This is a genomic window from Rhodococcus sp. AW25M09, from assembly GCF_000333955.1.
Classification (GTDB): Bacteria; Actinomycetota; Actinomycetes; order Mycobacteriales; family Mycobacteriaceae; genus Rhodococcoides.
In genome coordinates this window covers 1-97374 of record NZ_CAPS01000051.1, presented here as the reverse complement: position 1 = coordinate 97374, position 97374 = coordinate 1, and the positions used below count along the sequence as shown (strand labels likewise).

Genomic DNA, 97374 nt, shown 5'->3' with positions numbered 1-97374 from the left:
AACCACCCCGCAGCGGTGTCAGCAATGCGTTGAGCTCGCGACGTCGAGTTCTGGGCGTCGGCAACCAGTCTTCCGATACCGGCGAGGGCAGTGTCCTCACCTACCGCGGTGACTCGAACCCTGATTCCGGAGTCGGTGGCCACGGTCCCCGCGACGACGTGCTCGCCGTCGCTACGGCGGATCGTGCGCGATTCTCCGGTGATCATCGACTCGTCCATACTCGCCGATCCGGACACAATGGTCCCGTCAGCCGGTAGTCGCCCGCCGGGGCGGACGACCACGACATCGCCGAGCTCGAGCTGATCCGGTGATACCGGCACCACATCGTCGCCGTCGACGCGTTGGGCGGTGTCCGGTAGCAACGCTGCCAGCGAATCCAAGGCGGACGTGGTCTGCGCGAGTGATCGCATTTCGATCCAGTGCCCGAGCAGCATGATCACGATCAGTAGGGCCAGTTCCCACCAGAAGTCGAGCTCATGAGAAAGCACACCGAGGCTCGCGCCCATCGACGACGCGAACGCAACACTGATGGCCAGGGCGATGAGAAGCATCATTGCTGGTGCACGCGAACGGATTTCGCTCACTGCGCCGGTCAGAAACGGGGAACCGCCCCAGACGAACATCACCGTCCCCAACACCGGGGAGATCCAGGCGATCCACGACGCGTCGGGTAACGAGTAGCCGACGAGCATCGCGAACATCTCGGAGGCCAAGACCACCGGGAACGCGAGGACCAGCATGATCGCGAACAGGCGCCGGAACATACCGACGTGATCACCATGCCCCGCATGACCACCGTGACCGGTGTGACCCCCGTGGTCCGCGTGCCCGCCATGTGCGGGTGAGCCGCCGCTGTGACCGGACATGTCCTGGCCCGCGTCAGGGCCGCTGTGCGGCGACGAAGTGGGCTGATCCGTCGCAGCATCGACGCCTGCATGTATGTGCTCGTTCATCGTGCGAGTCCTTCCATCCACCTGATTCGGTGGTTACACGGAGCGTGAATCTGCGGGTTGCGGTTCTGCTGTGTATCCGGCCTCGCGGACGGCAGCGATGACCTGAGTCTGGTCGAGTTCTGCGGCACTGGTCACTGTCATCGTTCCCGCCGACGCGGACGCTTCGACCGTCTCGACTCCGGCTACGGCACCGACTTCTTCTCGCACCGAGGCCTCGCAGTGACCGCAGGTCATGCCGATAACTCGGTAGTTCGTGGTGATCATGGGTGCCCCTTCAGTTGATTCGCATACCCCCTAGGGGTATCCGATTGCCGTATCGGGACGATACCCCCTCCCCGTATGTTTTGGAAAGGGACGGCCGTTGCTGAGGGCGTGCACACACCCTCAAAACGCCTGCAAAGAGTGCAGTCGTCTTCTGAAACTGACACGCGGTGCGGACACTCTTGATAATCACGCGGTGGGGGCCCGGTTGCTCGTCATCAGCCCGCTTCGGATACGTCGAGGACGCCTCATGCCCGACTCAGGGGAACATGCATTCGATAGTACGAGAGGGGTACGACAGAAAAATTCTTCGCGCGCCCCGGGGCAGGATCTGTATAACGAACAGGTGAGCAGCTACGCGATCCGCGACATCCGGCCAGGCGATGAAGAGCAGCTCGGCAGAGCTCACGTGGCCGTCTGGAAGGCCACCTACGCGGGAATGATGAACAGCGCCAAGCTGGACGCCGTGCAGCCCCAGGATCGCATCGAACGGTGGGAGCGCATCATCGCCGGTCTGGACGAGGCGTCGTCGCGCGGAGTCCGGGCCCGGTGTGCGATCGACATCGCCAGTTCACGCATCGCCGGATTCGCCACCAGCGGCCCGCCACGCGACGACAATCCACCGGCGGCGACCGAGTTGTGGTCATTTAACGTCCTGCCCCAACACCACGGCACCGGCGTCGCGACCGAACTCTTGGACGACGTGATCGGCCGTCGAGACGGATCCGTATATCTGTGGGTAGCGGCAGGAAACGATCGCGCGATCACGTTCTATCGCAAGCATCGGTTCGAGCTGGATGGCACCACCGTGTTCGACGCGGAATGGGAATGCCTCGACGCCCGTATGGTCAGGGCTTGACCGGCGGGCTTCTTCTGGGTGAATCCGGATCGAGCTTCTCGGGATTGAGCACTACCTCGGCCACCATCGGCGTCGCCTCGACGGTCGCGTCCCCGTACCGAACGGCCACGGTGTTCGGGAGAAACGAGTCCAGCGCCCTCGGGGTAACCCACCACAGCAACGCAGTGAACAGGATCAGGATGTTGACCCACTGCATGATCGTCGCCGCGTTCTCGGAAGGAATCACTCGATCGAACACCTGGACGTTCATGACGAACCCGTGCACGGCGATCAACACCCACAGCCGCCGATAGCGATAGAACACCCACACTGCCGCCGCACCCCAGCAGACTGCCCACAGGAAGCCGCCGCCGCCGAAGTACACGTAGAGAAGGCCCCGCATCGTCGCCGACAACAAAATGATGCCCCAGATCGGCAGCCTGCCCACGAGCAGCAACACCGGCAGCGCCACCAGGATCGGCTCCTCGCGCAGACCCACGGCGAGCGCAGAAACCACTGCGAGCCAATCGGATTCGACCGAGGCCGGGATGGAAAAGCTGAATCTGAGCACATCCATCCGAGACAACACGAGCAGTAAGGCAGACGCGGCACCGATTGCGGCACACCAGGTGACGGCCGCCTCCAAGGCGGTACCGCTGCGCAGCGGCCACACCGCAGGCAACGTCCGACGGCGAACGAAGTACACCGCCGCGATCGCGGCAGCTCCCACCGTTACCTGCACAAGACCGACCGCGAGATCCATCCACTGATCCGACAGCGTGAGCGTCGGTGCCAGCGCATTCGGTTCGCGGAAGCGCCACAGCGCACCCACCAGGCCGATGAAGTACACGACGACCCAACCGGCCACCAGACCCAGGACCATCACCGCAGTACCGGCAGCAGTGAGCCCACGTCGAGGCGAGTGAGCAACGGAACCCGCATCGAGACTGCGCGCCACCAGGTCACCACCAATCACGTCAAGCACCGCATTGCCTGCTACCGAGCAGCTGTCGACCCCCGGACTTGTCTATCACGGGTGGGCCGAAAATTCAGTACCACAGGGTCGGTTGTTGCGTACGCACCTGAACGCGCGGCGCTAAGCCGTCTTCACTGGAAATTTGCGGCCGTAGAACCAGCCGATCACCGCGACGACGACACCGGCCGCGGCGATGGCTCCCAGCACCGATCCGAAGCCCGACGCGTCCACGACGCGACCGACAGCCAAGGGTGCCAGAAGAAATCCCATCCGCGAGATCAGCGAAACGATCGAAATGGCTGCTGCCGAGGACACTCCCGGGAGCCGCCCGGCCAGGCTGAAAACAATAGGAAACAGCGGGCTCGAGCCCAGACCTGCGACCGCGAACGCCGCGATGACCAGCACCGGTAGATCCGCGGCGAAACTCGACAGCCCCAGGACGACGAGAAAAGCGAGAGCCACCAGCGACGCGCCGCCCGTCAACACCGTGGACGGCCCGCACCGATCGACGATCCGATCTCCGACCAACCGGCCGATCAGCATCGCCGCCGAGAACGCGACGAATGCGATACCGGCCGAGCCGGGGCCCGCGCCCTCCTCCGTCGTCATGTAGACAGCACTCCACGACTGCGGAAAGTCCTCCATCAGACCGGCAAGCAACACCACAGCGCCCAGCATCGCGAGTGCCGCAGTCGGGCGGACGACGACATGCCGCACGTCCGGGTCGTCATCCGACGCCGACGCGAGGGGTTCCGGACCCAGCAGACCCCGCCCGACGGCGGCCAGGACCAGAATCAGCACCGCACCGACCACACCGAAGTGTGCCGCCACCGGCATCCGAATACCTGCCGCGGCCGCACCCGTCACTCCCCCGACGACGGCACCGACACTCCACGCGGCATGGAAGCTGCTGAGCACCGATTTGCCCAGCCGCTCCTCGACAAGGACCCCCTGCGCGTTCATGGAAATGTCCATCACTGCGTCTGCCCCGCCGAGCAGCACCAGTGCAGCGAGCAGCGTCCACCACGACACTGCCACTGCCGGCAGCACGAACGCCGTGCACAACAGCAGCCCAGAGGCGAGAATCGCCCACCGACTGCCGAACCTCCGAATCAGCGCAGCTGCGATAGGCGCAGCCGCGAGCCCACCGACACCGATTCCGGCCAGCGCGAACCCGAGCGTCGCGACATCGATCGACAGCGAGTTCTGGATCTCCGGGATGCGCGGAGCCCAGTTCGCGAACACCGCTCCGTTGACGAAGAAAACGACAAGTACGGACACCCGGGCAGCAGTCATGACGCCGTGAGCCTATCGATCGTCGACGACCCGGATCCGTTACTCGAGGTAACGTCGTTGGGATGCATGTGTCCGACCGCCTCACCGACCACGTTCCCGAGCGATGGCTCGAGCCCCTCGTCAAGCACGCCGAGGCCCTCAAGTTCCTCATCGTCGGAGCGATCACCTTCGTTGTCACCGTCGTCCTGTTCTTCGGCCTGAAGTGGACGATCCTGCAGGACAAGCCAGTGACAGCGAACGTTCTGGCCGTGCTGATCGCGACAATCGTGTCGTACGTGCTCAACCGAGAATGGTCGTTCACCGCCCGCGGCGGACGTCGTCGACACCACGAGGCGGCACTCTTCTTCGCCGTAGCCGGAACCGGCCTGGCAATCAACCAGTTGCCGCTCTGGGTATCGAGTTACGTGCTTGATCTGCGGGCACCGAACGTGTCGTTCCTCACCGAGAACATCGCCGATTTCGTCAGCGGCTCCATCATCGGCACGCTGCTGGCGACCGCATTCCGATGGTGGGCAATGCGCAAGTTCGTCTTCCCGGAACAGGTTGACGTTCTCGCCGATTCCGTCGCCCTGACCGTTTACGGTGGACAGCATGGCGACCACTAGGACCCTCGTGCTGATGCGGCATGGCAAATCCGGCTACCCCGACGGCGTGCCCGATCACGAACGGCCGCTGGCCGCGCGTGGCGAACGAGAAGCGGCGCTTGCCGGAGATTGGATCACCGAGCATGTCGGCCCCGTCGACGCCGTTCTGTGTTCGACGGCCCTGCGCACCCGCGAGACATTGGCCGCAACCGGTCTGGGCGGCGCGCCCACTCGTTTCGAGCGCGACATCTACGGCGGATCCGCCGACGAGATCATCGACGAGATCCGCCTCGCCGACACCTACTTCGACGATGTGACCGTATCGACGCTGTTGGTCGTCGGACACGAACCGGGAATCCCCTGGACCGCACTCGAATTGGCGGCGGACGACGACACCGACCTGGCCCGCGAGGTTCGACACCGCTTCCCCACATCGGCGATTGCGGTACTGACCACCGAGAAGTCATGGGCAGAGATGTCCGCAGGCTCGGCCACCATCACCGAGTTCTGCATTCCCCGTGCCGAGACCGACTAGCGGTTCTCGAGCCGACTAACGGTTTTTGAGGTACAGGTAGCCGGCACCACCGGCTGCGATCAGCAGAATCAGCGCCGCGGGGAAGCCGAGCAACCACCACACCACTGCCAACACCACCAGTGCGGGCGCAGCGGCAATGAGTGCGATGCCGGGATTCTCGCGAACCGTCTCCAACGCGGATTGTGCGTGGACTCTGTCGATCTTCTTGCCTGCCATGGTGGACTCCCTGGTCTTGGGTGCGCTGTCCTGTATGCGTAATTCCACAGTAGCGCGTTCGGCTACCGGTCCACGACGGCAAGATGTGCCGTGGATGAATACACCAGACGATCGCCGGATTCCGTGACCCGCGATCCCAGATACGGATCGGCAGCGAAACGGTCGGGTGTCGGCTCTATCTCGACCCGTCGACGAGTCGAACCGTCCTCGAGCGCAATCGTTTCCACGGTACCGCCAACCGTGAAATACGCGAGACCATCGGCGTATGCGGTGATCGGATAATAGTCGCCAGGATCGTTCTCCCATCGAACTGCACCGGTCCGCAGATCGAGAGCCGTCACGTGCGCGGTGCCGGGAGCGCGCGCGATCACCACGTCCCCGACGACAGCCACACCGTTGGTCGAGGCCAGCAGCGGGCTCGACCAGACGAACGCCCCGGTGGAACGGTCGAACGCGCTGTCGCCGACGATCATCGGGAACGACAGGTCGCCCGGAGCGTCGATCTCGGGATAGGGATACACCGGTGCCGGTGACCTCGCAACGATGCGCCCATCGGACGCGACTGCCGCAGTGCCGGTGAACGATTCGGACTGTGAACACACCGCCTCGGTCATGATCACCAAGGCCGGCTGCACCCGGTACGGTTGCTGGATGCAGCTGTCGGGATACCCCCGATACCAGGTGATCGCCCCGGAAGCCGAGTCGAATCCTATTGCTGTCGGACCGAACCGACCCAGGCCATAAGAGCCGTCGACGGTGATCGCCGAACTCGACGAACCCGCATAGAGCGCCTGGCCGGGAAACTCGGTGACCCACTCACTCCCGAGATCGTCCACAGAACCCTTTCGGAGCTGCGGCGCGCCCTCGTAACCCCCAGATGCCACCGTGTAATCGACAGAATAGAGAGAAGATCCGTCGGTCCCCATGGCGATGATGGGGTACGGCACCCGAACGGAGCGGCCCTCACCGGTCATCGCGTTCACCAGGACGATCGTCGATTCCGTGCCTTCCGATTCGCCGCCCGAAAGGCAGACCAGGGACCCGGCCAGAAGCTGCTCGGCGCAGGAGTCGACACGAATGTCGTCACGCCGCCACATGGTGGACCCATCCATAGCAGCGAGTCCCACCATCGCGGGAGCGTCGAAGTTTCCGTCGGCGGGATCCGGCAGACCCACGGAGGTGATGTACACCTGGCCCGCATCGATGAATGACGCTGCACCGGAATGGAATCGGTTCCCCGCACCCAGATCACCGAACTGCGCGAACTCGCGGCCATACACGTCCTCGGCCGATCTGGACCACTGGACCTCGGGCGGAAGCGGAGCCGCAGAGGGTGCTGTGCTCGTCGGTTCGGGTGCCGTCGCGACCACGGGCAGGTCATCCTGCACGACGACGATCACCGCAGCAACGACGGTCACCAGTGCCACAGCCCCCGCGGCCCAGACCGGCCACCGAATGCTCACAGGTCCAAACCCGCTGCTGTCGCGATGGACTCGAGATTGCCGATGGTGATCAGATCACCCGCCGACGTGGACGAAATACGGACCCTGGTGCCGGATGGCCGAGTAACGGTCACGGTCCGAGCCCCGCGCTTCGAACGCTCCGAGATGGAACCGTCGGGCAGGCGGACCACATCGACAGAGCGATCAGCGGCCGGATCGTACCGGTCGGGAATCTCCGGGAGCGGCTGCCCTCCTGTGATCGAGACGCTCACAACGCCTTCCGAACCCGGCGTCGTGATCGTTCCGGACGTGCACAACGTGTCGTCGGTGAACGAACCTCGTTGCATCGGGGTCAGCGGTTGCTCGAACGCGATGACGGCTCGCAGCGCGCGGATGCGCGCATGTTCCAGTGCCCGACCGATACGGTCGGCATCGGACCAAGTGACAGCGGGTCCATCCTGAGGCGCGCCACTACCGCTGCAGGGCCGCGGTGCCGGGCGGGTGCCAGGAGGTATCGGTGCGTCGACGCGCAGATCGCTAGACGAGACCAGGGCCACCAGGTCTTCCATCGACATCACTTCGTCCGAGGACACGAATTGACTGGCGTTGACGGACAGAGTCGTTCCGTCAGGTGCGTACGCGGACGCCGTCCTGATCACCGCGGCCTTGCCTGCGACGTCGCCGGTGGACTCCTTCGTGTCGACGACCGTACCGTCGGCCAACACCTGTCTGCGCTCGAGATTGCCACCGATGCAGGGCGGTACACCGCGCTTCGATTGGGAGAGCGACACATTCATGTCGACGCCCCGGCCGTTGCGGATCAGCAGTCCGGCCGCATTCGAGCTCGCGAAGAACGACGGATCGTCCACCGAACTACTGCGCGAAGGACCTTGAACCGGACCGAAACGAAATGCCGATTCGGTAAGAAACAGGGCGCTGCCCGGCGCAGCGAACTCGATGGTTGTGTCGTTCGGCAATGCAGATGCAAGCGCGTCGGACAGGGCAGTTGCCTTACGCCCGGAGAACCACGGATAGCGAGGATCGTCGAAACTGCCTTCATCGACCACGAAAGCAACTGCGGAATTGTCGGGAACCAGAACTGTCGCGCACCCTGGAATCGTTGTCGAGGTATCGCTCGAGTCGTAGGTCATCGAGCTGAACCCTCCCGACCCCGGCGTCTCCGGCAGCGCGACCTCGGCCGTGTCGGGTGCACGCGACTCCACGACGATCACCCCCGTCGCGACGATTGCAACAGCGACGAAGAGCCAGAAGATCTTCGGTTGACGCCTGACACCACTGCGGTCGATCACGCGGACGAGACTAACGTGCCGATTGCCCGAGAAGAAGCGGTACGACTTTCGGTGGAGCGCAGCGTCGTACCTTCGGCCGAATCACCAGCTACGACGCCTCGCCGGGGGTATCTCGGGAGGCGTTGGCTGCGGTGAAATCGCCCCTGTGAACAATCCCATTCTGCTCACGATCGCGATCTGCGAGGTCGGCTTCTGGGTACTGGTGATCGGCGGACTGTGCCTGCGCTACATCGCGCGAATGCGGCGCGCCAGCACCATCACCCTGGCCCTGCTCCCGGTGCTCGACGTCGTCCTCGTCGCTGCGGTGGCACTCGATCTGCACCGCGGCGGCGAGGTCGAGTTCGCCCACCGCCTCGCCGGCATCTACCTCGGCTGGACCGTGGTGTTCGCGCACTCCACCGTGGCCTGGATCGACGTGCGCTTCGCCCACCGATTCGTTGGTGGGCCCGCACCGGTCAAGCCCCCCAAGGCCGGTCCGAAGGCCTACCGCAACGAGATCCGAGAATTCGCGAAGTGGCTGTGCGCCGCCGCGATCGCTCTGGTGATCACCTACGGACTCGCGTACACCGTGGCAGACTCGGAGCAGGCCGCAGCGTTGAAGACCGTGATCCAGCCGCTCGGCGTGATCACGTTCTTCTGGTTCGTCACCGGACCACTGTGGGTGCTGGGTACGAGAAATACAGGCTCGAGAAACGCGGCAGGAGAACGGAGTCGGCTGTGACGCTCGGTGGTACGCGTTGGTGGAGCACACTTCGTCCCGCGTGGCGGCCACGAAATCCTGTGGTTCTCCCGATCGAGATGCTGCTGGCCACCGTCGTCTACGCCGGGTTCCAACTCTCGACGGGCTTGGTCGGTGACACCGGAGACGAACTCGTCGGCAGCCCTCATCTGATCGCGGTCAGTGTGGTTGCCCTGCTGGCGATGACCGCGGCAACGTGCGTGCGCCGATCATTTCCTGTCACCTCGTATCTGACGGTGGTGGCGATCAGTGTCGCGCTGATTCTCGTTCTGCCGGACCGAACGCTCGGGTTCACCCCGCTGTACTGGTTTGCCATCGCGGCCTTGGCGATTCGAGTGACCGGGCTACGCCTGTTCGCCCCCATCACCCTCGGACTGGTCCTCGAGATCGTGATCAGCGTCGACACCCGCTTGTCCTTCCCGAACGCCGCAGCGGGCCCCGGTGGCACGCTCGGTGTGGTGGCCGAGCAGGTGGTGAACCTGGCCATCAACTACACGGTGCTCATCGCACTCGGTAAGTACATCGCACGCAGCCGGGCCCAGGAACTCGAGAACGAGGCTGCACTCGACCGCGCCGAATCGGAACACCGACAACGACTGGACGCGGCTCTCGACAACGAACGCCGGACCATGGCGCGGGAGTTGCACGATGTCGCCGCTCACCACCTGACCGGGATGCTCATACAGGCCAAAGCCTCGAAGACACTCATCACGGTCGACCCCGAACAGGCACGCGAACTGCTGACCGGCGCAATCGGACACGGCCAACGCACTCTCGACAGCCTGCGTCAGATCGTCGGAATCCTGCGCCCGAGCAGCATCGACCACAGACCTGGGACCGACAGCGCACCGCAGCCGATGATCGCCGACCTCCCCGATCTGATCGAGCAGTCTCGAATCTCGTTCGCGTCCATCGACGTCGACATCCGAACCGACATCGACATCCGAACCGACATCGAGATCACCGACAACACGGACAGTGCGGTGCAATTGACGTGCTATCGCATCGTGCAGGAAGCGCTGTCCAATGCCCGACGCCACGCCCCGAACTGCGTTGTGCGCGTGCAGGTGACCGAGCATCCGTCCGCGATCGAGGTAACCGTCACCAACACGATGACCTCGGGCGGCTCCGAGCAACCGGCCCCGGCAGGTCAGGGTTTCGGCATCCCGGGAATGCAGGAGCGGGCTGCTCTGCTCGGCGGAACCCTCGTCGCCGAATTGTCTGCCGATGAACGTACGTGGTCCGTGCAGGCTCGGCTGCCTTTCGGCGGGAACATATCCCAGCCGCTCGAGGTACCGGCATGATCACCGTACTGATCGCGGACGATCAACCCGTCGTTCGGCAGGGATTCGAGCTGTTCCTGGCCGGCCACCCGAACATCGCGGTCATCGGCCACGCAACCTCGGGCAAGCATGCCGTACAACAGGTGTCGGCCCTTCGCCCCGACGTGGTGCTGATGGACATCAGAATGCCGAACGGCGATGGGCTCACTGCGACACGAGAGATCCTGGCACGCAACGGCAGAATCGACGACAGCAACGTACGCGTCATCGTCGTCACCACGTTCGACCTCGACGAATACGTGTTCGCCGCTCTCGACAGCGGAGCGTCCGGCTTTCTGCTCAAGGACACCGACCCCGAAGAACTCGTCGACGCCGTGATCACCGTTGCCGCCGGCGGCGCGGCGCTCTCCCCACGTCTGACTCCGCGCTTGATGGCGGAGTTCGCCCGCCGAGGTACGCAGCGTAGCGCCACGAGAACTACCGCGCCGCAGCACGATCTCAGTCTGCGCGAGATGGAGGTGGTGCAACTACTCGCGCAGGGCATGGGCAACAACGAGATTGCCCGGTCGCTCGAAGTCGAACAGAGCACGGTGAAGACCCACATCGGCAACATCTGCCGCAAACTCGACGTCGATACCCGAGTGCACGTGGTGATCTGGGCCTACCGCAACGGGCTGGTGAGCAGCTAGCCCTATCCGAAACCTAGGCCGCTGAACGTTCCTCGTCGTCCGATGTCTCGTCGGCAAGTTCGAGCATCGACCCCGACTTGTCGGTGTACTGGAAGTGCGGTCGCTTGTCGCCGATGTACGACGTCATCCACGACACCACTGCGACGTAGCGGTTTCGGAATCCGACGAGGTACATCAGGTGCACGGCCAGCCACATGAGCCAGGCAATCGGTCCCGACATGTCGACCTTGCCGAACAGCCGTGCCACAGCACTGAATCGGCCGACGATCGACATGCTGCCCTTGTCGGTGTACTCGAACGGCGTTCCGGCGTCGACCTTCCCGATGATCATCTTCGCGACGTGGCGGCCCTGCTGCATCGCCACCGGCGACTGGCCGGGCAGCTTGTGCAACGACGTCACGTCGCCTATCGCGAAGATGTCCTTCGCCGAGCCCACAGTCAGATCGTCGTGCACGAGAAGCCTTCCGGCACGGTCGGTCTCACAACCGGTGCGCTCGGCGACCGTGGCCGCCAACTCGCTGGCCTGAACGCCTGCCGACCAGATGACCGTCTTGGCCGGGTATGTCCGCGAGGTCTTGGTGTCGACGTCCTGCACCGTGACGACGTCGTCGGCGATGTCGGTGACCATTCCCCCCGTCACGACATCGACACCCGCCTTCTCGAGCTTCGTGCGTGCGTACGCGCTGAGCTTGCCGCCGAACGCGGGCAGAACTTCCTTGACGCCGTCGACGAGGGTGACCGTGACGTCGTCCGGGTCGATCCCGGGAAACGATCCGGCGAAGTATCGATGCGCGAGATCCCTGATCTGGCCGGCGAGCTCGACGCCCGTCGCGCCGGCACCGACGACGACGAAGCTCAGCAGCTCCTTGCGAAGCTCGGGATCGGTCGTCGTGTGCGCGGTTTCGTAGCAGCTCAGAATCTGCTCACGCAGTGAGATCGCGTCGTCCACCGTCTTGAGCGCGAACGTACGGTCCTTGAACTCGTCCCGGCCGAAGTACGCCTGCGTGGCACCCGTCGCGACGATGAGATGACCGAACCCGATGGTGTGGCTCTGTCCGGCACCGACGTAGGTGACCTGGTGGGCTTCGGGATCGACGTCGACGACGCGTCCAAGACGGACGTCGGCGGAGTCGTACTGAGCGAGGATGCGCCGGATCGGAGGGGCGATCTCGCCCGTCGAGAGCATTCCGGTGGCGGCCTGGTAAAGCAACGGCTGGAAGAGGTGCTCGGTGGTGCTGGAGATCAGCGAGAACGTCACACCGGCCTTGCCCAGAGACTTGGCGGCCGCCAACGCTCCGAATCCCGATCCCACGATGACGACGTCGTACGTTTCCACAGCACTTTCCCTTTCCTAGCCCAAGTCCTTTCCCATTCGAAGAACTACCTCTATGAAACTCCGAACCCGGTGGTCTATCAACGCGGAAGTTGAAATAGCATCCATGAGTAGAACTCATGGAAAGAGCCCAAGATGGAACTCCGTCAGCTGAAGTACTTCCTTGCCGTCGGGGAGGAGCTGAACTTCTCGCGTGCCGCAGAGCGCTGCTACGTCTCGCAGTCCGCCATCAGCCTGCAGATCGCCAAGCTGGAACGAGAGATCAGCGAGCCCCTGTTCGAGCGAACCTCGCGGACCGTTCGATTGACCGTCGTCGGAGCACAATTGGTGTCCATCGCCCGGCACATGGTGGAACTCGAACAATCCGCCCTGGCGTTGACAGCACGCCGCCGCAACCAACTGCGCCTGACCGGGAACATGACCTTCGCCGCCAATGCCATCGCCGCCATCGTCTCGGTGCGTGAACAGCATCCCGACGCCGAGATCGACTTCGTCCTGAAACGATTCGCAGAACAGATCGAAGCGGTGACATCAGGAGACTGTCAGGTGGCGCTGATCCGCGGCAGCGTCGAACGTTCGGGGCTTCAGGTGACCGAGTTGTGGACCGAGGACCTCGTCGTCGTGCTCCCCGAGGGCCATCCGCTGGCCGGCGAAGACAACCCGAGCCTGAGCCAACTCGCCGAGTATCCACTGCTCCTACCCAAACGCAGCGAGCAGATCCTGCTGCACCGGGTGATCGAGCGCGAGATGAAACGCAGCGGACTACCCCTGACCTTCGGCCCACCCGTCGCGTCGGATCACACTGCCAGCGCCGAACTGCTCAACAACCCGCAATGCTGGTCGATCCTGTACGCCAGTACCGCCGACAGCACGCCCAAGACCGGATTGGTGTTTCGCACCGAGGCCGACCGACGTCTGCAACTACCGGTCTCGGCGGTGGTCGACGCCAACGTTCCCGTTACCGACACTCAACGTGACCTCGTCGCGGCGCTGGCGGCAACCGCACCTGTCAAACCCACGGCACCGGTTCAACCGGCCACACCGGCGAGCTGAGCGAACGCAGCGTCCGCATCGAACAACTCGGCGCGATCGTACGTCGACGTCGACGCCATGATCTCGTCCGCGCCGGTGCGCTCGATCAACTCCTCGAGGCGAGGTCGTACCTGCTCGGCGGTGCCGAGAATCGTCGACTCCAGCGATACTTCGATTCGGTTGCGCGTCTGCGGCGTCCACTGTGCCGTCTCGATATGCGACGGCGGCTCGAGAGGCGGAAACTCGCCCTCACGCCGCGAGCGTGCCATCGCCCATGCTTCGGGCACAGCGAGCCTGCGCGCATCGGCAGTGTCGGCCGCGATCGTCACGTCGAGCGAGACGATCACGTACGGTTCAGGATTGGCCGACGAGGGTCGAAAGTGCTTGCGATACAGAGCCAACGGATCGCCCAGCTGCAGTACCGGCCCACCGACGACGACCGGAAGTCCGGCGCGGGCAGCCACCTCGAGGCCTGCACCGGTCGCGAGAACGAATACCGGCGGTGACCCCGCAGCGGGCCGCGCCGTCACCGGTGCCGAACCGTCCAGATACGAACGCAATTCGGCGATCTCGGCTTCGAACGCGTCCGAATCGGTGTGCTTGCTGCGCAGTGCCGCACGGACCGGTTCTGTGAATCCCAGCGAGCGGCCCACACCCAGATCGATTCGGCCGGGAAACAGGGACTCCAACATCAGGAACTGCTCGGCCACGATCAGCGGCTGATGATTGGGCAGCATCACTCCCCCGGAGCCGACGCGGATATGCGAGGTGCGCGCGGCCACCGCCGCGGCCAGTACCGCCGGTGCACCCGACGCGATGCCGGGAACGCCGTGATGCTCGGCCACCCAGAATCGATGCAGCCCGATCTGCTCCGCATGCACTGCCCGTTCGACGGTATGACGCAGCGCCGAGGCGTCGTCGAAACCGGTTCGCGTACGGGATCTGTCGAGGAGGGAAAGCAACACGACTAGCACAACCGCCGAGGCGTCGGGCATATTTCTAGGTATGAGTTGGTGGGTGTTGAAACATGTCGACGACGAGGGTCCGGCCCTGATCGGGACGATCATGACCGAGCGCGAAATCGAGTACTCGCTGGCCAGTGTGGGTAACGGCGACCCACTACCCACGGCCGAGAACGTGTCCGGGTTGATCGTGCTGGGCGGTCCGATGGATGCGTGGGGCGACGTCGCCCACCCACATGTGCGGAAGGAACGGGAACTGATCGCCGAGTGTCTGCGACGCGAGATTCCGGTGCTCGGGGTGTGTTTGGGCGCGCAACTGTTGGCGGCCTCGCAGGGATGCGCGGTGTACCGGGGACCTGTCGCGGAGCTGGGGTCCGGCGAAGTCACCGCAGCCGCGGCCGGTGTCTCGTTGCTCGGGGCGGGTGCTGTGCCGGTGGTGCAGTGGCACACCGATACCTTCGACCTGCCCGAGGGCGCAGAACTGCTGGCGAGCTCCAACCTGTACCGGAACCAGGCCTTTCGATTGGGCAGCGGCCTCGGACTGCAGTTCCACGTCGAGCTCACCCCCGCGGAGCGGCCTATGCTCGAAGCACACATGCCTGCGGGAACGGCACCGGACGCGAAATTTCTCACCCGAGCCGCCGAGCACGGCCGAAAAATCATCGAAAAGTTCTTCGACGAGGTCACATAGCGGACCGAACCTGACCGCAATAGCGGTGAATCTGTATCCATGAACCTCGCCATGAAGATCGAACTCGTCACCCTCGCTGTCACCGACGTCGACCGCGCCAAGGAGTTCTACACCTCGATCGGTTTCAACGCCGACTTCGACGCTCGCCCCTGGGAGGGCATTCGATATGTCCAGCTCACTCCCCCTGGCTCGGCCTGCTCCATCGCGATCGGCGAGGGCATCACCGACGCCGAACCCGGCACAGGCGCCGGAATCCTGATGGTCGTCGACAGCGCCCAGGATGCGTACGAGCACCTCACCGCAGCCGGTCTGACGATCGCTCCGCCCAAGGACGAGGGCTGGGGCACGTTCGTGCACTTCACCGACCCCGACGGCAACCCGTGGTCGGTGCAGCAGCTGCCTGCGCCCGAGTCGACCGAGGCCTGATTACCGGAACTGCAACCGGGCGAGGATGCCGCGGTGGTCGGAGCCGGGAATCGTCACTGCCTCCACCGACCGGACCGCCATGTCGGCAACGAGAACATGGTCGATGGCGATGACCGGCGGATACCAGGTGTGTGCCGGGTACGTCCGAAGCATCCCGGCCCCGGTCGCCAGCGAGGCATCGACGAACCGGCCGTCCTGCAAATCTCGGTAACGTCGATGATCCTGCGTCGCGTTGAAGTCGCCTGCCACCACCACCGGGCCGTCGTCGACGGGAATCTTGGCCAGTAGTTGACGCAGCAGCCCCAGTTCACGCACCCATTCCGACGGCTCGCGCGGCCACGGCGGCACCGGATGCACCGCGAACACCAGAGGACGGCCCGGCATCTCCACCCGCGCAGAGAGCAGCTCGGTCACGAAGCCGTCGTGACGCTGCTGGTCGGCGAGCGGGAACCGGCTGTAGATCCCGGTGCCCTCACCGCCTGCGACAGCACTGACGTGCCCGTGCGGGAACACCCCGGACAGCCTGTGGCGAAGGACCGCGTCGGCCTCGGGCGTCAACTCGACGAGGGTCAGCACGTCTGGCTGGTGCTCGAGCACCAGCGCAACCAGTGCATCGAGATCGGCCTGACCCAACCAGATATTGGCGTGCAGCACCGTCAAAGTCGAGCCGTCGGAGTCGGCTCCGGCGCGGGCCCGATGCAGCGGCACCTGCGTCGCCACTGCGCCTGCGGACACCAGCAGACCCACCGCCACACCCCAGCCGCCGAACGCGACGCCGGCTGCGACAGTGCCGGGCACAGCCGCGAGCATGAGGACATGTGCCAAAGCACCGGCCACGAGCATCGGCTGCGATCGGGCGTCGAGATGATGCGCTACGACACCGAGGACGGCTGCGACGAGCAGCAACACAGCCAGCGATGCCCACACCATGAGCGAAGTCTGACAGGCAAACCTGAGGCCGAGCTGGGAAGCATCCCCAATTCCGACCGAACTGTTCGCTTTCTCGTGGAAAACACGACACAATCGACAACGCTGTCCGTGAGTCAAGTAGGGGGACTTTCCGTGAATCGAAGGCAACTGCTGAGGTTGGCCGCTGCCGGAATGCTCGGCGCTGCCGCCGCTCCGGTCCTGAGCTCTGCTGGCCTGGCGGGTTCCCCCACCGCAGGCGCGCTGCCGATCGGTGCCGAACGAATCCGGTCACTGGTTCCCGAGCTGTTCGCCGATCCCCCGCGCCCACCGGACCACTCGTCCGTCATCGTCATCGGCTCCGGATTCGGTGCCAGCGCCGCGGCGCTGCGCCTGGCGCAGGCCGGCAGCCAGGTGACCGTGCTCGAACGCGGACTGCGCTGGCCGCGTGACCCGTGGCGAGAGATCTTCACCGCGGACATGACCGCCGACGGACGCGGACTCTGGCAGCAGAGCTCGTTCACCAACATCACCGGCATGCCCGTGGGGCCGGTCGATCTGTTCGACGGAGTCCTCGACACCACCCGCTTCGAGAACCTCTCGGTGTGGCGCGGAGCCGCCGTGGGCGGCGGCTCGATCGTCTACACCGGCGTGACCATCGCCCCCGACAAGAAGTTCTTCGACCTCTCCTTCGGCGGACGCCTGAACTACGACGAGATGGCCGCCACCTGGTACCCCAAGGCCCGCTCGATGCTCCGGCCGTCGGCGATGCCCGAGGACGTCTACAACAGCCCGAACTTCGCGCACTCGCGCACCTGGGACGACCACGCCCGACGAGCCGGTTTCACCCCCGAAGCCGTGGACGGCAACTGGAACTGGAACGTCGTGCGCGACGAACTCGCCGGCCGATCCCGCCCGTCCGCGACCGTCGGCGCGAGCACGTTCGGCAACTCCAACGGGGCCAAGCACGACCTGACGCAGAACTACATCCCCCAGGCCGAGGCCACCGGCCGCGCGAGCGTGTGTCACAGCCATCGCGTTGCGGCGATCGGAACCGAATCCGGTGGCCGCTACCGCGTCGACATCGAGCGCCTCGACCCCTTCGGCAATGTTCTCGAGACTCGCACGGTCACGTGCGACACCCTCGTCCTCGGAGCCGGATCCATCGGTACCACCGAACTGCTGATGCGTGCCCGCACGACCGGAGCGCTGCCGAATCTCAACGAATTCGTCGGCACCGGCTGGGGCACCAACGGCGACGCCTCGATGACGCGGTCACTCGGCCCGATGTCGGCCGGACCGCAGGGTGCGCCGTGCGCATCCCGCATCGTCGACGACTCCGGCCTGCCCTTGACCGTCGAAAACTGGTATGTGCCAGGCGTTCCGGTGAACCTGGGCTTCATCGGCTCACTCGGCATGACCATCGACCCATTGCGCGGCAACTTCGGATTCGATTCCGCCACAAACCGATTGACGCTGAACTGGCCGAAGGGCGGCAGCCGCGACACCGTCGAAGCCCTTCGCGCAGTGCAGAACAGAATGGCGCAGGCCGGCGGCACCATCGTTGCGGCGGAACCGTTCACTCGCGACGTCGACGACACGTTCACCGCGCACCCACTCGGCGGCGCAGTGCTGGGCGACGCCACCGACGGCTACGGCCGAGTGGAGGGCCACCCCGGGCTCTACGTCGTCGACGGCGCCCTGATCCCCGGCAGCACGGGAGCCGCCAACCCGTCGCTGACCATCACGGCACTGGCCGAGCGCAACGTCGCGCAGATCATCGCCGACGGGCGCTGAGTGTCTGCCGACGGGCGCTAGCTCAGCTGGATTTCGGGGCGACCTTCGGGGACGGTGACCGTTGCTGCGGTGCGCACTGTGGCTCCCGGCGTCGAGACACGATCGAGAACCCTTACCTCCGAACGCCATTCGGTGGGGGTGAGCGTGCTCCGTAGGTAACCACGACGCGCGTTGCCGTACTTGACGTGCGGTGAGGCTTCGGCGACGGCAGCACCGACGGAATCGACATCGGCACCGTCTTTGCCCGACGCGATGGACGTGGCTGCGATCTCGACGCCCTGTATCGGTGAGGCCTGGTCCTGGTAGTCACGGCGCAGTTCCGAGACGATCGTGCGGTGGATGTCGCCGACGATCGACGCGACGTTCTTCGTGCCGCGATCTCGGGCACCGTCGAGGACTCGATGGCGCGAGGCTTCGTATCCGCTCCACGGATCCATCCCGACTTTGCGTTCGCTGCCCAGCCCTCGCGCGAGATCGGAGATCACCGTCTGGTGCGCCAGGAAGTTCCACCTCGACGGTGATGCGAACCCGTCCAGGATCCATTGCTCCTGTGCCGCACCGGTGATGGTGCGCGACGGATCTGCGGTCTCGGCGTCCTGGGCATGCTCGCCGTCTCCGTGCGCCTGATCGCTGCGGTATTGCCGGGTGTCCAGCACCCAGAAGTCCACCAGATCGCCGAACGAGAACCGGCGATACACCTTCATGTCCGGACCGGCGGGCTTCAGATTCGCACGCACCGGGGTGTTCTCCCACCACGCCTTGAAGGCATCCGCTCTGCGCAACAGAAACTCTCGCGGGTCGTCGTCATCCTGACTGATCTGCGAGGCCCAGTTGTTGTCCACTTCATGATCGTCGAACGTCGAGACGAACGGCGCCGACGCATGCGCAGCGGCCAGGTTCTCGTCCGCCTTGTAGAGGGCGTACCGATCGCGATAGTCGTTGAGCACCATGGTTTCTCGAGCGGCCGCCTCGTTGCGCGATTCGGCCTTACGTGCGCCCTCGTCCTTGATCGCGTACTCGTAGATGTAATCGCCAAGGAAGAAAACCACGTCCAGGTTCGAGGCCGCCAAGTCTGCGTACGCGCCGAAATAGCCGTCCTCCCACTTCTGACACGACGCCCAGGCGAAGTCGAGCGTGCTCAGCGGCTGCCCCAGTGCCGGTGCGGTTTTGGTGCGACCGACGCCGCTCGCGTGCGGTCCGACGAGGAAGCGGTAGAAGTACTCTCGGCCCGGCTCCAGCCCGCGGACGTCGACGTGGACGGACCAACCGTCGAACTCAGTGGCGAGCTCCACGCCTTCGCGGCTCATCTGCGCAAAGTTTTCGTCCGCCGCGATCTGCCACCGCACCGGCACGACACCCGGAGTCATGCCACCCAGCGGCGCGAAAGGATCGGTGGCGAGCCGCGTCCACAGCACCACCGAATCGGGCAACGGATCGCCCGAGGCAACGCCGAGGCGGAACGGGTAGTCGGGGGGTCACCACGGACTGCGCATGCGCTGCCGTGCCTGCCAATTCAGGTGTGAACGCCAGCGCCCCCACCAATGCGCTCCACGTCAGGAACTGCCGACGAGTGGCCCCCGCCCGCAAGGTGACGTCGTGCCCGATCCGTATCTCGTTACCCCGTCTCACCATTGGTCGAGACTCTCGTGCCCGGGCAAACTGCACTCGTCATCGACTCGACACCGAGGTGAACACGATGCGGCCTTCAGATTCGTCGAGCTCCTGGGCCCTCCTTGCCCAGCTCGTCGCCGGGGTTGAGCAAGGTGCACTTGTTGAGCGAAAGACATCCACAGCCGATGCAACCGGTCAGCTCCGCCTGCATCCGCGCAATCGACTGCTTGCGATCTTCCAACCTCCGGTTCCATGCAGCCGAGATCTTTGCCCAGTCGCGCTTGGTCGGAGTGCGACTCGACGGCAAGGATGCGAAGACCTCGGCGACTTCGGCAAGCGGTATTCCGAACCGCACCGCGACCTGAATCAGCGAGATCCGCCGAATCGCATGACGGGGAAACATGCGTACGTTGCCGGCCGTCCGCTCGGCGGGAACGAGTCCGAGGGTCTCGTAGTATCGGACCGCGGACACCGCGGCACCGGTTCTGGCCGCGACCTCACCGATCGAGAGCAACTCGTCGCTGACGCGGATCATGCTACCTCCCAGCGGGTATGTCGATTTGACCTGAAGTGAACTTGAGATCATAACCTTCCTCATCATGCACCCCTCAACCGAACCCGCGACCGGAACCTGGCGACAGTTGCTCAGCGCTGACTATGTCGGCACCGCAACTGTGCTCGCCGGCGGCGTGGCGCTGTATGCCACGAACGTCTACCTCACCACGAGCCTGCTCCCCACCGCCATCGACGAAATCGGCGGCCAACGCTACTATGCTTGGACCGCAACGGTTTTCCTCATTGCGTCTGTCATTTCCTCGATGTTGGTCAGCACTGTACTGGCAGCCCGCGGACCTCGCGGTGCCTATCTGATCGGCCTGACGATTTTCGCACTCGGAACCGTCGTGTGCGCCGTCAGCCCCACGATGGAGCTTCTGCTGGTGGGCAGAGCAATCCAGGGCTCAGGAGGTGGCCTGCTGGCCGGGCTCGGTTACGCCGTCATCAATGCAGCACTGCCGCAGTATCTCTGGACTCGCGGAGCTGCACTTGTCTCGGCCATGTGGGGTGTGGGAACGTTCGCAGGCCCGGCCATCGGCGGCGTATTCGCTCAGTTCGGAGCCTGGCGGTGGGCTTTCGGCGCACTCGTCGTCGCAGCGCTGGCGGTGGCCGCCCTCGTCCCCCGGTCACTCCCTGCCCAGACCCGCGAGGCCACCGAAGCCAGCCCGATACCGACATGGTCACTGACCCTGCTGACCACGGCTGCACTGCTGGTGAGCGTCGCCGGCGTGATGCCGAGCCCGGCGATCACTGCAGCGATGGTCGCAGCAGGAGAGCTGCTACTGATCGCGTTCGTCGCAGCGGACCGTCGCGCACCACACGGCGTCCTCCCGCCGTCGACCTTCAGCGCGTCGTCCCTGAAATGGGTGTACCTGACCATCGTCGTTCTCGCCGTCGCATCGACGGTGGAAACGTTCATCCCTCTGTTCGGCCAACGACTTGCCGGATTGGCACCATTGGCGGCCGGATTCCTCGGAGCTGCACTGGCATTGGGCTGGACTATAGGCGAGATTCCGAGCGCGTCGGCTTCGGCTCCGCACATCGTACGACGCATCGTCATCGCCGGACCGATTCTCGTCGCTGTCGGATTGTGCACCATGGCAGCGTTTCTCACCGATCGAGCAGGTTTCGGCCTGATCGCCGTATGGGTGGTGGGCCTGATCATCGCGGGTGTCGGAATAGGAATCGCGTGGCCGCACCTGGCTGTCGGCGCTATGACCTCGGTAAGCGAACCAGGCGAAGGCGCACGAGCCTCGGCCGCCATCAATACTGTCCAGCTGATCGCCAACGCCTTCGGCGCAGCCCTTGCGGGTGTGCTGGTGAACCTCGGGGAATCATCGACCCTTCGATCGGCTCAGTTGTTGCTGTTCACCTTCGCCGCGCTGGCATTGATCGGGGTGACAGCGGCAGCGCGATCGCAGCGGGCATAGTTTCAGGGCGGATCCATCCGATTCAGGACCGAAATCGTCCGCGATCTCGACGATGCTCGACTTCAACTTGCCATGATCGCCTTCGGCTGGGCCGACCTCAAACCCTTTTTCTGGATCGTCGACGCGCCGGGGTCGAGCATCCGCCCCCACTTGCACCTCGCATTCAGCGCCCCCGACCGCGCCACGGTCGTTGCCTTTCACACTGCGGCGCTGTCGGCCGGAGCGATCCAGCTCCGACCGCCAGGACTGCAGCCGGAGTACCACGCCACGTACTACGGATCCTTCGTGCGCGACCTCAACGGCATCGACCTCGAGGCCGTCTGTCACCACGAATGAACGACCTGTGAGCGGCCGAGCGCCGCAGCCGGATCAGGCCTGAACGACCCAGATCGAATTGCCGTCAGGATCGCGCAAGGCGAACATGGGCGGCGCGCCGTCCACCTCCTCCATGAGGTCGTCGAGATCGACGCCGCCGAGAGCACTCAAACGCGCATGCTCGGCTCCGACATCGGCGGTCTCGACGCCGATGGAACCTCCACCGGGCCCGCCTCCCATCGGCGGGTTGAGTGCGAGCCGCGCAGTCGAACCAGGCGGTGCCACTTCGAGCCATCGATACTCACCCTCGGGGCCGAAACGCGAATCACCGCGGACCTCGAAGCCGAGCACGCGCGAGTAGAAGTCGAGAGCCGCGTCCTGATCGGACACGGAGAACATGGCCACGCCGATGTTCACGACGGTGCTGGATGTGTGGTTGCTGGAGATGTGGTTGGTCATGTCGGTACCGACTCGCGCCGCCTCGAAAACTCACCGCCCCGAAGGGTGTAACGACAACCATCCTCTGCGATGTCGCCCGCGGCGGTAGCTTCTGTAGGCATGAACGACGCGCTTACCGAATCCCGCACCTCACGGCGGATCGCTGTCATGGTGTTCGACGGGGTGAAAATGCTCGATTTCGTCGGCCCCGCAGAGGTATTCGTCGAGGCGAATCAGCAACCCGCCGTCGATTACGAGGTGGTGATCCTCTCTCCGCGCGGTGGGGAGGTGAGCACCTCCATCGGGACAACGGTGTCCACCCGCCCGGTCGCGCAATCCGGAGAGTTCGACACCGTGATCATCGCAGGTAGCGAATTCGATCCGGTTCGCCTGGTCACCGCAGACCTCGTCGATGCCGCAGCCGATCTTGCAGCGCGGACCCGCCGGATGGCCTCGGTGTGCACAGGGGCATTCGTACTCGCCGCGGCCGGCCTTCTCGACGGCCGCGCCGCGACGTCGATCCGGATGCCATCTTCGTCCGCGACGGGGACCTGTACAGCTCGGCCGGCGTGGCGGCGGGGATCGATCTTGCACTGGCTCTCGTCGAGGACGACCACGGACCCGAAGTGGCGCGGGCCGCGGCGCAGGGACTGCTGGTGTACATGCAGCGAGGCGGCGGACAATCCCAGTTCTCGTCGTCCCTGCTGGGCCCGATCCCTCGCACCGGGGCGGTCCGCCGGGTGGCCGACCATATCCGGGGGAACCCCCAACTGCCGCACACCGTGGTCACGCTGGCTCGGTTTGCGACCATCAGCACCCGCCAGCTCACCCGGCTGTTCCAGAACGAACTGGGTACCTCACCGGCCGAATTCGTCGCGTCGACGAGGTTCGAGTTGGCCCGCGATGCCCTCCATGCAGGATTCACCGTCGGCGAGGCTGCCCGTCGGGCCGGCTACTCGAGCTGCGAGGTGATGCGACGGGCGTTCGTCGCCCGGATAGGGGCTTCCCCGCGCAGCTACCAACAGCGGTTCGCACCGCAGCTCGGTAGCCACACGACTGTGTCTCGAAACGAGCGGTTCTCGTCGCACACAGTGGTATCGCTCGGGTAGCGCCCGACCGAGACGTACACCATGCCAACCATCACAACATCGGACAATGTCGAGATCTTCTACAAGGACTGGGGGTCAGGTCAACCCGTCGTGTTCAGTCATGGCTGGCCGCTCTCCTCGGACGACTGGGACGCCCAGATGATGTTCTTCCTCGAGCGGGGCTACCGCGTCGTCGCGCACGATCGACGCGGTCACGGCCGGTCTGAGCAGGTCTCGGATGGGCACGACATGGATCACTACGCCGATGATCTGGCCGCCGTCGTCGAAGCGCTGGACCTGAGCGACGCGATCCACGTCGGGCACTCCACCGGCGGCGGCGAGGTGGTTCGCTACTTGGCCCGCCACGGCGAGGAACGCGCAGCAAAGGCGGTGCTGATCAGTTCGGTACCGCCGATCATGGTCAAGACCGACGACCACCCCGGCGGTATCGAGAAATCCTTCTTCGACGACGTGCAGGTTCAGGTGGCCACCCGTCGCGCCGACTTCTTCCGCACCTTCGCCGAGGGTCCCTTCTACGGCTACAACCGGCCAGGGGCAACACCCTCGGAGGGCATCATCGCCAACTGGTGGCGTCAGGGCATGATCGGCGGCGCGAAAGCCCACTACGACGGTGTGGTTGCCTTCTCGCAGACCGACTTCAGCGACGACCTTCGTGGGGTGAACATACCGACGCTGGTGCTGCACGGCGAGGACGACCAGGTGGTGCCCTACCAGAACGCCGGAGTGCTGTCGGCGAAGCTACTGCCCAACGGCACGCTGAAGACGTACCCGGGCTTCCCGCACGGAATGCCCACCACAGAAGCGGCGACCATCAATGCCGATCTGCTGGAGTTCTTCCGCTCCTGACGCAGCACGGTCACAACGCAGCTCGGACCGGGTTGGTACCTAGATGCTCCCGTTTTCCTTGACGTGCGCTTTGAGGCGACCGAGGGTGTCGCCGAGGACTGCGACATCGGAATCGGACAGTCCCGCAAAGAACAACCGCTGCACCAGCGCCACGTGACCGGGCGACGCGTCGAGCAGGGCCGCGCGACCGACATCGGTGATCACCGCATCGGTCGCGCGGCCGTCCGAATTCGACGCGCGTCGCTCGGTCAGCCCGCGCGTGCACATGCGCGTCAGATGGTGTGAGAGTCGGCTTCGTTCCCAGCCGATCTCGCTCGCAAGCCCGGTCAACTGCCGACACCCGTCCGTACTGTCCGCAAGGGCGACGAGTACCGAGTAGTCGGCGAGCGAGAGGCCGTGATCCTCGGTGAGTTGCCGGTTCATTTCGTAGGTCATCTGCAGCGACAGACCCATGTAGGCACGCCACGCCGATTGCTGGGTCGGCGTCAGCCAGGCCTCATCCGACTTTTTACGTGACATGTCATGTACTTTCTGGGATGCTGGATTCGGGGTAGGCGACCGTGCGAACCCCTGTTCACCAACCATAGGGGGCACAGCATGAATCAGAATTCACCCGCAGAGCTGGCGCGCCGGAACGTCGACGAAGTATTCAACGCCACCGACTCCGCACGACGGCGCGAACTCATCGAGGACCTGTACGACCCGGATGCGGTGTTCTACGACGCCGAGAACACCGCCACCGGACGCGAATCCGTCATCGATGCCATCGGTGCACTACTCGCGGATTCCGTAGGCCTCACCTTCACCGTCGCCGTGGAACCCGCGCAACTGGGCGACGTCGCTCGCATCTCCTGGGCACTGTCGCCACCCGACGCCCCGCCCGTCGCGACCGGACAGGACTTCATCGTCACGAAAAACAACAGAATCACCGAGCTGTACACGTTCGTCGATTCGGCCTAGCGTCGCCGGCTCGTTCAACGAAACAGCTACTGAACAACAACAGCTCTCGAACAACAGAGCCCCGCATCGACCGAAGTCGATGCGGGGCTCTGTTTGTGGAGCACTGTCGTCGTGAGTGGAAATTCGTAGTGGGCTACGAAGTTCCGCGCACATGCGACGAAGTCGCTCTAACGGTATTCGTTGGAGAAACCGTAGTCGTCGAGCGGCACTGCAGCGCCGGTTCCCTGGCCGAAGCCGTCCGGGCTGTAGTACTGATCGTCGTACGACGGCACCGCGTATGCCGCGGCACGCGCCTCTTCGGTCGGCTGCACCGTGATGTTCCGGTACCGGTTGATGCCGGTACCAGCCGGGATGAGCTTACCGATGATGACGTTCTCCTTGAGACCTATGAGCTTGTCGCTACGGCAGTTGATCGCCGCATCGGTGAGCACACGAGTGGTCTCCTGGAACGACGCTGCCGACAGCCACGAGTCGGTGGCCAGCGACGCCTTGGTGATACCCATCAGGACCGGACGTCCGGCTGCGGGCTCGCCACCCTCGGAGACGACGCGACGGTTGCTCGACTCGAACTCGCTGCGCTCGGTCAGTGAACCGGGCAGGAATTCGGTGGAGCCGCTGTCGATGATCGTCACGCGACGGAGCATCTGACGAACGATCGTCTCGATGTGCTTGTCGTGGATCGACACACCCTGCGACCGGTACACCTCCTGGACCTCGTTGACGAGGTGGATCTGCACCTGACGCGGGCCCATGACTCGCAGGACCTCGTGCGGATCGGCAGCACCTTCCATGAGCTGCTGGCCGACCTCGACGTGGTCACCGTCCGCCAACAGGCGCTCGGTGCCGTCGTCGTGCTTGAAGACACGCAGACGCTGACGCTTGGAGAGCTTGTCGTAGACAACCTCTTCGCCGCCGTCGTCCGGGACGATGGTGATCTTGTAGAAACGATCGCCGTCCTCGAGCTGGATGCGTCCCGACACGTCCGCGATCGGAGCCTTGCCCTTCGGCACACGTGCCTCGAACAGCTCCTGCACGCGAGGCAGACCACCGGTGATGTCATCTCCGGCGACACCACCCTGGTGGAAGGTACGCATGGTCAGCTGAGTACCGGGCTCACCGATGGACTGTGCGGCAACGATACCGACGGCCTCACCGATGTCGACCAGCTTGCCGGTGGCCATCGAACGGCCGTAGCAGGTGGCGCAGACGCCGGTGCCGGTGGTGCAGGTGAGCACCGAACGAACCTTGACCGACGTGATGCCCGCAGCGAGCAGCGCGTCGATGGCCGGGTCGCCGAGGTCGTGTCCGCGAGCGACGACGACCGTGCCGTTCTCGTCGACAGCGTCGTTCGCCAAGGTGCGGGCGTACGTGCTGGTCTCGACGTGAGCGTCGCGGATCATCTTGCCGTCGGCGGTCTTCTCGGCGATCGTCGTGACGATGCCGCGCTCGGTGCCACAGTCGGTTTCCCGAACGATGACATCCTGCGAGACGTCGACCAGACGACGCGTCAGGTAGCCCGAGTCGGCGGTACGAAGCGCCGTATCGGCCAGACCCTTACGAGCACCGTGCGTGTTGATGAAGTACTCGAGGACCGTCAGGCCTTCCTTGAAGGAAGACTTGATCGGACGCGGGATGAACTCACCCTTCGGGTTGGTCACCAGGCCCTTCATACCGGCGAGCGAGCGAACCTGAGTCATGTTTCCGGCTGCGCCGGACTTCACGATCATCGGGATCGGGTTGTCGTCGGGGAAGTGCGCCTCCATGGCCTTACCGACCTGCTCGGTCGCGTCCTGCCAGATCTTGACCAGCGCGGAGTTGCGCTCGACCTTGTCGAGTGCGCCGCGCTGGTACTTCTTCTCGATCTGATCGGCCTGAGCCTCGAAGGTCTCCATGATCTGCGGCTTCTCCGGCGGCACGAGGACGTCGGAGATCGAGATGGTGACACCCGAACGCGTGGCCCAGTAGAAGCCGGCGTCCTTGAGCTTGTCGACGGTCTGCGCGACGACGATCATCGGGTAACGCTCGGCGAGATCGTTGATGATGGTCGACTGACGCTTCTTCGGCATCTGCTCGTTGACGAACGGGTAGTCCGCCGGGAGCAGCTCGTTGAAGATGACGCGTCCCAGAGTGGTCTGCGCGGTCCATGCTTCGCCGCGGTTCCAGCCGTCGGGGAACAGCTCGTTCTCGATGTCACGCGGCGGGCGCTGCGTGGTGAGACGAACACGGATCTGCGACTGCACCGTGAGCGATCCACGGTCGACGGCCATCTGAGCCTCGGCCGGGGAGGAGTACGCCCCGAACTCAGCCGTGTCGGTCTTGGCGTCGGCACGCTCGCCGACAGCACCGGCGTCCAGACGCGTGAGGTGGTACAGACCCGTCACCATGTCCAGACGCGGCATGGCGAGCGGACGGCCCGATGCCGGCGAGAGGATGTTGTTCGAGGACAGCATCAGCACGCGCGCCTCGGCCTGAGCCTCGGCGGACAGCGGGAGGTGGACAGCCATCTGGTCACCGTCGAAGTCGGCGTTGAACGCCTCACAGACGAGCGGGTGCAGCTGGATGGCCTTGCCCTCGACGAGCTGCGGCTCGAACGCCTGGATGCCCAACCGGTGCAGGGTGGGTGCACGGTTCAGCAGCACGGGGTGCTCGGCGATGACCTCTTCGAGGACGTCCCACACCTGGGGACGCTGACGCTCGACCATGCGCTTGGCCGACTTGATGTTCTGCGCGTGGTTGAGATCGACCAGACGCTTCATCACGAACGGCTTGAACAGCTCGAGTGCCATCAGCTTCGGCAGACCACACTGGTGCAGCTTGAGCTGAGGACCGACGACGATGACCGAACGGCCCGAGTAGTCGACACGCTTGCCGAGGAGGTTCTGACGGAAACGACCCTGCTTGCCCTTGAGCAAGTCGGACAGCGACTTGAGCGGACGGTTACCCGGTCCGGTGACCGGACGTCCACGACGGCCGTTGTCGAACAGGGCGTCGACCGACTCCTGCAGCATCCGCTTCTCGTTGTTGACGATGATCTCGGGAGCACCGAGATCGATCAGACGCTTGAGGCGGTTGTTGCGGTTGATGACGCGGCGGTACAGGTCGTTGAGGTCGGACGTCGCGAAACGTCCGCCGTCGAGCTGCACCATCGGACGAAGCTCCGGCGGGATGACCGGGACAGCGTCGAGAACCATGCCCATCGGCGAGTTACGGCCGGCCTGGAACGCAGCGACGACCTTCAGACGCTTGAGCGCACGCAGCTTCTTCTGACCCTTGCCACTGCGGATGGTCTCGCGAAGAGACTCCGCCTCGGCGTCGATGTCGAAGGTCTGCATGAGCTTCTGGATCGACTCGGCACCCATGGCACCGGTGAAGTACTCGCCGTAGCGGTCGATGAGCTCGCGGTAGATGAGCTCGTCGATGATGAGCTGCTTCTTGGCCAACTTGGTGAAGGTGGTCCAGATCTCTTCGAGACGATCGAGCTCACGCTGCGCGCGGTCACGGAGCTGACGCATCTCGCGCTCGCCGCCGTCCTTGACCTTGCGGCGCACGTCGGACTTGGCACCCTCGGCTTCGAGCTCGGCGATGTCGGCTTCGAGCTTCTGTGCACGAGCCTCGAGATCGGCGTCGCGCTGATCTGCGACGGCCTTCTTCTCGACCTCCATCTCGGCCTCGAGAGTGGAGAGCTCGTTGTGACGGAGCTCGTCGTCGACCGAGGTGATGACGTAGGCAGCGAAGTAGATGATCTTCTCGAGATCCTTCGGAGCCAAGTCGAGCAGGTAGCCCAGACGCGACGGCACACCCTTGAAGTACCAGATGTGCGTGACCGGAGCGGCCAGTTCGATGTGGCCCATGCGCTCACGACGCACCTTGGCGCGAGTGACCTCGACGCCGCAGCGCTCACAGATGATGCCCTTGAAGCGGACGCGCTTGTACTTGCCGCAGTAGCACTCCCAGTCCCGGGTGGGGCCGAAGATCTTCTCGCAGAAGAGGCCGTCCTTCTCGGGCTTGAGCGTGCGGTAATTGATGGTCTCCGGCTTCTTGACCTCGCCGTAGGACCACTGACGGATGTCGTCCGCAGTGGCAAGGCCAATGCGAAGTTCATCGAAGAAGTTGACGTCGAGCACGTAACTTCCTTTCCCCGTTATGGGTGTTGTGCTGGAAGAGCAAATGAGACAAACGCCTGCCGGATCCGCTTCGAGCGAATCCGGCAGACCACAGAACTACTGAGCGAGATCGTCGACCGTGGCAGCTTCGTTGCGGGAGAGGTTGATTCCCAGGTTGGCTGCGGCACGCTCGAGGTCTTCGTCGTCACCGTCGGCCATCGTGATGGCTGCACCGTCCGAGGACAGCACCTCCACGTTGAGGCACAGCGACTGGAGCTCCTTGAGGAGCACCTTGAAGGACTCGGGGATACCGGGCTCGGGAATGTTCTCGCCCTTGACGATCGCCTCGTACACCTTCACGCGGCCGACAACGTCGTCCGACTTGATGGTGAGAAGCTCCTGCAGCGTGTACGCGGCACCGTAGGCCTGCATGGCCCAGCACTCCATCTCACCGAAGCGCTGTCCACCGAACTGGGCCTTACCACCGAGGGGCTGCTGCGTGATCATCGAGTACGGCCCGGTCGAACGAGCGTGGATCTTGTCGTCGACCAAGTGGTGCAGCTTGATGATGTACATGTAGCCCACCGACACCGGGTACGGGAACGGCTCGCCGGAGCGGCCGTCGAACAAGGTGGCCTTTCCGTCGGATCCGACCATCTGCTCGCCGTCGCGGTTGGGAATCGTGCTCTCCAGCAGGCCGGCGAGCTGATTTTCCTTGGCACCGTCGAACACCGGGGTGGCGATGTTGCTGTCGGCCGGAGCCGCCAACATCTCCTCGGGCAGACGCTCGGCCCAATCGGGCTTGGTGCCGTCCGTGGCGATCTGAACGTTCCAACCGGTCTTGCCGATCCAACCCAGGTGGGTTTCGAGGACCTGACCGATGTTCATACGACGCGGCACACCGTGGGTGTTGAGGATGATGTCGATCGGGGTGCCGTCGGGCAGGAACGGCATGTCCTCCTGCGGGAGGATCTTGCCGATGACGCCCTTGTTGCCGTGGCGGCCGGCGAGCTTGTCGCCGTCCTGGATCTTGCGCTTCTGAGCCACGTAGACGCGTACCAGCTCGTTGACGCCGGGAGGCAGATCGTCGTCGTCGTCGCGCGAGAAGACGCGGATGCCGATGACCTTTCCGTTCTCGCCGTGCGGAACCTTGAGCGAGGTGTCGCGAACTTCGCGAGCCTTCTCACCGAAGATGGCGCGCAGCAGGCGCTCTTCGGGGGTCAGCTCGGTCTCGCCCTTCGGCGTGACCTTTCCGACCAGCACGTCGCCGTCACGAACCTCGGCACCGATACGGATGATGCCGCGCTCGTCGAGGTCCGCGAGAACCTCGTCGGAGACGTTCGGGATGTCGCGAGTGATCTCCTCGGCACCGAGCTTGGTGTCGCGAGCATCGATCTCGTGCTCCTCGATGTGGATCGAGGTGAGAACGTCCTCTTCCACGAGGCGCTGCGACAGGATGATCGCGTCCTCGTAGTTGTGGCCCTCCCACGGCATGATCGCCAGCAGCAGGTTCTTTCCGAGTGCCATCTCACCGTTCTCGGTGCAGGGGCCGTCGGCGAGGACCTGGCCGGACTCGACGCGCTGTCCCTCGTCCACGATCGGACGCTGGTTGGCGCACGTGCCCTGGTTGGAGCGCGCGAACTTGCGCATCCGGTAGGTCTTGCGCGATCCGTCGTCGGCCATGACCGTGACGTAGTCGGCAGAGACCTCTTCGACGACACCGGTCTTGTCGCTGATGACGACGTCACCGGCGTCGACAGCGGCACGCAACTCCATGCCGGTACCGACGATCGGAGCCTCGCTCCGAACCAGCGGAACAGCCTGACGCTGCATGTTCGCGCCCATCAGGGCACGGTTGGCATCGTCGTGCTCGAGGAACGGAATCATCGCGGTTGCGACGGACACCATCTGACGAGGCGAGACGTCCATGTAGTCGATGTCGTCGGACGAGACGAACTCGACCTCTCCACCCTTACGACGAACGAGAATCTTGTCCTCGATGAAGTGGCCCGAATCGTCGACCGGAGAGTTCGCCTGCGCGAGCGTGTGGCGATCCTCCTCGTCGGCAGTCAGGTAATCGACATCGTCGGTCACCTGCCCGTCGACGACCTTGCGGTACGGGGTCTCGATGAAGCCGAACGGATTGACGCGTGCGTACACCGAGAGCGATCCGATCAGGCCGATGTTCGGGCCTTCCGGGGTCTCGATGGGGCACATGCGGCCGTAGTGCGAGGGGTGCACGTCGCGGACCTCGAGGCCGGCGCGCTCACGAGAGAGACCGCCGGGTCCCAGTGCCGACAGGCGACGCTTGTGCGTCAGACCCGACAGCGGGTTGTTCTGGTCCATGAACTGCGAGAGCTGGGAGGTTCCGAAGAACTCCTTGATCGCAGCGACGACGGGACGAATGTTGATCAGGGTCTGCGGCGTGATGGCCTCGACGTCCTGAGTCGTCATACGTTCGCGCACGACGCGCTCCATGCGGGACAGGCCCACGCGGATCTGGTTCTGGATCAGCTCGCCGACGGTACGCAGACGACGGTTACCGAAGTGGTCGATGTCGTCGACCTCTACCGGAACCTCGACGCCGTCGGGTGCGGTCATCGAGGTCTCACCTGCGTGCAGACGCACCAGGTACTCGATGGTCGCGACGATGTCTTCCTCGGTGAGGGTCGACGCCACGATGGGCTGACCCGAGTTGAGGCCGAGCTTCTTGTTGATCTTGTAGCGACCCACGCGAGCGAGGTCGTAACGCTTGTCCTTGAAGAACAGGTTCTCCAGCAGGGTCTGCGCCGACTCCTTGGTCGGCGGCTCGCCCGGACGCAGCTTGCGGTAGATGTCGAGGAGAGCCTCGTCGGTACCGGCGGTGTTGTCCTTCTCCAGCGTCGCCATGAGGATCTCGGAGAAGCCGAAGCGCTCCGTGATCTGCTCGGTGGACCAGCCGAGAGCCTTCAGCAGCACCGTGACGGGCTGACGACGCTTGCGGTCGATACGGACACCGACGGTGTCGCGCTTGTCGACGTCGAACTCGAGCCAAGCACCACGGCCGGGAATGACCTTGACGCTGTGCAGATCCTTCTCGGTGGTCTTGTCGATCGAATGATCGAAGTAGACGCCCGGAGAACGCACCAGCTGCGAGACGACGACTCGCTCGGTGCCGTTGATGATGAAGGTGCCCTTGTCGGTCATCATCGGGAAGTCACCCATGAAGACCGTCTGGCTCTTGATCTCACCGGTGTTGTTGTTGATGAACTCGGCCGTGACGAACAGCGGTGCTGCGTACGTCATGTCCTTGTCCTTGCACTCATCGGTCGAGGCCTTGACCTCGTCGAATCGTGGGTCGGAGAAGGAGAGCGACATCGAGCCCGAGAAGTCCTCGATCGGAGAGAGCTCGGTCAGGATGTCCTCGAGTCCACCGGCGACACTGCTGTCTCCGCGGGCGGCTGCACGGTCACGCCAACTCTGCGCACCTACCAGCCATTCGAACGAATCCGTCTGTACATCGAGGAGACCGGGTACCTCCAACGGCTCGCGAATGTTCGCGAACGAAACCCTCCTCGGGGCTCCCGGTGTTCCGACAACTGCCTTGGTCTGGCTAGAGACTGCCAAGATGCGTCCTTCCAGCACCTCACGCGGGTCGCGCCGTTCTGTCAATCTAAACGACATGGCGACCGCCGCTGTATCTGTTTGCTATATGTGGGGCGAATTTCGGCTGGTCGCAACCAGACCGAATCCCCATCACAGCGGCCCGAAAACGAGGCTTCGGGTAACAGCGATCGAGAGGTGGACAGGAGGCAGCCAGCGCAACGTCCAAAGATACCCCAAATGTGCGCAGAGCGCAACGGGGGCATCAAAAGTAGCACCCGGGATCGATTCGCGCGTCGAGTCGGCAGCAGCGTGTCGGACCAGAAAGCGGCAGCGCGTCGAACAGCAAACGACAGCGAACTGGAAGCTGCGGAAGACGATCGAGTGCGGTCGTCACCACGGGGTGCTCCTTCAACGACAAGAGTGACCCCTGCGCCTTCCTTCGTCAAGAGGTCCGCGCGAATCCGTCGGAGGTCTAGCAATCGAGCCCGAGGTCTGATTGTATTTCTTCTGTCGCAACGGGGGTGGCGTCGTCGCGTGACCGGATGTACGGTCGGACGCTTTTTCTTCAGTGCCACAGGCATATTCACGCAGCACTCGATTCACGTCTCGCGGGGGGACGACATGGTCACGGTGGCAGCGGTCGACGCCGGATTCAGAGTCCGCGTCGAGGTTCACGACGGGCTCCGCTCGTGGCACGTCACGCCCGGCTGGACGACGTGAACAGGGGTGCGCCCGTCGTCGACTTCGTCATCACGCGTGCGCGGTGGGTACTGACGACGGTCGTCGCGGCCGTTCTCGTCTCGGGTGTATGGGGACTGGGCGTGGTCGACGAGCTCAGTCTCGGCGGCTACAGCGACCCGGGTAGCGAGTCGGCCCGGGTCGACGCGCTGGTCGAATCCCGCTTCGGTCGTGACGTTCCGGACATCGCGGTGGTCTACACCCCGACGGACGGACGAACGGTCGACCAGATCGGCGAGACCGTAACAGCCGGCCTGAGCACCATCGACGAGTCCGCACTGGCTCGCGATCCCATCACCTACTGGACGGTGCCCGATACCTTCGCCCCCGGCATGCGTTCGTCGGACGGGCAGTCGGCCCTCGCCGTACTGATTCTGACCGGCGACGAGGATCGGCGCATCAAGACCTATCAGGACCTGCGCGAGCAGTTGACGATCGACGGCGTGACCGTGCAGTTCGGTGGATTCTCGGCCATCGCCGACGCGTACAACGAGCAAGCACGCGCAGATCTGGTGCGAGCCGAGACCATCACCTTCCCCATTCTGCTGGTGCTGCTGCTGCTCATCTTCGGTGGACTCGTCGCCGCAGCGATTCCTCTGGTGATCGGCGGCCTCAGCGTGCTGGCCTCACTGACCGTTCTCAGAGCATTGAACAGCGTCACCGAGGTGTCGGTATTCGCCACCAATATCGCGTCCCTCGTCGGACTGGGAATGGCCGTCGACTACAGCCTGTTCGTGCTCACGCGGTGTCGCGAGGAGGTTCGCAGCGGCCGCGGAACGGCAGCTGCGGTGCGCCGCACGATGTCCACGGCCGGCCGCACCGTGGCGTTTTCGGCCCTGTTGCTGGTCTGTGGGTTCATCGGCATGCTGGTCTTCCCGCAGGCGATGATCCGCTCGCTGGGCTTCGGCGGCATTGCCGCTGTCGCCGTCGCCGCGGTGATCTCGCTGACCGCCCTTCCGGCCGCGCTCGCCCTCCTCGGACCCCGCATCGATTCGCTGAGTTGGCGCACGGGCGCGATCGACCGCGGCGACGCGCGGGCGCAGAAGTTCTGGGGCACTGTCGCCGACCGGGTGATGCGCAGGCCGATCCTCGTTGCGGTCGCCATCATCGGTGTGCTGGCCGTGCTCAGCGCCCCTGTCTCGGGGGTCGCGCTGGGAGACCTCGACCACACGGGCCTGCCTCGGGGCGCACCTGCCCGCATCGCCACAGAGAAGTTGTTCACCGATTTCACGCTCACCAACACCGGCGTCACCGTCCTCATCGAATCGGATACCGGTGCACCGCCGAGCCCGAATGCCATCGCAGAAGTCACCGCTGCCATCGGCCGCGCGGACGGTGTCGCGGCAGTGATTCCCGGCGGTGCCGCCGACAATCTGGCCGTGGTCGACGCCATCATGACCTCGGCCGACCGCACCCCGGGTGCACTCGCCACTCTCGACCGGATCAGGTCGATTCCCGCCCCCACCGGGACCACGCTGCGAGTGGGCGGCAGCACCGCAGCGAGCGAGGACGGCATCGCTGCGATCTACTCCACCATTCCGTGGATGTTGGCCATCATGGTGTTGGCCACGTTCACCATGACGACACTGGCGTTCCGTTCGATCGTGCTCAGCCTCAAAGCGATTGCGATGGCGATAGTCAGCCTGGGTGCCACGTTCGGCGTGCTCACCTGGATCTTCCACGACGGCAACGGTGCCGGAGCGATCGGCGTCACGCCTGGGCCGCTGCAGTCCACGATGAGCATCCTCATCATGGCAGTGGTGTTCGGCCTGTCCACCGACTACGAGATCTTTCTGCTCTCGCGCATCGTCGAGGCCCATGACAACGGTGCCACCACCCGAGAAGCGGTACGCATCGGAGCAGCGCGCACCGGACGTGTCGTGACAGCCGCTGCGCTACTGCTGATCACCGTCACCGCGTTCTTCTCGTTGTCGGAACTGTCCATGATGCGACTCGTCGGCGTCGGCATCATCGTCGGGCTCCTCATCGACGCCACCATCGTGCGAATGATGCTGGTGCCTGCCCTCGTCACACTGATGGGACATGCGAACTGGTGGCTCCATCCCACCCCGAGACGATCGGGATCCACCGACGACGACGGGTCCGGGGTACACCGAGTGGCGCGGACCCCGGACCCGGTCGACTACTGACTGCCTTCGCGCCAGCGCGTGGCTTCCGCGAGTGCGAACCCGTGGACGTCGGCCAGCTCGCCCAATCTCTCGACGCTGTCACCGTCGAGACTGGTACCGATGCTGCGGAGTCCGAACTCTCCCGACAGCGCAATCAGCATCGTCTCGGCCATGCAGGCGTACGTCAGGCCGGGAGCCAACCCGTAGGTCAACCCGAAATCCGAACCCGACGGCACCCGAACGATGCCGCCGTCGAACACCGTCACGTCCGGCCGCTCACCTCGCACGTCACGGCCGATGTTCGGGGGCTGCGCAACATCGCACACGATGGCACCCTCCATCAGGTCCGTCGGATCGATCAGCGCATGCGGTGCAGATGTCGCAGCGATCACGATCAACGAATCCTTCACCGCAACAACGGGATCGGTGAAGAACTCGATGTGCTGCGACCTGATCAGATCATCCAAGTCACCACCGACCGTATCGGCAGCAACCGCGAGATCCCCCGAGCCGGAGCCGGCCCTCGCGCCGGCCACCATCTCCTGCGCCGCGGCCCACAACTTCGGAGCGATGACCGAACTCTCACCCTGCCTACCGACCAACGCAATACTCCCGACTTCGCCGGCCAACTGCCTGCCGATGGTCCGACCGATCGCTCCGGCAGCGCCGAGAATCGTCACCCTCGCCCGCCCGACATCGATACCGCGTTCACGGCACACGCGTCGAACAGCCCGCAGACTCGCCGCGGCGGTGAACGTGTTGCCAGTGGTGATCGGCCGAGCTGTTACTCCGAGACCCAGCCCGTTCCCGGTGATCACCGATGAATAACCGCCCAACCCGACGACCGTTGCACCGCGTGAGATCGCCAGTTCGACGGCACCGCCCACCACTGCCAGCGCACGCTGGGTCGGCAGCTGCAGCAACTGCTGAGAGGTGTACGGCAGCCCTATCAGATCACCGTGCGCCGTCGCGTCCCCGCCTCCGACGACCCGGCCGCTGCCGATGACGAACGACGCGGGTTCGAGCTCGGACGTCGACGCCGCGAACCGCTCGAGCAAGTCCTGTCGCTCGGAGTCGTCGAACACCTCGAGCGCCGGGTCGAATGCCGCGAAGAACCCGAGATCGAGGGGATGCGCGATGAACGCGAAACGTCGATCGGTGGGCCGTACCGCGATGTCGGGGGTACGCCCGGGACGCAGCGCCGCGAGGGCAGGCGGCGTGGCGACGGTCGGACGGCCCAACAGGTGCCCGAACAATCCGTCCATGTCTCCGGCTGCCGCGTAGCCCAACGCCCGGTCCAGCGCGGCGACCAGACGCGAGCACTGCACCCCGGACACCGTGAGCGGCGGCTCGATGCGAATCACCCTGTTGCCGAACAGAGTCGGAGCCACTCGGATCCCCTCGACATTGAGCAGGTACGAGCAGATCACCGCGGAGAGGTTGTGCTGATCTGCGATCGATCCGAGCAGCGACTGCCGTCCGACGAAGTTCACGTCCGCGGTGAGTTCGATGCCCAGCAACAGTCCGCGGCCGCGTACCTCGGTGACCACCGACGGATACTTCTCGGCCAGCGCGCTCAGATCGTTCTTCAGCCGATGGCCGAGTACCGCCGCATTCTCCACCACCGCGCAGCCATCCCGAGTCAGTTCGTCGAGTACCGCGATACCCACCCGTGCAGCCAACGCGTTCCCCGCGAAGGTCGACGTGTGTCGTAGCGCGAAGCTCTCCCCCACCAACTCCGGGCGGCTCAGCACCGCGCCCACCGGCACGATTCCGCCGCCGAGCGCCTTGGCGAGAGTCAGAATGTCCGGCACCACGCCGTCGTGCTCGGCTGCGAACATCCGGCCCGTCCGGCCGAGCCCGGTCTGCACCTCGTCGAGTGCCATGAGCACCCCGTGCCGATCGCAGATCTCCCGCACGCGGCGCAGGTATCCGTCGGGCGGGCACACCACTCCACCCTCACCCTGAATCGGCTCCACCAGAAACACTGCATAATGCCCGGGTGCTGCCGCCAGGGCCGCGTCGAGCGCATCCGAATCCCCGAACTCGATATGATCGAATCCCTCGACCGGAGCGCCGAAACCGTTCTGATACTTGATGTTTCCCGTCGCAGACAAGGCACCGAGGGTCTTACCGTGGAAGCTGTTCGCGGTGGTCAGCACACCCAGCCGCCCGGTGTGCGCTCGGGCGATCTTGAGCGCGACCTCCGTCGCCTCGGTACCACTGTTGACGAACGTCGTTCGCGTCAACCCCTCTGGGGCCATGCGCCCCAACCGATCTGCCAATTCACCGGCCGCGCTCAGCACCGAGGGCTGCACGAAAATTGCCTCCCCGCTGCAGCGAACGTCGTTGACCGCCTGCCAGATCGGAGTGGGACCGTGCCCGAACGGAAGGGCTCCGTACGCCCCCGCGAAGTCGAGATAGCGTCGGCCCGAGGCGTCGAACAGGACCGTCCCGTCGCCGCGCACGTACTCGCGATCCAGGTTCAGCGCAGACAACAAGCGATACAGTTCGGGATTGACGTGCTCGGCAAAGCCCGATCGACCGGACCGGGATTCCAGCACGGAAAAATCGATAGTTGTGTCAGTCATGACCAGCATGCTCCGTTTTCATCGGATCCACCCCTGGCTGTCCGAGCGTGAAAATGGTTGTCCCGAACAACCAGGGCTCGTCCCAACCAGGACGCAAACGCGATGGTAGCTCGGCCCGAAGTCGGTGACAGATGGCCGAAAACGACACGAAAAAACCCCGTCCACGCAGGGCTTCTGCGTCGAACGGGGCCTGATCGAGCTACTGGTCGGAGCGACTACTGATCGTCGATGGCCGAGAGCTTCCAGGAGCCGTCGACCTTCTCCATGTTCACCGTCAACGGGCCCTCGGCGCTGCCCGACGCGACGCCGTTCTGCGTGGCGCTGATGTTCACATTGGCGAGCAGCTCGGCCTTGTCGTCCTCCAACCGCGTGACACCGATGTCCGTCACCATGGCCTCGGTACCCGTACTCGTCTGCACCACAGCAGATTTGGTTGTCTCAGCGGTGGAGTTGAACTCCTCGAGCATCGACTGATTGAGAACAGCGCGGGCCGCATCGAAATCGGCATCGATCGTCTCGGCCTTGTACGTGTACAGGGTCTGCAGCGCATCGGTCGCAGCCGAAGTGACCTCCTGGGTGGCCGCGGAATCCACCCACGCCGCATTGTCGATCGTGGCGAACGGCTTGAACGCGGCAACGGCAGCGAACGCGCCGAGCACCACGGCAATCACCGCGACGACGATCACGTGCTTGTAGCCGATACCCGACACCGGTCCGGAGGACGAGGCGCTTGCGATGGAGTCGGCAGCAGGCTTGTCGACCGAAGGCTTCTCGGTTGCAGTTTTGTCGGTTGCAGACTTGTCGGTTGCAGACTTGTCGACCGAAGGCTTCTCGAGTGACGGCTTCTCGGTCACAGGCTTGTCGGTTGCGGGCTTGTCGAGAACCGGCTCGGTCGGCGGCGGCGTCGCGATGGCCTGCGACTCGGCGGCCGCCGATCCCTCGGCGTCGGTCGACGCCGTGTCGGTGTCGGCTGCAGTCGGCTTCCCGGTGCCGGCCACCTTGCGTCGAACCTTGCTGGTGGTGGTGGGTGGAACGATCTTGCGACGCTGGGGAGGCACTACAGAACTCCTTCGAAACTCACTTCGGTACAGACGGAAAACACCACTGCCGGATTCTCAGTTACCGCCGGAGTCCGGCTGGGGAGCAGGCGTCGCGTCCGTACCGGGGTCGGCCGCATTCGGATCGGCGGCATTCGGATCGGCGGGGCCGCCCGGTTCGTTCGGGATGACGGGGTTTGTGCTGGGGTTGTCGAGCGAGATCCGCGAACCGATCGGGTCGACCTTGTTGGTCTTCCACACCCCGTCGATCTCTTCCATGGCCAGGCTCATCGTCAGCTTGCTGCGCTCGATGCGGTCGGGCCAGGTGGTGGTCGTCGCGATGACCACGAGAGCGGTGGCGGTGTTCTCGTCCGTGCTCAGCTCGGTCAGCGTTCCGTGCAGCACCTCGGCGTCGCTCTTGGCACCGGACTGACGAACCTGGTCGGTGATACCCGACCGCGTCTGCTCGAGGTCGTTGAGCATCAGGTCGCCGGTGATGGACGACTTCATGTTGTCGAACGACTGATCGATGGTGGCCGCGTCGACCGTGTTGAGGTTGACGGCCGCTTGCTGAGCGCCGGTGAGAGCCGCGTCGCGGGTGTCCGCGGTGGGCTTCTGACTCAGCAACGCATTGCCCCAGCCGTATCCTAAGAACACGGCCGCCGCGAGGGCCGCCACGGCGATCACCGTGACGACGGCAAAGAGGATTTTCGCGGTCTTGTTACGCCCTGGAGTCGCTGAGGACTCCAGGGCTTCGGTGCTCGAGTTCACACTTTCCACCCTACTACTCGGTAATATCCGGCCGAACCACTCTCGGCCCGACGATAGTGCTGAGCAGCAGTTCCACCGATTCCACTACTTCGGCGTGACGCCGATCAGCGGTGCCAACTGGGTGGCGATCGGGTTGAGGTTCAACTTCTCGGGATCGACCTTGGGCTTGAGGTCCCACGGCTGCGGCACATCCGGATCGGCGAACACGATGCGGTTCGCACTACGAACACCGGTGACGCTGCCCTGCGGTGTGGCGCAGTTCGCGTCGAGGTTCAGCGGGTAATTCTCCCGAGTCGGATCGAAGTTCGGGTTCTTGCGCTTCTCCTCGTCGAGGATCGCCTGGCTGCCCTCGTAGCCCACCGTGCACGGGGGCGGGTTGTTGGTCTCGAGCAACAGGCCCTGATGGATCGTGCCGTCGTCCGGGACGATGGTGGAGATGCCGGCACCGAGGGCAGGCAGGAACGTCAGGAACGGACGAAGCGCAACGTACCGGGGTTCGGCCTGCGCAGCAACCAGGGCTAGGTTGTTGATATCGGTCGTCAGAGCCGGACCGGCATCGGTGATGAGACCACCGAGCTGATCGCCCGCCGCTGTGCCGGTGTCGATCAGGCGACGGATGTCCGGATCGCTGGACTTCAACTGAGCCGTCACCTCATCCAAGCTGGTGCTGAACTGCCGAATCAGATCCGACTGCTCGGACTGCGTGTTCAGCACTGGCACCGCGTCGCGCACCAGCGCGAGCGTCTGCGGCAGCGCCTCGTTGCCTGCCTCGGAGATGTTCCCGAGCGAATCGACGAGAGACGCAAGATCCGTGCCCTTTCCGTCGAACGCCACACCGAGCTCGTTGACGACTCGCGTCAACGTATCCAGCGGTACCGACCGAACCAGCGTGTTCGCGTTGGCGAGAACCTGTTCCACCGGCACGGGTGTAGTGGTGTCGGCCTCCGCGATCTGCGAACCGTCGACCAGGAACGGGCCCTGGTCGGTCTCGGGTTGCAGGTCGACGTACTGCTCACCGATGGCCGACCTGTTGGCCACGACGGCCTTGGTGTCGGCTGGGATGTCCGGGCCGCCGTCGTCGAGCATGAGCGCGACTCGGATCCCGTCTTCCGTCAGTTCCAGATCTCCGACGGTTCCCACCGGGACACCTCGGTAGGTGACCTCGGCGTTGGAGAAGATGCCACCGGAATCGGCGAGGTTCAGATCGACCTGGTACTGCCCGAAGCCGAGCATGTTGTCCAGTCGCACGTACTTGGCACCGACATAGACCAACCCCACCACAGCGACCACGACGAAGAGGACCAATTGAATGCGAACCAGTCTCGATCTCACTGTCCAACTCCGAATCGCTCGAGCAGATCGTTCAACGGTGCGAACGGATCGGCCGGTGCGGGCGCGGCGGCCGCCGCTGCCTGCTCGTTCGCAGGTGCACCCGGACCGGGAACCGGTGACGGGATGATCGGCGGCAACGGCAGCAGCGAGATCGTCGGCCAACCCGGGCGCGGTCCGTTGCCGTTGTAGTACGGATTCGACGGGTCGACGACGGGCAGCGTGTTGCCGTACTTGGGCTGGATGTAGACCGGATCGCCCTCCCCGACGCCGAAGTTGCGCAACGCAGTTCCGATCGACAGGTCGAGCGAAAGGAACAGGTTCGCCGAGTTGCCCTCGATGATCTTCTCGGTACCGTCCGCGAACGGCAGGGTGGGGATCACCGCGAGCGAGCTCACCACGTCGTCCGCCGAATCGGCCAGGGCCTGGAGCGTGGGGCGTAGTGCCCGCAGGTCCGCGATGAGATCGTCCTTGGAACGGTCGATCACGTCGGTGCCGACGGCTCCGAGACGGTCGAGCGCTCCGAGCATCTCGGTCAGCTGCGGGCGCTGCTGCTCGAGAACCTCGGTGGCGATCGGCAGGTCCTTCAGCACCCCGTCGATCTTGTCGGTCTGCGAGTTGACGCGCCCGCTCAGTGTGTCGAGACCGTCGATGGCGCGGGTGATGTCGTCACGCTGCTGGTTGAGGCCGTCGATGAGGGTGTTCGCTTGCTGCAGAAGCTCTTTGGTTCTGCCTTCGCGACCGTCGAACGCCGTGCTCAGTTCCTTGACGATCGGCGAGAGCTGCCCGACACCGCCGCCGTTGAGCAGCAGCGAGAGCGCACCGAGTACCTGTTCGATATCGGTGGCATGGCGGGTGCGATCGAGCGGGATCGTGGCCCCGTCCTGCAGACGCGCTGCTTCCTCGTCGCCAGGAGGTGCCGAGAGCTGCACGAACTTCTCGCCCAGCAGGTTGGTCTGTTGCACCGATGCGATCGCGTTGGCCGGAAGGTCGACGTCGGAATTCAAGATGACGTTGACGTCGGCGGTCCAGCCGTCGTTCGGGACCGTTATCGAGTCGACGCGGCCGACCGAGACGCCGTCGACCTTCACGGTCGACTGCGGGACGAGGTCCAGTACGTCGTCGAACTGCACCGTCAGGTTCAACGGGTTCTCACCGACGTCGGCACCGCCGGGCAGCGGTATCGCGTAGATGCCGGCCGACGAGCATGCTCCGGCCGACAGCGCCACCACGCACGCACCGGCTCCGACCACCAAAGAACGCTTCACTCGAGCTCGATTCCGATTCACAGAGGTTCTCACTGTCCCCCACCTCCGATGTACGACTGCTCCAGTCCGGGCATCGAGCTGTTTCCGAGCCTGGGCGAGACGACGCCAGGCACGGTGCCGGGAACGGATACGTTCTGCTCGATGTCGTTGGTGAGAACACCGAACGGCAGCACGATCCGGTTCTGGTCGGTGATCGGGGCCTGGATCATCGTGGTGATGTTGGCGCACTGATCGATGATCGGCTGAATCTGCGCACCGAGGGCCTCGAAGCGCGGATCGCCGGGAACGAGCTTGCCGAGATCGAGGAGCTTGCACACGGTGCCGAGCGGATCCTGGGTCTCGTTCTGGAGATTGGCGCGCGTGGCGAGCGTTCCCGACTCGGCGTCGTACGCGTTCACCAGGTTGCTGATGGCCAGCGGCAGCAACGTGAGCGTTTGCACCAGCTGCTCGCGGTTGTCGGCGAGTGTCTGCGTCGGAACCGTGAGACCGTTCGCGGCATCGGTCAGTTGGGTCCGGTTGTCCGCGACGAACGTCGCCACGTCGCCGAGCGAGACCGACAGCTGTTGGAGTGCAGCTCCGAGGTCCTCTCGCTGCCCCGACAGGAAACCGGTCAGGTCGGCCAACTGGGTGTTGAAGTTGCGTACCTGCTGATCGTTGACGGCCAAGGCGCTGACGAACGTCTGCAGGTTCTTGATCGTGTCGAACACGTCGGTGCGCGAGTCACTCAACGTTCGACCGGCGGCCGAGAGCTGGGTGATGCTGTTGCCCAACGCTTCACCGTTGCCGTCGAGGTTGGCTGCACCGGTGTTGACCAGATCGGTGAGAGCGCCGTCCTTGTTCGCGCCGTCCGGACCGAGGGCGGTGGACAGGTCGTCGATGGACTTGTACAGCTCGTCGACCTCGACGGGTGTTGCGGTGCGATCGCGACCGATCGTCGCGCCGTCGGCCATGGTGTCGCCGCCGGTGTAGACGGGCGAGAGCTGGACGTAGCGGTCGGCGACGAGCGACGGGGTGACCTGGACGGCCTTGGCGTCCACAGGAATGTCGACCCCACGGTCGACGCGAAGAATGACCTCCACGTCTTCGCCCTGCGGCGTGACCGAGTCGACCGTGCCGACCTTGACGCCGAGCACGCGCACCTCCGAGCCGGAATAGATGCCGATCGACTTGTCGAAGTAGGCGGTGATCTTGGTCGTTCCGGCCCTGGTGAACAGCCACCAGCCGGCGACCGCGAGGACGAGCGCCACGGTCACGACGACGGCGATCAGCGCGAGCTTGTTCTTGCTTCTCGGTGCTGTCTGCGTGTCTGTCATCAGTTCCCCGCCAACGTATCGAGCGAGGGCTGGCGGTAACCAGGTATCAACGGAACTCCGGGCGGTGTGAGGTTTGCCAGCGTGATGTCTATCCACCGGCCGTTGCCGGTCAGGTTCGTGTACAGCCGAATGAACGGTTCGTACAGCTTCAGCGCACGGTCGAGGTTGTCGTTGTTGCGCTGCAGGATCTCGATGGTGCCGTTGAGCTGCTGCAACATCGGGTTGATGGTGGCCTCGTTGTCGCGAACCAGGCCGGTCAGCTCTTGCGACACTCGCTGAGTGCCGGTGAGCAGCTGCGAGATGGCCTGCTGCCGATTGTTGAGCTCTTCGAGAAGCGGGCCCGCGTCGGTGATCAGTTGGTTGAACTGCTCGTTGCGGTCGGCCAGCACCTTCGAGGTCTCGCCGGTGGCCTCGAACAGCTTCTTCAGTTCCTCGTCACGGCTGGCCACGGTCTGCGATAACCGAGTCACACCGTCGAGCGAGGCACGGATGTTCGCAGGCGTCTCGGAGAACGCCTCGGACAGGGTCCGCATGCTCGTCGCCAGCTGATCGGTGTCGATGTCGCTGATGGTCGAGGCCGCAGCGGAGAACGCGTCGATCACGTCGTACGGGGACGTGGTGCGCTCGAGCGGAATCGGGTCCTTGGGGCTCAACGTCTCCGGACCGCTCGGGTCGAGCGCCAGATATTTCTGCCCCAGCACAGTCTTGATGGCGATGGCCGCTCGCGACTCGTTGCCGACCCAGGCGTCCTTGACCGTGAAGTCCACGAGCACCCGGTCGCCGTCGAGACGCACATCGGTGACCTTGCCGACCTTCACGCCCGCGATACGGACCTCGTTGGGCGGCTTGAGCCCTGCTGCCTCGCTGAACTCGGCGGTGTACACCGAACCCGCACCGATGATCGGGAGCCGGTCGAGAAAGAAGACCGACATCGTGGCGAGCAGGATGATTGCGATACCGAGCGCACCGATGGTGGCCGGACTACGACGAGATTTCATTGCTTGATCCCCCCAGCTTTGCAACGCGCTGCGGAGTTCGTGTACAGCGGCTGGTTGACGGTCGGCAGCCCGGTCGGCAGATTCAGATTCGGCGAACTACCCGGTCCGGCGACGATGTCGATACCGCACAGATAGAAGGTGAACCAGGATCCCTGCTGGGCCGTGCGAATGAGCTTCTCGAGCTTGACGGGCAGAATTCCGAGGACCGTGTCCACGTCGTCGCTTCGTCGGTTGACTGTCTCGGCCAACGTGTTCAACGCAGTCACCGAACCCTGGATCGACGGCCTGGTCGGCTCGAGCAGGTCGGCGGTCGCGTTGGTCAGGCCGGCGAGCGACGTCACGGCGGAGCCGACGACACCACGGTCGGCCGACAGGCCCGAGACGAGCTGCTGCGTGTTGACGATCAGGCTGTCGAGCTGCCCGTCGTTCTGGTTCACCGTCTCCAACACGTTGTTCAGATTGGTGATGACCTGCCCGATGACCTGATCCTTGTCGGCGACGGTGTTGGTCAGGGTCGCCGTATTGGTGACCAGTTCATTGATGGTGCCCGACTCCCCCTGGAACACCTGAATGATCTGGTACGACAGCTTGTTGACGTCATCGGAGCTGAGCGTGGTGAACAGCGGGCGGAAGCCGTCGAAGAGCGTGGTCAGGTTCACCGCAGGCTTGGTCCGCTCCAACGGAATGGTGGCACCGTCGGTGATCTTCCGACCCTGGTCTCCCGAACCCTGCTCGATGGCGATGTAGCGCTGGCCCACCAGGTTCCGGAATCGGATGGTCGCCGTCGAACTGGCCGGGAGCCAATCACGACTGCTCAGAGTGAAGTCCACCTTGGCTTCGCGCTCGTTGGCGATCTCGATCTTGTCGACCTGGCCGACACGAACGCCCGCGATACGAATCTCGTCGCCCTCGTTGAGAGACGTGACGTCGGTGAACACAGCCGAGAACTTGGTGCCGCCGCCGCCGCTGGAATTGGCGATGGTGAAGGCAAGGGTGGCCGTAGCAGTGATCGTGATCACGGCGAACACGACCAACTTGATGATCGGCGCGAGAAGGCCTCTCATGGCACGGTCACCTCCACTCCTCTCAGTGCCGGTGCGCCGATAGCGGCCGCCCACGACGGAATACTGTCCGGTGCAACACCACTCGCCTGTCCGTAGATCACGGCCAGAGTGTCGCGCTCGAAGTCGGAGCCCTCGTAGCTCGCCGGCTGCGCGGATGCGGAGACGGCGGGAACGATGGAACTCTGGGCAGACTTCGGTGGTCCCTGTCCTTCGATCACCTGCGGGCCCGGGTTCCGGGTCGGCACCTGGTAGGAACCGTCGTTGATCGAGCCTCCCGGATACTGCGGGAAGAACTCCCCCGGCGCCGCGGGCTCGAAACAGGTGGCTCCGCGATCGTCGAACAAGCGCGGCTCGTCCTGGTTCGGCAAGTAACGACCCTTCGGGTTGACGAACGGTGCGGAGACGTTGATGCCGGGGTACTCGTCGCCCTCACCGAGTACGACTTTTCCGCGCCTGGCACCTTCAGCGAAATAAGTGAACGTGCAGCCGAACGTCGGGGAGAACTCGGCCAGCAGCTCGAGCGCTTCCCGAGAGTTCGCGGCCAATCCGATCAGGTTCTCGGAGTTGGTCTGCAGAAAGTCCGCAGTGGTGTACGACGCCGAGGTCAGGGAGCCGTACAGCGTGTCGAGGCTGGACTGCCGCTCGACCACGGTGTTGCCCGTCGTCCGCAAGTTGTCCAGCGCCGAGACCAAGTCCGGTGCCGCGTCTGCGTAGGTCTGCGAGAAGTCGGCCAGCCCGACCAACGTCTGCTGGATGTTCGGCAACTCCGTGTTCAGACCCGACACGATGTTCGTCAGGTTGTCGATGGTCTGGCCCAGTTGCTCACCGCGCCCGCTGAGGCCCTGCGCCAACGACCCGAGGGTGTTCGCCAGATCCTGTGGCGGAATCGCCTGCAGCAGTGGAAGCAAGCCGTCGAGCAACTGCCCGACCTCGATGGCGTTTCCGCTGGTGTCCTGTTTGAGGACCGTGCCCTCGGAGATCGGCGACGCCGCATCGTTCTCGGGCACGATCAACGAGACGTAGCGCTCACCGAACAGTGTCTTGGGAAGCAACCGTGCCGTCACGTTCGACGGAATCAGCGGTGCCTTGTCCGGATCGATGGCGAGCTGCGAGGTCACGACGCCGTCGACGGTGGACGCCGAGCGCACCTCGCCCACGATCATTCCGCGCACCTTGACATCCGCGTTCATCGGCAGCGCGTTGCCGACCGAGTCGGTTTCGAGGCTGACTTTCACCACATCTTTGAACGTCTTGTTGTAGGACGTGATGCTCCACCCCAGGAACAGGATGAGCACCAGGAAGAACGCCAAACCGAGGAGTACTCGCTTCAGTCGCGACGGCGAGTCGATCATCCCGCAACCCTCACTGTGGTGGTCGTGCCCCAGATGGCGAGGCTCAAGAAGAAGTCCAGTACGGCGATCGTGACGATCGCGGTACGAACGGCACGGCCCACTGCGACGCCGACACCGGCAGGTCCGCCAGAGGCGTGGTAGCCGTAATAGCAGTGGATCATGATCAGGACGAAGGCGAATATCAGCACCTTCAAGAACGAATACAACACGTCTTCCGGAGGTAGGAAGAGGTTGAAGTAGTGGTCGTAGGACCCCGTGGACTGCCCGTTGAAAACGGTGCTGATCCCTCGGGATGCGACGTACGACGCCAACAGCCCGACGATGTACAGCGGGATGACGGCCACGAAGCCTGCGATCATGCGGGTGGTCACGAGGAACGGCACGCTGGGTACGGCCATCACCTCGAGCGCGTCGATCTCCTCGGAGATTCGCATGGCACCGAGCTGGGCGGTGAAACCACAGCCGACGGTGGCCGAGAGTGCCAGTCCTGCGACAATCGGCGCGATCTCACGGGTGTTGACGTACGCGGACAGGAATCCGGTGAGCACGGAGCTACCGAGCTGTTCGAGGGCTGCATAGCCCTGTAGACCGACGACGATGCCGGTGAAGCCGGACATCATCACGATCACGCCGATGGTCCCACCGATGACGGCGAGCGCACCGCTGCCGAAGGTGACCTCCGCCAGCAGGCGGAGCACCTCCTTCTTGTAATGCACTGCGGTCTTGGGAATCCACCCGATGGCCCGCAGGTAGAACGACATTTGCTCGCCTGCGCGGTCGAGCACGTTGAGCGGGGCGTTGCCGACGCGCTTGACGCGCATCAGCGTGCGGTCACCGCGACCTCTTGCGATCGTCATCGCGGTTACGCTCCCTTCGCTGGGACGACCTGGAGATAGACCAGGGTCAGGATGAGGTTGGCGAAGAAGAGCAGCAGGAACGTGATGACAACCGTCTGGTTCACTGCCTCGCCGACGCCCTTGGGTCCGGGGTTGGGATTGAGGCCCTTGTAGGAGGCGATGATGCCCGCGATGAGTCCGAAGATTGCTGCTTTCGCCTCGGCGACATACAGATCCGGCAGCTGGGCCAAAAACGAGAACGACGCCAGATATGCACCGGGGGTGCCGCCCTGGAGGATCACGTTGAAGAAGTAGCCGCCGGCGATGCCGACGACCGAGACCAGGCCGTTGAGCAACAGTGCGACGAGGATCATCGCGAGCACTCGGGGAACGACGAGACGATGTACCGGGTCGATACCCAGCACTCGCATGGCGTCGATCTCCTCGCGGATGGTGCGCGAGCCGAGGTCTGCAGTCACAGCAGAACCGGCAGCGCCGGCCACCAGCAGTGCGGTCACGATCGGACTGCCCTGCTGGATGACCGCGAGCACGCTGGCCGCACCCGTGAACGACTCGGCACCGAGCTGCTTGATGAGCGATCCGGTCTGCAGCGCCACGACCGCGCCGAACGGAATGGCGACGAGCGCCGTCGGCAGAATCGTGACGCTGGCGATGAACCAGGCCTGCTCGATGAACTCGCGGAACTGGAACGGCCTACGGAAGGTGTTGCGAACCACCTCGACGAACAGTTCGACGATATTGCCGGCTTGTGTCAGAGCGGCGCTCGCCGGAGCGAACGCGGACTTCTTCGATCCCCCCATGTCTGCTATTGACCCCGACCTTGTGTTGGAGCTTGGTAGCCCTGCTGATCATGACCTTGCCCGCTGTAACTCTGCTGGTCGTAACTCTGCTGGTCGTAACCCTGGTGGTCGTAACCCTGGTGGTCGTATCCCTGCTGGTCGTAACCCTGCTGCTGGTCTGCATACGCGGGGTAACGCTGACCCGGGTCGGTGGTGTCGAGGCTTTCCTGGATCGCAACCTGGGCATTGTGCGGCAGGGTGTGCATGATCTGGCGGACGCGCTCCTGCCTACGCCCGACGGCTTCGCGCACCGGAGTTCCGGGAGTGGCCTTCATCTGCGGCACGATGCCTTCGACGTCGTCGACGCCGCCGGCGTGGTGGCCGGCGTCGACCATGGCCTGCTCCTGCGCCATCTGCGCCTCGTCCTTCTCCTCCGACATGCCGATCGGACCGATCATCGTTCCGTTGAGGAACTGCTTGACTACCGGCTCGTCGCTCGTCAGGAGCACCTCGCGGGGGCCGAACATGACCAGCTGGCGACGGAAGAGCATGCCGATGTTGTCGGGCACCGTCCGAGCGAGGTTGATGTTGTGCGACACGATCAGGATCGTGGCGTCGATCTCGGCGTTGATGTCGATCAGGGTCTGCGAGATGTACGTAGTGCGAACGGGATCGAGGCCGGAGTCCGGCTCGTCGACCAGGATGATCTCGGGATCGAGAACCAGAGCGCGGGCGAGACCGGCGCGCTTACGCATACCGCCGGAGATCTCGCCGGGCAGCTTGTCCTCGGCACCGAGCAGACCCGTCAGTTCCAACTTCTCCATGACGATCTTGCGGATGTCGGACTCGGACTTCTTCGTGTGCTCGCGGAGCGGGAACGCGACATTGTCGTAGAGGTTCATCGAGCCGAACAGTGCGCCGTCCTGGAACAGCACCCCGAAGAGCTTCCTGATCTCGTAGAGCTCACGGGAGGAGCACTGCAGGATGTCGGTTCCGTCGATGAATATCTTGCCCTGTTCGGGACGCAGGAGGCCGATCAAGGACTTCAGGAAGACCGACTTGCCGGTACCGGAAGGACCGAGGAGCGCACTGACCTCACCCTTCGGCAGGGTCAACGTCACGTCCTGCCAGATCTTCTGTACCCCGAAAGACTTGGTCAATCCCTCGACCGAAACCTCGACTCCCACGCTGACCTCCACAATTCGTACACATCGACCCGGATGTGGGTTGTGTCACTGTATCCCATGCACGTGTCCGCACCGACACGGGAGCTTACCGCCCAGTAAGAACTTCCCCGAGTCAGGCTGTAGAGCTTGCATCAGTGTGGCTCATCTCACGCGACACGGTCGGCGACTCGCCAGAACTGTGACAAGTCCCTGCGTCACAAAGCTGTGACACGCCACAAACAATGACCGCCGAAACCCTTCGGAATGCTTTGGACTTCGGCGAAACCGAGTAAACAGGGGCACAAGGCCGGTGTCACGCGATTTGCAGGAGTCCGTGATCGATCACAACGGTGCACCCCGTGCGGTGTCCGAGAACAGAAGAAGGGCCGTCCCCACCGAGGTGGGAACGGCCCTTCTTGCGCTCGTGCGTTCAGAGCACGAAGCACGACTGCAACGAAGCGGTCCTACTTGACGGAGATCTTCGCGCCGGCAGCTTCCAGCTTCTCCTTGGCGGCGTCGGCTGCGTCCTTGGCAACCTTCTCCAGAATTGCCTTCGGAGCGCTCTCGACGAGATCCTTGGCTTCCTTCAGGCCCAGGCCGGAAACGACCTCACGGACGACCTTGATGACCTGGATCTTCTTGTCGCCGGCCGACTCGAGGACGACGTCGAACTCGTCCTGCTCTTCAGCAGCCTCGGCGGGGGCTGCGCCGCCGCCTGCAGCAGCAACGGCGACGGGGGCAGCTGCGGTGACCTCGAAGGTCTCCTCGAATGCCTTCACGAACTCGCTGAGCTCGAGGAGAGTGAGCTCCTTGAACTGGTCGAGCAATTCTTCGGTGCTGAGCTTCGCCATGGTGGCGGGTCCTTCCTGTAAGTACCTAACCGCTGATCCGCGGCATGGTGTTGATGGTGTGGAGCTGAGCTGTACGCCAATACCAGCGGATCAGCTTTCGGCGGGAGCTTCCGCCGGTGCTTCTGTTTCTGCAGGTGCCTCGGCTGCGGCGGGTGCGCCGGCAGCCTTCTTCTCCTGCAACGCGAACGCCAGACGCGCGAACTGCGATGCGGGAGCGTTGAACAGGCCTGCAGCCTTCGACAAGTTGCCCTTCATGGCGCCGGCGAGCTTGGCCAACAGGATTTCGCGCGACTCGAGGTCTGCGATCTTGTTGATCTCTTCCACGGACAGCGTTGCGCCGTCCATGTAGCCGCCCTTGACGATCAAGGCCTTGTTGTCCTTCGCGAAGGCCTTGATGGCCTTCGCTGCGTCGACCGGCTCGCCCTTGATGAATGCAATGGCGGTCGGTCCGACGAACAACTCGTCGAGGCCGGTAATACCTGCCTCGGCCGCTGCGCGCTTGACCAGGGTGTTCTTGGCGACGGAGTACGTGGCACCTTCGCCGAGCGCACGCCGGAGCTGAGTCAGACCGGACACCGACAGGCCACGGTATTCCGTGACGACGGCAGCCGTCGAACCCTTGAACTGTTCGGTGATCTCCGATACTGCTGAGACCTTTTCGGGCTTTGCCATACTTCGCCTCCTCTCGTGGGAAGTTGTGTCGATCGCGAGAGGGCCGGAAAACGACGAACGCCCCGGCGCAAGAAGCACACGGGGCGTGAACGAGCAGGCAGTCGCGAGGACTGCAGACAGGTTCCCTACCTCGTTCTCCTGCGTGGGCCGTCCGACACGATCTCGGACCTTCAACCGCGCAACTCCCGGAAGTGAATCCTTCGAGAAGGCGGTGACCAACGGTCTTGGGTAGAACTTGATTGGGCGGTCTGGACCGGAGTGCGAGCACTCGTGATCCGAACCGTTGTTCAGGTTACAACATCCTCCGCGTCAACTCCAAAACGCTGGGCTATTGCCGCACTCCGTAGACGACGAGGTTGCGCTCGTAACTGCCCACCGAGGCGTCGAAGTCGCCCGAGCACGTGATCAGCCTGATCTCGTCGGTGGGCACCGCCCCGAAGACCTGCACCGTCGGGAACTCCACTTTGCCGTAGTCACCGATCTCGTCGATGCGGTACTCGGCTCGGCCACCCGCCTCGTCGTCCACCGCAACGACATCGCCGATTCCGAGTTCGGACAATCGATCGAACACCGCGGGACCGGTCGTCGAGTCGACGTGCCCGGCTATCACCGTCGGACTGCCGATCGCGCCGGGTCGGCCACCTCCGGTGAACCACCCGACGTCGTCGTAGTCGGTGGGCACCTGCATCTCCCCCGATTCGGTGAGACCCAGTTCGATCAACGGCTCGTCCAGACCGATGTCCGGGGCGCTCACCCGCGCAGGGGCCGGTCGCGCCGAGTCCGCCGCGGGCGCAGTCGGGGCAGCACCCGACGACGGCTGCGAGGACTCAGGGGCGGCCGGAATCGGGGACGCCACCGGGGACGGTGGCGGTGGTGAGGAGCACCCCGCCGCCACCACCACCGCCGTGGCCGCGATCAGAACCGAATATCTCAGCTCCGCACCTCGCGTCGTGCCGCGAACGTCACGCCCGCGACGACCATCGCACCCAGAGCCACCGCGCCGACGACGGGCAGCACCGAACTCGACGCCGAATCGGCCGCGGCGAGCGCCGATCCACCGCCACCGGTCGCAACGGACCCGACCGGAATCTGGCTGAGCTGGCCGCGCACCGCTCCCGCCGCGAAGTCGACGGTGTGGGTGTCGGCGGCGAAGGCCGCGGGATCGGCTTCGATCTGATCGAGAGTGAACCCGGTACCGCTGTCGGCGTCGGCACCGGCCGGAGTCAGACCGGTGGTGAACGGTCCCTGCATGCAGCCGCTGCTGGTACGCGGGCCGTCGCCGATCGGGGTCGGGTTCGGGAACGCCAGTCGCGGAGGTCCTGCTTCGCCCGCCGCCGCCTGGTGAATGTGCGTGGCCGTCTTCGCCGGGCTCATGTAGTCGCCGGTCACGCCTTCGAGTGCGATGTCGTAGCAGATGATGTCGAGGTCGGAATTGATGCGCAGGGTGAAAGTACCCATCGCGCCCGACTGCCCGGGCGTGGCGACGCCCTCACCGTTGAGGACCTGGTCGGGAGTGGCCATCGCCGTGAAGGCACTGGTGAACGAATCCGGTTCGGCGACGGGAGTATCGGCACCGGCCGGGGCAGCGCCGAACAGCATCAGCGCGGCAGCGGTTGCCGTACCGCCGACGACGGCGGTGGCGGTGCCTCGGATCGACGTGGCCGGGCGGGTGATCGAGCGTCTGGTCATCTCGTGTGCCTTCCGTGGGAGTATCGGGCAGGCGAGCCCGTGGAAGGTGTACGAGCACCGATGCCAGAATGTTCAACGCTCGGTAAAGAAACTTCTCAGCCTTGGATATGAACGTCCGGGGGTTCACCGACGTATTCACTGTCATGAGCATCGGGAGCGTGATCGAACTGGACTTCGATGTCGCTGCCGCGTACGACGAGCACGCGTCGGTCATGCTCGGGTTCGCCGTCAACGTTCTCCGAGACAGAACTCTCGCGGAGGACTGCGTCCAGGAGACCTTCCTCAGGGCTTGGCGAGCCCGGTCCCGATTCGAGCCCAATCGTGGGTCACTGCGAACGTGGCTGTTCGCCATCGAGCGCAACGTCATCGTCGACGTTCAGCGCTCGCTGACGAGGATGCCGGTCTCCGTATCGGATCGGATCGAGGACATCGATCGAGGAGCGGGGGCGGTCAGCCGTGACACCACCCCCGACGTCGACGAACGGCTGCGCATCATCGCTGCTCTGGCATTGCTCTCCCCCGAACATCGCCAGGTCGTCGTCGCGGTTCATTTGGCCGGGACCACCTATGCGGAGCTGTCGGAATCGACCGGAGTCGCCGTGCGAACGCTGCGCACCCGAGCCTTCTACGCACTGAGGGCACTACGAGATCATCTCGATGGAAAGGAGGAGACATGAGCGCGTCACACGACCGCCGAGCCGAGCTGATCGCTGCTGCCGTCGGCGACGAACTGGACGGTGCCGAGATTGCCGAACTCCGCGAGCTCGCCGCATCGGACCCCACCATCGACATCGAGATCGCCGAACTGCGCGCGATGACGGATACTCTGGGCCGCCGTGGGCCGACAGAGCCATGGCTCGAACCTTCGCCGTCACCGGACCTGCGCGAGCGAATCCTCGTCGCGACGGGCAACTCCGAGCGGGAATCGGAAGCGCAGGGGCCCGGTACGCAGCCGTCGACAACGCAGCGAACGACAAGGCAGCGATCTACCAGGCAGCGCAGCTCTGCGGGACTGGCCGCTGCGGCCGCGATCGTGGGGGTCGTGGTCGGTAGTGGCGTCGTGCTCGGAATCGACGCCTATCGCCAGCAGCCGGAGAATCCACCCGCCGCCATCACCGGTCCACCCGGAACCCTCGGCGCATACGAGGAGATCGCATTCACGACAAGTGTGTCGAACGTCGACATCGAGGGAGGTCTGGTCGCCCACACCTGGGGCACCGAAACCGTCCTCGAGATGGATGGCATCTCCGATCGTGGCCCGTACGAGGTGGTTCTCGTCGACCGGTCGGGTGCCGAACGGCCGTCGGGCACGTTCCTCGGCAGCGACGTCACCATCGAGTGCCGGATGAACGCGGCGGTTCTTCGCGGCGAGGTCTCCGAGATCGAGATCCGCACCTCCGGCGGCACCGTCCTGGCGCGCGCTCAGCTGCCGGCAGCCTCGTAGCGTCCTGAACCCGCAGTCCTGCGGTCCGAACCGGGCCACCAGTTGCGCTCACCGAACAGCTTCATCATCGCGGGCACCATCATCATGCGCACCAGCACCGCGTCGAACAGCACGGCGATGGCGAGCGCGAAGCCGAACTGTTTGAGCTCGAGCACGTCGGCGGTGACGAAGCTGGCGAACACGGCGATCATGATCGCGGCGGCGGCCGTGATGGGCCTGGCGGTGTGCTCGATGCCGTCGACGACGGCCACGTCGTTGCTCGCTCCCCGCACGAACACCTCTCGCATGCGCCCGATGAGGAACACCTCGTAGTCCATCGACAGACCGAACACCACGGCGAACACCGTCACCGGTAGATACACCTGGATGTAACCCGGGCTCTCGAAGCCGAGAATGCTCGCCCCCCAACCCCATTGGAATACCGCCACGGTCGCACCCAACGCCGCGCCGGTGACCAGCAGATTCATGGCGACTGCCTTGAGCGGGATGACGACGCTGCGGAAGACGACGGCCAGATAGAAAAGAGAGAAGGCCAGCACCGCCGCAACGACCCAGGCGAACTTTCCGGAGATCTCGTCGGAGGCGTCGACGACCAGTGCGGTGGTGCCACCCACGGAGACGTTCGTGCCGTCGGTCTCACCGGCGAGAAGCGCTTGGGCACGAAGAGATCCCACGAGATCGGCGGCTTCCGTCGAGTCGATCGGCACCGACGGAACCACGATCAGCAACGACCGTCCGCCCTCCGGCTGAGCCAATGCGTAGGCAACGCGATCGTCACCGCGGACCGTATCGGCGAAGGCGTTGACGGTAGCCGTCTGTTGCGGCCCCAACGGACTGTCGTCCTCGCCCGTGAACACGATGGTGATGGGCGAGATGGTGCCGGGCGCGAACTTCTCGGTCAGAACCGTGTTGGCACGTCCGGACGGTTCCTGGCTGAGCGCCTCCGCCCCGAGGTCGACGCCGTACGAGATGGAACCGATGGGAATCAGACACACGACGAGGACTGCGGCGGACGCGGCCGTGTAGCGCCACGGGCGCTCGATGACGTGCTGCGCCCACCGCGACCACCAGGTGGGCACAGCGGCGTCGTGCTCGTCGACCGACGGAGGTTGGAATCTGCGCGGGAGCGACCAGGCCCCGATACGCGCTCCCAGGATTGCGAGTATCGCGGGCAGCAGGGTCCACGCTACGACGACGACGGTGGCGATCGTCAGTGCGACGACCAGCGAGATGCTGCGCACCGCGGGAACATCGACGATGGCGAGGGCTCCGAGCGCGATCAACACGACCAGGCCGGAGATGACGATGGTGTGCCCGGCCGTCCCCATGGCCGCCCCCACCGCACGCTCGGTCCGGTGCGGATCATCGGGTGGGCCGGCCCGCCCGATCTCCTCTCGGAACCGACTGACGATGAAGAGCGCGTAGTCGATTCCCAGACCCAGGCCGAACATCGCCGCAACGGTGGTGACGAGAACGTCGAACGTCATGAAGTTGGACAACAGCGCGAACATTCCGAACGCCGCGAGCACTCCGATCCCCGTGGAGATCAGCGGAACGATGCCCGCCACGACCGAACCGAGCGCCAGCACCAGGACCACGAACGCGATGGGAAGGCCGATGCTCTCGGCCCGCACGGCGTCCTCCGATTCGACGCGGGTGAGATCGACCGTCATCGGGGAGTACCCCGTCACCGCCACCTCGACCCCGTCGCCGGACGCCGCGCCGATCATCTCCTGCACGCGTTCGGCGACCGCGATTCGATCGCTGGCCTCTCCGCCGATGCCGACGAACGCGAGCGCCGACGTCCCGTCGTCGGAGATCGTCGGGACGAAGCCTGCGGTCTCGTAGGGATCGACGACCCGCAGCACGTCCGGAGACTGCCTCAGCGAACCGACGACCTCCCCCACTCGCTCACGAAACGCCGGGTCCGCGGTGTTCACCGATTTGGAGGTGAACATCACGACGAGCTGTTCGGAGCCGAACGACTCGAAGTGACGCTCGATGAGATCCTCGGCCCGGCTCGATTCGGTACCCGGCACCGAGAAGTTGGCTCCGACCAGCGAATTCTGCAACGCCGGGTACAGCACCGCGGAGCCCACCGCCAGCAGCGTCCAGATCGCCAGCACCACCCAGCGCCGACGCGCGACGAGTCGACCCCACCGGTCGCCGATGTTTCCCCTGGTCACCTGCGGGTCGATTCGCGCGATGGTGTCGGTCATCTACGTCAACTCCCGGCTGAAGATGCGATAGGTGCGGTGCGGGGCGAGTTTCGTCCGAGACAGGACCGACCCCTTCATCCACGGACTGTCGTCGAGCACGGGAGCCGCTTCGACGCGCGTGAACCCGAGATCGCGCATACGCACCGACATCTCCATGATCAGCAGCGAGGACACGGCTCGGTCGGGGCAATCGGGATCGACGAACAGCATGTCCACCCGCACGCCGTCGATGACCTCCGTACGACCGGGACGCTTGACGTGCCACAGCGTCACCAGGTCTCGTGCCCAGCGCGACTTCAGATGCAACGCCTTCGCGACGGCCTGATTGACGTCCGGGATTCCCATCAGGAAGCCGACGGGCTTGCCGTCCAGTTCGGCCAGCAGGGTGAGCCGACGGTCGATGACCGGAAGCATCATTTTCAGCAACTCGAACAGCTCGGTGTAGGACAGCGGTGAGAAGCCCCAGAAGTTCACGAACGTCTTGTTGTAGAGGTCGCGCACGATGCGTGCGTCGCGGCGCAGCGTCCGGTACTTCATCGAGCGGAACGTCACCTCGGATCGCGCCTTGATCTTCTCGAAGATCTGCATGTGCCGCGCGTATTTGGGGTCGTTGTAGATGATGCACGGATCGTCGAAGAGGTAACTGTAGAAGTCCTTGACCGCCATCAGACCCCACTTCTCGAAGTGGGCCGCGTAGTAGAGCGGGTTGTGCGGCATCCCCACCAGGGGCAGTGCCGGGATCTCGTCGACGACGATGCCTGCGCTGTAGAACATCGACGGACCGAACGGCCCGGATATCGAGGCGAGTCCGCGCGCCGAGATCCATTGCGCGGCAGCGTCGAGCAATGCTGTCGCGACGTCGTGATCGTCGACGGCCTCGTAGAAGCCGAAGAAGCCGATCGATTCGCCCGTGTACTCGGTGAACGACAGGTCGTGGATGGCGACGATGCGACCGACCGCGATTCCGTTCTCGCGCGCCAGGAATGCCTTGGTGATGCGGGTGGCGGCGACCGAGGACGGCGGTGCGATGAGCACTCGACGCAGGTCGATCGACTCGTCGGGAAGGCGATGCGGATCGTCCTGGTAGACCAGGTCCGCGACGGCCTCGAACTCACGCCAGCCGGCCTTGCCGTCGACCGCTTCGATCGTGATCATCGTTCCTCTTCGCTCTGTTGACTGCCGTCGACGAGGATCGGTGAACGGGCCACCGTCGTCTCCCCGGCGAACACGTAATTACCTGGCCGGACGGTGATCTCGTCGACGAGTGCGTCCGGCACGAACACGTCGCACTGAGAACCGAAGCGGATCATCCCGTACTGCTCGCCACGTTCGACGCTGTCGCCGACGGCGACGTGCGCGACGATGCGGTCCACCCAGAGATCGGCTATCTGCGTCACCGTCACCACGGCACCGGACTCGTGCTCGATCGAGATGGTCAGCCGCTCGTTGGTGAGCAGGTAGTCGCAGCCCTCGTCGTAGGGAGTGCGTCGGGTCAGCAGATTCGCGCCGACCCGGGCCATCGACTTGTTGAACGGTGCCGCGGACCGGTGCCGACGCATGCCGACGGTGCCCGACACCGGAATTCGATTGCGGTGCACCGAGTATTCGGACATGTAGATCCCGATCAGGTATCCACTGTCGCTCGACGCGACTCCGGCGATCTCGTCGAGAACGATCGTCCGGCCCTTCTTGACGGCGAACGCGGTGCTGCCCGCCTCCACCCGTTTGACGTACGTGACGAACCCGTCGGCCGGGGCGAGCACCGCCCGCGGATCGGCCGGTGGCTCGCGGTGCGGATCACGGAAGAAGAACCGGGTTCGCCAGTACACGAACAGCGCGAACGACGCTGCCGGCACCGCGCCGAGGCCGAGGGTCAACCGCACCCACGACATCAGCCGTGCCGCTGTTCGTCGATGCTTTCCGACCAGGACACGAAGGCGTCGGCTGCCCGGTTCCGCACCGAGCCGGGCAGCAACCCGATCACCCCACACACCACGTAGAAGCCGAGCGAGAGAACGCCGTTGGTCACCTCGCGGCCGATGGGTACGTCCCGTAGGCGCACCGAGGTGGGTTCGAATCCGTCCGCCACGTCAGTTGACGGCGGCGGGCGTGAGCGTCTTGAGCTGTGCTTTCTCGAAGTAGAGCTCGAAGAGTCGGCGGTGATCGCACCAGGAGACGTCGTGGTCGACGGGCAGGATGGCCTCGGGCTTGTGTACCAGGCGCATGAGCTGATCGATGTTGTCGGCCAGCATCGTCTCGGCAAACCGGGGAGAGATGCGCGCGCTGACTCGCTCCTTGAACTCCTCCCAGCTCACCAGATCGAGGCCGAGGAGGTCGGCGTACAGATCGTGACCGTAACCCGTGGGATTGCTGGGCAACAACCTCGTCAGAGGATGGCTGCGCAACGAGTTGCTCGCCATGACGTCGCACATCACGTCGACCGGGACGTAGTTCATTCCCGGGCCGTCCCAGATGGCTCCGGCGGCGATCGCGAGTTCGATGATGCGCCAGAAGCTGTAGACCCGTCCCGGATCACGCCCGAGTTCGGTGCTACCGAGGATGTAGGGAGCCTCGCACAGGGTGACCGAGTAGGTGTCCGACATGGACAGCCAGCCGAGCAGCGTTGCGTTGACCCACTTCATCTGCGCGTAGCCGGAATACCACCACGAGTCGGGACGGCGGAAGTCCTCGGGCTTCTGGTAGAGGTGAGCGCCGATGCTGCCGACGTAGGTCAGGTGCTTGCGGGCCGAGGTGATGCTGAATTCGAGGATGCGTAGCACGCTGACGAACCAGTCGTCGCGCAGATCGGCATAACTCTCGGTGTAGTCGGTCGAGCTGGCGCAGTTGAAGATCTGCCCCACTCCGGCGGCCAGGTCGTAGTACGCGGGCTTGTCCAGGCCGAACCGGAACTTCGTCGGGGTGCCCTCGACGATGCGAATCTTGTCGGCATCCACCGAGATCTCGTACTGATCGAACGTGCGCTGCAGCCGCTCCAGAGCCGATTCTTCCTCGGTGGAGCGCACCATGGCATAGACCACCTCGACGGCGGCATCACGAGTGAGACGACCGATCAGATGAGCACCGAGAAACCCGTTCGCCCCGAAGACCAGTGCAGTATCGGTGCGCGGTGGAGCCATGTCCGCCACGCGGCGACGGGTGTCCTCGTCGATGAACGGACGCAGTGCAGTCGGATCGCCGTTGCTCAGCGCGACGACGTCGGCGTACTTCCCGCCGAAGCGGAGCCCCGGGCATTCGTTGGTGATCAGTGCGTCTGCGTGCGGCCAGATCGGACGCAGCGATCCGTCTCCGAACAGTGCTTCTACGTGCATATTCGCTCCCCTGCAACGATCGGTGTCCCATGTCACTTCGGACTGGCCGACGTTAGCAATGACGTGGACGCCAGATCGGGTCACGAGGAAAGTCTGGTACGGCACATAGCCGCGCTCAACTTTTGTTGAGAGGATTCCCAATAGAACACAGTGCGATGCCGATTCTGTTGGAGCAGATTACGACTGATTTTCGTTCCACAGGACAAATGGGGTCGTTCGAAGGTCTAATCGTTCGTCATGACTGCCGTACAACCACACCCCCTCCTGCAACCCGAGCGCGATCCGACCGGCGGCGACGCAGCAGTGGCATGGGCGGCGATCGTGCGCGAGCAACCGCGCTACCCGCGGGTGTCCGTCTCGGCGAACGTGCGCATTCCGATGAGCGACGGAACGGCGTTGCGCGGATACGTCTTTCGCCCCGCGGACGCGTCGGGACGGGCTGTGGAGGGCACGTTTCCCACCGTCCTGAACCTCACGCCCTACAACAAGCTGCTGATCAAGGGCATCGACACCGTCCTCGAAACGCCGATTCTGGGCCGCGCGATCCGGGCTTTCTCGTCCGCGTTCGACCTGACCGGAACGAGATTCGACGGCATCACCGAGATCACCCGAGTGGTCGCAGGCGGGGCAGCCGACCTGCTCTCGGTCAACCGCCACCTCGTGCGCAGCGGATACGTGCAGATGATCGTCGACGTCCGCGGCACCGGCAGCTCCTCGGGTACCTGGGACGTACTGGGCACCCGAGAACAGCTCGACTCGCTCGAGGTGATCGACTGGGCCCGCCGCCAGTACTGGTGCAACGGCAGGGTGGGGATGGCCGGGATCTCGTACTCCGCGATCAACGCGCTACAGGCCGCAGCCAAGCAGCCTGCAGGCCTGGACGCGATCTTCGCGGTCGAAGGATCGGTGGACATCGTGCGCGAGATCTTTGCCACCGGAGGTGCCACCTCGGCGTTCATTCCACTGTGGCTCGCCGCCGTCAACGGCCTCAAATGGGCACCGGCAATCGGCGGAATCGACACACTCGCCTGGCTCCGCGATCGCCTCCGATCCCCGGCCACGAATCTGTTCGATCTGGCCGAAGGCTTTGTCACCGGCGGAGATCCGCGGATCTACGACAACGAGTACTACGACACGATCGATGCCGTGATCGAGGACATCGCGGCACCGACATTTCTGTACGGCTGCTGGCACGACATCTTCGGCGGCTCAGCCCCGGACATCTACAACCGTCTCGCTCTCGAACGCGGATTCAAGCAACTGCTCGTCGGCGACGGATACCACGGCAATCCGGGAATCGGCTTCGGCGAACCGGGCTTTCCACCGCGGCTCGACGTGCTCGAGCGAGCCTGGTTCGACAAGTGGCTGCGCGACGTGGACAACGGCATCGAGAACTACGGCCCCGTCACGCTGCGTCAGCAGGGTGGCAATTGGACTGCGCACGGCCGCTTTCCGGCTCCCCAGGCGGAACCCCGCCGGCTGTATCTGTCGGGGGCGGATTCCGGCACCGCGCGCCACGCCGTCGCCGACGGCAGCCTCACCGGCGAACCGGCCGCCGAATCCGACGTTCTGACGGTCCGCCCGTCCCTGCGAGCAGTCGTATCTCGCGACACCACACAGGTTCTCGCCGGCGTGACAGCGGTCCTGGGTGGCGGCTTCACCTACGACAATCGATTCGCCGAGGGCGGCGCAGTCACTTTCACCACCGGTCCGGCCGAGTCGGACACCGTGCTGTCCGGGCCGATGAACCTGCATCTGCGCGTGGTCTGCCATGCGCCGGAAGCGATGTGGGCCGTCATGATCTGCGACGTCGCCCCGAGCGGCCGATCCATCGTGCTCAGCAACGGCGCGTTGCTGGCCACCCGCCGTGCCGTCGACGACGAGCGATCACTGTTCGCCCCGAACGGCGATTACACCCGGCCGTACCATCCGCTCACCGAGGCCGCGTTGCTCCCGGTACCGGTCGGCGAACCCATAACGCTCGATATCGACGTTCTCACCACCGAGGCCGTCATCGCATCCGGTCACCGTCTTCGCGTCAGCGTATTCGCAACCGACACACCACGGTTCATCCCGATCCTGCCGGATCTGGTGCGTACACGACTGCGCAGACAGGACATCGCCATCGACCCACAGAATCCGAGTTACCTGGTGGTTCCGGTACTCGGCGAGCCCGGCTGGTAGGAACGAGAACATGAGAATCGAACAAGGTGTCGCGCCGACGAATTCCGTCGAGATCGCGTACGAGGACATGGGATCGGTCGACGATCCTGCAGTACTGCTCATCATGGGCCTGTCCGCGCAATTGACGTTGTGGCCCATGGACTTCTGCACCCGCCTCGTCGATGCCGGCTACCGAGTGATCCGGATCGACAATCGAGACATCGGGTTGTCCACCAAGATGACCGGACAGAAAGTGCGAGGTTCCCAGATTCTTCGCCTCATCCGGCACGAGTTCGGGATGTCCTCGGACGTGCCGTACACGATCACGGACATGGCGGCCGACGCCGTCGGCGTGCTCGACCATCTCGACATCGACTCGGTGCACGTCGTCGGTGCCTCGATGGGCGGGATGATCACCCAGGTCTTCGCCGGACGCTATCCCGAACGAACGAAGTCGGTGGGCATTCTCTTCTCGAGCACCAACGAGCCGTTTCTACCGCCCCCCGACCCACGCGCGCTGCTGCCGCTCATCGGCGGCGTCGGCAAGGACGCCACCAAGGACGAGATCATCGCGCACTCGGCGAAGACTCTCGCCGCGATCGGCTCCCCCGGCTACCGCACACCGCCCGAAGAGCAGCTCGAGATCGCGCAGGTGATGTACGAGCGGAACTACAACCCGTCCGGCGTCGTCCGACAGATGGCCGCGATCACCGGCACCGGCAGTCTGCGGCCCTATGCGAGGAAGATCACCGCACCCACCACGGTCATCCACGGCACCGCCGACAAACTGGTGCGGCCGTCGGGCGGGAAGGCCATCGCCCGGGCCGTCCCCGACGCCGAACTGACGCTGATCGACGGTATGGCACACGACCTGCCTGCGGCCTTGCTCGACCGCATCAGCGGCATCATTCTGGCGAACTTCGCTCGGGCAAAGGCTGCCTAGATCCTCGGTCGAACACGACGAAGGCCGGCCTCCCCAGGGAGACCGGCCTTCGTTCGTAACTGTCGAATTACGCGTTCGCGTCGTCCTCGAGGAGGTTGCGCGTACGGTTCGGATCGACCTGGACGCCGGGTCCGGTGGTGGTCGAGACGGTGACCTTCTTGACGTAACGGCCCTTGGCCGACGACGGCTTCGCACGCAGGATCTCGTCCAGCGCTGCGCCGTAGTTCTGCACCAGCTTGGTCTCGTCGAACGAGGCCTTGCCGATGACGAAGTGCAGGTTGGCCTGCTTGTCGACGCGGAAGTTGATCTTGCCGCCCTTGATGTCGTTGACGGCCTTGGTCACGTCGTTGGTGACCGTGCCCGTCTTCGGGTTCGGCATCAGGCCACGCGGTCCGAGGACGCGGGCGATACGGCCGACCTTGGCCATCTGATCCGGGGTGGCGATCGCTGCGTCGAAGTCCAGGAATCCGCCCTGGATGCGCTCGATCAGATCTTCTGCACCGACGACGTCGGCTCCTGCTGCCTCGGCCTCTGCAGCCTTCTCGCCTGCGGCGAAAACAATAACCCGAGCGGTCTTGCCGGTGCCGTGGGGAAGGTTGACGGTGCCGCGCACCATCTGGTCGGCCTTGCGAGGGTCGACGCCGAGACGCACTGCGACCTCGACGGTGGGGTCGAACTTGCTCGACGCGGTCTCCTTGGCCAGCTTTGCGGCTTCGAGAGGCGAGTAGAGGTTGTCCTGGTCGATCTTTGCGGCCTGCTCGAGGTAGGCCTTGCTGCGCTTTGCCATGTCTTACTGTCCTTCGTTCGAGTTCAGTGTGGTTGACGAGCCTGGCCGGCTCTCCCACGTTCTGTGTCTTTGGTCGCTCCGCAGGCTCCGCTCCTGCTGGAACGGTCGCTCCGCAGGCTCCGCTCCTGTTGGGCGGGTAAATCAGCCTTCGACGGTGATACCCATCGAGCGAGCAGTGCCGGCGATGATCTTCGCGGCCTGATCGATGTCGTTGGCGTTGAGGTCTTCCTGCTTGGTCTTGGCGATCTCGCGCACCTGATCCATGGTCACCTTGGCGACCTTGGTCTTGTGCGGCTCGCCGGAACCCTTGGCCACGCCTGCGGCCTTGAGCAGCAGCTTGGCAGCGGGAGGAGTCTTCAGCTTGAAGTCGAACGTGCGGTCTTCGTAGACCGAGATCTCGACCGGCACGACGTTGCCGCGCTGCGACTCGGTCGCGGCGTTGTACGCCTTGCAGAACTCCATGATGTTGACGCCGTGCTGGCCCAGTGCGGGGCCGACGGGCGGTGCCGGGTTGGCGGCACCGGCCTGGATCTGAAGCTTGATGATCCCGGCTAGCTTCTTCTTCTTCGGGGGCATTTCTTTTTCCTTGTATTCGCTCGGGTTTCTTGCGGTTGCTACTGCAAGTCTGTGCGGTCGGCTTCTAGATCTTGGAGACCTGAGTGAAGCCGAGCTCGACCGGTGTTTCACGGCCGAAGATCGATACCAGCACCTTGAGCTTCTGCTGCTCTGCGTTGACCTCGCTGATGCTGGCGGGGAGGGTGGCGAACGGGCCGTCCATGACGGTGACCGACTCGCCGACCTCGAAGTCGACCTCGATGGTGGGCTTCGACGTGGTCTCGCCGCCCTGCTCGGTCGCGCCTGCGGTCGCTTTCGCGTCCTTCTTGGCACCTTCCTGGGGCATGAGGAACTTGACGACCTCGTTGATGGTCAGCGGCGACGGACGCGAGGTGGCTCCGACGAAACCGGTGACACCGGGGGTGTTACGAACAGCACCCCAGGACTCGTCGTTCAATTCCATACGCACCAGGATGTAGCCGGGCAGAACTTTGCGGTTGACCTGCTTGCGCTGGCCGTTCTTGATCTCGGTGACCTCTTCGATGGGAACTTCCACCTGGAAGATGTAGTCGCCGACGTCGAGGTTCTGCACGCGGGTCTCGAGGTTGGCCTTGACCTTGTTCTCGTAACCGGCGTAGCTGTGGATGACGTACCAGTCGCCCGGAGCGCGGCGGAGAGCCGCCTTCATCTCGGCGACGGGGTCCTCGGGCTCGGCAGTGACATCGGCGTCATCGCCTGTGGCGACCTCGCCGTCTTCGGTGGTCACGTCCTCGCCGGTAGCGGCTGCGACATCGGCCTTGATGGCTTCGTCGGTCTCGCGGTCCTGAGCGGCCTGCTCCGCTTCGAGGCCCTGCTTGGTCGCCTCGACATCGGCGTCGAATGCGGCCACTTCGGTGGCGTCGTTGTGCGGCGTGCTCACGTCAGCACCCTTTCTCTAGTTTCCTGCTCGGTTCGATCGTCGATATGTCACGCAGCTGCGACCGGTCAGCCGAACAACCAGCCGACGCCCTGGATGAAGAGCAAATCGAGGCCACTGATGTACGCGACCATGAACGTCAGGAAGACGAGCACGACGCTGGTGTAGGTGACCATCTGCTTCTTGTTGGGCCAGATGACCTTGCGAAGCTCGGCGACGACCTCGCGGAAGAACTGCAGCAAACGCATGAACACGTTCGGTCGCTTGTCCGCCTTGACGGAGCCCGATCGAGTCCGACCGGGCTTGGCCTTCGCCGATGCGGTGGATGCAGCCGCGGGCTTCGACATCGACACGCCTGCGGCGCTACCGCGGGACCTGCTCGACGATCGCTTACCGGTCGGTACCACTGCGCCTGCAGCAGGCTCACCGGCGGACGTATCAGCATCGGAAGGACGGCCCTCGGAGCCAGGTGCGACGTCGTCTGGAACCGAGGAGTTCTCGAACTCCTCCGATCGACCGTCGCGCTTACCGCGCTCCTCGCTCACGTCGTTCCTCTCAGTTGCTGACACCTTGGGCAGGGGCGACAGGACTTGAACCTGCAACCTACGGTTTTGGAGACCGTTGCTCTACCAATTGAGCTACGCCCCTTCGGCCGAAACTTCTCGGCCGCTCTGGTGTCCATTCGGAACGTACACACGGCCCACACACCCCACGAGAGAGGATGCGGGCAGCGCGGAGCGCCGAATTACCCCAGAAATCTCAGTGTACTGCACACCCTTCGGAACAGATAAATCCCGTCGTCCCGGCCGTGAGCCGGCTCGACCGGATCGATCATGCTCGAGCCAAGCGCACCGTTGCGGTGGCTCGCCCGAAAATCTTCTTGCCCTCGAACTTCGCGACGATGGCGATCGTTGCGGTTCGCTTCTCGGCGTCCATCGACTTGACCTTGCCGGTGAACTCGACCGCCGCCGCAGCGTCCGCGGGGACGTACACCGAACTGGTGAAGCGCACGTTGTACTCGGTGACCGCACCCGGGTCGCCGAGCCACGAGGTGACGAACCCGGCACCGAGGCCCATCGTCAGCATGCCGTGGGCGATCACGTTGTTCAGTCCGGCCAGTTCGACGACTTCGTCGCTCCAGTGGATGGGGTTGGGATCGCCGGACACGCCCGCGTAGTTCACCAGGTCACCGCGAGTCAGAGACACCACTCGCTCGGGCAACTCGTCACCGACCGACACGTCGTCGAAGTTACGAAGCGCCATGCATGATCACTTCCTTGACCGCGTGCGCGATGTTCTCGTCGACCTCGCCACCGGTACGGGCGACGATCGTCGTCCACGTGGTCTGCACGACCTCGCCGTTCTGATCGGTGACGATGTTCTTGGTGGTCATGATGTCGCTGCCGCTCATCTGCCGGAACGATTCGAGATGCACATCGCAGATCAGCCGATCGCCGACCTGGATCGGACGGTGGAATTCCAGTCGCTGATCGGTCTGCAGGATCTGGCTGGGGTCGTAGCCGGTGATGACCTCTTTGAACATCCGCGTCTGAGCGATGATGCCGACCAGTGAAATGAAGGTCAAGGGCGCGAGGAGACCGTCGTATCCGAGGCCCTTCGCTGCGTCCTCGTCGTGGTGCGCGGGATGAAAATCCTGGACTGCACGCGCGTACTCACGAACCTTCTCACGACCGACCTCGTAGAAATCGTCGACGCGATAATGAAAACCGACCATGGATGCCGCGTGAGCGGATACATCCATGGTCGGATCGTCTGATGGTGCTGCAGACACTGTGAAGCCAACCTTTTCTACCCTGGACGTAAGGACCGTTAGGGAGAGAAGTAGAACCTAACGCGAGGCGTCGACCCTGTCGGAAACCTGTGAGTCAGCCGGCCGAACGGACTAGCGAGACTCGCGGTGCGAACGGTGAGTGCCGCAGTTGGAGCAGAACTTCTTCAGCTCGATGCGGTCGGGATCGTTCCGACGGTTCTTCTTGGTGATGTAGTTGCGGTGCTTGCAAACCTCGCAGGCCAAGGTGATCTTGGGCCGCACATCGGTGGAGGAGGCCACTGGACGCCTACTTTCGGGTAAATCTGATCAGGGTCAATCAGGACTGTTCGTGGGTGCTGCGGGTCGTGCTTGCCTACTGTGTAGCGGTGACCGGACTTGAACCGGCGACGCAACGATTATGAGTCGTTTGCTCTACCAACTGAGCTACACCGCCTCAGGTGCTCATCGTCCACCATCCCACGAAGGGAACGCGGCGTCGAGCCATCCAATCCAGCGAGCCCCCTAACGGAATCGAACCGTTGACCTTTTCCTTACCATGGAAACGCTCTACCGACTGAGCTAAGGGGGCGTGCAACTGCGCTTGTTGCCGTGCGCTGAAGCCTTCAAGAGGTTACACATTCGGAGCGCCGACTACCAAATTGCGTGGTCAGCGAGCCGTTCATGTCCCTCTCACATGGAAACCCCAGCGAGAGAAATCCTCGCCGGGGTTCCAGGTGTGGCAGATGTAGGATTCGAACCTACGTAGGCATAAGCCGACGGATTTACAGTCCGCTCCCATTGGCCGCTCGGGCAATCTGCCGTGTTGCGATCGAAGTCCGTGCTGGTCTTCGGCGCGGTGAGAAGAATACAACGAACGTCCCCCCGGAACGCAAACCGGGTGGATACGGTCGGTAGCGGGCCGATAAAGTCCCAGCGGGATGTGGACCGACACGAGCGCCACATCAAAGAATCGATTCGACTGGAGAGTGTGAGAAGTGGCTGATTCGTCCTTCGACGTAGTGAGCAAGGTCGACCGACAGGAAGTGGACAACGCTGTCGGGCAGGCCGCGAAGGAGCTGGCAACCCGTTTCGACTTCCGCGGTTCCGACACCAGCATCGAATGGTCCGGCAGCGGCGAGTCGGAGACCATCGTCATCACCTCCGAATCCGAGGAGAAGGTCAAGGCCGCCCTCGACGTGTTCAAGGAAAAGCTGATCCGACGGGACGTCTCGCTCAAGGCCTTCGAGACCAACGATCCCGCCGCGTCCGGCAAGGTCTACAAGGTCACCGGGAAGCTCGTCCAGGGCATCACGACCGAAAACGCCAAGAAGATCTCCAAGAAGATCCGCGACGACGGACCCAAGGGCGTCAAGGCCCAGATCCAGGGCGACGAACTGCGCGTGAGCAGCAAGAAGCGCGACGACCTGCAGGCCATCCAGCAGTTGCTCAAGAACGAGGACTTCGGTATCGCGCTGCAGTTCGTCAACTACCGGTAGAGCGGCTTCTCACCTGGGTCGTTCCGCAGGCTCCACTCCTGCGCCGCATGTGCACGGAACTTCGTAGCCCACTACGAATTTCCGTGCACATGCCGCAGGCTCAATAGGGCCGGTGGCCGGCCATGCGTTCGAGTCGCTCGATCCGGTCGGCCATCGGCGGGTGGGTGGCGAACAGCTTTCCCGCCTTGTCGCCGATGCGGAACGGGTTGGCGATCATCAGATGCGACTCCGCCGCCAGGCGAGGCTCGGGCGGCAACGGTGCCAACTGCACCCCCTGCTCGAGTTTGCGAAGCGCCGACGCCAGCGCCAACGGATCACCGGTCAGCTCGGCTCCCGACTGATCCGCCTGGTACTCACGCGAGCGGGAGACCGCGAGGCGAACCAGGCTTGCCGCAATGGGCCCCAGCATCGACACCAGCAGTAGCGCGAGCGGGTTCGGTCCCCCGCTGCCGCGTCCGCCGAAGACGTTGGCGAAGAAGGCCAGGTTCGCCAGACCCGAGACGACCGACGCCATGGCACCGGCAACCGACGAGATCAGGATGTCCCGGTTGTAGACGTGCGACAGCTCGTGGCCGAGCACCGCTCGCAGTTCGCGCTCGTCGAGAATGCGCAGAATGCCCTCGGTGCAGCACACCGCAGCGTTGCGCGGATTTCGCCCGGTGGCGAACGCGTTGGGATTCTCGGTAGGGCTGACGTACAGCGCGGGCATCGGCTGATGAGCCGTCGTCGCCAACTCCCGCACGATCCGATACATCGCCGGCTGTTCGAGCTCGCTCACCGGCACGGCGTGCATCGACCGTAGAGCCATCTTGGCGCTGTTGAAGTACGCGTAGCCGTTGACACCGACCGCCAGCACGATCGACCCGATCAGAATCATCGAGTTGCCGAACAACGAACCGATGAAGACGATGAGGGCCGACATCCCGACCAGCAGGCCGAAAGTCTTCGCGCCGTTCGCGTAACCGTTCATCCGAAGGTGCCTCCTCGTACCGGGTATTACTACCGGATTCAACGAAAACACCCCGAGCTGCGGTTCCCGGGTTGTCAGCCCACGCGTTCGACGGTGTAGTTCACCAACCGGCCGAGCGCATCGTTGGCCGGGCCCTGTGGCAGCAGTGCGAGTTCTGCGTGGGCCCGAGCGGCGTATTCGCCGAGTGTCTTCTTGGCCGAGACCATCCCGGGTGAGCGCTGCAGCAGCTCCAGAGCCTCGGTCACCAGGGCGTCCTCGGTGACCGGCCCGGCCAGGATCTCGCGGAGTCGATCCCCGTCGGCACCCTCTTCGCGCAGCGCGAACAGCACCGGAAGAGTGTGCACGCCCTCACGGAGGTCGGTGCCGGGTGTCTTGCCGGACTGCTCGGTGGCCGAGGAGATGTCGATGATGTCATCGGAGATCTGGAACGCAGTTCCGACGGCGTCACCCAGTCGCTCGAGACGTCCCACGTGCTCGGCGTCGCCGCCGCTGAACGTTCCACCGAAGCGTCCGCACGACGCGATGAGCGACCCGGTCTTCTCCCACACGACCTTCAGGTAGTGCGCGACGGGATCGTCGGTGCTCTTGGCTCCGATGGTTTCTCGCATCTGCCCGGTGACGAGCTCGGCGAAGGTCTCGGCGATGATGCGGACGGCGTCGGGTCCGAGGGTGGACACCAGACGCGACGCGTGAGCGAAGAGGTAATCGCCCGCGAGAATGGCCACACTGTTGCCCCAGCGTGAGTTCGCGCTCTCCGCACCCCGGCGCATCGAAGCCTCGTCCATGACGTCGTCGTGATAGAGCGTCGCCAGGTGAACGAGCTCCACGACGGTGGCGGCGGTGACGATCGCCGGGTCGGTCGGCGACGGCCCCAGCTGGCCGGTGAGCACTGTGAACAGGGGCCGAAATCGCTTGCCGCCCGCCTTGGCCAGGTGCAGCGCGGCCTCGGTCAGGAACTCTTCGCCGTCGGAGAGTTCACTGATCATCAGCTCTTCGACGCGTGCGAGGCCGTCCGCGACGGATCGCGCGAGCTCCGGGTCACCCAGGTCGACTCCGGCAACGACCGTTGCTACGGCAGCGTCGTCTGTACTCACGATGTTGGTCCCTGTCCTGTCGTCGACATGCCGGCAGTAGCGGCATCAGCGCCGCTGCTCGCCTCTACCGTAGTGAACCTAGCGTGCACACCGACGGGACGGTGGCACCGACCACAGGTGACGCTTCACTCACCGAGGTTGCCGGACATGACTTGCAGCGTGGCGGCCTTCGTTGCCGACGCCGTGTCACCCACCGCGTCGGTCCGGGCAGCCATCGGCCCCTCGAGCACGATCACAAGCGGAATTCGGCCTGTTCACGCTGGAAACCGAGAACTCGCATGCCCATCACCACGCGTTCGCACAGCGTCGACCGGAGGCCCCCGATGCACCCTCACTCGAAATCGGGATACTGGAACACGTGAGCACTCCTCTCCCCGCCCCACCCACCTCGACCGACGTTCTGGTCGTGGGCGCGGGTCCCGCTGGATCGTCCGCTGCGGCATGGGCCGCGCGATCGGGCCGCGACGTCGTCCTGGTGGACGCGGCCGTGTTCCCCCGCGACAAGACGTGCGGCGACGGATTGACGCCACGTGCCGTTGCCGAACTCGACCACCTGGGGCTGGGCGAGTGGGTTCGCGGTAAGGCGCGCAATCGAGGACTGCGACTGAGCGGATTCGGCCAGGAACTGCAGCTCGAATGGCCGAGCAGGTCACTGCCGACCGTCGGAAGCGCCGTTCCCCGAACCGAATTGGACGACAGGATTCGCGTCGCCGCGGTCGAATCCGGGGCCGTCATGGCCCAGGGAGCCAAGGCTGTCGGCGTCACCCGCGACGGAAATTCGGTGCGCTCCGTGACCCTCCAGCGCGCCGGTGGAACGCACGAGATCTCCTGCCGCACCCTGATCGTCGCCGACGGTGTTCGCTCCACTCTGGGCAAGCAACTCGGGCGTGAGTGGCATCGCGACACCGCCTTCGGCGTCGCCGCGCGCGCCTACATCACCTCCGGCCGCAGCGACGACGAGTGGATCAGCTCGCACCTCGAATTACGAGACGCCGCAGGCACTCTGCAGCCCGGCTACGGCTGGGTCTTCCCGCTGAACGACGGCACCATCAACATCGGCGTCGGCACCTTGGCCACCGCCAAGAGGCCCGCACCGGGAGCCTTGCGCCCACTGCTCGACCTCTACACCCAGCAGCGCCGCGGCGAATGGGACCTCAGCGGAGAACTGCGTGCGGTGGCGTCGGCGTTGCTGCCGATGGGCGGCGCGGTCTCCGGAGTGGCGGGCAGCAACTGGGCCATCATCGGCGACGCCGCAGCGTGTGTGAACCCACTCAACGGCGAGGGCATCGACTACGGACTCGAGGGCGGCCGTATGGTCGTCGACCTGCTCGATCATCACGACCTCACCGAGGCCTGGCCTGCCCTGCTGCGCGAGCACTACGGGCAGGCGTTCTCCATCGCTCGACGCCTCGCCGGACTGCTGACCGTGCCGAGATTCCTGCCTGCGGCGGGACCGGTGGGTATGCGCTCACGGGCACTGATGAAAGTCGCCGTCCGCTGCATGGGCAACCTGATCACCGAGGCAGACAGCGACCTCGTCGCCCGTACCTGGCGAGCATCGGGAACCGGGTCACTGAAAATCGATTCCCGGCCGCCCTTTTCCTGATAGCCGTCGGGCCTCAGGGTCGAGTGGCCTTGTGCAGAGCCACGATTCCACCGGTGAGGTTGCGCCACTGCACGTCCGTCCAGCCGGCGTCGGCGATGCGCTGTGCCAGTTCTTCCTGCGTGGGCCAGGCACGGATGGACTCGGCGAGGTAGACGTACGCGTCGGGGTTACTGCTCACGGCGCGAGCGACTTTCGGTAGCGCCTTCATCAGGTACTCCATGTACACGGTGCGGAACGGGCCGAACACCGGCGTGGAGAACTCCGAAACAACAAGGCGTCCGCCAGGTTTGGTGACTCGGGCGATCTCGCGCAGCCCGGCGTCGAAATCCGAGACGTTGCGGAGGCCGAACGAGATGGTGGCGGCATCGAAGCTGGCGTCGACGTAGGGCAGGGCCATCGCGTCACCTGCGACCATCGGAACTCCGCGTTGCAGTCCCGCCTGCAACATTCCCTTGGAGAAGTCGGTGGCCACACACCACGCTCCGCTTCGACCGAGTTCGACGGTCGAGACGCCGGTGCCTGCGGCGAGGTCGAGTACGCGCTCGCCGGGTTTGAGATCGAGGGCCCGACGAGTCAGCTTGCGCCAACTCCGGTCCTGCCCGAACGACAGAACCGTATTGGTGATGTCGTACCGCCGCGCGACGCCGTCGAACATCGACGCCACCTCGTGGGGCTCTTTTTCCAGGGTTGCGCGCGATGTCGTGGCCACGTGGACCAGCTTACTCAGGCTGCTCTCTGCACCCGTGGTGCTGTGATGCCTTGCACGTCGTAGTAGTGCGAGATCAGCTCGTCGCAGATGGCCGGCCAGGTGCGGGGCAGTACCGACTTGCGGGCTGCGTCACCGAAGCGGGCGCGGGTGGTGGGTTCGGCGAGAGCTCCGACGGCCATGGGAAGCAGTTCGGTGAACTTGTCCACCGGCAGCAGATAACCGTTGCGGCAGTGCGAGACCAGATCCCGCGGGCCGCCTGCGTCGGGTCCGATGACGGGAACGCCGCTGGCGAGGGCCTCCTGAACTGCCTGGCAGAACGTCTCGTGTTCGCCGGGGTGAACGAAGATGTCGAAACTGGCGTACGCCTGCGCGAGCTCGTCGCCGCCGAGTTGGCCGGTGAAGACGGCGTTCGGCATCAACGCCTGCAGTGCTGCCGTATCGGGTCCGCCGCCGACGATCACCAGCTGGATCGACGGATCTGCGGCCAGCACGGCGAGCCGCTCGACGTGCTTCTCCGGGGCAAGCCTTCCGACGAATCCGACGATCAGCTTCTCGCCGGCTCCCCATCGACCGCGAAGGGTGGCCGACGCGGCCGAGGGCGCGAACCGAACGGCGTCCACTCCCCTGGCCCAGCGGTGCACGCGGGGAATCCCGTGCAATTCCAACGCGTCGACGGCCGAGGTGGACGGGGCCAGGGTGCGGGCCGCGCCGCGGTGCAGCCTCCTGGTCCACCGCCAGGCCGCCTTCGAGGTGAGACCGAGGCCGTAGCTGGCGGCGAAACCGGCGACATCGGTCTGATAGACAGCGACGGCGGGCACGTCGATCCGATTGGCCGCGGCAAGGCCGCCCGCCCCGAGCAGGAACGGTGACGCCAGATGCACGACGTCGGGGGCGAAGGCGCGCATCGCCGACACCATGCCGAGACCGGGGACGCCGACGGGCAGTGAACTGACCTTGGGGACCATGATCGACGGCACCCGGTGCACCGGAACGTTGTCGTGCCACGTCGCGGCTCTGGGGCCCGACGGATTGTCCGGGGCGATCACGATGGCGTCGTGCCCGGTCCTGTCCAGATGTTCGAGGACACGGATCACCGAGTGGGTGACGCCGTTCATGTTGGGCAAGAACGATTCCGCAACGATGGCTACTCGCACGATCCTCAGTGTGGGCGGCCCTGCAGTCGGTCAGGTATGGACAACGTTACGTGTGGGCCAACGTCACACGAATTGCGCGAGCACCCACGACGGATTCGGATTGGTGCGGTGTTCGGAGCCGACGAACACCGTCGGAACCGTCTCGTTGCCGTCGTTGACCGATCGCACTCTGGTCGCCGCAGCGGGATCCTTGCGGATGCTCGTCCACACTGCATTCTTTCCGCGCACCAGCAGCGCCACCCGCAGACGGAGGCAGAAGATGCATCCCGGACGCCAGTAGATCAGCGGCACCGACTTCTCGATCGCCCGCGCTCGTGAGGCGTCGTCGGACAGGGAACGCGGATACAGCACCGGAGAGGTCAGGACGAGCAGGAACACCACCACGAGCACCATCACCACGACCGAGGACGCGATGTTGCCGAAGTTCACCAACGCGAACCCGGCCACTGCGGCGAGAGCGGCGATGCCCCATTGCTTGGCATTACGCACTCCGGGCCTCCTTTCGACGCAACCAGTACAACACGGGGCCTGCGATCAACCAGGTGACGACGATGACCGATCCGGCCGGAACGATCGCGACCGCGGCATCACGACCGGCGACTCGAACCAGTTCGACGTCCGGGTCCGCTTTGTAGTACTCGACTTCGATGCGCTGACCCGCGATGAGATTGGTGGGATACAGGACACCGAGCGCCGGGTTGTGCGTCACGCCGTCTGGGGTGATGAAGCTGACGGCCGAACGCAATTTGCCCGCCGAGAGCACCTCGGCCGTGGCGGTGCCCTTGTCGGAGTCGATGGTGACGTCGTTTCGCCAGGCACCCACGACGAGAAGTACGGCCAGGACCGAGATCGCGATGGCGACCACGAGCACGACCAGCCGGGTTCTGTGCAGGGTTCGGCTGCGTCGGGCTGTGTCGGTCACCTCGACAGGTTACTTCGCAGCCGATCCGACTCGGCTCGGGTAGCGTCTGCTGTCATGTCTCGCAGCTTCGAACACACACTCCGCGCGTCCAATCCGCCCGCTGAAGTGCACGCAGCATTGACCAGTGAGGACCAGTGGATGGCGCGCTTCGCCAAAGCGAAGAAGACGGACGGGTACGAGCTGACCAAGCACGCCGACGGCGGCCTGACGGTCGACATCTCCGAAGAGGTCGGCACCAACGAGCTCCCCGGATTCGTCACCAAGGTCATCAAAGGCAAGCTGATCGTCTCCCGCACCGATCACTGGGGCCCGCTCGAGGGCGACCACGCCGAAGGAACGCTGACCGGTAGCACCACCGGCCTACCGGCCAAGATCACCGGCACGCTGTCACTACAGCCCGACGGCACCGGCGCGAAGTTGCTCATCAAGGGTGAATCGACGGTCAAGATCCCACTCGTCGGCGGCAAGATCGAGGACCTGATCAACAAGATGATCAAGGACATGATCGATCAGGAAACCGGCGAAACCCTGGAATGGGTTGCCGCGCAGAAGAGTTAGAGACGGGCCCGGATCGCGGCATGTAGGTCGCGCAGGCCGGACCGTTCCGTGGTCACTTCCAGGACTCTGATTCCGGCGGCATGGCCGGTGAGTTCGGTTGCCAGATCGGCCAAGTCGACCAGTCGATGCTCGACGCGATAGGCCCCGCACAACGCCCCGAGATCCATCCCGTGGGGTGTACCGAATACTCGCTCGAACACTCCCGCGTACTGCGGGTCGCCCTGTTCGAGGAGCTCGAAGATGCCGCCACCGTCGTCGTTGGCGACCACGATCGTCAGGTCGTCGGGACGCGGCTCGCCGGTGCCGATGAGCAGGCCGGCCGCGTCGTGCAGGAACGTCAGATCCCCCAGAAGCGCTATGGTGCGGCGCTTTCCGGCCATCGCAGCACCGATGGCCGTCGAGACGGTGCCGTCGATGCCGGCCACGCCGCGATTGGACAGAACCTTCACGCCCGGGATCGGAGTCGAGACCAGGGCCGCGTCGCGCACGGGGTTGGAGGCTCCGAGCACAAGTTGATCTCCGGGCTGCAGCGCGGACATCACCGCGTCGGCAACGTGCAGCCCTGTCGGCTTGGGATGCTCGCGAAGTTGTTGGTGCACAGCCATTTCGGCGCGTTCCGATACGGTGGCACAGCGTGCGATCCACGCGGGATCGGGTGCGCCGGTGGTGACGGCGCGAGTGCCGGTCGCCAGGACGTTGCCCGAGACGTCGGGCCAACGCGGGCCGGTGGTGAGCGCGATGACGTCCACCGCCGGATCCGCGAGCAGCGCCGAGACCTGACGATGCAACGTCGGCCGCCCGGTGATGACGGCCTGACGCGGCTTCAACTGCGCAAGAGCCAAGGGATGCAATGCAATTCCGTGCAGAGGTGCCGTCGGCTCGGCGACGGTGGGTAGTCCCGCCAGCTCGGGACGCACAGCGCCGCCATGGCCGGAGACGACCACGGTGTCGATCGTCAGATCCAGTTCTACGGGGACGTCGAGGGTCGCCTGGGTGGTCGAGGTCCACGGCAATCCATCGGGCCGACCCTCCGGACGCGCGCCGGGGTCGCCGATCGCGGGTACCAAGGGCTCCCGCAGCGGAATGTCGAAGTGCACCGGCCCGGCGTTGCCGGATCGGGCACCGCGCGCTGCGGCGATGACCCGCGAGACCGCGCTGCGCCACTGACTGTTCTGCTTCGGGCCTTCTTCGGCGAGCCCGAGGCTGATGGTCGCGCGGACCTGCGACCCGAAGAGGCCCAACTGCTCGATCGTCTGGTTGGCACCGGTGCCGAGCATCTCGTAGGGCCGGTTGGCACTGATGACGATCAGCGGGATGCGGGCGTAATTCGCTTCGAGCACCGCGGGCCCGAGGTTCGCCACTGCAGTACCCGAGGTCATCACCACCGGGACGGGTTGGCCGCTGCCCAGGCTCAGGCCGATTGCCAGAAAGCCGGCGGTCCGCTCGTCGATCCGCATGTGCAGCCGCAGGCGCCCGGCCACATCGGCTTCCTGCAACGCGAAGGCCAACGGGGCGTTGCGCGAGCCGGGGCAGAGCACGACGTCTTCGATCCCGCTGCGCGCCAGTTCGTCGACGACTGCGGTGGCCTGGGCGGTGGACGGATTCACAGATTCCAGAGTGTCAGATGCTCCGGTCGGCCGCCGCAACCGGGCTTTGACAGTGTTGAGGTGTGCGTACAGTCTTCCGACCCGATGAGGTCACCCCACGTCGCTTCTACCAGCTGCTGACCGCGTCGGTCGTACCCAGGCCCATCGCGTGGGTCTCCACGGTCTCTGCCGACGGTGTGGCGAACCTCGCGCCCTACAGCTTCTTCACGGTGTCCTCCGTGGAGCCGCCGGTCGTGCAGTTCACGTCGGTGACCCGCAAGGACAGTCTGCGCAACATCGAGGCCACCGGCGAGTTCGTCGTCAACCTGGCCACTGCACCGTTGGTCGATCAGGTCAACGGCAGCTCCGCAAGCTTCGACCACGGGGTCAGCGAGTTCGAGGCCGTCGGCATCGAGAGCGAACCCAGTTCGATCGTGACGCCGCCGCGGGTGGCCGCTGCCCCGATCGCCATCGAGGCCACGCTGCACCGCGTCGTCGAAGTGGGTAACTGCTTCGTCGTCATGGGTAGCGTCGTCGCGGTGTCGGTTCGACCCGAATTTCTCGCCGAGGACGGCCTGCCCGAGTTCGAGACCATCGCACCGCTCAGTCGACTCGGCCGTACCGAGTGGGGACTGCCGCCCGAGGTTCGCGAGATCGAGCGACCTTCTTGATTCGCTGGCTGCTGCTGGTTCTCGTCACGGTCGCACTGACCGTCGGGGCCGATGCACTCGGTGTGCCGTCGGCTGCGTTGTTCGTCGCACTGCTGGTGGCGATCGTGTTCGCGCTCGCCGGGTGGGCTCCGACGACGGGCACCGAAAGAGCGCCGCTGCCACGCCGACTCGGGATGGCGGCGCAGGCGATACTCGGCGTCGAGATCGGGACGCTGGTGCAGCGCGAGACCCTGAGCTCACTCGGCGATACCTGGCTGCCGGTACTGCTGGCGTGCATCGGAACCCTGCTGCTGTCGATCGCGGCCGGCGCGCTGCTCGGGCTACGCAAAGACATCGATTCACTGACCGGCTCCCTCGCCCTCGTGGCAGGCGGAGCGTCGGGACTGGTGGCGATCACGCAGGAGCTCGGCGGCGACGAACGCGTGGTGGCGGTGGTGCAGTACCTCCGCGTCGTGCTGGTGACCACCACGTTGCCACTGGTTGCGACCCTGGTGTTCCAAGCGCAGCCCGGACAATCGCCGGTCACCGCCGATGTGCACGAGGCGCTCTGGATAGATCTCGCCTTCGTCCTGATCTGCGGCGTCATCGGGGTGATGCTGGCGAAGGTGATCCGCCTGCCCGCCCCCGCCCTGCTCGGCCCACTGATCATTGCCACGCTCGCCGACGTGCTCGGGTGGTCGTTCGACGCGTCCGTACCGACCCTGCTGCTGTGGGCGGCCTACATCGTCATCGGCTGGCAGGCAGGTCTGCGCTTCACCGTCGCCAGCTTGAAGTCGATCTCGCGCGTGCTGCCTGCGTCACTGATGTTGATAGTCGCCGTCACGGTCGGCTGCGCGATGCTCGGATTGTGGTTGGCGTCCGCGACGGGGACGAGCGGCTACGAGGGCTACCTCGCGACCACTCCCGGCGGGGTCTACGCGGTATTGGCCATCGCGGCGTCGACCGGGGCGAACGTCACCTTCGTCGTGGCCGCCCAGGTGATCCGAGTGTTCATGATGTTGTTCGCAGTACCCGTCGGAGCCAAGCTGGTCCAGCGCTATCGACGCGGTAGGTCCGAGTGAGAAAACGACGCGACCCCACAGCCACTCTGGGGACAAGGCACGTACGGGGACGGCCCGGCGCTGGATGTGGACTTCGTCGTGCATGGGAGTGGAGCCGGCGGAGCGCCTGGTCACAGTGGTCCGGCGTCGGCGTGGGCTGCTCGGGCGGTTCCAGGCGACCGCGTCGCGATCTTCGACGAAGGGCGCATCTACACGTTCGACGGACGACCGAGCTGGCAGTTGCTGGTCGGCGACGAGAGCGCGGCCCCGGCCATACTCGGCATTCTGCGGTCGTCACCGGAGGACGTTCGAGTCAGGGCCTTCGTCGAAGTCCCGACCGAGGCCGACATCCAGAAGCAGAACATGCACGCAGGCGTCGAGCTGAACTGGATTGTGCGGCCAATCAGGGACTGGCGACGGGCCTGCGTAGATACCTGGTGAACGAGCGTTCGGTGCCCAAGTCGCAGATCTGCTTCACCGGATACTGGAAGTTCGGTAAAGCCGCCCCGTAACGCTCGATTAGTGTCATCTCACATGCCCGGCTTCGGAAAAGGTCACACGGTCGTCACCGACTCGGTCGAGGTCGACGGGGCGGCATTCGCCTCCCTGCGCGCCCGCCCTCTCCCCCGCGCCGAACGCTACGAACTGGGTCGACGCCTGCGCGACAAGGTCCCGCTCGCCTCACTGGGCGAGTGGACGCCGCCGCCGGACCGGCCCGACCCGGTCAAGCAGATCGAGTACTCGCACCAGGGCCGCATCGAATGGCTGATTCCGACGCGCCTCGAGCGCATGGTCGAGTCCCCCTACGGATTCCTGCGCGGCACAGCCATCGTCATGGCTCGGGATGTGGCGATGCTGCCGTCGACCGGTATCAATCCGGTGATCAGCGGCGACGCCCACCTGGGCAACTTCGGGTTCTACGCCTCCCCCGAACGCGACCTCGTCATCGACCTGAACGACTTCGACGAGGCCCATCCCGGGGCCTGGGAATGGGATCTCCGACGCCTCGCCGCGAGCATCTGGGTGGCCGGGCGGCAGAACGGCCGCAGCGAGGATCAGTGTCGCGATGCCGTCACTGCCTGTGTGTCCGCCTATCGCATCGAGGTGGCCAGGCTTGCCGACGAGCCGCTGATGTCCCGGTCGTTCCAGCGACTGACGGCCGAGAAGCTGCAGCGTGACGCCACCGAGGGCTCGCTGCGCAAGGAAATCAAACGCGCCACCAAGAAGGCGCGTCGACGCACCAGTGACCGCGTTCTTCCGCGATTCACCGAGAAGCACGAGGGCAAGCGCAGAATCGTCGAGGAACCGCCGATCACCACGCGTATCTCGGCCGAGGACGAGGACCTTCTCGCCGTCGGACTGGACGAGTACCTGCTCACCCTCACTCCGCACTGGCGTCGAGTGCTCGGCGGCTACACCCTGATCGACGTGGCGCACCGTGTCGTCGGGGTCGGCAGTGTCGGGCTTCGGGCATACGTGGCACTGCTCGAGGGCACCAGCGAGGACGATGTGGTGTTTCTGCAGCTCAAGCAGGCCAGACGCTCGGTACTCGCGCCGTACGTGCACGGCGAATCCGCGTGGCACGACCATCAGGGACAACGCGTCGTCGAGTATCAGCAGGATCTACAAACCGTCAGCGATCCGCTGCTGGGCTGGACCACCATCGACGGACGGCAGTACTACGTGCGCCAGTTCCGCAACATGAAGGGGACGATCGACCTCTCGTCGATCAATGCGGCGGCTCTGGTGGACTACGCACGCGTGGTGGGCCGACTCCTGGCCAAGGGACACGCGCGAACCAGTGGCGCGTCGATGATCTCGGGATACACCGGCGATTCCGACGCCCTCGAGGTGGCACTGTGCCGGTTCGCGCAGTTGTACGCGGATCAGACGGAAGCCGACTGGGAGCGATTGAGCGCTACGCGCATGTGAGCGGAAATTCGTAGCAGGCTACGAACTTCCGCGCACATGCGGCGAAGCCGCTCAGGCGTGCTTGGCGACCAGATCGCCGACGCGCGGCAGTGCCTCGGTGACGTTCTTCTTCGCCGAACCACGCAGGCTGCCGTAGAACTTCTTGACGACGGACTTGTCGGTTTCCTCGATGCGAGCATCGGTGACCGAGAGCAACGCGTCGGACGCGGCGTCACCGTTGGCGACGAGGTAGTCACCGAACGTGCCCTGAGGAGCAGCGTTGTACGACTGCCAGAACGGGTCGAGCTTGTCGACGAAATCGGGCCACAGAGCCGAGACCGCATTGTCGATGTACGACGGTCCGACCTTCTTCACCGCGCCGTATCCCCCCTTGACCGCGAGTCCGCTCGCGCCCTTCTTGTCCGCGACCTCGGCGTCGATCAGAGCCAGAACATCGACGCGCAGAGCGTCGGCCTTCGACTCGTCGAGTAGCGAATCCTTGAGTGCAGCAACCACTTCGAGTTTCCTCCCAGATATGTCAGCGGCCCCACGCGGACCGGGCGCAAGACTACCGCAGAAGGGCGTGGCAACGCCGAACTCGTTCGATCCACCACTGTGTGCGATCGGCGTCGGCATCGAGCTCGATCAGCGCTTGCGCATCGGGTTCGAGGATGTCGACCGGGTACGTTCCGTCGATCACCTCGGGCGAGGGTGCGACGTCTCGAACGAACAGTGCGCCCGTTCCGAGACCACAGGCGAATTCGAGATGCGGCAGCGCAGCAGCTGCGGCCAGCCCCGACGAGATGCCGACGGCCGAGTCCAGAGCACTCGACACCACCACCGGGACGCCGTACTCGCCCAGCTCGCCTGCCAGCTCGAGTACCGCCCGCATCCCGCCGAGCGGGGCCACCTTGAGCACCGCGATATCCGCTCCGCCGGCCCGGACGACCTTCATCGGATCCTCAGCCCGGCGAATGCTCTCGTCGGCAGCGATCCGCACCCCGGGCACCCGCCGCCGAACTTCCACCAACTCCGGCACCGAGGCGCACGGCTGCTCCGCGTACTCGAGGGGGCCGTCGGCAGTCAGGGCCGCCAGCGCCGCCACCGCCTCGTCGACGCTCCAGCCGCCGTTGGCGTCTATTCGGACCCGCGGCACCAGCTCGCGAACCGCGCGGACGCGAGCGACGTCGTCGGCCAGGCTCTGCCCCTTCTCTGCCACCTTCACCTTGGCGGTCTCGGCACCGGGAGACCGGCTCAACACCGATGCCACCTCCGAGGCGGCCACGGCGGGAACGGTCGCGTTCACCGGGATGCGTCGACGCTGCGGACTGGGCGGGCCGTCCCACGCGGCCTCGATCGCCGACGCCAGCCACGGGGCCGACTCGACGTCGTCGTACTCGGGAAACGGTGAGAACTCACCCCATCCGGCCGGTCCGCGAACGAGCATCACCTCACGGGTGGTGATCCCGCGAAACCTGGTCCGCATCGGCATCGAGAGCACATGCGCACCGTCCAGGATGTCGTCGATCGCGGGGATCACTGCTGCCCCGGGAGCAACTGCACCATCAACGCCTCGCAGTCGGCCAACAGGTTGCCGTCCAGATCCGTGAGCCGAGCGTTGATGAACGTCTTGCGTCCCTCGACCCGATCCACCGCGCCCTCGACGATCAGCTCGGTGTTGAGCGGCGTCACCTTGCGGTAGTTGATGTGCAGGTATGCCGTCCGGCTGATGGGCCTGCCGTACGCGTGCTGGATCAGGCCGAAGAGGTCGTCGAACAGCAGCGGCAGCGTGCCGCCGTGTGCGGCGGAGTTTCCACCGAGGTGAAAGCGGCGGAACACGCCTCTGCTTCGCACGCCCTCGGCGTCGATCTTCTCGATGACCCACGGCAGCAACAACAGTGAACCCCGACCGGGTAGCCGCGGAAGTCGTCCGGCGGTCTGCTTCCCCTCCGCGACCACGTGCGGCTCCAACAACTCGATCAATTCCCGAGTCTTGCTCACGGCTGCCTCGGTGACGTCGGCGGGCAACGAGGTCGACACGGCGAGATCCTGCACGGTGCGCAATGCCTCCAGCAACTGTCCGTACTCCGGCCCCACCTTCGCCGGCACGAAACGCGGGAAGCCGCCGTGGTGGTCGTAATCGGGGTCGGATTCGCGGTCGAGCTGCATCGGATCGGTCATGACCTGCACGCTAGCCGTACCGACCGGCCGCCACTGATTCAGCCCTCGCCACCGTTAAGGTGGCGTATGTGACCTTCACTCCCGCACTGTGGCGTCCCGTTCCCGGCTTCGAAGATCTGACCGACATCACCTATCACCGTCACGTGTCCGACGCGACCGTGCGAGTTGCGTTCGATCGTCCCGAGATTCGCAACGCGTTTCGGCCGCACACCGTCGACGAGCTCTACCGCGCACTCGAGCACGCTCGGGTCAGCTCCGATGTGGGAACGGTGCTGCTCACCGGAAACGGACCGAGCAGCAAGGACGGCGGCTGGGCCTTCTGCTCCGGCGGCGATCAGCGCATTCGCGGGCGCAGCGGGTACCAGTACGCCGACGGCGAGACAGCCGAAACCGTCGACAAGGCCCGCGCGGGACGCCTGCACATCCTCGAGGTGCAGCGGCTGATTCGGTTCATGCCCAAGGTGGTCATCTGCCTGGTGAACGGCTGGGCGGCGGGCGGCGGCCACAGCCTGCACGTGGTGTGCGATCTGACGCTGGCCAGCCGCGAGCATGCTCGGTTCAAGCAGACCGACGCCGATGTCGGCAGCTTCGACGGGGGTTACGGCAGTGCATATCTGGCCAAGATGGTCGGGCAGAAGTTCGCCCGGGAGATCTTCTTCCTCGGCGAGACGTACTCGGCCGAGGAGATGCACCGCATGGGCGCAGTGAACAAGGTGGTCGATCACGCAGAACTCGAGAACACGGCCATCGAGTGGGCCGCGAAGATCAACGCGAAATCGCCGCAGGCTCAGCGAATGTTGAAGTACGCCTTCAACTTGCAGGACGACGGCCTGGTGGGCCAGCAACTGTTCGCGGGCGAGGCAACCCGCCTGGCGTACATGACCGACGAGGCCGTCGAGGGTCGTGATGCCTTCCTCGACAAGCGCGAACCCGACTGGTCACCGTTCCCGCGATATTTCTGACGAGCAGGTGAATACCAGCTGGCACCGTCGTCGACGCGACAGTTCTGCGGGCACCCTGCGAGCATGGTTCACACAGCCCTACGACTACCGCTGGATGGCCGAGTTTCAGCGCTCCCACCCTGCAGGCGCGCTCATCCGGTTGGTGCTCGCATTCTCGACGTTCGACTTCGGTGCGCTTGCGGTGATCTCCCTGTTCTCCCCGGACGCAGTACACAGCCCGTCGGCAATCGTGTGGAAGGCGATCCTGGTCCTGTCCGCCGTGGTGGTGAGCGCACTGTGGTTGATCAGGCCGTTCCCCGGCCGACGCGGAGTGGTGGCGTACGGGGTGTACGCCGACCTCGGAACCGCGTCCACCTTGGTGTTGAACCCGCCGGGGGACGCTCTGTTGAGCTGCGTACTGTTCGCGATCGTCGGCACGTTCTTCACCTTCTTTCTCAGTCCCCGTTGGCTGGTGGCACATCTGGTGTTCGCGGTGACGGTCATCGTGGTGGTCGCGATCGCCACGTACGACGTGGGCAATGCAGACCTCGCGTCGACGATCTTCCGGGTCAATATCGTTCTACTGGTGGTAGCCGGAGTTCCGTCGACGTCACATCTGCTGGTGACCGTCCTGTCGGAGGACGCTCGCAGTTCTCGGCTAGACCCGCTCACCGGCCTGCTCAATCGTCGTGGACTCGACGCCGCGATCGACGACGTGTGGTTACGGGGCCGAGAGCGCGGTCGATGTGTAGCGGTGCTGGCGGTGGACATCGACCGCTTCAAAGCGGTCAACGACGAATACGGGCACGAGGAGGGCGACGCGGTCATCGCGCGCATCGCCGAACGGCTCGGTTCCCACGTCGGCAACTATGGAGTGCTCGCGCGGACCGGCGGCGAGGAGTACCTCGCCGTGGTGTCGACGTCACGGTTGCACATCGATGCGCTGATCCATGGCGCGCGCAGAGTCCTGCTCGACCCGGCGGACACCGTCGCGGTGACGGTCAGCATCGGGGCTGCGATCGTGTACTGGGATTCGGCACTGTGGGACCAGAACGTCGACATCGTCACGCGCGCAACGCGGATAGCGGACTCGCTGATGTACGAGGCCAAGGCCACCGGCGGCGACCGCGTGGTAAAGAGCGAACTCTGAGCCATCACGTGGTATCCATGCGGTGTGGACATCCTCGCTGCTCGGACAATTCTGCGCCCGGCCGACTACCGGAGGACCCTCGAGTTCTATCGTGACGGCCTCTCGCTGGCAGTGTGTCGCGAATACCCCGGCGGCACGGTGTTCTTCGTCGGCCAGGGCCTGCTCGAAATTGCGTCGCACCATCGCGGTGACGGGCCGGGATCGTTCTCCGGCGCACTCTGGCTGCAGGTACGCGACATCGACTCGGCCACAATTGAATTGACGGCTGCCGGGATCCCGATCACGCGCGAGGCCAGAACCGAGCCGTGGGGTCTGATCGAAATGTGGACGGAGGATCCGGACGGAATTCCGATCGTACTGGTACAGATTCCGGAGGATCACCCACTGCGCCGGGATACCCGCTAGATCGCGGCGTCGCCGGCGACCATTCGCATCACCGCGGCTGCAGACTGCGGCCGCGACCACAGATAGCCCTGCGCCAGGGTGCAACCGAGATCGAGCACGGCGTCGGCTTGTTCGCGGCTTTCGATGCCTTCCACGATCATCGTCAGGTCGAGGTCCTTCGCCACTCCGGCCAACGACCTGATCATTGCCCGTCCGGCAACGGTGTCGACGAAACGCGTCAGATGCCCGTCGATCTTGATGCCGTCGGGCTGCAGCGTCACCAATCGTTCGAGCGAGGACCACCCCGAACCGAAATCGTCGAGCAACACCCGAAAGCCCAGCCGGTGCACGTCGTCGATATGTCTGCGCAGCAACGGACCCGGCGTCACCGCCGTGGTTTCGGTGAGTTCGAGGGAGATCGACGACGGGGACACTCCCGAGGGCGCGATGGCACGCTCCAGCTGGCTGACACCATCGGGGTGCGAAAGATGGCGTCCGGAGATGTTGACGGTCAGCCGCAGATCCGGACGGTGGACGTGCCACTTCTTCATCTCGGCGGCGGCCTGGGTGAGCACGCTGAGATCGACGTCGATGATCAGCTCGCTGGTCTCGGCGAACGGAACGAAATCTGCGGGTACCACCACCCCGCGCGTGGGGTGATGCCAGCGAGCCAACGCCTCGAAGCCGACGATCTCCGCGGTCCGCAGATCCACGATCGATTGAAACCAGGGGACGATGTGCCCGTCGGCGATGGAGTCGGCTATGTTGTTGTCGCTGCCCAGCCGGATGACGCCGGATCCGACGCGGCGAAGCAGATCGAGTTGCTCCTCGAGCACCGATGCGAACTGTTCGAGTTCTTGCATCTGTTCACCCGATAGGGTGCGCGGCGTGCGGTCGTACAGGCACAGGGTGCCGATCACCAGGCCCTCTCGCCCTCGAAGCGGGACAGATGCGTACGAGGCGATGCCGTTCTCGTTCAGGATTGCGCGCTGCCGGGTGGTGGCATGGACGCGGCCGTGCGCGACAACCGCAGGCTCACCGGTGCGCACCACGTCGTCGCACAGGGTGTCGGAACGCACCACGGTGGACACCGGCGGACCACCGACGTTGACCAGTGTGTACTGGGTGTCCTCGTCGAGCACGTTGAGCTGGGCGATCGCGAATCCGACGCTACGCGCGGCGAACTCGACCGTCGACCGTAAGGCCGGCGTCGTCGCCTCGAAATCGAGGTATCGACGAGCGGAGTCACTCTGACGCCGAGACTGGGAGCGCGCGCTGTCCGCGATCTCACCGTCCACCAGCATCTCCTCGCAACCGATACCCGAGCCCGCTCTGGAATCGGTTCCAGGTGAGCTTAACCGTGCGAGAACGGCAGTTTCGACCGATAGGCCATCTCCGATTCGTCACAACGCCGGATACCGGGTGTGTAGCAGGCGGTGTCGCAACACAGCAGCAGCGAGCCGCTTGCCTTCGTCGGTCGCGATCGCACCGACGGTCTCCGACGCGGACACGCGATCAGGTTCCGACAACTCGAACGCTCCGAGCGCGCTGAGCTCGGAAACCAACGTGCGGGTCAGTGGCTCGGCATGCTCGGCAGCCGGCTCCTCGCCGGCATGGGTCCATCCTTCGGCACGCAACAGTCGCGCCAGGTCGTCGGCCGTCGCTTCCACGTCGGCAGCATCGTGACCGACGACCATGCGGGCGAGAACGACCTCCGCTGCGATGGCGTCCGGGTGATATTCGGTGCCGACGATGCCTGCGGTGAGCACCCGCCACAGTGCGTCGGAGCTGAGCTGCCGGGTGCGGGCAGTCGGAACCAACCGCCCGCCGGAACGCCGCAGCAGACGCACCCGCATCAGAAGACGTCGGAGCGTGAAGATTTTCTCGGTATCGAGTTCCCGGCCCACCCTCGACTGTTCTTCCGGGTCGTTCCGCAGGCTCCACTCCCGCCGCTCCGCGGGGGGAAACACGGTGGACGCGATGCTGGCCACCAGATCGTTCGGAAGATATCCCGCGTCGGTCAGCGTGACGCCGTCGCCGATGCACCCGATGAAGCTCTCCAGTCGGCGCACGCAGCCGTACACCGGCTGGACGGCGTCGTGCAGTGACTCACGCACACCGAGGTAGAGCTCGGCCCGAGGTGGGCTGTAACTGCTCCACAGTTCGATACGGTGATCGAGTAGTTGTTCGAGAAGGACGGCCTCGGAGTCGTCCTTACCGCGGTCGGACGTCAGCACCGCGTCGGTCACGCCGCGTCGGCGCGTGATCTGGGCCTTGGCACCCAGTGGGCGCCCACCCGGCTTCGACGGCTCGAACTCACCGGCGATGGTCGCCACTTCCAGTGTCTCGCCGATCTTTTCTACGATCACCCGTTCGATGCCGGTCGGGGCGTCCTGCCAGGTGACCAGTTCTGTATCGACAGCACCGATGCCCGACTGTTCGGTGGCGGAGCGATACGTCTGCAACCACGAGGCGTCATCGGCAATTCGCATGAGTTCTTCGGTGACGGCGCTCCGGGCGATCTCGGCGTACGCGACACGGCCGAGCCGGTCCAGCAGCTCGCCGAGCGCGCGGGCGATGTCGACCGCGCGATCGGAACCGTCTGCGAGGTGCCGCAGATGTACCCACAGGAACGTCTGCACGGAATGTTGTGTCGGACCGGCTGGGGAAGACACGGCGATCAGGCCGTCCCACCCCAGGCGCGCGTCGGCAGCGAGCGCGGGATCGACGGAATCGAAGTACGACAGAGCGGCCGACACCGCATCGTCCATGCTCGAGCCCTTCACGGTGTCCCACTGTTCCACAGTGGCCCGACAGCGGTGCAGCGCACGGCGACGACCGCGGTGCGCTGCGCCACAGGAAATATGGACATATAAGGCAAAAAGGTGAACGGGCGATGAACGAACGACGACTTGTGAGCGCCCGAGAAGAACATTTCGCAAGAAATTTCCGCCACACACCGTTCGTGTCCCATAGTTTCCATCGTGAGCGCTGAATTCCTCGTACTTCTCGTGGTGGTCGTGACCGCATTGGCCTTCGACTTCACCAACGGTTTCCACGACACCGCCAACGCCATGGCGACGTCGATCGCAACGGGGGCATTGAAGCCCAAGGTTGCGGTCACCCTGTCCGCCGTCCTCAACCTGGTCGGCGCATTCCTGTCCGTAGAGGTTGCAGCAACCGTCGCGAAAGGCATCGTCAATCTCGGCGACACCGGCGGCCAAGCCCTCCTGACCATCATCTTCGCCGGCCTCGTCGGCGGCATCCTCTGGAATCTCGCGACCTGGTTACTGGGAATTCCGTCCAGCTCCTCACACGCGCTGTTCGGCGGCCTGATCGGTGCCACCATGGCCGGTCTGGGTACCAGCGGCGTCGTGTGGGACGGGGTCTGGAGCAAGATCGTGCTGCCCGCCGTACTCGCCCCGATCGTCGCCGGCCTCGTCGCCACCGCCGGAACCTGGGTCATCTACCGCATCACCGCCTCCGTTCCCGAGAAGTCCAAGGAGCGCGGATTCCGCTGGGGTCAGATCGGCTCCGCCTCGCTCGTCTCCCTCGCACACGGCACCAACGATGCCCAGAAGACGATGGGTGTCATCTTCTTGGCACTGGTCGCCTACGGCACCGTCTCGCCCGACGCGGAGATGCCGCTGTGGGTCAAGTTCACCTGCGCCCTGGCGATCGCCCTCGGCACCTACCTCGGCGGCTGGCGCGTCATCCGCACCCTCGGTAAGGGCTTGGTCGAGATCGCGTCACCGCAGGGCATGGCCGCCGAAGCGTCCTCGGCAGCCATCATTCTGACCTCGAGCCACCTCGGTCTTCCGTTGTCGACCACGCAGGTCGCCACCGGCTCGATTCTCGGATCGGGGCTCGGTAAGCCAGGCGCAGCAGTGCGCTGGAACGTCGCCGGCCGCATGGCCGTCGCCTGGGTCATCACGCTGCCCCTCGCCGGAGTCGTCGGGGCCGTGTGCTGGTTGCTCGCCCACACCATCGGCGGACTTCCGGGAATTCTGGTGGTGTTCGCCATCCTCGTCGCGCTCGCCGCATTCATGTACATCCGGTCGCGTCGTGAGCCCGTCGATCCGGGCAACGTCAACGCGGAATGGGACGGCGGACTCGTCCCGGCCCCGACCGACTCCGACTCCGTCCCTCCAGTGAAGGTCTGAAGCACTCATGGACACTCTGAAGCACACACTCGATTCGCTCTGGCAGGTCGTTCTCGTCGGCCTGCTCCTCGGCGCGGGCCTACCCGCGGTCTTCGCGTTCGGGATCAAGGCACTGTCGGTCGGCGAGCCGTCGGACGAGGCCGCGGCAACCGGCACCACTCGTGTCGCTCGACCCGCCGTGGCCACCGCCGCGGCGGTCCTCTGCTTCGCCGTCGTCATCGTGGCCATCGTGGCCGGAATCCTCTTCATCATGAAGAACTTCTTGGACAGCTCGTTCGGCATCTCCGTCTTCTGACCCGAAAGGACTCTTTTCAGTCATGACCGACTCCACGAAGACCTCCTTCCCGGCATCGGTTCTCGAATGGCTCCGAGCCGGTTACCCCGACGGCGTGCCGCCCAAGGATCGATTCCCGCTCGTCGCCCTGCTGCGTCGAGCGGCCCTCACCGACACCCAGGTGCAGGGAATCGTCCTCGAACTTGTCTCACCCGCAACCGGGGCTCTCGACGACGGTGCTATTTCGCACGACGAGATCGCCACCTACATCCGCGATCAGATCGAGGCCGAGCCGACGACCGAGGACATCGCCCGCGTCTCGGCACGTCTGGCAGCCGGTGGATGGCCACTGGCAGATCCGGCGGCCCTGTAGTCCATGGCACTGCCCTCGTTCCTCCACTCGATCCTCGGGTGGCTTCGCTTCGGATATCCCGACGGGGTACCCGAGGCGGACTACGTACCCCTGCTCGCACTTCTGACTCGGCGACTGTCCGACGACGAAGTGCAATCGGTGATGGATGCCCTCATCGCCGACGGCCGATTGCCTGCGGACAAGGCAGGCATCTCGGTCACCATCACCAAGATCACCAACGAGATGCCCCGAGAAGAGGATGTCGACCGGGTACGCGCGAACCTCGCCGCCGGTGGATGGCCCCTGGCCGAACCGTTCTCACTCGGACGCGAGGACTAACCTCACACGTGTGCTCGAGAGCCTTCCGATTCCGACCGGACCGGCCGCGGCAGCCATCCTGCCGCGGCTGAGTCGCATTCTGACCGGTGACGGACCGGCTGTGCTTCCCGTCCCCGCCGACGATCCCCGCGAGATCCGCCGCCTGCACGACGCCCTGGTGCCGGGAACCCCCATCGACGACGGCGTAGCCCTGGTTGTCGCAACCTCCGGCACGACAGGAATTCCCAAGGGAGCCATGCTGTCCGCAGCTGCGTTGGTGGCATCTGCAACCGGCACCGAGGAGCGACTCGGTAGACCGGGCTCGTGGCTGTTGGCGTTGCCCGCGCACCACATCGCCGGGCTCCAGGTGCTGCTGCGGAGCGTGCTCGCCGGAACCTCGCCCGTCATCATGGACGTGTCGAGAGGTTTCGACCCGGCCGCGCTGATCGAGGCCGTCGGCCGGATGTCGGGCCCGCTGCGCTACACGTCCTTGGTTCCCGGACAACTAGTGAAGGCCTTCGAGATCCCCGAGGCGGTGGCCGCCCTCGCATCACTGGACGCAGTGCTGCTCGGCGGGGCCGCGACGCCGATTCCGTTGCGGGAGAAAGCCCTTGCCGCAGGAATCCGATTAGTGCGAACCTACGGCATGAGCGAAACTGCCGGTGGTTGCGTGTACGACGGAGTTCCTTTGCAGAACACAGTAATTCGCATCGACGACGGCCGGGTCGTCTTGGGCGGAAGAACCCTCGCGTCCGGATACCGCGGACTACCCGATCATCCTGCCTTCGCCGAACCAGGATGGTTCCGCACGGACGACGCCGGAACCGTCGTCGACGGGGTGCTGAGCATTTCGGGCCGACTGGACGAGGCCATCTCGACCGGCGGATTGACCGTCGTGCCACAGGTAGTCGAAGCCGCACTGGCTACTCACCCTGCCGTGCTCGAATGCGCTGTCGTCGGACTACCGGACGAGAAACTGGGCCAGAAAGTGGTGGCCGCAGTGGTCGCCGCGACTCCAGTGACATTGGCGGAGTTACGTTCTCATGTGGAGTCGGCACTGGATGTGACTGCCGCGCCGCGCGAGCTGTTCCTGGTCGATTCCCTGCCGACACGGGGACCCGGGAAGCTGAATCGGGCGGCGTTGCGGGCGACACTTGCCGCTCAGTGAGGGTGGCCGCGTCCGGTCTGGTCGGCGGCCCCGGCTTGGCGTAGCGGCCCCCGCTCGGCGCAAACGCGCGCGCGTTTGTCAGGTGCTCGCGAAATAGACAGCGATACGTAGCGAGGATGCACGCGTCTGACAAATGCGCACGCGTTTGTCAGGGTTTACCTCGGTGCCGTTTGTCAGGGTTTATCTCAGCGCCGATGGCCGGTGGATATCGTTGTCAGCGAATCAACCCGTTAGCCACGAGATCAATGGTGTTCCTTGGTGAAACGCCAGTTGCCATCCGCTCGGCCCGCTGCGCCACAGAGACGATCTACGTGCCCGATTGCCAGATCTATTCGAAACCCATCGGATCAGAACGAAACCAGGACCCAGGAGTCGGCCGGTGAGGTCATGGACCTCGATCTCCTCCTCGCCGCTGTCCTCACTGCCCAGCATCTCGAGGATCGACTGCTTGGTCCACAACGCGCCGGACGCGCCCGTCTCGGTGAAGTCGTCGGCAAGCAGCAACTCGAGCCTCGCCCGGTCACGACGGCATTCCGCGGTCTGAAGCTCTCGCTCCAGTGCCAGAACAGTCGTCAGGTCGGCGCAAGGTTCGGGTCGATCGGAAATGTTGTGCGGCATAGTTCACAGTCTCCGTCCATGGGCGACGGTGCCCGCGTTTTGCCAGAATTCAGCACGGCCCGCCAACGTCTCGTACAACCGCTTGACGTCGCCGACGGGATGCACAAGCGCTGGAGTGCCGATCCGCTCGCGAGTCCAGCCGATACGAACGGATCGAAGCCGACCACGGTGTGGCCACCACCGATCGTATTCACGCTCCGACTGGGCTGCACCCACTCCGACGTGCAAGCATTCAATGCATGAGTGTTCTGGTCTGCTTCCATGCGCATCCCGACGACGAAGTGTTCGGCACCGGCGGCGTGATGCGTCTCGCCGCCGATGCCGGCCACCGCGTCGTACTCGTCACCGCGACCGACGGGGCCCTCGGTGAATATCCCGATGGAATCCTCACGGACGGCGAGACACTGGCCGAGCGCAGACGCGTCGAGCTGGACCGTTCCGCTGCCGTCCTCGGGGTGGCCCGCGTCGTACGACTGCACTACGCCGATTCCGGCATGGCCGGCACCCCGGAAAATGCCAATCCGGATGCATTCTGCAACGTCGACGTCGACACCGCCGCGCAGCGGTTGGCCGAGGTCCTGCGCGAAGAGCAGGCCGATGTCGTGACCATCTACGACCCCAACGGTGGATACGGCCATCCCGACCACATCCAAGTTCACGTCGTCGGCAAGCGCGCCACCGAGATCGCAGAAACTCGCTTCGTGTACGAGACCACCACCAATCGCGACCACATGCGCCGTCTGATGGAGGCCAATCCGCATTGGGGCGAAGAGGCCTCACCGCCGGACATGGAGACGTTCGGTCTGCCGGAAACCGAGATCACGACGGTGGTCGACGTCTCCACGGCTATCGACGCCAAACGAGCGGCAATGGAAGCGCACGCAACACAGGTCGGCGACTTCGGACCGTTTCTGCAGATGTCGATCGAAGACCTCACCACCGCATTCGGCGTCGAATGGTTCAGGAAGCTACGCGGCACCGGTGGCGTCGGCCTGACGGAAACTGCGCTGCCGCTCTGAGGGCATCCGGGCGTCGTGCGCCGGACAGCGGCAGCGCGAGCATCGAAGACGTGACGTTCGGATTGTTTCGGGCCTCTAACCAAACCTGTAGACGGTAGAGTGTCCACGTTGCCTGTATGTGGGCACATTCTTCACTGCACGAATACCGTCAGCGAAATAGGAGAGGCCGGAGTAGCCATGCGTTCGTCCGAGGGTGTGTCTCTGGGCACGTGCGGCATCCGCACGGCGCGGACCACCGAAGACGGTGCTTGGACCGACGGCACTCCGTTCGACGACTGGCAACTCGCCCCCTCCGCGCAAGACGCCGCGCGCGTCGTACGGAGCATCGTCGACCGGCCCGACGCACCGCAGTCGCTGGGTGTGGCCTATCGCTCCCCCGAAGAGCGCGCCGACATCGCCGCCGCCCTGTCCGAGGAATACGTCTCCGACGTACACCTCATCGACGAGACCGGTGCCGCATTGGAATATCTGCGCCCCGGGCTGCCGACCCACCACCGAACGATCGCACTCTTCGACGCAGGTGCCACCGGTGTCGACATCGACATCGTGGACGTCGAATCCGGTCGCTCCTACGGTTCCATGCGAACCACTGCCATGAGCGGTATGACCTTCGACGCCGTGGTCCGCGAGCACATCCTCGGCCTGGGCATCGTGCGAGCCCCGCAATCTGCCGACGAAGACAGCGCGCTGACCGCCTTCTGCCGCGGAATCAAAGAGGCTCTGTCTTCGCACCGGACCGCGAGCACACCCGACGGCGAGCATGTCCTCCTCGAGCGGCACATCTTCGAGTTGTCCATCGCGCGTTCCACCGAACAGGCCGCCGCGGCGGTACGACAGCTCGGTCTCGAAGCCGAGTTCTATCCCGATGCCGTCGTCGCCATCGGTGGGACGGCCAACGTCCCGCTGGTCCGCGCCACCCTGGAGCGCTTTCTGCAGCTGCCGGTCATCGTCCCGGATCGGCCGGAACAGGTGATCGCCGGCGGTGCCGCCATACACGCCACCCGCGTCGACGCGGCCCACGTACCGCCCCTCGTCTCGCACCGACCGGCACTGACTCGCTTGGGGATGATCGCGCTGCCGATCGCAGGTGTCATCGCCACCATCGGGCTGTTCACCGCACTCGGGACCAGCAACGAAAGCCAGCCGATGAGCACCCCGGCCAGCGTCGGCGAGACAATTCGACAGACCACCACTCCCCCAGCCACCACCACGCCAACCTCTACCTCGGCACCGCCGACCACGTCCGCACCGCCACCGCCACCGCCGACGACGTCCGCGCCACCGACGGCAGCCGAGCCTGCACCTTATGTGCAGTACCAGCCGCATTACTACCCGCCTGCTCCTGCGCCGGCACCCACCGTGCCGCTGCCACAGATCCCCGGCGTCCAGATGCCGGTGATCCCATTGCCGGTCTTGCCGCGACTGCCGTTCTGACCGGCCGCGTTCTCACTCGCCGGGTAGATACGGAATGATCGTCGCTCATGGCCACCACTGCGCAATGGATCGAAGGTGCGCGACCGCGCACACTGCCGAATGCGATCGCTCCCGTCCTCGTCGGCACCGGCGCGGCCGTGTCGTTGGACGCCGGCGTGTGGTGGAAGGCGCTGCTGGCGTTGATCGTGTCGCTGGCCCTGATCGTCGGCGTCAATTTCGCCAACGACTACTCCGACGGAATCCGAGGCACCGACGACGATCGAGTCGGCCCTCTCCGACTGGTCGGCTCGAAGGCGGCCTCCGCCGACGCAGTCAAGAAGGCTGCCATCGGCTGCTTCGCCGTCGGCGGCGTGGCCGGACTGGTGTTGGCTGCGACCAGCGCCTGGTGGCTGGTTATCGTCGGCCTGGTCTGCATAGCAGGTGCCTGGTACTACACCGGCGGATCGAAACCCTACGGCTACAGCGGGTTCGGTGAGATCGCGGTATTCGTGTTCTTCGGACTCGTCGCGGTTCTCGGCACTCAATTCGTCCAGGCCGGGCAGATCGACTGGGCCGGCGTGTTGGCAGCGGTGGCCGTCGGATCGTTCTCGAGCGCAGTACTGGTCGCCAACAATCTGCGTGACATCCCCACCGATACCGAGTCCGGAAAACTCACGCTTGCAGTGCGATTGGGCGACACCCGCACTCGCTACCTGCATCTCGCGCTGCTGGTGGTGCCCTTCGCGATGACGGTAGTTCTGATTGCTCGGACTCCATGGGCACTGGTGGGCCTACTCGCGCTTCCCTTCGCTGCCCGCGCGAATGCCCCGGTACGTAAGGGCGCGCACGGATTCGAATTGATTCCTGCACTCCGCGATTCGGGCTTGGCGATGCTCGTCTGGGGAGCGAGCACCGGCGTGGCGTTGGCCTTCGCCTAGCGCTTTTCGGGTACGAAAGCGCCCAACAGGAAGTTCACGATCGAAATGATGATCGCGCCCCAGAACGCGGCCGCGAACCCGATAATTTCGAGGCCGTAGCCGGTCTGCGACGACAGCCAGGCCGTCAGCAGCAGCATCAGCGCGTTGATCACGAGGGTGAACAGTCCGAGAGTCAGAATCAGCAGCGGCAGCGAGAGAAGTCTCACCAGCGGTCGGATGAATGCATTGACCACCGTCAACACCGCGGCGATTCCGAGCAGCACCACAATGTCCCACCCATCGCCGCGGCCAGAACTCGTCACGATGATTCCGTCGACAAATTCTTTCGCTACCCAAATGGCGACGGCGTTGATCACGAGTCGAATCAGAAAGTTCATGGCGCCCATCGTAGGGTCAGGACCGTCGGGGAGCTACGACGTCCGAGCGCTCTCCCTACCCGCTTCGCTGCGGTGCCTGATCAACTGTCCAGAGCAATATCGACGAACACTCGCCCACGATCGTCTCGGGTCGACGTCGCAAGGCCGGTGTAGTGATTGCCGCCCAGGTCGACGTCGACTCGACCGGCGTCGGTGATGAAGTTCTTCCACCAGTTCTTCCTGTCCGGCACCGCCACTCCGACTTTCAGATGGTCACCCTTACGGCTGAACGCAAGTGGCAGTGAAATCTTCTTTCCTGATTTCCGTCCGGTGTAGGTCAGGATGCCCATCGACCGTCCGATGAGCTTGTCGAGCACCGGTGCCTTCATGACCATAATGACCATGCTGTTGACCGCTGCTGCCGATTTCT

General features: G+C 64.7%; 95 protein-coding genes, 4 tRNA genes and 2 pseudogenes. 38 read left to right on the top strand and 63 right to left on the bottom strand.

The window, feature by feature from the left end; all coding sequences use genetic code 11:
- Together RHODMAR_RS09825 and RHODMAR_RS09820 are read right to left on the bottom strand one after the other, a co-directional pair.
- The coding region (locus RHODMAR_RS09825) for a P-type ATPase (RefSeq protein WP_042938581.1) at nt 1-953 on the bottom strand (953 nt) is incomplete at its 3' end.
- 33 nt (nt 954-986) lie between these two features.
- Nucleotides 987-1217 carry a heavy-metal-associated domain-containing protein gene (locus tag RHODMAR_RS09820; protein ID WP_008713930.1) on the bottom strand — a complete coding sequence of 77 codons (231 nt, stop codon included), beginning with the start codon at nt 1215-1217 and terminating at the stop codon, nt 987-989.
- A gap of 343 nt (nt 1218-1560) precedes the next feature.
- Between RHODMAR_RS09820 and RHODMAR_RS09815 the strand changes: the two genes are divergently transcribed.
- Nucleotides 1561-2073 carry a GNAT family N-acetyltransferase gene (locus RHODMAR_RS09815; protein ID WP_008713927.1) on the top strand — a complete coding sequence of 171 codons (513 nt, stop codon included), beginning with the start codon at nt 1561-1563 and terminating at the stop codon, nt 2071-2073.
- Here the strand turns inward: RHODMAR_RS09815 and RHODMAR_RS09810 are convergent.
- Nucleotides 2063-3037: a CPBP family intramembrane glutamic endopeptidase gene (locus RHODMAR_RS09810; protein ID WP_198289427.1), complete on the bottom strand. Its 975-nt coding sequence runs from the start codon at nt 3035-3037 to the stop codon at nt 2063-2065. The genes RHODMAR_RS09815 and RHODMAR_RS09810 overlap by 11 nt on opposite strands.
- Before the next feature lie 111 nt (nt 3038-3148).
- Complete coding sequence (locus RHODMAR_RS09805; RefSeq protein ID WP_008713924.1) at nt 3149-4324, bottom strand: MFS transporter; 1176 nt, start codon at nt 4322-4324, stop codon at nt 3149-3151.
- Between the two features lie 62 nt (nt 4325-4386).
- Between RHODMAR_RS09805 and RHODMAR_RS09800 the strand changes: the two genes are divergently transcribed.
- Both RHODMAR_RS09800 and RHODMAR_RS09795 read left to right on the top strand, forming a co-directional pair.
- Nucleotides 4387-4929, top strand: coding sequence for a GtrA family protein (locus tag RHODMAR_RS09800; RefSeq protein WP_008713922.1), 543 nt, complete (start codon nt 4387-4389; stop codon nt 4927-4929).
- Nucleotides 4916-5443: a SixA phosphatase family protein gene (locus RHODMAR_RS09795; RefSeq protein ID WP_042938580.1), complete on the top strand. Its 528-nt coding sequence runs from the start codon at nt 4916-4918 to the stop codon at nt 5441-5443. The genes RHODMAR_RS09800 and RHODMAR_RS09795 overlap by 14 nt, the downstream gene beginning before the upstream one ends.
- Nucleotides 5444-5458: 15 nt before the next feature.
- Here the strand turns inward: RHODMAR_RS09795 and RHODMAR_RS09790 are convergent, their stop codons facing one another.
- From RHODMAR_RS09790 to RHODMAR_RS09780, 3 genes are all read right to left on the bottom strand, one after another.
- The gene (locus tag RHODMAR_RS09790) at nt 5459-5659 is read right to left on the bottom strand and encodes a hypothetical protein (protein WP_008713921.1); all 201 of its coding nucleotides are present in this window, start codon (nt 5657-5659) and stop codon (nt 5459-5461) included.
- Nucleotides 5660-5721: 62 nt separating this feature from the next.
- Nucleotides 5722-7122: an outer membrane protein assembly factor BamB family protein gene (locus RHODMAR_RS09785; protein ID WP_008713919.1), complete on the bottom strand. Its 1401-nt coding sequence runs from the start codon at nt 7120-7122 to the stop codon at nt 5722-5724.
- Nucleotides 7119-8411 (bottom strand): hypothetical protein, encoded by a 1293-nt coding sequence (locus RHODMAR_RS09780; RefSeq protein ID WP_008713917.1) that lies wholly within the window; start codon nt 8409-8411, stop codon nt 7119-7121. The genes RHODMAR_RS09785 and RHODMAR_RS09780 overlap by 4 nt, the downstream gene beginning before the upstream one ends.
- A gap of 145 nt (nt 8412-8556) precedes the next feature.
- On the opposite strand from RHODMAR_RS09780, the gene RHODMAR_RS09775 reads away from it, so the two are divergent.
- From RHODMAR_RS09775 to RHODMAR_RS09765, 3 genes are read left to right on the top strand one after another with little or no spacing between them, the layout of a single operon-like run.
- Entirely contained in the window at nt 8557-9132 is a 576-nt protein-coding gene (locus RHODMAR_RS09775; RefSeq protein ID WP_232433612.1) for a hypothetical protein, read from the top strand.
- Complete coding sequence (locus tag RHODMAR_RS09770; RefSeq protein WP_157226043.1) at nt 9129-10454, top strand: sensor histidine kinase; 1326 nt, start codon at nt 9129-9131, stop codon at nt 10452-10454. The genes RHODMAR_RS09775 and RHODMAR_RS09770 overlap by 4 nt, the downstream gene beginning before the upstream one ends.
- Entirely contained in the window at nt 10451-11122 is a 672-nt protein-coding gene (locus tag RHODMAR_RS09765) for a response regulator (protein ID WP_008713913.1), read from the top strand. Before RHODMAR_RS09770 ends, RHODMAR_RS09765 begins: the two co-directional genes overlap by 4 nt.
- Nucleotides 11123-11135: 13 nt before the next feature.
- Here the strand turns inward: RHODMAR_RS09765 and RHODMAR_RS09760 are convergent, their stop codons facing one another.
- Nucleotides 11136-12458 carry an NAD(P)/FAD-dependent oxidoreductase gene (locus RHODMAR_RS09760; RefSeq protein WP_008713911.1) on the bottom strand — a complete coding sequence of 441 codons (1323 nt, stop codon included), beginning with the start codon at nt 12456-12458 and terminating at the stop codon, nt 11136-11138.
- A gap of 132 nt (nt 12459-12590) precedes the next feature.
- Between RHODMAR_RS09760 and RHODMAR_RS09755 the strand changes: the two genes are divergently transcribed.
- Nucleotides 12591-13508 (top strand): LysR substrate-binding domain-containing protein, encoded by a 918-nt coding sequence (locus RHODMAR_RS09755; protein WP_008713909.1) that lies wholly within the window; start codon nt 12591-12593, stop codon nt 13506-13508.
- Here RHODMAR_RS09755 and RHODMAR_RS09750 read toward each other — a convergent pair.
- On the bottom strand, nt 13484-14452 hold the full coding sequence (locus tag RHODMAR_RS09750; RefSeq protein WP_008713908.1) for an MsnO8 family LLM class oxidoreductase: 969 nt from the start codon (nt 14450-14452) through the stop codon (nt 13484-13486). The two genes, RHODMAR_RS09755 and RHODMAR_RS09750, sit on opposite strands and share 25 nt — an antisense overlap.
- A gap of 40 nt (nt 14453-14492) precedes the next feature.
- Between RHODMAR_RS09750 and RHODMAR_RS09745 the strand changes: the two genes are divergently transcribed.
- Both RHODMAR_RS09745 and RHODMAR_RS09740 read left to right on the top strand, forming a co-directional pair.
- Nucleotides 14493-15140, top strand: coding sequence for a type 1 glutamine amidotransferase (locus RHODMAR_RS09745; protein ID WP_008713904.1), 648 nt, complete (start codon nt 14493-14495; stop codon nt 15138-15140).
- Between the two features lie 39 nt (nt 15141-15179).
- Nucleotides 15180-15566, top strand: coding sequence for a VOC family protein (locus tag RHODMAR_RS09740; RefSeq protein ID WP_008713903.1), 387 nt, complete (start codon nt 15180-15182; stop codon nt 15564-15566).
- On the opposite strand, the gene RHODMAR_RS09735 is transcribed toward RHODMAR_RS09740, so the two are convergent.
- Entirely contained in the window at nt 15567-16496 is a 930-nt protein-coding gene (locus RHODMAR_RS09735; protein WP_008713901.1) for an endonuclease/exonuclease/phosphatase family protein, read from the bottom strand.
- 132 nt (nt 16497-16628) lie between these two features.
- Between RHODMAR_RS09735 and RHODMAR_RS09730 the strand changes: the two genes are divergently transcribed.
- Nucleotides 16629-18269, top strand: coding sequence for a GMC oxidoreductase (locus tag RHODMAR_RS09730; RefSeq protein ID WP_042938576.1), 1641 nt, complete (start codon nt 16629-16631; stop codon nt 18267-18269).
- A 17-nt stretch (nt 18270-18286) separates the two neighbouring features.
- Here the strand turns inward: RHODMAR_RS09730 and RHODMAR_RS09725 are convergent.
- Together RHODMAR_RS09725 and soxR are read right to left on the bottom strand one after the other, a co-directional pair.
- Nucleotides 18287-19901: pseudogene (locus RHODMAR_RS09725) on the bottom strand (alkaline phosphatase D family protein).
- Nucleotides 19902-19974: 73 nt separating this feature from the next.
- Complete coding sequence (soxR, locus tag RHODMAR_RS09720; protein WP_198289428.1) at nt 19975-20412, bottom strand: redox-sensitive transcriptional activator SoxR; 438 nt, start codon at nt 20410-20412, stop codon at nt 19975-19977.
- A gap of 67 nt (nt 20413-20479) precedes the next feature.
- On the opposite strand from soxR, the gene RHODMAR_RS09715 reads away from it, so the two are divergent.
- Both RHODMAR_RS09715 and RHODMAR_RS09710 read left to right on the top strand, forming a co-directional pair.
- Nucleotides 20480-21865 (top strand): MFS transporter, encoded by a 1386-nt coding sequence (locus RHODMAR_RS09715; protein ID WP_008713896.1) that lies wholly within the window; start codon nt 20480-20482, stop codon nt 21863-21865.
- A 72-nt stretch (nt 21866-21937) separates the two neighbouring features.
- Nucleotides 21938-22201, top strand: coding sequence for a hypothetical protein (locus tag RHODMAR_RS09710; protein ID WP_008713894.1), 264 nt, complete (start codon nt 21938-21940; stop codon nt 22199-22201).
- A gap of 33 nt (nt 22202-22234) precedes the next feature.
- On the opposite strand, the gene RHODMAR_RS09705 is transcribed toward RHODMAR_RS09710, so the two are convergent.
- A complete protein-coding gene (locus RHODMAR_RS09705) occupies nt 22235-22639 on the bottom strand; it encodes a VOC family protein (RefSeq protein WP_008713892.1) in 405 nt (134 codons plus the stop codon).
- A 99-nt stretch (nt 22640-22738) separates the two neighbouring features.
- On the opposite strand from RHODMAR_RS09705, the pseudogene RHODMAR_RS09700 reads away from it, so the two are divergent.
- Nucleotides 22739-23727, top strand: a pseudogene (locus RHODMAR_RS09700) (GlxA family transcriptional regulator).
- 21 nt (nt 23728-23748) lie between these two features.
- Nucleotides 23749-24573: an alpha/beta fold hydrolase gene (locus tag RHODMAR_RS09695; protein WP_008713889.1), complete on the top strand. Its 825-nt coding sequence runs from the start codon at nt 23749-23751 to the stop codon at nt 24571-24573.
- A gap of 39 nt (nt 24574-24612) precedes the next feature.
- Here RHODMAR_RS09695 and RHODMAR_RS09690 read toward each other — a convergent pair whose 3' ends face one another.
- Nucleotides 24613-25092, bottom strand: coding sequence for a MarR family winged helix-turn-helix transcriptional regulator (locus tag RHODMAR_RS09690; RefSeq protein ID WP_008713887.1), 480 nt, complete (start codon nt 25090-25092; stop codon nt 24613-24615).
- Between the two features lie 78 nt (nt 25093-25170).
- Between RHODMAR_RS09690 and RHODMAR_RS09685 the strand changes: the two genes are divergently transcribed.
- Nucleotides 25171-25533, top strand: coding sequence for a nuclear transport factor 2 family protein (locus tag RHODMAR_RS09685; RefSeq protein WP_008713885.1), 363 nt, complete (start codon nt 25171-25173; stop codon nt 25531-25533).
- 167 nt (nt 25534-25700) lie between these two features.
- Here the strand turns inward: RHODMAR_RS09685 and RHODMAR_RS09680 are convergent, their stop codons facing one another.
- Together RHODMAR_RS09680 and rpoB are read right to left on the bottom strand one after the other, a co-directional pair.
- Nucleotides 25701-29657, bottom strand: coding sequence for a DNA-directed RNA polymerase subunit beta' (locus RHODMAR_RS09680; protein ID WP_008713884.1), 3957 nt, complete (start codon nt 29655-29657; stop codon nt 25701-25703).
- Nucleotides 29658-29753: 96 nt separating this feature from the next.
- The gene (rpoB, locus tag RHODMAR_RS09675) at nt 29754-33260 is read right to left on the bottom strand and encodes a DNA-directed RNA polymerase subunit beta (RefSeq protein ID WP_042938574.1); all 3507 of its coding nucleotides are present in this window, start codon (nt 33258-33260) and stop codon (nt 29754-29756) included.
- A 650-nt stretch (nt 33261-33910) separates the two neighbouring features.
- On the opposite strand from rpoB, the gene RHODMAR_RS09665 reads away from it, so the two are divergent.
- A complete protein-coding gene (locus RHODMAR_RS09665; RefSeq protein ID WP_008713881.1) occupies nt 33911-36109 on the top strand; it encodes an MMPL family transporter in 2199 nt (732 codons plus the stop codon).
- Here RHODMAR_RS09665 and RHODMAR_RS09660 read toward each other — a convergent pair.
- The 16 genes from RHODMAR_RS09660 to RHODMAR_RS09585 all read right to left on the bottom strand — a co-directional run bounded on the left by RHODMAR_RS09660 (nt 36103) and on the right by RHODMAR_RS09585 (nt 53825).
- Nucleotides 36103-38679: an aminotransferase class III-fold pyridoxal phosphate-dependent enzyme gene (locus RHODMAR_RS09660; protein WP_042938594.1), complete on the bottom strand. Its 2577-nt coding sequence runs from the start codon at nt 38677-38679 to the stop codon at nt 36103-36105. The genes RHODMAR_RS09665 and RHODMAR_RS09660 overlap by 7 nt on opposite strands.
- Before the next feature lie 215 nt (nt 38680-38894).
- On the bottom strand, nt 38895-39737 hold the full coding sequence (locus RHODMAR_RS27495; RefSeq protein WP_008713877.1) for a hypothetical protein: 843 nt from the start codon (nt 39735-39737) through the stop codon (nt 38895-38897).
- A gap of 57 nt (nt 39738-39794) precedes the next feature.
- Nucleotides 39795-40487 carry a hypothetical protein gene (locus RHODMAR_RS09650; protein WP_008713876.1) on the bottom strand — a complete coding sequence of 231 codons (693 nt, stop codon included), beginning with the start codon at nt 40485-40487 and terminating at the stop codon, nt 39795-39797.
- 84 nt (nt 40488-40571) lie between these two features.
- Nucleotides 40572-41819 carry an MCE family protein gene (locus RHODMAR_RS09645; RefSeq protein ID WP_008713875.1) on the bottom strand — a complete coding sequence of 416 codons (1248 nt, stop codon included), beginning with the start codon at nt 41817-41819 and terminating at the stop codon, nt 40572-40574.
- Nucleotides 41816-43084 (bottom strand): MCE family protein, encoded by a 1269-nt coding sequence (locus RHODMAR_RS09640; RefSeq protein WP_008713873.1) that lies wholly within the window; start codon nt 43082-43084, stop codon nt 41816-41818. Before RHODMAR_RS09640 ends, RHODMAR_RS09645 begins: the two co-directional genes overlap by 4 nt.
- Before the next feature lie 29 nt (nt 43085-43113).
- Nucleotides 43114-44397: an MCE family protein gene (locus tag RHODMAR_RS09635; RefSeq protein ID WP_008713871.1), complete on the bottom strand. Its 1284-nt coding sequence runs from the start codon at nt 44395-44397 to the stop codon at nt 43114-43116.
- The gene (locus tag RHODMAR_RS09630; RefSeq protein ID WP_008713869.1) at nt 44397-45395 is read right to left on the bottom strand and encodes an MCE family protein; all 999 of its coding nucleotides are present in this window, start codon (nt 45393-45395) and stop codon (nt 44397-44399) included. The genes RHODMAR_RS09635 and RHODMAR_RS09630 overlap by 1 nt, the downstream gene beginning before the upstream one ends.
- Nucleotides 45392-46459: an MCE family protein gene (locus RHODMAR_RS09625; RefSeq protein WP_008713867.1), complete on the bottom strand. Its 1068-nt coding sequence runs from the start codon at nt 46457-46459 to the stop codon at nt 45392-45394. Before RHODMAR_RS09625 ends, RHODMAR_RS09630 begins: the two co-directional genes overlap by 4 nt.
- Entirely contained in the window at nt 46456-47811 is a 1356-nt protein-coding gene (locus tag RHODMAR_RS09620) for an MCE family protein (protein WP_008713865.1), read from the bottom strand. The genes RHODMAR_RS09625 and RHODMAR_RS09620 overlap by 4 nt, the downstream gene beginning before the upstream one ends.
- Nucleotides 47808-48668, bottom strand: a complete 861-nt coding sequence (locus RHODMAR_RS09615) for an MlaE family ABC transporter permease (protein ID WP_008713863.1) — start codon at nt 48666-48668, stop codon at nt 47808-47810. The genes RHODMAR_RS09620 and RHODMAR_RS09615 overlap by 4 nt, the downstream gene beginning before the upstream one ends.
- A 5-nt stretch (nt 48669-48673) precedes the next feature.
- Complete coding sequence (locus tag RHODMAR_RS09610; RefSeq protein WP_008713860.1) at nt 48674-49468, bottom strand: MlaE family ABC transporter permease; 795 nt, start codon at nt 49466-49468, stop codon at nt 48674-48676.
- A gap of 5 nt (nt 49469-49473) precedes the next feature.
- A complete protein-coding gene (locus tag RHODMAR_RS09605) occupies nt 49474-50634 on the bottom strand; it encodes an ABC transporter ATP-binding protein (RefSeq protein WP_008713858.1) in 1161 nt (386 codons plus the stop codon).
- 443 nt (nt 50635-51077) lie between these two features.
- Nucleotides 51078-51464 (bottom strand): 50S ribosomal protein L7/L12, encoded by a 387-nt coding sequence (gene rplL, locus RHODMAR_RS09600; protein ID WP_008713856.1) that lies wholly within the window; start codon nt 51462-51464, stop codon nt 51078-51080.
- A 90-nt stretch (nt 51465-51554) separates the two neighbouring features.
- Nucleotides 51555-52136, bottom strand: a complete 582-nt coding sequence (gene rplJ / locus RHODMAR_RS09595) for a 50S ribosomal protein L10 (protein ID WP_008713855.1) — start codon at nt 52134-52136, stop codon at nt 51555-51557.
- Nucleotides 52137-52464: 328 nt separating this feature from the next.
- Entirely contained in the window at nt 52465-52992 is a 528-nt protein-coding gene (locus RHODMAR_RS09590; RefSeq protein WP_157226042.1) for a class F sortase, read from the bottom strand.
- A gap of 74 nt (nt 52993-53066) precedes the next feature.
- A complete protein-coding gene (locus RHODMAR_RS09585) occupies nt 53067-53825 on the bottom strand; it encodes a CHRD domain-containing protein (RefSeq protein WP_008713851.1) in 759 nt (252 codons plus the stop codon).
- Nucleotides 53826-53968: 143 nt separating this feature from the next.
- Here RHODMAR_RS09585 and RHODMAR_RS09580 point away from each other — a divergent pair, with 143 nt between their 5' ends.
- Together RHODMAR_RS09580 and RHODMAR_RS09575 are read left to right on the top strand one after the other, a co-directional pair.
- Nucleotides 53969-54502, top strand: a complete 534-nt coding sequence (locus RHODMAR_RS09580) for an RNA polymerase sigma factor (RefSeq protein ID WP_198289426.1) — start codon at nt 53969-53971, stop codon at nt 54500-54502.
- Nucleotides 54499-55269, top strand: coding sequence for a hypothetical protein (locus RHODMAR_RS09575; protein WP_008713846.1), 771 nt, complete (start codon nt 54499-54501; stop codon nt 55267-55269). The genes RHODMAR_RS09580 and RHODMAR_RS09575 overlap by 4 nt, the downstream gene beginning before the upstream one ends.
- Here the strand turns inward: RHODMAR_RS09575 and RHODMAR_RS09570 are convergent.
- From RHODMAR_RS09570 to RHODMAR_RS09550, 5 genes are read right to left on the bottom strand one after another with little or no spacing between them, the layout of a single operon-like run.
- Complete coding sequence (locus tag RHODMAR_RS09570) at nt 55248-57488, bottom strand: MMPL family transporter (RefSeq protein ID WP_008713844.1); 2241 nt, start codon at nt 57486-57488, stop codon at nt 55248-55250. The genes RHODMAR_RS09575 and RHODMAR_RS09570 overlap by 22 nt on opposite strands.
- Complete coding sequence (locus RHODMAR_RS09565) at nt 57489-58643, bottom strand: hypothetical protein (protein WP_008713842.1); 1155 nt, start codon at nt 58641-58643, stop codon at nt 57489-57491.
- The gene (locus RHODMAR_RS09560; RefSeq protein WP_008713840.1) at nt 58640-59380 is read right to left on the bottom strand and encodes a phosphatidylserine decarboxylase; all 741 of its coding nucleotides are present in this window, start codon (nt 59378-59380) and stop codon (nt 58640-58642) included. Before RHODMAR_RS09560 ends, RHODMAR_RS09565 begins: the two co-directional genes overlap by 4 nt.
- Nucleotides 59380-59577, bottom strand: a complete 198-nt coding sequence (locus RHODMAR_RS09555) for a hypothetical protein (protein WP_008713838.1) — start codon at nt 59575-59577, stop codon at nt 59380-59382. Before RHODMAR_RS09555 ends, RHODMAR_RS09560 begins: the two co-directional genes overlap by 1 nt.
- Nucleotide 59578: 1 nt before the next feature.
- Nucleotides 59579-60817 carry an SDR family oxidoreductase gene (locus tag RHODMAR_RS09550; RefSeq protein ID WP_008713836.1) on the bottom strand — a complete coding sequence of 413 codons (1239 nt, stop codon included), beginning with the start codon at nt 60815-60817 and terminating at the stop codon, nt 59579-59581.
- A gap of 237 nt (nt 60818-61054) precedes the next feature.
- Here RHODMAR_RS09550 and RHODMAR_RS09545 point away from each other — a divergent pair, with 237 nt between their 5' ends.
- On the top strand, nt 61055-63001 hold the full coding sequence (locus RHODMAR_RS09545; RefSeq protein ID WP_008713834.1) for a CocE/NonD family hydrolase: 1947 nt from the start codon (nt 61055-61057) through the stop codon (nt 62999-63001).
- Nucleotides 63002-63011: 10 nt separating this feature from the next.
- Nucleotides 63012-63923, top strand: a complete 912-nt coding sequence (locus RHODMAR_RS09540) for an alpha/beta fold hydrolase (protein ID WP_008713832.1) — start codon at nt 63012-63014, stop codon at nt 63921-63923.
- A gap of 67 nt (nt 63924-63990) precedes the next feature.
- Here the strand turns inward: RHODMAR_RS09540 and rplA are convergent, their stop codons facing one another.
- The 11 genes from rplA to RHODMAR_RS09485 form a co-directional block, all read right to left on the bottom strand.
- Nucleotides 63991-64710, bottom strand: coding sequence for a 50S ribosomal protein L1 (rplA, locus tag RHODMAR_RS09535; RefSeq protein WP_008713831.1), 720 nt, complete (start codon nt 64708-64710; stop codon nt 63991-63993).
- Between the two features lie 141 nt (nt 64711-64851).
- On the bottom strand, nt 64852-65286 hold the full coding sequence (gene rplK / locus RHODMAR_RS09530) for a 50S ribosomal protein L11 (RefSeq protein WP_008713829.1): 435 nt from the start codon (nt 65284-65286) through the stop codon (nt 64852-64854).
- Nucleotides 65287-65350: 64 nt separating this feature from the next.
- Complete coding sequence (gene nusG, locus RHODMAR_RS09525) at nt 65351-66184, bottom strand: transcription termination/antitermination protein NusG (protein ID WP_008713827.1); 834 nt, start codon at nt 66182-66184, stop codon at nt 65351-65353.
- Nucleotides 66185-66249: 65 nt separating this feature from the next.
- Entirely contained in the window at nt 66250-66726 is a 477-nt protein-coding gene (secE, locus tag RHODMAR_RS28995) for a preprotein translocase subunit SecE (protein WP_008713825.1), read from the bottom strand.
- A 30-nt stretch (nt 66727-66756) separates the two neighbouring features.
- A tRNA-Trp gene (locus RHODMAR_RS09515) sits at nt 66757-66829 on the bottom strand.
- Nucleotides 66830-67012: 183 nt separating this feature from the next.
- Nucleotides 67013-67444, bottom strand: a complete 432-nt coding sequence (hadB, locus tag RHODMAR_RS09510) for a (3R)-hydroxyacyl-ACP dehydratase subunit HadB (RefSeq protein WP_008713823.1) — start codon at nt 67442-67444, stop codon at nt 67013-67015.
- Nucleotides 67431-67943, bottom strand: a complete 513-nt coding sequence (gene hadA, locus RHODMAR_RS09505) for a (3R)-hydroxyacyl-ACP dehydratase subunit HadA (protein ID WP_051047916.1) — start codon at nt 67941-67943, stop codon at nt 67431-67433. The genes hadB and hadA overlap by 14 nt, the downstream gene beginning before the upstream one ends.
- A 141-nt stretch (nt 67944-68084) precedes the next feature.
- Entirely contained in the window at nt 68085-68252 is a 168-nt protein-coding gene (gene rpmG / locus RHODMAR_RS09500; RefSeq protein ID WP_008713819.1) for a 50S ribosomal protein L33, read from the bottom strand.
- A gap of 81 nt (nt 68253-68333) precedes the next feature.
- Nucleotides 68334-68406 (bottom strand) — tRNA-Met (locus RHODMAR_RS09495).
- 62 nt (nt 68407-68468) lie between these two features.
- Nucleotides 68469-68541 (bottom strand) — tRNA-Thr (locus RHODMAR_RS09490).
- 148 nt (nt 68542-68689) lie between these two features.
- Nucleotides 68690-68772, bottom strand: a tRNA-Tyr gene (locus RHODMAR_RS09485).
- A gap of 175 nt (nt 68773-68947) precedes the next feature.
- On the opposite strand from RHODMAR_RS09485, the gene RHODMAR_RS09480 reads away from it, so the two are divergent.
- Entirely contained in the window at nt 68948-69448 is a 501-nt protein-coding gene (locus RHODMAR_RS09480) for a YajQ family cyclic di-GMP-binding protein (RefSeq protein ID WP_008713817.1), read from the top strand.
- A gap of 100 nt (nt 69449-69548) precedes the next feature.
- On the opposite strand, the gene htpX is transcribed toward RHODMAR_RS09480, so the two are convergent.
- Both htpX and RHODMAR_RS09470 read right to left on the bottom strand, forming a co-directional pair.
- Nucleotides 69549-70418 carry a zinc metalloprotease HtpX gene (gene htpX, locus RHODMAR_RS09475; protein ID WP_008713816.1) on the bottom strand — a complete coding sequence of 290 codons (870 nt, stop codon included), beginning with the start codon at nt 70416-70418 and terminating at the stop codon, nt 69549-69551.
- Nucleotides 70419-70492: 74 nt separating this feature from the next.
- Nucleotides 70493-71512, bottom strand: coding sequence for a polyprenyl synthetase family protein (locus RHODMAR_RS09470; RefSeq protein ID WP_008713814.1), 1020 nt, complete (start codon nt 71510-71512; stop codon nt 70493-70495).
- Nucleotides 71513-71870: 358 nt separating this feature from the next.
- On the opposite strand from RHODMAR_RS09470, the gene RHODMAR_RS09465 reads away from it, so the two are divergent.
- Nucleotides 71871-73118 (top strand): geranylgeranyl reductase family protein, encoded by a 1248-nt coding sequence (locus tag RHODMAR_RS09465; RefSeq protein WP_008713813.1) that lies wholly within the window; start codon nt 71871-71873, stop codon nt 73116-73118.
- Between the two features lie 13 nt (nt 73119-73131).
- On the opposite strand, the gene RHODMAR_RS09460 is transcribed toward RHODMAR_RS09465, so the two are convergent.
- From RHODMAR_RS09460 to RHODMAR_RS09445, 4 genes are all read right to left on the bottom strand, one after another.
- Entirely contained in the window at nt 73132-73827 is a 696-nt protein-coding gene (locus RHODMAR_RS09460) for a demethylmenaquinone methyltransferase (RefSeq protein WP_008713811.1), read from the bottom strand.
- A 14-nt stretch (nt 73828-73841) separates the two neighbouring features.
- Nucleotides 73842-74981, bottom strand: a complete 1140-nt coding sequence (locus tag RHODMAR_RS09455; protein WP_008713809.1) for a glycosyltransferase family 4 protein — start codon at nt 74979-74981, stop codon at nt 73842-73844.
- Nucleotides 74982-75044: 63 nt separating this feature from the next.
- Complete coding sequence (locus RHODMAR_RS09450) at nt 75045-75470, bottom strand: glutaredoxin domain-containing protein (protein WP_008713807.1); 426 nt, start codon at nt 75468-75470, stop codon at nt 75045-75047.
- Complete coding sequence (locus RHODMAR_RS09445; RefSeq protein ID WP_008713806.1) at nt 75463-75903, bottom strand: hypothetical protein; 441 nt, start codon at nt 75901-75903, stop codon at nt 75463-75465. Before RHODMAR_RS09445 ends, RHODMAR_RS09450 begins: the two co-directional genes overlap by 8 nt.
- Before the next feature lie 54 nt (nt 75904-75957).
- Between RHODMAR_RS09445 and RHODMAR_RS09440 the strand changes: the two genes are divergently transcribed.
- Nucleotides 75958-76461: a DUF2505 domain-containing protein gene (locus tag RHODMAR_RS09440; protein ID WP_042938565.1), complete on the top strand. Its 504-nt coding sequence runs from the start codon at nt 75958-75960 to the stop codon at nt 76459-76461.
- Here the strand turns inward: RHODMAR_RS09440 and menD are convergent.
- Nucleotides 76458-78068, bottom strand: coding sequence for a 2-succinyl-5-enolpyruvyl-6-hydroxy-3-cyclohexene-1-carboxylic-acid synthase (gene menD, locus RHODMAR_RS09435; RefSeq protein ID WP_008713802.1), 1611 nt, complete (start codon nt 78066-78068; stop codon nt 76458-76460). The genes RHODMAR_RS09440 and menD overlap by 4 nt on opposite strands.
- A 62-nt stretch (nt 78069-78130) precedes the next feature.
- On the opposite strand from menD, the gene RHODMAR_RS09430 reads away from it, so the two are divergent.
- The 4 genes from RHODMAR_RS09430 to RHODMAR_RS09415 all read left to right on the top strand — a co-directional run bounded on the left by RHODMAR_RS09430 (nt 78131) and on the right by RHODMAR_RS09415 (nt 81690).
- Nucleotides 78131-78718 carry a flavin reductase family protein gene (locus RHODMAR_RS09430; protein ID WP_008713801.1) on the top strand — a complete coding sequence of 196 codons (588 nt, stop codon included), beginning with the start codon at nt 78131-78133 and terminating at the stop codon, nt 78716-78718.
- A complete protein-coding gene (locus tag RHODMAR_RS09425) occupies nt 78715-79779 on the top strand; it encodes an AbrB family transcriptional regulator (protein WP_008713799.1) in 1065 nt (354 codons plus the stop codon). The genes RHODMAR_RS09430 and RHODMAR_RS09425 overlap by 4 nt, the downstream gene beginning before the upstream one ends.
- Nucleotides 79780-79845: 66 nt before the next feature.
- Nucleotides 79846-80199, top strand: a complete 354-nt coding sequence (locus RHODMAR_RS09420; RefSeq protein WP_008713797.1) for a siderophore-interacting protein — start codon at nt 79846-79848, stop codon at nt 80197-80199.
- A gap of 93 nt (nt 80200-80292) precedes the next feature.
- A complete protein-coding gene (locus RHODMAR_RS09415; RefSeq protein WP_008713796.1) occupies nt 80293-81690 on the top strand; it encodes a DUF2252 domain-containing protein in 1398 nt (465 codons plus the stop codon).
- 51 nt (nt 81691-81741) lie between these two features.
- Here RHODMAR_RS09415 and RHODMAR_RS09410 read toward each other — a convergent pair whose 3' ends face one another.
- The 3 genes from RHODMAR_RS09410 to RHODMAR_RS09400 are packed head-to-tail and all read right to left on the bottom strand — an operon-like array spanning nt 81742 to nt 83850.
- A complete protein-coding gene (locus tag RHODMAR_RS09410; RefSeq protein WP_008713795.1) occupies nt 81742-82185 on the bottom strand; it encodes a DUF6918 family protein in 444 nt (147 codons plus the stop codon).
- A 52-nt stretch (nt 82186-82237) separates the two neighbouring features.
- A complete protein-coding gene (locus RHODMAR_RS09405; RefSeq protein WP_232433613.1) occupies nt 82238-83161 on the bottom strand; it encodes an o-succinylbenzoate synthase in 924 nt (307 codons plus the stop codon).
- Nucleotides 83162-83205: 44 nt separating this feature from the next.
- Nucleotides 83206-83850, bottom strand: coding sequence for a PaaI family thioesterase (locus RHODMAR_RS09400; protein ID WP_051047915.1), 645 nt, complete (start codon nt 83848-83850; stop codon nt 83206-83208).
- A 68-nt stretch (nt 83851-83918) separates the two neighbouring features.
- On the opposite strand from RHODMAR_RS09400, the gene RHODMAR_RS09395 reads away from it, so the two are divergent.
- From RHODMAR_RS09395 to RHODMAR_RS09385, 3 genes are read left to right on the top strand one after another with little or no spacing between them, the layout of a single operon-like run.
- Nucleotides 83919-84812 carry a 1,4-dihydroxy-2-naphthoyl-CoA synthase gene (locus RHODMAR_RS09395; protein ID WP_008713790.1) on the top strand — a complete coding sequence of 298 codons (894 nt, stop codon included), beginning with the start codon at nt 83919-83921 and terminating at the stop codon, nt 84810-84812.
- A gap of 7 nt (nt 84813-84819) precedes the next feature.
- The gene (locus RHODMAR_RS09390; RefSeq protein WP_008713788.1) at nt 84820-85941 is read left to right on the top strand and encodes a GGDEF domain-containing protein; all 1122 of its coding nucleotides are present in this window, start codon (nt 84820-84822) and stop codon (nt 85939-85941) included.
- 24 nt (nt 85942-85965) lie between these two features.
- Nucleotides 85966-86346 carry a VOC family protein gene (locus RHODMAR_RS09385; RefSeq protein WP_008713787.1) on the top strand — a complete coding sequence of 127 codons (381 nt, stop codon included), beginning with the start codon at nt 85966-85968 and terminating at the stop codon, nt 86344-86346.
- Here RHODMAR_RS09385 and RHODMAR_RS09380 read toward each other — a convergent pair.
- Entirely contained in the window at nt 86343-87629 is a 1287-nt protein-coding gene (locus tag RHODMAR_RS09380) for a sensor domain-containing phosphodiesterase (RefSeq protein ID WP_442970043.1), read from the bottom strand. The two genes, RHODMAR_RS09385 and RHODMAR_RS09380, sit on opposite strands and share 4 nt — an antisense overlap.
- Nucleotides 87630-87728: 99 nt before the next feature.
- The gene (locus RHODMAR_RS09375) at nt 87729-89111 is read right to left on the bottom strand and encodes a hypothetical protein (protein ID WP_042938583.1); all 1383 of its coding nucleotides are present in this window, start codon (nt 89109-89111) and stop codon (nt 87729-87731) included.
- Between the two features lie 198 nt (nt 89112-89309).
- On the opposite strand from RHODMAR_RS09375, the gene RHODMAR_RS09370 reads away from it, so the two are divergent.
- From RHODMAR_RS09370 to menE, 5 genes are read left to right on the top strand one after another with little or no spacing between them, the layout of a single operon-like run.
- Nucleotides 89310-90488 (top strand): inorganic phosphate transporter, encoded by a 1179-nt coding sequence (locus RHODMAR_RS09370; protein WP_042938559.1) that lies wholly within the window; start codon nt 89310-89312, stop codon nt 90486-90488.
- A 7-nt stretch (nt 90489-90495) separates the two neighbouring features.
- Nucleotides 90496-90783 (top strand): hypothetical protein, encoded by a 288-nt coding sequence (locus RHODMAR_RS09365; protein ID WP_008713779.1) that lies wholly within the window; start codon nt 90496-90498, stop codon nt 90781-90783.
- A 22-nt stretch (nt 90784-90805) separates the two neighbouring features.
- On the top strand, nt 90806-91135 hold the full coding sequence (locus RHODMAR_RS09360; protein WP_008713777.1) for a DUF3349 domain-containing protein: 330 nt from the start codon (nt 90806-90808) through the stop codon (nt 91133-91135).
- Nucleotides 91136-91138: 3 nt separating this feature from the next.
- On the top strand, nt 91139-91453 hold the full coding sequence (locus tag RHODMAR_RS09355; RefSeq protein ID WP_008713776.1) for a DUF3349 domain-containing protein: 315 nt from the start codon (nt 91139-91141) through the stop codon (nt 91451-91453).
- A gap of 10 nt (nt 91454-91463) precedes the next feature.
- Entirely contained in the window at nt 91464-92600 is a 1137-nt protein-coding gene (menE, locus tag RHODMAR_RS09350) for an o-succinylbenzoate--CoA ligase (RefSeq protein WP_008713774.1), read from the top strand.
- Between the two features lie 222 nt (nt 92601-92822).
- Here menE and RHODMAR_RS27490 read toward each other — a convergent pair whose 3' ends face one another.
- Nucleotides 92823-93218, bottom strand: coding sequence for a nuclear transport factor 2 family protein (locus RHODMAR_RS27490; RefSeq protein WP_008713772.1), 396 nt, complete (start codon nt 93216-93218; stop codon nt 92823-92825).
- A gap of 239 nt (nt 93219-93457) precedes the next feature.
- Here RHODMAR_RS27490 and RHODMAR_RS09340 point away from each other — a divergent pair, with 239 nt between their 5' ends.
- The 3 genes from RHODMAR_RS09340 (at nt 93458) to RHODMAR_RS09330 (ending at nt 96588) form a co-directional block, all read left to right on the top strand.
- Nucleotides 93458-94237 carry a PIG-L family deacetylase gene (locus RHODMAR_RS09340; RefSeq protein ID WP_008713771.1) on the top strand — a complete coding sequence of 260 codons (780 nt, stop codon included), beginning with the start codon at nt 93458-93460 and terminating at the stop codon, nt 94235-94237.
- A 177-nt stretch (nt 94238-94414) separates the two neighbouring features.
- The gene (locus RHODMAR_RS09335; RefSeq protein ID WP_008713769.1) at nt 94415-95671 is read left to right on the top strand and encodes an Hsp70 family protein; all 1257 of its coding nucleotides are present in this window, start codon (nt 94415-94417) and stop codon (nt 95669-95671) included.
- Between the two features lie 47 nt (nt 95672-95718).
- Complete coding sequence (locus tag RHODMAR_RS09330; protein ID WP_008713767.1) at nt 95719-96588, top strand: 1,4-dihydroxy-2-naphthoate polyprenyltransferase; 870 nt, start codon at nt 95719-95721, stop codon at nt 96586-96588.
- On the opposite strand, the gene RHODMAR_RS09325 is transcribed toward RHODMAR_RS09330, so the two are convergent.
- Both RHODMAR_RS09325 and RHODMAR_RS09320 read right to left on the bottom strand, forming a co-directional pair.
- The gene (locus RHODMAR_RS09325; RefSeq protein ID WP_198289425.1) at nt 96585-96965 is read right to left on the bottom strand and encodes a phage holin family protein; all 381 of its coding nucleotides are present in this window, start codon (nt 96963-96965) and stop codon (nt 96585-96587) included. The genes RHODMAR_RS09330 and RHODMAR_RS09325 overlap by 4 nt on opposite strands.
- A gap of 80 nt (nt 96966-97045) precedes the next feature.
- Nucleotides 97046-97374, bottom strand: a 329-nt coding sequence (locus RHODMAR_RS09320; protein ID WP_042938555.1) for a nitroreductase/quinone reductase family protein, incomplete at its 5' end; no start/stop codon positions are given.

Coding starts and splice junctions, on each gene's coding strand:
- RHODMAR_RS09820 (WP_008713930.1), bottom strand. CDS start 1,217: ATGATCACCACGAACTACCGAGTTATCGGCATGACCTGCGGTCACTGC.
- RHODMAR_RS09805 (WP_008713924.1), bottom strand. CDS start 4,324: ATGACTGCTGCCCGGGTGTCCGTACTTGTCGTTTTCTTCGTCAACGGA.
- RHODMAR_RS09800 (WP_008713922.1), top strand. CDS start 4,387: ATGCATGTGTCCGACCGCCTCACCGACCACGTTCCCGAGCGATGGCTC.
- RHODMAR_RS09795 (WP_042938580.1), top strand. CDS start 4,916: ATGGCGACCACTAGGACCCTCGTGCTGATGCGGCATGGCAAATCCGGC.
- RHODMAR_RS09790 (WP_008713921.1), bottom strand. CDS start 5,659: ATGGCAGGCAAGAAGATCGACAGAGTCCACGCACAATCCGCGTTGGAG.
- RHODMAR_RS09765 (WP_008713913.1), top strand. CDS start 10,451: ATGATCACCGTACTGATCGCGGACGATCAACCCGTCGTTCGGCAGGGA.
- RHODMAR_RS09755 (WP_008713909.1), top strand. CDS start 12,591: ATGGAACTCCGTCAGCTGAAGTACTTCCTTGCCGTCGGGGAGGAGCTG.
- RHODMAR_RS09745 (WP_008713904.1), top strand. CDS start 14,493: ATGAGTTGGTGGGTGTTGAAACATGTCGACGACGAGGGTCCGGCCCTG.
- RHODMAR_RS09740 (WP_008713903.1), top strand. CDS start 15,180: ATGAACCTCGCCATGAAGATCGAACTCGTCACCCTCGCTGTCACCGAC.
- RHODMAR_RS09735 (WP_008713901.1), bottom strand. CDS start 16,496: ATGGTGTGGGCATCGCTGGCTGTGTTGCTGCTCGTCGCAGCCGTCCTC.
- RHODMAR_RS09715 (WP_008713896.1), top strand. CDS start 20,480: ATGCACCCCTCAACCGAACCCGCGACCGGAACCTGGCGACAGTTGCTC.
- RHODMAR_RS09710 (WP_008713894.1), top strand. CDS start 21,938: ATGATCGCCTTCGGCTGGGCCGACCTCAAACCCTTTTTCTGGATCGTC.
- RHODMAR_RS09705 (WP_008713892.1), bottom strand. CDS start 22,639: ATGACCAACCACATCTCCAGCAACCACACATCCAGCACCGTCGTGAAC.
- RHODMAR_RS09695 (WP_008713889.1), top strand. CDS start 23,749: ATGCCAACCATCACAACATCGGACAATGTCGAGATCTTCTACAAGGAC.
- RHODMAR_RS09690 (WP_008713887.1), bottom strand. CDS start 25,092: ATGTCACGTAAAAAGTCGGATGAGGCCTGGCTGACGCCGACCCAGCAA.
- RHODMAR_RS09685 (WP_008713885.1), top strand. CDS start 25,171: ATGAATCAGAATTCACCCGCAGAGCTGGCGCGCCGGAACGTCGACGAA.
- RHODMAR_RS09660 (WP_042938594.1), bottom strand. CDS start 38,679: ATGACTGACACAACTATCGATTTTTCCGTGCTGGAATCCCGGTCCGGT.
- RHODMAR_RS09635 (WP_008713871.1), bottom strand. CDS start 44,397: ATGACAGACACGCAGACAGCACCGAGAAGCAAGAACAAGCTCGCGCTG.
- RHODMAR_RS09630 (WP_008713869.1), bottom strand. CDS start 45,395: ATGAAATCTCGTCGTAGTCCGGCCACCATCGGTGCGCTCGGTATCGCA.
- RHODMAR_RS09625 (WP_008713867.1), bottom strand. CDS start 46,459: ATGAGAGGCCTTCTCGCGCCGATCATCAAGTTGGTCGTGTTCGCCGTG.
- RHODMAR_RS09620 (WP_008713865.1), bottom strand. CDS start 47,811: ATGATCGACTCGCCGTCGCGACTGAAGCGAGTACTCCTCGGTTTGGCG.
- RHODMAR_RS09615 (WP_008713863.1), bottom strand. CDS start 48,668: ATGACGATCGCAAGAGGTCGCGGTGACCGCACGCTGATGCGCGTCAAG.
- RHODMAR_RS09610 (WP_008713860.1), bottom strand. CDS start 49,468: ATGGGGGGATCGAAGAAGTCCGCGTTCGCTCCGGCGAGCGCCGCTCTG.
- rplL (WP_008713856.1), bottom strand. CDS start 51,464: ATGGCGAAGCTCAGCACCGAAGAATTGCTCGACCAGTTCAAGGAGCTC.
- rplJ (WP_008713855.1), bottom strand. CDS start 52,136: ATGGCAAAGCCCGAAAAGGTCTCAGCAGTATCGGAGATCACCGAACAG.
- RHODMAR_RS09585 (WP_008713851.1), bottom strand. CDS start 53,825: ATGACCAGACGCTCGATCACCCGCCCGGCCACGTCGATCCGAGGCACC.
- RHODMAR_RS09580 (WP_198289426.1), top strand. CDS start 53,969: ATGAGCATCGGGAGCGTGATCGAACTGGACTTCGATGTCGCTGCCGCG.
- RHODMAR_RS09575 (WP_008713846.1), top strand. CDS start 54,499: ATGAGCGCGTCACACGACCGCCGAGCCGAGCTGATCGCTGCTGCCGTC.
- RHODMAR_RS09570 (WP_008713844.1), bottom strand. CDS start 57,488: ATGACCGACACCATCGCGCGAATCGACCCGCAGGTGACCAGGGGAAAC.
- RHODMAR_RS09565 (WP_008713842.1), bottom strand. CDS start 58,643: ATGATCACGATCGAAGCGGTCGACGGCAAGGCCGGCTGGCGTGAGTTC.
- RHODMAR_RS09560 (WP_008713840.1), bottom strand. CDS start 59,380: ATGTCGTGGGTGCGGTTGACCCTCGGCCTCGGCGCGGTGCCGGCAGCG.
- RHODMAR_RS09550 (WP_008713836.1), bottom strand. CDS start 60,817: ATGCACGTAGAAGCACTGTTCGGAGACGGATCGCTGCGTCCGATCTGG.
- RHODMAR_RS09545 (WP_008713834.1), top strand. CDS start 61,055: ATGACTGCCGTACAACCACACCCCCTCCTGCAACCCGAGCGCGATCCG.
- RHODMAR_RS09540 (WP_008713832.1), top strand. CDS start 63,012: ATGAGAATCGAACAAGGTGTCGCGCCGACGAATTCCGTCGAGATCGCG.
- rplA (WP_008713831.1), bottom strand. CDS start 64,710: ATGGCAAAGCGCAGCAAGGCCTACCTCGAGCAGGCCGCAAAGATCGAC.
- rplK (WP_008713829.1), bottom strand. CDS start 65,286: ATGCCCCCGAAGAAGAAGAAGCTAGCCGGGATCATCAAGCTTCAGATC.
- hadB (WP_008713823.1), bottom strand. CDS start 67,444: ATGGCGCTTCGTAACTTCGACGACGTGTCGGTCGGTGACGAGTTGCCC.
- hadA (WP_051047916.1), bottom strand. CDS start 67,943: ATGGATGTATCCGCTCACGCGGCATCCATGGTCGGTTTTCATTATCGC.
- htpX (WP_008713816.1), bottom strand. CDS start 70,418: ATGAACGGTTACGCGAACGGCGCGAAGACTTTCGGCCTGCTGGTCGGG.
- RHODMAR_RS09440 (WP_042938565.1), top strand. CDS start 75,958: ATGTCTCGCAGCTTCGAACACACACTCCGCGCGTCCAATCCGCCCGCT.
- RHODMAR_RS09415 (WP_008713796.1), top strand. CDS start 80,293: ATGCCCGGCTTCGGAAAAGGTCACACGGTCGTCACCGACTCGGTCGAG.
- RHODMAR_RS09405 (WP_232433613.1), bottom strand. CDS start 83,161: ATGCCGATGCGGACCAGGTTTCGCGGGATCACCACCCGTGAGGTGATG.
- RHODMAR_RS09400 (WP_051047915.1), bottom strand. CDS start 83,850: ATGACCGATCCGATGCAGCTCGACCGCGAATCCGACCCCGATTACGAC.
- RHODMAR_RS09380 (WP_442970043.1), bottom strand. CDS start 87,629: ATGCTGGTGGACGGTGAGATCGCGGACAGCGCGCGCTCCCAGTCTCGG.
- RHODMAR_RS09365 (WP_008713779.1), top strand. CDS start 90,496: ATGGACACTCTGAAGCACACACTCGATTCGCTCTGGCAGGTCGTTCTC.
- RHODMAR_RS09360 (WP_008713777.1), top strand. CDS start 90,806: ATGACCGACTCCACGAAGACCTCCTTCCCGGCATCGGTTCTCGAATGG.
- RHODMAR_RS09355 (WP_008713776.1), top strand. CDS start 91,139: ATGGCACTGCCCTCGTTCCTCCACTCGATCCTCGGGTGGCTTCGCTTC.
- RHODMAR_RS27490 (WP_008713772.1), bottom strand. CDS start 93,218: ATGCCGCACAACATTTCCGATCGACCCGAACCTTGCGCCGACCTGACG.
- RHODMAR_RS09340 (WP_008713771.1), top strand. CDS start 93,458: ATGAGTGTTCTGGTCTGCTTCCATGCGCATCCCGACGACGAAGTGTTC.
- RHODMAR_RS09335 (WP_008713769.1), top strand. CDS start 94,415: ATGCGTTCGTCCGAGGGTGTGTCTCTGGGCACGTGCGGCATCCGCACG.
- RHODMAR_RS09330 (WP_008713767.1), top strand. CDS start 95,719: ATGGCCACCACTGCGCAATGGATCGAAGGTGCGCGACCGCGCACACTG.
- RHODMAR_RS09325 (WP_198289425.1), bottom strand. CDS start 96,965: ATGAACTTTCTGATTCGACTCGTGATCAACGCCGTCGCCATTTGGGTA.